Below are 100,777 nucleotides of genomic sequence, written 5' to 3' on the forward strand. Positions count from 1 at the left end.
ACTCAATCGGCATTCAAAAAGGCCAAATCTAACCCCCGCGACACGCCGAGCCAGACACACATTTTGACCCTTAACCCGCGCTTGGGAACGACCGCGGAAATAAAAAATGTCCGGCCCCTCCGAAGAGGAAGCCGGACTTCATGCTGTGGAGCATAGGAGAATCGAACTCCTGACCTTCTGCTTGCAAAGCAGATGCTCTACCAATTGAGCTAATGCCCCATTGTTCCGTGGTGGGCCTAGCTGGAATCGAACCAGCGACCTCATCGTTATCAGCGATGCGCTCTAACCGACTGAGCTATAGGCCCTTGTGCGGAACGAGAATTAACTCTACATACTATCCCCGGATTTATACAAATCGCCTGCTCAATGAGCATTTTACGCCATCAAACAAAGGAGAAAGATTCCTGCTGAAGAAAGGAAAATGCCGGCACCCGAAGGTGCCGGCATCCGCTATGGCGAGAGAGGCGCTAGCGGTTGTCTAGGTCGACCCGCAGGCCGCCAAAGACGTCCACGATGGCGTTGTAAATAACCGCCATCAGTGGTGCCAGCAACGTAAGGAGAACGGCGAAAATAACGCCGATGAGCGCGGAGGCGGAGATGATGACACCGAAGGTGACCTCGAATCCGCCGCCCACGCCGCCGACGAGGCTATTGAGCGATTCCCAAATGCCCACCTGGTTCAGGCCGATGTAGAGCAAGCATACGGCCAGCATCCAGGCGATGAGTCCGACGAGTGACAATGCCAGACCAACGCGGAACGCGGAGGTGGGCGAGATTCGCGTAATCGTTACGTCTCGTCGTGCCATTAATTACTCCTCATCCTTGGAAGCATCGCCAGCCTTGTGCTCCTGCTGGACCTCATCCACGGTCTTTTCGCCCTTGGCTACAGCCTGAGCGTCTTCCTCACCATCTTCTTCGACGTTGCGGTCGATGGCAAGCAATTCGACATCGTCAGCCAGGTTCACCAAGCGCACGCCCATGGTCGCACGGGAGGACGGACGAATCTGGTCCACCTCGGTGCGGATGACGCCGCCGGCGGAGGTGATGGCGAAGATCTCGTCATCCTCATCGACGGAGATGGCGCCGATGAGCTTGCCGCGCTTCGGGGTGTACTTGAAGGTCATAACACCCAAGCCGCCGCGGCCCTGCGGGGTGTATTCCTCAATGGCGGTGCGCTTGCCGTAACCACCAGAGGTGGCGACCAGAAGGAACTCGCCATCGTGGACCACGGACATGGATAGCAGCTGGTCATCGCCGCGGAAGCGCATGCCCTTCACACCGGCGGTAGCGCGGCCCATGGGGCGCAGCTGGTCGTCGTCGGCAGTAAAGCGGATAGCCTGGCCCTGCTCGGAGGTAAGCAGGATGTCATCGCCCTCGGAGACGAGCTGTGCGCCGATGAGCGCATCGCCCTCATTGAGGTTGATGGCGATAAGGCCAGCGGAACGTGCGGACTCGTAATCGGTCAGGCGGGACTTCTTCACGCGGCCCTGCTGGGTGGCGAGGACCAGGTAAGGAGCGTCCTCGTAGGACTGAATCTGAATGACCTGCGCGATCTTTTCTTCCGGCTGGAATTCCAGTAGGTTAGCCACGTGCTGGCCGCGTGCGGCGCGACCGCCCTCTGGCAGCTCATAGGCCTTGAGGCGGTAGACGCGGCCGAAGTTGGTAAAGAACAAGATCCAGTCGTGCGTGGAGCAGACGAAGAAGTTCTTCACAATATCGTCCTGCTTGAGCTCAGCGCCGCGCACGCCCTTGCCGCCGCGCTTTTGCGCCTTATAGGAATCCACCTTGGTGCGCTTAGCGTAGCCGGTAGAGGTAATGGTGACCACGACGTTCTCGCGGGCAATGAGGTCCTCATCGGTGACATCGCCGGTGGCCGGGATGATCTCGGTGCGGCGTTCATCGCCATACTTATCGACGATCTCTGCCAGCTCATCGTGGACAATCTGGCGCTGGCGCTCCTCGCGGGCGAGGATGTCCTTCAGGTCAGCGATCTCGCGCTCGATCTCGGCCAACTCGTCGATGATCTTCTGGCGCTCCAGGGCAGCCAGCTTGCGCAGCTGCATGGCGAGGATGGCATCGGCCTGGATATCGTCGACGTCGAGAAGCTCCTTCAAGCCTTCGCGCGCCTCGTCCACGGTGGGCGAACGGCGGATAAGGGCGATGACCTCATCCAGCATGTCTAGGGCCTTGACCAAGCCGCGCAAGATGTGGGCGCGCTTCTCGGCCTCGTTCAAGCGGTACTGGGTACGGCGAACGATGACCTCGATCTGGTGCTCCACGTAGTAGCGCAGCATCTGATCCAGGCGGAGGGTGCGCGGCACGCCGTCAACAATGGAGAGCATGTTGGCGCCGAAGGAGGTCTGCAGCTGGGAGTGCTTGTAGAGGTTATTGAGCACCACTCGAGCCACGGCATCGCGCTTCAGGGTGACCACGATGCGCATGCCCACGCGGTCAGAGGACTCATCCTCGATCTTGGAAATGCCCGCAATCTTGCCGCTGGCCACGGACTCCGCGATATTGGAGATGAGGTTATCCGGGTTGACCTGGAACGGCAGCTCGGTAATCACGATGGTCTGACGGGAGCCAGACTCCTCGATGGAGGTCACACCGCGCATGCGGATGGAACCGCGGCCGGTGGTGTAGGCATCCTTGATGCCCTGATCGCCCACAATGAGGCCGGCGGTGGGGAAATCTGGGCCCTTGACGCGTTCCATGCAGGCTTCCAGCGCAGCCTCTTCATCGGCGTCTGGGTTATCCAGCATCCAGTAGATGGCCTCGGCCAGCTCATTGAGGTTATGCGGCGGGATATTGGTGGCCATACCCACGGCAATGCCGCCAGAACCGTTCATGAGCAGGTTCGGAACGCGGGACGGCAGGACGTCTGGCTCACTGGTCTTGCCATCGTAGTTGGGCGAGAAGTCCACGGTGTTCTCGCGGATATCGCGCACCATCTCCATGGCCAACGGGGTGAGCTTACACTCCGTATAACGCATTGCCGCCGGGCCATCGTTGCCGCGGGAACCGAAGTTACCCTGGCCATCCACCAGTGGGTAGCGCATGTTCCAGGACTGGGCCAGACGCACCAAGGTGTCATAGATGGCGACGTCACCGTGCGGGTGGAACTGACCCATGGTGTCCGAAACCGGGCGGGCGGACTTCACGTAGCCGCGCTCCGGGCGGTAACCGGAATCGAACATCGCGTAGAGGATACGGCGGTGCACCGGCTTCATGCCGTCGCGCACCTCCGGCAGGGCACGGCCGACGATGACGGACATGGCGTAGTCGATGTAGCTCGACTCCATCTCCTCATTAATGTCAATGGGAAATATGCGATCAAAAAGATCGTCGTTATTGTCACTCATAACGCCAAATTCTACCCTCTAGCGCCTTTCAGGACCCGAATTGCCGCACGAGTGGTATCACCGTGGTATCACTGAGGCATGGCAATGACATTGCGACTTACGGCCGAACAGGATCACGCGCTCACGCTACTGGCTTCCGCGCAGGGCACCTCCAAGCACGAGGCGGTGGTGCGCGCCGTTGTTGCGGCGGCAGCCCGCACGCTTGCCGACGCCCACGTGCAGTCCACCGCCCGCGCCCTCCTCCCCGGCCGCGCTGAGCTGGAGGCGGAAATCCGCCGTGCCCGGCCCGCACAGTCCTAGGCGAGCATGACTACTGAACAGCTCTACCTCTTGGCCCGCGAGTTTTGCGCTCGCTTTAACGTCCGCATCACCAACTTCGCCGCCCTAGCGGCCGCGGCAGCTGCCAGCACCGCCAAGGTGGAGGGAATAGCCATTCATGACAACCACCGCGATGCTGCCCGCGCCATGGCAGAGGTATTAGCCCGCGTGCCGGCGCTGAGCGGGTATAACGCAGAGTTCGCAAAGTTCAGCGCGCGCGTCTACCTTAGTGTTAAAGAAGTTACCTAAGTTACTAGGGATAGTGACCCAAGAAAGGAACTACCACCATGTCCCACGTCAAAAAGATCGCCGCCTCGAGCCTTACCGCCGTGGCGCTAGCTGCCACCGCCATCACTGCTCCGATTGCTACTGCAGCTGAGGCAGATTCCTGGAAAGACCAGGTAAATCCGAACTTTGAGCAGGGACAGACTGGTGGTTCCTCTACCGGCTCTTCCCAGCTGGATCTCACCCTGATTATCACCGCAGCGGCCGCTGGCGTCACCGCGCTGGCCAGCGCCGTGGCGCTGTACTCCCCTAACGTGGATGTGGAGAAGGCTGCACGCGATGCCGGCCTGGGCCAGATCGCCGATCAGATTGCTGCCATTCAGGCCAACCTCCCTGGCCTGCCGGGACAGCCCGCCTAATTCGCGTAAGGTGGTGCAGCATGGCACATCTTTCTGAACTTATGTCAGGTCCGCAGCGCACTGCGGTGATTAACGATTGCGGCGAGCTGGTTGAGGGGGTCGTCGCCAAGCAGTCGGGCATTACCGGCATGGCGCTCAAGGGCGCCGTCGCCGCCGCGAAGAAGGTCGACTCCGCCATCATCACCAAGGCCCTGGGCCGCGTGCTGCCGGATGTCCTCGATGCCCTGGATCCACACTGGCAGGAATTTTCGGAAACCTCCGAGCAGGATTTCGGTTCCTTCCTGGAGCCGCGCAGCGCCCAGGTGAGCGATTCCATCATGTCGGTGGCCGATAAGCACGCCGAGCAGATTAACTCCCCCGCGCTGTCTAAGCCTTATAACTCCTTGCGCGGTAAGGCCTCGGAATTCCTCACTCCTGCGGTCCCGGATTTCGGCCGCGTGCTGCAAAAACACATGTAGTTTCCGCACGCTTGAACCTAGAACAAACCGCAGAGTATAAGTGTGGAAGTGACTACTTCCGCAGCTAACCAGACCGAGTACCCCGCCGGCCAAGATCCCGCCCGCTGGCGGGTACTTATCGTTTTGCTCACGGCACTCTTCATGTCCCTGCTGAGCGTGTCGATCGTGAACGTAGCCCTGCCCTCGATTCAATCGGGCCTGGGAGCCTCTGAGTCTGATGTGCAATGGGTGCTCTCCGGCTATGCGCTCACCTTCGGCGTTATCCTCGTGGCGGCCGGCCGCGCGGGAGATCTCGTCGGCCGCGGCGGCATCTTTCTAGCGGGCATCGCCATCTATTCCCTCAGCGCCGCTGTGGCCGGTTTTGCCCCCAACGCGGAAGCGCTCAACGCCGCCCGCTTTATTCAAGGCATAGGCGCTGGGCTGCTCAATCCGCAGGGCGTGGGCATGATCCAGCAATACTTCCGCGGTCCGGAGCGCGCCCGCGCCTTCGGCTACTTTGGCTCCACGGTGGGCATCGCCGTGGCCATCGGACCGGTACTGGGCGGCCTGCTCATCCGCCTCGGCGGCGCGGACCTAGGCTGGCGGCTGACCATGCTGGTCAATTTCCCCGTCGGCCTTATTGCCATCATCTTAGGATTGCTGTGGTTTCCGCGGCCGCTGTTTTCCCGCGTGCGCGATGAAAACGGCAATAAACTGGGCATCTTCAAGGCCCTCGCCACCCTGGATCCCATCGGTGCGGTGATTCTCGGCGCTGCGGTGTGGGCCATCCTCTTCCCCTTCATGGAATCCTCCGCCTCCCCGGCTGTATGGTGGCTCCTACTGCTGGGCGCCGTCCTCCTTGTGGGATGGGTGCTGTGGGAGCGCCGCCACAAGGCCACCGGCCATCCGCCGATGGTGGATCTCACTATCTTCGCTACCCCGAGTTTTCGCAATGGCACCATCATCGCCACCTTGTGGTTTATGGGCATTACCAGCATTTGGGTACTCGTGGCACTTTACTTCCAAAGCGGACTCGGACACTCTGCCCTGGCGGCCGGCTCCGTAGGCATTCCGGCTGCCTTGTTGAGCTCGATATCTGCCACACTGGCCGGCCGATCCGTTTCCGTTTATGGGCGCAAGGTCGTGGTACTTGGCATGCTGGTGACCATCTTCGGTCTAGTGGCCACAATTGCGCTTATCTGGGCCACCGAGCAATGGGGCGCTAGTGAATGGTGGATGGTCCTTTCGCTGGCCTTTGTTGGCGGCGGGCAAGGCTCGGTCATCTCCCCCAACCAAACGCTCACCTTGGCGCATGTTCCACAGGCTTACGCCGGATCGTCCGGCGCCGTCCTCCAAACCGGCCAGCGCATCGGTACGGCCATTGGACTTGCCGTAATTACGGCCATCGTTTTTGCCACCTTGCACGGAACGAGCGCGGACTGGCCGCTGTCCATCATCACCGGCTTCGGCGTCATCCTCGCCATGTGCCTCGCTTCTCTAGGATTCGCCATAGCGGATCAGCGCAGCTCCCAGACCTAGGCCCAGTGCTTTCCGACGCCACAATTAAAGCCCACCGCGGTAGTTCCACGGTGGGCTTCATGCTGCGCTTTAGATATCCAGGAAGCGGACGTCCTTCGCGCGGCGGGTAATGAAGGAGCGGCGAGCCGAGACATCATCACCCATGAGGATGGAGAAGAGCTCATCGGCACGCTGCGCGTCTTCCAGATCCACGCGGCGCAGGATGCGGGTGCTCGGGTCAAGCGTGGTCTCCCACAGCTCTGCGGCGTTCATCTCGCCCAGACCCTTGTAGCGCTGGATGCCGTCATCCTTATTGATCTTGCGGTTTTGCTCCAGGCCCTCGACCAGCAGCTTATCGCGCTCGGCGTCGGAAAAAGCATAGCCCGGAGTACCCTTAGACCACTTGAGCTTGTACAGCGGCGGGTTAGCCAGGAACACGTGGCCATCCTCAACCAGCTGCGGCATGAAGCGGAAGAGCAAGGTCAGAAGCAGCGTGGCAATGTGCTGGCCGTCCACGTCGGCATCGGCCATAAGCACGATCTTGTCGTAGCGCAGCTTCTTGATATCGAATTCCTCGTGGATGCCGGTACCCAGTGCGGTAATAATCGCCTGGACCTCGGCGTTCTTGAGGACCTTATCCATGCGGGCCTTCTCCACGTTCAGGATCTTGCCGCGCAGCGGCAGGATGGCCTGGAACATGGAATCGCGGCCACCCTTAGCGGAGCCACCTGCGGAGTCACCCTCCACGATGTAGAGCTCAGAAATCTTCGGATCCTTCGAGCGACAATCTGCAAGCTTGCCTGGCAGGCCGCCGAGGTCGGTGGCGGACTTGCGGCGCACCATCTCGCGAGCCTTGCGGGCAGCCATGCGAGCATGCGCGGAGGACACGGCCTTATTGATGATGGCCTTGGCCTCAGCCGGGTTGGCATCGAACCAGTCATTGACGTGCTCGTTGACCGCGCGCTGGACAAAGCCCTTGATCTCGGAATTGCCCAGCTTGGTCTTAGTCTGGCCCTCGAACTGCGGGTCGCCCACCTTGACGGAAATGACGGCCGCCAAGCCTTCGCGGCAGTCATCGCCGGAAAGGTTGCCGTCCTTTTCCTTGAGGAGCTTATGCTCCTTGGCGTAGCGGTTCATCAGGGAGGTCAGAGCCGCACGGAAGCCCTCTTCGTGCGTGCCGCCCTCGTGGGTGTTGATGGTATTGGCAAAGGTGTGCACGGACTGCTTATAGCCCTGATTCCACTGCAGCGCTACCTCTACCTCGTGATCCTCGCCCTTGGCATCGAAGGAAACGATGGTCGGGTGGATCGCGGTCTTGGACTTATTGAGGTACTTGACGTAGTCGGTCAAACCATCCGGGTAGTGGAAGGTTACCTTCTTGCGGCGCTTCTTTTCTGCCGCAGCATCCTTTGCCTCGCCGGATTCCTCGTTAAAGGTATCGCCGGCGTCCGGGGCATCATCGAAGGAGGTCTCATCCGCGCTGGTCTCGCCGGATTCTGCATCGGCGATTTCTTCCAGCTCGATCTGCTCTTCGGTGACGCGCTCATCAATGAGCTCAATGCTCAGGCCCTTATTCAGGAAGGCCATTTCCTGCAGGCGGCGCGAAATAGTGTCGTAATCGTACTCGGTAGTTTCAAAAACTTCCGGGTCCGCCCAGAAACGGATCTTGGTGCCCGTGCCGCGGGCATTGCCACCCTCAACGAGCTCGTCCGGGATGGCGTTCTGGAAGTTTTGGTACCAGTGCTTGCCGTCGCGCTTGATCTCCGCCTCCACGCGGGTAGATAGCGCGTTCACCACGGAAATGCCGACGCCGTGCAGGCCGCCGGAAACGGCGTAGGAATCGGAGTCGAACTTACCGCCGGCGTGCAGCTGGGTCATGACCACCTGGACGGTAGGTGCACCAGAGGCGTGCATTTCTACCGGAATGCCACGGCCATTATCGATGACCTCTACGCCGCCATCCTCCAGCAGCTTGACGGTAACCTTATCGGCGTAGCCGGCCATGGCCTCATCGACGGAGTTATCAACAATCTCCCAAATGAGGTGGTGCAGGCCGCGCGAACCGGTCGAACCAATGTACATGCCGGGGCGCTTACGGACGGCCTCGAGGCCCTCCAGGATCGTAATTGACCCAGCATCATATGCGTGTTCTTCAGCCACGGATTCGTGCTCTCCTTTTGGCTATAGCTAATTCTAAGACCTTGACTATTCTACACGGATACCCCCTACTGAAAGACACCCCACACCCGTGAGAGATAGGAATCTGGCGCGCTCTGAGGTTATTTGCATTGTGCAGGTCTGAGTAAACCTCAACCTATTAGCCGTATGTATCTTGTGATCCTTGCGGTTTGACCCACTGCCGCCCCTCATAATTGCGCCTTTGCTTCGGCCCGTGAATCCGCAGTTCCACAATGACATCGGGGCCTAGGCGATCAGAGATTTTCCGCAGGATTTGGCGCTGCAGGTAGCGCAGCTCCGTTGCCCACGTGGAGTTATCACAGGATACATAGACAATCTTGTCCTTAATCCGCTGCGGCTGCGTATGCGCGGCAATGCGCTCGCCCACCAGATGCTCCCAATTGCCCATCACCCAGCCATTAGCCAGATCATGCTCCCACCCACGATTGACCACCTCGCGGTTAATTTGGGATCCCAGGCTCGGCACGGCCAGGGTGCGCCGCTTCTTCCTGCCATCCGGGCCAGTGGGTAAGCCCCGTTGATAGCCCATATACCCCTGCTTCTGCGCCTTCTCCAGCGAGGGCACCGGCATCTTCGGCACCGGGCGGGTCAGCTTCGGCGGGTTTTTGGAGGTGGACCGAACCAGCTTAAAGTACTGGGTCACGGGATCGATGCGCTGCTTGCCGACGCCCCCTTGTTCCTCACTCATTCCCTTCACCTTCCTCGGCGCTGAGCTTGGAAATGCGACCGGTCTCGGTATCTTCTACGCTCACGCGGTAGCGCACGATGGGTTCCAAGTTTCCGGGCAAATCCTCATCCACGGCCGCGGTGATGAGCACCTGCTCCGCCTCGGCGGCCAAGTGGACCAGCTGCTTGCGGCGCTTGGCATCGAGCTCGGCAAAGACATCGTCCAAGATGAGCACCGGATCGGATCCTCCCTCCTGGCGCAGGAGGTTGAATTCCGCCAGGCGCAGCGCGATGGCATAAGACCACGTCTCGCCGTGGCTGGCAAAGCCCTTGGCCGGCTGATCGCCCAGGTTAAGCACCAGATCGTCGCGGTGCGGACCCACCAGGGAAATGCCGCGTTCGATCTCGCGCTGCCGGGCGGCGGCCAACTCGGTGAGCAGCACGGCCTCTAGCACCTCGCGATCGGAGGTATCGATCGTGGACTTATACTCCACGTGCGCCGGCCGCGATTCTGGCGCTAGGCCGGAATAGGCGGCGGGGATGTGGTCCAAGAGGGCGTCGACAAGCGCAAGGCGGGCGGCAATCACCTGGGCGCCGAGCCGGGCAAGCTGCGCATCCCAGGTATCCAAGGTGGCCAACGCAGCGGCGCCATCGCTATCGGAATAGCCGCGGCGCAGGCTGCCGGAGGCCGATTTCAGCAGGGCGTTGCGCTGCTTGAGCACCTTGTCATAGTCGGCCTTCACGCCCGCTAGACGCGGAGTCCGCGAGGCAATGATGCTATCGAGGTAGGCGCGGCGCCCAGCCGGCTCCCCGCGCACCAGGGCCAAGTCCTCCGGGGAAAAGAGCACAGTTTTTACCACCCCCAGCAACTCACGAGGGCTGCGCAGGCGGGTGCGATTAATCTGCGCTTGGTTGGCTGCGTGGGGCTTAATCAGCAAATGGGTAGTAAGCTCGCGGCCTTGGTTCACCGCGGTAATGGATACCCGCGCGCTGTCCGCGCCCTGGCGCACCAGCGGTGCATCGTGGGAAACGCGGTGGGAGGAAAGGTGGGCGGTATAGCCAATGGCCTCGACGATATTGGTCTTGCCAAAGCCATTGCGCCCGACAAAAAGGGTGATCCCCGGCCCTAGCTGCACATTAAGTTCGGGCCACGAGCGAAAATCCCGAACATCGAGATCCCTGACGTACATTAGCCCGGCAGGCGAACCGGCATGAGCAGGTAGGTGAAGTTGGTCTCCGGCGTGGGGAAGTTGCCATCTTCATCGGCCTCAGGCAGCTCTTCCGGTTCTGGGATCATGATGGCAGGGCGCGAAGGCTCGGTAAAGCCGAAGACCACGCGGTCGGTATTGATGACCCCCAAGCCATCCTTGAGGTAGCCCGGATTGAAGGCGATGAGGAATTCATCGCGGCCATGGAATGCACACGGCAGGGTCTCGGTGGCGTTACCAGCATCCGCACCGGCGGAAAGGGTCACCTGGCCATCGGCGAATTCCATCCGAATTTGCGCGTTGCGATCCGTCAGCAAAGACACGCGGCGAATTGCTTCTTGAAGCGGAGCGACCTCAATGGAGGCAATATTGGTGTGGTTCTTCGGCAGCAGCGGCTGCACATTAGGGAAGTCCGCATCCAGCATGCGCGTGGTGGTCTCGCGATTATCCGCGTGCAGGCCAAAGAGGCCATCTGCACCAATATTGTCATCGGTGCCCACAGCGATTTCCACTGGGATATTCAGGTGCGGATCCAAGGAACGACCGGTTTCCTGCAGGGTCTTCGCCGGCACCAAGAGTTTCGCTTCTACATCCGGCGACTTCGGTTCCCATTCCAAGGTGCGCATGGCCAGGCGGAAGCGGTCCGTTGCCGTCATCTCGATGTCCTTGCCACGGATATCCATGTGCACACCGGTGAGCATGGGCAGGGTGTCATCCTTGCCGGCCGCGGCGGCGACCTGGTGGATGGCCTCGACGAATAGCTGCGGCTGGATGGTGCCGGTAACCTCCGGCAGGACCGGAAGCTGCGGGTAATCATCCAGAGGGATCAGTGGCAGCTCAAAGCGGGAAGAACCACAAGTAACCAGTGCCTTGGAATCTACCTGGGAGATCTCCACTTCCTTGTTCGGTAGGGAAGCGACGATGTCAGATAGGAGCTTGCCGGCTACCGCGATCTGTCCGGGTTCATCCACCATGCCGGCAATGCGGACGCGGGTAGAAACCTCATAATCGAAACCAGTGAACTCAAGACCATTGTCATCCGCGGTGATCAGCATCGCGCGGAGCACGGGCTGGGTGACCTTGGACGGCAGGCTGCGAGCAACCCACGCTACGGCGTTGGCAAGGTCATCTTTGGCAACGCGAAATGACACGGCTTCATCCATGGTGCGAAGAGCTCCTCTGAGGCAAGTAGGAAATTTGTTACTTACAAAAGACTGGCTTCCAACTTACCGCATCGGGCGCGGTGCGCCACAACGTGTAATTCCATCTTTGCCCGCCCGATCGGCGCCTGGCCCAAGGCAGGCCGGGCCGAATTCCACACACCCTCTTTCCTCTATACAGATCAGAGAAATAATTTAGTAGTAGTAATAAGCGCTGTGGGATCTGTGGGTAACTAGGTAAATGACAAGTTCAAGCCGCAGATCCGGGGTGTGCCAATTCTTGTGATCTTGCTGTGATCAATCGGGGCGAAATGTGGACAACTAACGGGATCGCCGTTTTATCCACAGGTTTTGTCATTTGATCACCGATCTACACACAGTGCTGATCACAGGGTGGTTCTCCCAGCATAGAGCCTGTGGAATTTAATACTGTGAGTAAGATCTACGAATTACAAAGGTGGAATTACACAAGTGTGAATAACGCTGTGGATAACTCTTTTCGCGGTTAAGAGAGTACTTTTCGTGGACCTTCTGGGTTCTTTGTGGAATTACACGAAGGTGTAGGCGGCTGTGTGGACGGTTTGAACCAGGTTTCGGTGTCTCAGTCAAGAATCTCTGATCTGGTAGTTCTGGTCTCACCTTTAAGTAGTGCGAGCAGAATCCCCGAAGTGACAAAGGGCAGACAAAAGCGCCCTCCTTTATATAAGGAAGGCGCTGTAGAAAAGGTGGCGAGATCTAGGCGCGACCGCGATTCTTGATGCGCTGGGTAAGCGCCTGGATCTCGTCGTAAGTATTGCGCTTTTCAGTCATCTCTTTGCGGATCTTGCGATCCGCGTAAATGACGGTGGTGTGGTCTTTGCCGCCGAACTGTTCACCGATCTTGGGAAGGGATAGCTCCGTGAGCTCGCGGCACAGATACATAGCTAACTGGCGTGCATGTGCCACCGCACGCTTTTTGCCAGCGCCGCGCAGAGTCTCTACATCAATATCGAAGAATTCTGCAGTGACCTCCATGATCGAGGTAGCGGTGATTTGCCTATCGGCGGAATCTGGGGCCAAATCGCGCAACGCGATTTCTGCCATCTCCACGTTGATTGGCTCATTCACCAAGGAGGAATAGGCCGAAACGCGGATCAGTGCGCCCTCGAGCTCACGAATAGATGACTCAAAACGAGAGGCAATGAGCTCAAGCACGGAGCGATCCACTTCGGTGCCGTCATTGGCCGCCTTCTTCATCAAAATCGCGATGCGCGTTTCTAGATCTGGCGGCTGAATATCGGTGATAAGACCGCCTTCAAAGCGGGTGCGGAGGCGATCTTCCAGCGTGGTTAGCTGCTTCGGTGGGCGGTCCGAAGACAAAATGATCTGCTTATTGGCTTGGTGCAGCGCATTGAAAGTATGGAAGAACTCTTCCTGGGTGGATTCTTTGCCTTCCAAGAACTGGATGTCATCGACCATCAAAATGTCGAGATTGCGGTAGCGCCGCTTGAATGATTCCTGACGGTCATCGCGCAGGGAATTAATATAGTCATTCGTGAATTCTTCCGAAGACACATACTTCACGCGCAGACCCGGATGCAGTACCTGGGCGTAATTGCCGGCGGCATGCAAAAGGTGCGTTTTACCCAGACCAGAGCCACCCCAGATAAATAGTGGGTTGTATGCACGGGCGGGATTCTCGGCCACAGCCACGGCGGCACCATTGGCAAACCGATTCGAAGAACCGATCACGAAGCTATCGAAGGTGTGCTTCGGATTGAGGGAAGTTTCACGGTTGGGATCGTGCGCCGGGGCCTCGCGCGGGATGCGGGCAGAATTGGTGGCAGCACCGGAGAAATTTCCCGCGGTTTCTGCCTGCTGTTGGTTATAGTGCTGGGCCAGCTCATCCAGGCTTGCAGGGGCGTGACTCGACTGCCAATTGTTCTGGGAAGGGGCCTGCTGTGCAGCGGCATCCGTTTGCTGTGCGCGCGGAATGTAGTTCTGGGTAGATTCCGTGTTCTGCGGCGGTTGCGCTTGAGACGGTTGCTGTTGTTGAGGGGGTGTTGGCTGTGGTGCAGGCTCCGCGGCCGGCGGCTGTGGCTCTTGTGGGGTGGCAAGGGTAACCGCAAAGGAACACGGTCGGCCTAGGTGGCGGGTTAATGCCTTGGCAATGTGCTCGCCCAACTCATTTTCGACCACATTTTTGGCATCCAGGTTTTCGGCGGCAACGAGGGTGTAGCCCTCAACCATCATGATGGGGCGAACCAGTTGGAGGTAAAGGCGCTGTGAGTGCGAAAAACTGGGGACCTCGGAATTGGGTTGCTCGGATTGTGCGAGCAGGTCATCAACGACCGCGCGCCAAACGGCATGCAGGTTCGCTTGTGGGTCAGTCACAACAGGCTACCTTTGTGGAATTTAGTCGGGGACGGGTGGACATTGAATAACAATTTTCACTGCGGATTCCACCGTGGTTTTCACATCGGTTTTTATCGAGTCACCTCGATCTCCACAGAGTTATCCACAGGTGTGGATGAAATAGTTATTCACAGCTTAGTTCATGACTGTGGATAACTCTTCATTGGTCAGTTTGTGGCCCTACGCTGCGGAAACTACAAAAGTCTCAAGCGTTGATTTAGAGTTATCCACATGACCGATTGGGCTGTGGAATTTGATTCTTCTGTTCTACCGCCGAAACGGCGGGTGTGTCTAGCGAGAAAAATTCACCACCCGGGTGTGGGTTGGGGTGGGTCTTACTGCGTGATGGATTAGGTGCAGCAAGAGCGCAGAATCTGGCCCTCTAGCTGCAGGAAAAAACATTTATGTAATTTCGGGTGTACCCGGGTGTCGATTTGTTCCCGGCGGCAGAAATCACGTAATCTGGCATGGTCTATTGCAACAAAGAGTTGCGCGTGAAAGTGACAGCGTCACCTCGCACCGGCTGGGCCCGTCGGCTCGCCGTGCACCGGAGAGACTGTGATGCGTCAGGTTCATGGAATCTATTCATCAGTGGGCGTGCCGCTGCATCGCGGTGGTGTGCCTACGCACAACTTCAAGGAGAATTAACGTGGCAAAGGGTAAGCGCACGTTCCAGCCGAACAACCGTCGTCGTGCTCGCAAGCACGGTTTCCGCACCCGCATGAGCACCCGTGCAGGTCGCGCCATTGTTGCAGCTCGTCGCAAGAAGGGCCGCGCAAAGCTGACTGCATAAGTTATGCTTCCAGCCCAGCACAAGCTCACGTCGCCGACGCAATTTCGGCGCACGATGAAGGGTAGTCGCCGGGCGGGCACTCGTACGGTCGTCGTGCATGCGCGCGACAACGCAGGTACGGACAAGGCAGCCGATATCGCCGCCACTGGGCCGCGATTTGGGCTGATTGTTTCTAAAGCCGTCGGGAATGCAGTGGTTCGCCACCGCACCTCCCGGCGGCTTCGCCATGTGTGTATGACATTCATTCCCAAGCTGCCCGCCAGCGTGGACGTTGTTATCCGTGCCTTGCCCGCCAGCGCCACTGCTAGCAGTGAGCAATTAGAAAAAGATCTTGCCAAAGCGCTGCGCAAGCAATGGGATATCTAAATTCCCGCGGGGAGGAAATTCCCCCAGCCAGAGGATTGGCCAAACCAATGGTCAAAGTGGTTCGTTTCTACCAAAAGTATGTCTCTGGCCTTAAAATGGTATCGACCTGTCGGTTCGAGCCGACATGCAGTGCTTATGCCCTAGAGGCGCTTTCTCAACACGGCGCAATCAAGGGTACGGCGATGGCAATAGCCAGGGTCTGCAAATGCGGCCCCTGGCATCCGGGTGGATTCGATCCGGTCCCGGGTACCAACAACAATTGAGGATTATACACTCGTGCTTAATTTCATTTACTGGCCAATTTCGGCCGTTTTGTGGTTCTGGCACTGGCTGCTGTCCCTCGTAATGGACCCTGCCTGGGGCATTACCTGGATTCTGGCCATTGTGCTGCTGACCTGGACGCTTAAGGCACTAATGGTCAAGCCGACCATCAGCCAGATTCGTTCCTCGCGCAAGATGCAGGAAATCCAGCCTAAGGTGCAGGAAATCCGCGCGAAGTACGGCAATGACCAAACCAAGGCCGCGCAGGAAATGCAGAAGGTCTACAAGGAGTCCGGCGTTCGTCCGATGGCCGGCTGCCTGCCAGTCTTCGTGCAGATTCCAATGTTCGTTGGTTTGTTCCACGTGCTGCGGTCCTTCGACCGCACCGTTGCGGTAGCCGGTGGCTTTGGCCACCCCAGTGGCGACCCAATGTCCGTTGAGGATAACGCCAATACCGCGAACTACATCTTCAAGCCGGACCTAGTCCAGCAGTTCTTGGATGCCAAGATCTTTGATGTTCCGCTGGTGACCAACCTGCGCTTGAACTCGCCGATTGTGGAGGGCGTAACCACCACCCAGGCAGCCGTCATCATCGTTCCGATGATCGCCATCATTGCGGTCATGACACACTTCAACGCCCGCATGAGCCTGAACCGTCAGGAAAAGCGCCGCGCCGCGGGCAAGACCCAAGCACCGCAGGGGCAAAATGCGGAAATGATGCAGCAGCAGATGGCCATGATGTCCAAGATGATGCTGTGGGTCATGCCGGCCATGCTGGTCTTCTCCGGCTTCATCTGGCCGATTGGTTTGCTGTTCTACATGATGGCCAATACAGTCTGGACCTTCTTCCAAACCCGCATCGTCTATGCCAAGATGGACCGCGAGGAAGAAGAAGAGGAAGCCGCTAAGGTTGAGGCCAAGCGCACTTCCGCGCCTAAGCCGGGTGCCCGCAAGAAGGACAACCGCACCAAGAAACAGCGCAAAAACAAATAAACACGGAGGAGAACCCCATCGTGTCCGAGATGGACCCGTCAGTAGTATTCGGCTCCCGCTTGCCCCTCGCGCAGGCTTACCATGATTCGCTCGCTACAGACGGGTCCACTCGTGGTTTTATAGGCCCCCGTGAGGTGCCACGCCTGTGGGACAGGCACATTATTAACTGCGCCGTCGTCAAGCAGGCAATCCCAGAGGGTGCCACGGTTATCGACGTCGGCTCGGGTGCCGGGCTGCCCGGCATTCCGCTGGCCATTGCACGCCCAGACCTGCAGATCACTCTGATCGAGCCGCTGCTCAAGCGCTATAACTACCTCAACGAGGTCGTAGAAGAGCTGGGCCTAGACAACGTGACGGTCCTGCGTGGCCGTGCCGAGGAAGGACCGATTAAAAAGGCCGTGGCGGGAGCAGACGTGGTCACCTCCCGCGCCGTCGCGCCCCTAGGCAAGCTGGCGAAATGGTCGCTGCCGCTCGTACGCAAGGGCGGTGAGATGATCGCGCTGAAGGGTTCTTCGGTACACGAGGAACTGGAACGCGATGCCGCCGACATTAAGAAGGCCGGCGGTGGAAAGGCCGAGGTCAGCACCATCGAGGGAACCACAATCATTCGTGTCCCGCGCGTGAACTAAAGTAGACGGCATGACTAATCCGCGCCTTATCACCATTGCTAACCAGAAAGGCGGCGTAGGCAAAACCACCTCCGCCGCCAACTTGGCCGCAGCGCTAGCCACAGAGGGCAAAAAAGTGCTGGTGATCGATCTAGACCCGCAGGGAAACGCCTCCACGGCCATGGGCGCGGAACATAATTCCGGCACCGATTCCAGCTATGAGGTGCTCCTCGGAGACTGCACCGCCGAGAAAGCCATGCAGCCCTCCTCGCACAACGAGAACCTCTTTTGCATCCCCGCCACCATTGATCTGGCCGGTGCGGAGATTGAAATGGTCTCCTTGGTACGCCGTGAATTTCGGCTCTATGACGCCCTGCATAATGGCTTCCTTGAAGAGCATGGCTTTGAATATGTCTTCATCGATTGCCCGCCATCGCTGGGCTTGCTCACCATCAACGCCATGACCTGCGCTGAGGAGGTCATCATCCCGATTCAATGCGAATACTACGCCCTGGAGGGCGTGGGCCAGCTGCTGGGCAATATCTCCATGATTCGCGAGCACCTCAACGAAGATCTGCATATTTCCGCCGTGCTGCTGACCATGTATGACGCCCGCACGCGCTTGGCCGAGGACGTGGCAGATAACGTCCGCGAACAGTTCGGAGCCGTGGTGCTGGCCAATGTTATCCCGCGCTCCGTGCGCGTTTCCGAGGCACCGGGGTACGGTACTACGGTTATTGATTACGCTCCCTCGTCCACCGGTGCCCGCGCCTACCTTGCGGCCGCGCGCGAGCTCGACCGGCGTGGCGATTATCGCCCGCACCCGACCACCGGGGCGATTGGCGTGAGCCCAGAGATTTACGCGGAATTGGAAGGATAGGAACTCATGGCAGAACAGAAGCAAGGCGGCCTTGGCAAAGGCCTAGCCGCACTCATCCCGTCCGGTCCTGATGCCCCTACCCGCAAGCCGCGCCTGGGTGATTCCGCCGCGGATATCATCTTGGGAAATTCCACCCCGCAGCCGGGCCGAAAGGGCGGCGAAGGCAAGCGCGTAAAGGGCGCCCCCACCATTCAGCAGGGTTCTGGCTCTAAGTCCTCCAAGAAGCGCCAGGCCACCCCGGCTCCTATCGGTGCGACCTACCGCGAGATTTCCATTGGGGATATCATCCCCAACCCGAAGCAGCCGCGCACCGTCTTCGACGAGGATGAACTTGGCGAGCTCGTCCACTCGATCCGCGAGTTTGGTCTGTTGCAGCCCGTGGTCGTTCGTCCTTCCGAGGAAGGTGGCTTTGAGCTCATCATGGGTGAGCGCCGTTGGCGCGCTTCCTCCAAGGCGGGCCTGGCCACGATTCCGGCCATCGTGCGCGATACCAAGGACGACAATCTTTTGCGCGATGCCCTGCTGGAGAATATCCACCGCGTACAGCTCAACCCCTTGGAAGAGGCGCACGCCTACCAACAGCTACTGGAAGAATTCGGCGTTACCCAGAACGAGCTGGCGGATCGCATTGGCCGTTCGCGCCCACAGGTGACCAATATGCTGCGCCTGCTCAAGCTGCCCGTAGAGGTACAAAAGCGCGTAGCTGCTGGTACCTTATCTGCCGGCCACGCGCGTGCCCTATTGTCCTTGGATGACGCCGAAGCCATGGAATACATTGCCAACCGCATCATTGCGGAGGGCCTGTCCGTGCGCGCCACCGAGGAAGCAGTCACCCTCTACAAGCGCGATGGTAAGCCGGCCGAATCCAAGAAGAAGCAGCCGGTTCCGCAGCCGCAATACTTTACCGATTCCGCTGAGCGCCTGTCCGATCGCTTCGACACCAAGGTCACCGTGACCATGGGCAAGCGCAAGGGCAAGATGGTCGTGGAATTTGGCGACCAAGAAGATTTCGAGCGCATCATGACGCTCATTGAGGGTCAACACTAACTGGGGCGATGATCCTCGAGCCGGTACGCGAAGGCGCGCGCATTCACCGCCAGGCCGCGCGCAGCACCTTTTGGGAGCTGGAGGCCTCCGTGGTCGATCCCGCCTTTGAAAAAGAAGCGTGGCTGGCCACTACCCTGCTCTCCTTTGGTCAGTGCGGTTTTACCGTGGGAGAGGACGCCACCATTCTCTTTTGCTCCCGCGAGGATGCTGCCGGCGCCGCCAAGCTTCCCACCGCCCCCATTTCAGACGATGCGGAGATCATTACCTCGCTCTTCGTTAAGGCTCATTTAATGGGGCGTGGCATTGAAGCAGTGCTTGTCGACGCCGCCATTATGCACCTCACTAACCGCGGCAGCACCGCCGTGGAGGCCTTTGGCTATTACGGCGATCCTGCGGCTGCGGCGGATTTCTTGGGCCACAAACCGGCCTATATCGGGCTGATGTCTTATGAGACTTTGCGCTCCGCCGGCTTTGAGGTAGCCGCAGATCACCCGGTACTCCCCCGCTTGCGGCTCGAGCTGCCGCCCGAGCACGATATGCTCAGCGCGGCAGCGGCCGAAGACTTCCTGGCCCGCGCTTTGGCCTAGATTTTAGGCCTAGGATTGTTCGGCCTGGAGCAGCTCGGAGAACTTATAGGTGCCGGTTACGGCGGTGTCCTGCTCCATGAGGTACATGCGCTTTACGGCAATCACGATCGCCTCCGCAATGTCATCGCGGCGGGACGGGTTGGTGAGGATCTTTATGTCCTCTGGGTTGGTCAGGTAGCCCAGTACGATCTGGATGACCGGCATCTGGGTCAAGCGCAGCAGGTCCCAGGTGCGGCCGTGGTTGCCGCAGTCCAGCAGCTCAGTGCGCGCGACAATCTCGCGCTGGATGAAACCGGAAAGGGTCTCACCAATGAGTGAGGAGTTGCCGGATTCGGAACCAAAGTAGAAGGTGGCAACACCATTGGCCTTCTCATTGGGGTAAGAATCGCAGGCTAGAGAAATGACCATGTCCGCATCGAAGGCATTGGCCAGCTCGGCGCGGGACTTGACGTCCGCATCGGAGGTCCGAGGACGGGAGATGATGGTTTCCATGCCTGCGGCAATCATGCGCCCCTCGATGCGCTGGGTGAGGTCCCACAGGATTTCCTGCTCGGAAATATCACCGAAGCGACCCTTAACCAGCTGGCCGGCGTCGCCGCCGCTTAGGGCAGGGTCGATGACAACGCGCTTGCCCGCCAGCTTTGGGCCGGCGTTGCGAACGCGCTCACGCTCTTGGATATTGTGCGCGGAACCACCGGTAATACGGCGGCCGAGCAGTCCAAGGGCGCGGATGGTGGCGGGGCCGCACACACCATCTTCTTGCAGGCCGCAGTTGTGCTGATATTCCTTCAGGGCCGCGTGGGTATTGGTACCGAAGTGGCCGTCTACGCGCTGCTGGTAGAAGCCGAGCTCCTGCAGTTGTTGCTGGAGCTGCGAGATATCGTCACCTACCAGCTCATTCGCAGGCTCGTAGCTAAGGACGCGGCTGCCGAGCGTGTACGAGGCTTGGCGCAGTTCGCGCAGGGTGAGATCGTCGATTTCGCCCGTCGGCACGATACCGCGGGATTGCTGGAAGGCCTTGAGGACCTCAGACAAATTGGCATCAAAGCTCTTGTCGCTCTCGGAGTACTTCTGCTTCTTCCAAGCAGAAAGTTCCCCTTTGAAATCTAACAAGAGGCCGAGACGGGCCAAGGTAGCGCGAGCCTCAGCTACACGCACGCTTGTATCGCCGACTCGAAGAACGCGGTTCACGCCTTAATACCCCTTTCACAGCCCGCTTTAGTTAGGGCCGCATTCCAGAATTTCTACACGCTTAATCTAATAGGAATTAGATTAACAGTTAAAGCTGCTTTTTCACTTGCGCCACGATGTCATCTTTAGAACGCAGACCCACAAATTCGTCTACCTTCTCGCCGTGGTTGAAAATCAGCACATTGGGGATGGACATGATCTGGAACATGGCGCCTAGGTTGCGCTCTTCATCGACGTTAACCTTGGCGACGGTGACTTGGCCGTCCAACTCCTCCGCTACCTCTTCCAGGATGGGGGAAAGCTTCTTGCACGGGCCACACCACTCGGCCCAGAAGTCGACGATGACGGGCTTATCGGACTCGATGACGTCCTTACGGAACGTATCGGTGGTTACTTTCTTGACGTTGCTCATACTGAATTAACGGTTTTCTGCGAGGAAATGTTCCGCATCAATTGCCGCACGGCAACCGGAGCCGGCCGCGGTAATTGCCTGCTGGTAGTGGTCATCCACCAAGTCACCGCAGGCGAAAACGCCTGGCAGGGAGGTCTTGGTGGTGGGTTGTTCAACTACAACATAGCCGTTGTCATTGAGCTTGACCTGATCATTGAGGAAGGAAGAGCGCGGATCATGGCCAATTGCTACGAACATGGCAGTGACGTCCAAGGTGGAAGTCTCGCCGTTGGTGACGTCCTTGAGTTTGAGTCCGCCGACCTTGCCATCGGCTTCAATAACTTCTTCGACGATCTTATTGGTCTCCCACTTGATCTTTTCGTTGGCCTGGGCGCGCTCCAGCATGATCTTGGAGGCGCGGAAGTTCTCGGAGCGGTTCACAATGGTGACAGAGTCCGCGAACTTGGTGAGGAAAGTAGCCTCCTCCATGGCGGAGTCGCCGCCGCCGATAACGGCAATATTGTGGCCCTTGAAGAAGAAGCCATCGCACGTAGCGCAGGTGGATACACCGCGGCCGGACAGTTCTTCCTCACCGGGAACGCCGAGGTGGCGCGGGGCGGCACCGGTGGCGAGGATAACGGTGCGGGCCTCAAAGAGCTCGTCACCCACGTGCAGCTTTTTAATATCGCCTTCCAGCTCAACGGAGTCAACGACCTCCATACGGAGATCCGCACCGAAGCGGATGGCCTGGGCACGCATTTCTTCCATGAGCTCTGGGCCCATGATGCCCTTTTGGAAGCCGGGGTAGTTTTCTACCTCGGTGGTATTCATAAGCTCGCCGCCGTACTCGAAGCCCTCGAAGACAATCGGGTTGAGCTCGGCGCGTGCCGCGTACAGCGCGGCGGTGTAACCGGCAGGGCCGGAACCTACGATGGCAACATCGTGGACGGTCATTGCTAACTCCCTTAAATCAGAGTGTGGTTTCGCGTAACGCCCTGAGTCTACCCGCCACGCTGACAAACGTCGGTATTAGCAAACTCACCCCATGGCGGCGCGTAGGACTTCCCTCGCTCGGGCGCGGCGGGATTTAATGGTGCCGGGCTTTACTCCTTGGGCGGTGGCAACTTCGCCGACGCGGAAGCCAGCGACGTCGGTAAGCACCAGCGCCTCGCGCTGATCCTCCCGCAGCAACTGCATGGCCTCTCGCACCACCAGCTGCTCCGCTAGGTTCTCGGAAGGGTTATGCGCGAGCAGCGGGTTGCGATCGTCATCAAAGTCCTCCGCATCTAATGAAGCATTTTCCCTGTTAGAACGGTGGTTCAAGTAGTCATAGCCAGAGTTCTTTACCAGGCGGTGCAGCCAGGTCGAAAGCGCAGACTCGCGGCGATAGGAGTGCAGGTTGCAGCTGGCGCGCAGGAAGGCTTCCTGAACCACATCTTGGGCATCATGATCGTTTCTGGTGTAGCGCCGCGCCACCGTGGTCAGCCGCGTGCGGTGGCGTTCCACGATGGTGGAAAAGGCCTTATTATCCCCCTCAATAAAAGCATCAACTAGTTCTTCGTCACTGCGGTCATGGCTGAGCGTCATATGTAGATTCCCCCCCGGATCAACAACTGTTATACACAGTGTGACCCGAGGGGAATTAGGGCGCGAGCGCTAGGCGGTACAGTCTATTGACCAGCCCGCACGCGCAGGGTGCGCCGCAGGTTATCGCGGCATTCCAGCAGTACGCGGCGCAGCGCTCCTGGCAGCTCTCGGTGCAGCAGGCGCGTGGTGGCGGCATCGACCATCGGCGACTCTGGGTAGAAGCCACGGATGAGGCGGTTAGCAATCTCAATCGGGTGCGCGGCCCAGATATCTTCCACGCGGGAGAAGAACTCCTCCGCAAAGGCCTCCTGCAGGCTAGCTGAGCGCGGGGCATTGAATCCGGCGACCAGTGCGTCTACCTCGGCATTGGAATATGCGCCGGGCGTGAGCGCCTTATCGAACGCGGAGCGCTTGGTCTCCGGCGTGGGGAAGGCGTGGCTGGCGCCGAGGAATTCGGTAGCGCCGGTCAGCGTATTATCGCGCTGCTTTTCCTCTTCGAGCTCGGCCAGAGTTACAGCGTCGCGGGCGGCGAGGGCGCGCAAGATCGACCAGCGGATTTCGGGGTCCAAGCGAAGGCCGGCAATGTCACCGGAGAGCAGGGCCTTAAGGCGTTCGGTGCCGGATTCCTCCGGCGTTGCGGCGAGGGCACGGATGGCGGCGCGAGCGAGCACAAGCTGCGCATCCGAGGCTGGTTCGGCCTCGTCTAGGTGGCCCCAGATTGCCTCGGCATAGTCGGTGCGGACCTGGTCGCGGTCGGCGTCTGCAACATAATGCGCAATGGCAAAGTTGGCATTGGCGCAGGCAGCAGCCAGCAGCGTGGTATTGGTCTCGTAGGCCTCGTGCTTGACGACGACCCCCACATAGTCAATCGCCGACATTTCCCCATCGCGGGTGAGGTTCCACAGGGCGGTCCAGATTACCGCGCGGGTCAATTCATCCTCGATGTCGGTCAGGCGCTCACTCGCTGTGTCTAGGGAGGGCTCGTCGAAGCGGATCTTGGCGTAGGTATGGTCGGCGTCGTTAAGCAGCAGCAATGCCGGGGCCGGAAGGCCGGCCGCTTCATCGATGATGGTGCGGGTGGTGCCATCGCCGGCGGGAAGATCGATGTCGATCTCGCGGTACTTGTGCAGGGATGCATCAAAGAGCGAAGCGGTCAGGCGGTGCGGTCGGGTGACGTCCTCGGCTTCTGCGAGGATGGCCAGCTCCGCAATCTTCTCGCCTTCGGTGTGCAACTCCGGGGTGAGGGTATCCGGGCCCCAGGTGCGCAACCAGGCTTGGGACCAGGCATCAAGATCGCGGTCCGTGTGCTTCTTGAGCGCCTGCAGGAGGTCATCAAAGGTGGCGGCGGCAAAGGCGTGCTCTTGGAAGTAGTCGCGCGCACCGGCGTAGAAATTATCGCGACCGACGTAGTGCACCAGCTGTTTGAGTACCGCCGCGCCCTTGGCATAGGTGATGCCGTCGAAATTTTGGCGCGCGGCATCCACGTCCGGGATCTCCGCCTTGATGGGGTGCGTGGTGGGCAGCTGATCCTGCAGGTAGGCCCAATTTTTACGGGCGCCGGCAAAGTTTGCCCAGGCCTCGGTGTAGTCGGTGCCGTGGACGGAAGAATCCGCGCCCATAAATTCCGCGAAGGACTCCTTGAGCCACAGGTCATCCCACCACTGCGGAGTGACCAGATCACCGAACCACATATGAGACATCTCGTGCAGGATGGTATTTGCACGGCCGGCATGCTGCGCGCGGGTAGCGCGGGAGCGGAAAATGTAGTTCTCCGTAAACGTCACCAGGCCGGGATTTTCCATCGCGCCGAGGTTGTATTCGGGTACAAAGATGGAATCGTACTTGCCCCACGGATAGGGATAGCCAAAGTTCTGGTGGAAAAAGTCCATGCCTTGGGCGGTAAGTTCTAGGATTTCCTCGTCCAGGTGCTCAAACATGGACGCACGCGCAAAGGCGCGCAGCTGTGCCGAGTGGCTGCCATCCGGGGCGGTCCAGGTGCGCTCTTGGTACTGGTAGGGGCCGGCGGCGAAAGAAGTCAGGTACGTCGACAGCGGCGGGGTCGGCGCGAAGGCAACGGTGGCGAGCTCTCCGTCTTCGCTGCGTTCGACTTCCGGTTGGTTGGAAAGGATCTGCCACTTTTTCGGTGCGGTCATGCGCACGTGGAAGACGGCCTTGAGATCCGGCTGTTCTAGGCAGGGGAAGATGCGGCGAGCATCGGAAGGCTCGAGGTGTGAATACAGGTAGGTCGCGTCATCGGCTTGATCGTGCATGCGGTGCAGGCCCTGGCCGGTGCGCGAATAGCGCGAGTGGCCGGTGACCTCGATGGCGAGCTCCTCCCCTACCGGCAGGCCGTGCAGCCGGATGATGCTGCCATCAAAGTCCACCTCCTGCGGGGTGCCATTAACCTTTAACTCTGCGACCGATTCGCCTAGGTAATCTAGGAAAAGCTCGGGCTCACTGCTGCTGAGTTCGAGGCGGGTAGTCACGCGGTAGGTGGGGCTATCGAGTACCTCTGAGAGGTCAAGGTGGAGGTGGTAGGCGCGCAGGTCCACCGCCGCTGCGCGTTCTTGGAGCAACTCGTGCTGCGTCTTATTTTGTGGTGCGGTCATACTTAGGAACTATAGTTACCGCCGTCACGTAGGGTGCGGGGTTGGGGTCCTAAGCTCCGCTGCTTTCTAGCAGCAAAATACCCAGCGGGTTTCGGAGCCCCGCTGTGGACCTGTTGGATTAGTTTTGCCCGTCCCTCGCTCTTCACGTGGCGCAAGATGTCAGTGACCATCAGCAAGCGTCACACCACACTGAGGGATGCAACCTATGGAAACCGTCAGACGATAACACCACACTCACCACTTTCTGTAAACATAAGGCCTAGACCTCACTAGACGCGTGTAAAACAATGCTAGGAACGGCCCTATTTACAGGAAACATTCTGCTCCAAACCGGCGTAACAATAGGGTGTACCCCAGGTGCCCCTACCAGCGCCCGCAGTTGAAGGCTTCACCTACCAAATGGTAAAGTTAGCTATATGCGAACCAGTCAGCGCTCCGAGATCCTGGAAGCTGCCCTCCGCGTCATGAACGCAGCGGAGGGTGGCGACATTACCCTTGACGCAGTGGCCCACGAGGCCGGGCTCACCAAACCGGGATTGCTATATCACTTCCGCAACCGCGACGTACTGCTCGCCGCGATCGTCGACCACGCTGCGGCCAACGTCGAGAACGACATGACTGCCACCCTTGGCAAGCCCCTCGAGAACGCCAACGCCACCGAGCGGCTCCTGAGCTACCTTCACGTCGCCGCCCACGGGGCCGCCAAGCGCGCCGAGTTCATCATCTGGGGCCAAGCGACGTACCGGCCCGAACTCACCGAACCGTGGACTACGCGGATGGGCCGCTGGCTCGAACTCCCGGACGATCTCGACGCCGCCACCCGAGCCAGGCTGACCACCGCCCGACTCGCCGCCGACGGACTCTGGGGCGCCCAGGCCACAGGTGTGTCCACCCTCCACGGCGCGGATCTCGAAGCCGTCGTCTCCAGCATTCGCTCCCTGATCGAAGGAACAACCCCATGAAGCAGTGGTTCCTGCTCGCTGGCGCCATCACTACCGAAGTGGCGGCGACGCTGTCTCTCAAGGCGGCGCTCAATCACCCATCCTGGTACATCGTGGTTGCTGCCGGATACATCGGCGCTTTCGTCTTCCTCACCTTCTGCCTGCGCGAAGGAATGCAGATCGGCGTCGCCTATGGCATCTGGGGAGCCAGCGGGGTCGTGCTCGCCGCCGTGCTATCCGCCGCGATTTTCGGTGAACCTCTGACCGCTGTGATGGGTCTTGGAATGGTTGCGATCATCAGCGGTGTCCTCACCGTCGAACTCGGCTCCCAGAAAGCTCAGCAAACCGCAGCCCAGGAAGCAGGAGTCAACTCATGAGATGGATCTTCCTCGCAGGCGCCATCTTGTCCGAAGTCGTCGCGACCATGTCGCTACGAGCCTCCGACGGTGGCCGGGTGAAGAAATGGTTCATCGGCGTCATCGCGGGGTATCTCGTGGCGTTCGTCGCCTTAAGTCTCGCCTTGGCCGACGGCATGGCCCTTGGCGTCGCCTACGGCATCTGGGCAGCATCCGGCGTAGCTCTCACCGCGATCCTCGCCCGGGTCATCTTCCACGAACCCCTCACCCGAACCATGGCCCTCGGCATCCTCCTCATCGCCGTCGGAGTTCTCACCGTTGAACTCGGCGCCAACTTGGCGAACTGATGCATTTCCGCAGGTAAACCAGGCAGATTGGTGTGCCCCAGGTGCACCACGAGGCGCACAGACAAAGGCTCCCCAATGAGCGCCTGTGGGCCTAGCGTTGTGGATGTGATCACCTGTGTCGTCCACTACACCATCGACCCCGACCAGATCGCGGCCTTTGAACAGTTCGCCCGCGCTTGGATGCGGCATGTCGACGAACACGGCGGCACCCACCACGGGTACTACCTACCCGCGGAAGGTGTGAGTGACCGTGCGGAATCCCTGTTCAGCTTCCCCAGCCTGGCTGCCTACGAGCAGTACCGCACCTTGTTCGGCACCCACCCGGACTTCATCGCCGCTGACCGGATTCGAGACGAGTCCGGGTGCGTCCTGCGGTACGAGCGCACCTTCATGCGGCCGCTCCTACCCCAGGGACACTGAAAGGGACTCCGGCAGCACGCTCGGCACAACCCACAACGCCGCAGGTCAGCGCGTACAGATGGGTGTAATCAACTGTTACATGTGTCACCCGTCTCGGAGAGAATAAGAATCAGAGCACGATCCTCTACGTCCGGTTCCTACCCCAGATCATTCCCACCGAAAGCCGCCGCCAACCGGCCTGACCTCGCTCACTCGCCGGGCCACGGCATCACCATGGGGCTTGACCTTCGAGCCGGGAGCCCGGGTGCTTGCCAAGGTCCAGCGAAGCTCTCCTGCTGCCGTGAACTATGTCGCGGTGGACATCGCGTCCTACGAGACGGCCAATGAAATCAGGGAATTCCTGGCCGGAAATGGGGCGTCATCCCTGGCCTTTGCCTCTGATACCGATACGCGGCTCATCACCGCCTACCGGATAAACCAGGTAAGCACCGCTGTAATCCTGGACGCCGCGGGCACGGAGGTCTTCCGTGCCGTGGAGCCGGGTGCTGCGTAACTGCGGACGGCACTGGCCGCGGCGGGAGCCGGCTCAGTGAAGCCCCTTAGCCTGCGGCGGGCTCAGATGTAACTGCAGATTTGTTCAGCATCGCAGCGCTGAGGGTCGGCCACCTCGGCGGTTGCATATTGTTCGGCCACGGTCACCCGGAGCGCGGTGAGCTCCGCGATTTTCCGGTCCAGGTCCTGCAACTGTTTCCCCAGGACATCCCGTACGTGGGTGCAAGGCGTCAAACCGCTATCGCGGATCCGCAGAATGCCCTGGATCTGCGCCAGGGTCAGCCCGGCGATTTGGCTGCGGCGAATGAATTCGAGGCGGCTGAGGGTGTCGTGGGCGTAGTCACGATAGCCGTTGGCCGAGCGCTCAGCCGGTGGGAGCAGGCCCCGGTCCTCATAGAACCTGATCGTCTTGGTTGTTATACCGGCAGCATCAGCAACTTCACCGATTCGCATTTCGGGTCCTCATCTCGTTCCAAAAAATCGCATATGACCCTTCCATCGTACTGGAACGTTCCGCATCGGCACCCGCAAACCAACAGGTCCCGTCGCCAGCTTGACCTTCCCCCTTAGTGGAAGGTTGATAATGGGGTGTGACGTACTACTGGCCGTCCGGTTTCGTGTTGGGGTCCCCTGTCGGGGTCCCGGACACGAGCCGGACATATGAAGGGATGATCATGTCAATAAAAGTGAAGGGCCGGGAGCGCTCTGGCCTGGTGCTTGCGGCAGGCACTCTGCTGTCCTCCCTTGGTGTTGTGATGGTGGCGCTCGTGTGCTGCGGGGTACCCGTTCTGACGGCTGCAGCCGGTGTTTTCGCCGCGGCCGGCGCAATGGCCGGCAACCTCTGGTTCATTGCCGCCGCAGCCCTTGCCGCGGGGGCCCTGCTCCTGCGGGCGCAGCGTCGGGGCAGCCCGGGGACGGATTGTTGCGCCCGTTCCCGCCCGGGGGCCAGCCTGTCCGCGGGTTCTACTCCAACACCTCATTCATCGTCGGAGCAGGAGCGGTCCGGGCAGTCCCGGGCCGGTGCTTCTGAGGATGCGGGGTCACAGGGATGACGGGTGTTTTAGGTCTGGCCTTTCTGACCGGAATGCTTGCCACGGTGAATCCATGCGGGTTTGCGATGCTGCCAACCTATCTGGCGTACTTCATTGGTTCAGGCCCCGGTGCGGGACGGAAGCGGCCGTTGCTTGCAGGTCTTCAGGCCGGGGTTGCCCTCAGCGCCGGTTTCGCCACTGTCTTTGTTACGGCCGGCCTGCTCGCCGCTGTAGGCCTGCGGTCGGTGGCGTCGGCGCTTCCCTGGGCGGCGGCGCTGATCGGAGCGGTTATTGTGGTTGCCGGCCTTGGCATGGTGTTCGGATGGCAGCTGCCCGGGGCGAGGTTGAACCTGCCCCGGATTCTGAAGACGGACGGGACCAGTTCGGGCCTCAGGGCGGTCTTTGGCTACGGGGTGGCCTATGCGGTGGCTGCGCTCTCTTGCAGCCTGGCCCTGCTGCTGGCTGTTGTCGCCCAGGCTGTGTCCACCGGGAGCCTGGCCGGGCTGCTGGCGGTCTTCGCCGCCTACGCCCTGGGCTCCTCGGTGGTGCTGGTCCTTCTGTCCCTCGGTGCAGCGGTAGCGCGGGACGTCCTGGCACGCCACGTCCGAAGGATCCTGCCGTTTGTTAATCGTCTCGGCGGAGCCGCGCTTATCCTCGCAGGGATCTACCTGTTGCTCTACTGGGTTCCGGCCCTGTCCGGCGGGCAGGCCGGGGAGATCATGGGCGGGACGGTCACCGAAGCCAGCGTGGCGCTGTCCGGTTTCATCTCGGGCAACTGGCCCATCATCACCCTCACCGCGGTGGCCGCCGTCCTCGCCGCCGCGGCCCTGGCCCTGCGGCGCCGCAGTAAAAGCAAGGCACAGGACAACAGCGCAATCACGGATGGGGCTGAGAGCAGCGACAGCACCGAAGCGTGCTGCGGCCCGGAACATCTTCTTCCCGACACGGCGCCAGGGCGCACCAACCAGAAAGGAAACCCATGACAACGACCAGAAACCACCGGCGGATCTTCACCATTACTGCCGTCGTAGCGGCCGCGGCCCTCATCCTGGTCCTGGCCCTCACTGCGTTGAACCGCGGGAGCGAAACCGCTCCCGCCGCCGGGCCAGCGGGCGCAAACAACGTGGACAGGATCGAGATCACATCTGTGGACGGCAAGGCCCTCACCGTCCCTTCCACCCGCCCGACAGTGCTGTATTTCATGGCGAGCTGGTGCTATACCTGCGTTCCGCAGACAGAAGCGATGAAGGAACTGGAACAGGAATATGCCGATAAGGCAGACTTCGTCGCCGTGGACGTGACGCCGGAGACCACAAAAACCCAAGTGGACCAGTTCCGCGAAATGGCCGGCACACCCGGATACCCCTTCGTTGTCGACCGGACCGGGGAACTCACCCAAAAGTACGCGGTCACATCCCTAGACAGTACCGTCGTCATCGCACCTGACGGTGACATCCTGGGCCGGGCCGATTCCCGGCCCATGAAGGCCGATGCCCTGAAGGAATTTCTTGACACAACACTTCCGTAGCAACACCGATCTCTTCACTCCCGTTCTTGACCTTCCCGTGCAGGGGAAGGTGCAGACTGGGGACAGCATGCAAAAAGGAACGCCCCCCGGGGTGTTCATTCGAGACTCCAAGGAGGACTAATGCCTGAGGCAGCACCAGATTTTGATTTAGCCGTGATCGGTTCCGGAGGCGGCGCCTTCGCCGCCGCCATCCGGGCCACCAAGCTGGGCAATCGGGTCGTGATGATCGAACGCTCCACGGTGGGCGGGACCTGTGTGAACACCGGGTGCGTTCCCTCCAAAGCCCTGCTGGCCGCCGCTGAAGCCCGGCATGTCGCTGTGGATGCGACCGGAAGGTTCCCCGGGATCAGCACTTCCGCCGCCCCGGTGGACATGGGTGTACTGATAGACGGGAAACGCTCCCTGGTCGAGCGAATGCGCTCGGATAAATACGTGGATCTGGCCGCCGACTACGGATGGGACCTGCGCCAGGGCACCGCGGTGTTCGCCGGCACCCCGGAGGAACCGGTCCTGGAAATCACCGGACCCGACGGCACCCGCGACTCCCTGACCGCCGCCCATTATCTGGTCGCGACCGGTTCGACCCCGTGGGCACCCCCGGTGCCGGGACTGGATGAAGTCAACTACCTGACCTCGACCACCGCCATGGAACTGAACGAAGTGCCCGAGTCCCTGATCGTCTTCGGCGGCGGGTACGTGGCCCTGGAGCAGGCGCAGCTTTTTGCCCGCCTCGGATCCAAAGTGACCTTGCTGGTCCGCTCCAGGCTTGCCTCGCACGAGGAACCGGAAGCCTCCCGTGCGCTGATGGGCGTCTTCGCCGACGAGGGCATCCGCGTGGTCCGCCGCGCAGCCGTAACTTCGGTCCGCACAGATCCCGCCGGCGCAGAGGTCCTTGTCACCGCCACGGTCGCCGGGGGCCAGGAGGAATTCCGCGCCGCAAAGCTGCTGGTAGCCACCGGCCGACGCGCCGTCACCGACGGACTGAACCTGGACGCCGTCGGCGTCAAGACCGGCGACACCGGCCAGATCCTGGTCGAGAGCACACTCGCCAGCTCCAACCCCAGGATCTGGGCCGCAGGGGATGTGACCGGGCACCGAGAATTCGTCTACGTCGCGTCCGCCCACGGAACCCTGATGGTGGAGAACGCCTTCAACAACGCCGGGCGCGAGGTCGACTACCGGCACCTGCCCCGCGTGACGTTCACCAGCCCGTCACTGGCCGCGGTCGGCATGACCGACAAGGAAGCCAACGAGGCGGGCATCCGGTGTGAATGCCGGGTCCTGCCCCTGGAATACGTTCCCCGGGCACTGGTGAACCGGGACACCCGCGGCTTCATCAAAATCGTCGCCGACGCCGACACCGGACGGATTGTGGGGATCACCGCCGTCGGCAAGGAGGCCGGTGACCTGGCCGCCGCCGGAGTCTACATCCTCGAGGCCGGCATGACCGTTGACCAGGTCGCGAACCTCTGGTGCCCATACCTGACCATGGCCGAAGGGATCAAAATCGCCGCACAGTCCTTCACCACCGACGTCTCCAAACTCTCCTGCTGCGCCTCCTGACCCGCGCCAGATCCCAGCCTAATCCCATTACGTTGTTGGCAGTTCCGCTTGAAGGAGCCCAGGATTCGTACTCCTAGCCCCATGCTGGGGCAGGCTATGTTTATCTGCGTTCCTTCTGCCTTGTGGCAGTGGAACTAGTCGCTGGCTTCGGTATGGCTTATTTTCGTCCCTGTCTGAAAATGATCCGGGGGTGATGCCGCCGAAGGCAGTGACATACTCCAGACTGCTAATAGGAACCTGACCCGCACAGAATGTGCGAGGTCTCAAAGTAATGTGGATGCCAGCGTGAAGTATGTCGGTGCTGTTGCAAAGTTGGGGCAGTAGAAAGACCGGCGTGAAATAATCAGAGCCATGGGCATCTTCTCCGGTCGGCATTTCCCCCGTGACATCATCCTGTGGGCGGTGCGGTGGTACTGCCGCTACGGCGTGAGCTACCGCGACCTCGAAGAAATGATGACCGAGCGGGGTGTGCCAGTCGATCACACCACGATCTACCGCTGGGTGCAGAAATACGCCCCTGAGCTGGATAAGCACACTCGCTGGTACCGGCAGGTACCCGACTGGCAGGCCCGGTCCTGGCGGGTGGATGAGACCTATATCCGGGTCGGCGGCACGTGGTGCTATCTCTACCGGGCTATTACCGCCGGTGGCCAGACCTTAGACTTCTACCTCTCACCAAAACGGAATGTGGCTGCGGCCAAGCGTTTCCTGGCCAAGACGCTGCGATCGAATACGACAGCCGGGTCCCCGCGGGTCATCAACACCGACAAGGCACCAGCTCTGGCCAAGGCAATATCCGAGCTGAAGGCGGAGGGAATCTGCCCTCAGACGGTGGAGTACCGGCAGGTGAAATACCTGAACAACGTTCTCGAGGGAGATCATGGCCGACTTAAAAGAATCCTGGGACCGAAGGGGGCGTTCAAAAACCGAATTTCCGCCTACCGGACGTTGAAAGGGATGGAAGCGATGCATTCATTACGGAAAGGTCAGGGCACGATGTTTGCTTATGGGCACCCCAATCCGGACGCGGTGATCGTCAACCGGGTCTTCGAGACGGCCTGAGAACGCCGGCACGCAGCGGCCATCAGGAAATGAGAAACTGGGTCGTCTCGGCTCTCCGCCCAACTTTGCAACAGCACCCTGCAATTCTCCTGTGGCGACTTTGAATTGTTTCCTTTATAGGTGAAGCCAAACCCGTTGATTGGCTGATATCCAGAGGTGCTGAGGGGCTGAATGGCTTTTCCCAAGGGTAAGGAGTGGCTGTACCGCTAGACCGGAAGACGTAGGAAAAGCCCGCAGCCAGAAGGTGGCTGCGGGCTTGGGGAAGCTTAATGCTTCTAGTGTGTCTGGGGCTACGGGCCTACTGCTTGATAGCAGAGACCTCGAGCTCAATCTTGATCTCCTCGGAGACCAGCACGCCGCCGGTCTTCAGCGGAGCGTTGAAGTCGATGCCGAAGTCCTTGCGGTTGATCTTGGTGGTTGCCTCGAAGCCCAAGCGGGTATTGCCAAATGGGTCCTCAGCGGTAGCAACGTCTTCAACGTCGAGGTCGACGGACTTGGTGTTGCCCTTAATGGTGAGGTCACCGGTGACGGTGCCGTTGCCATTCTCATCAACGTTGAGGTTGGTGGCCTTGAAGGTAATCTCCGGGTACTGCTCTACTGCGAAGAAATCTTCGTTCTTTACGTGTGCATCGCGGTCATCGTTGCCGGTGGAGATGGAAGCGGTGCGGATGGTTGTCTCAGCAGCGGACTCGGCGATGTTCTCGGCCACGGTGATGGTGCCTTCGAAGTCTGCGAAGTTACCGCGAACCTTGGTGACCATCGCGTGCTTGGCGACGAATCCGATAACGGTGTGGGCTGGGTCAAGTGCGTAGGTACCTGCTGCGAGGGACATGATGAATACTCCTAAAGTTGTTGTTTGCGTTACACCCCACAGTGTACGCACCACTTCTAAATAGTCAACACGTGAAGTAAAAACTTTGTGAACGTGCAGGTCAAAGGAGTGCGATTGGAGTGAATTTAAAAAAGAAGGCCGAATCGAGGGTCGTTTTCCTCGATTCGGCCGTGTGGGTTGTGCCTAGGGCTGCCCGACGAGACTAATGTCTGCGATGGTTGCCTTATCGGATTTGGGCAGCTCGGTGATCATGAAGAGGATCGCATCGAATTGCTCGGTGGTTTCCTCCAGCTCGATATCTTCCTTGCCGCTTTCGAACTTGCCCCTGGCCAGTTGGTGCAGGGAGCCAGCTTGTGGGTTCTCCGGATTGAAGCTGTCCTGGTTTACGCCATAGACGGCGTACCTCGCCCCAGTGGAGTTGGACTGTACCACCGGCAGGACCGCTAGGTGCGTTGGCGTATCCAAGGTGACGAGGACGCCGGTGTTCTCCTCGGCGGTGGACCACGTGGTGGCCGATTTGCCGTCGATAAGCGCTGCATTGTCTTTGCCCTCAGGGACGGTAACCGCAGAGGAAGGCTGGAGACGCACCGGCGGGGTATCCGGAATGTCCGTGCTGCCGTGGATGGTCTCGCTGACTGGGTTGGATGCCTCCACATTGCTGAGCAAGGACATGATCCAGGTGGTGAGCGCGGCCATTGCTACGACGAAGATCGTGGCGAAGATGCCGATGACGATGACGCCGGAACCGGAATAACCGCGGCCGCCGAAGCCGGGTTCTTGCGCCGGGTCATCCTCTTGATCCGGTTCTACCTGTGCCTTCACCGGCAGGGCTTCAGGTGCTTCTTCTGGTTCATCCGGTGCGAAGTCGTGCAGGCGCTGGGCGATGCCGGCCAAGGTTAGTGCCTGTGCCTCTTGCAGCTCCTCCATCTTTTCCTCGCGGCTGTCCTCATCAGCACTATCGAGCGCGTAGTGCGCATCTTCGACGCGCTGGGCGGCCTCGTCTGCGGGGAGATTGGCGTCCTCAGAAATATCGCGCAGCTTCTTCGGCGAAGGTTCGGTGGACTCCACCAGCAGCTCGAGGGCGGAGCTCAGTGCCTCGCGGTCGGTGGCCGCGGAGGTGCCGTCCAGTACGGCGGGGAAGGCAACCTTGACCACACCATCGGTAGAGACGCGGAAACGGTCGCGATGCTCCACGCCGAGGGTGAGGCCGGCGTCGTGGGCAGCGGCGGCATCAGCAAAAAGCGGCGCAGTAGCTCGTGCCACGGAATGGGGATCGAGGTTATCGGCCTCCGCTACCTGCTTGAGGGAGGTGCCCTCAAACCAATCCGCTACCACCAGGCAGCCGGTGCGGTAGGACAGGATTTGGATATTATCCGCCACGGTATCGAGCTCCAGCTCGGCCAGGCGGCGGGTATTGCGCGAAATCTCCGCGGAGCGGCGCGCCGCGATTCCCGGCGTCGACGGCGCAATCGGCGCCAGGCTATTGGTATCGACGAACGTCAGGGCGACCAGTCGGCCGGTGGACTGTTCGCGCGCCTGCCAGAACTGCGCACCAGTGACCGCACCGTGATCCTTCAGCAGGCGGAAGCGACCGTCCGATACCGGGGCGCCTGGGACCAGGCGTGGGCCGCGGACGATGCCCGCGGACATCGGTGGCGGCACCAGGGTGGCATTGAAGGCGTCCTGGGTAAATACCGGCCGGATTTCCGGCACATCGGGCTCCTCCAGCTCGATGGCCTTGGAGGAATCGACCTTGATGAAGCGGGACATGCCCGGGATGCGCTGCAGGGCGCGGGCCAAGTTCTGGACCTCCGGCAAGGAGGACTTGGACAGCACCAGGCCGGTGGCGATGAGGAAGATGACGCCGAGCACCGCGACCTTGATCAGCGAGACGATGGACGGCAAATTCTCCGGAAGGAGGAGATTCACGACCCAGTACAGCACCCAGGAGACGACCAAGCCCACTAGGCCGGCACCGGAAGCCCACAACACGGTTTGGGTAACGGCCTTGCCGCCGAGGCTGCCGAGCTTGCGCTTGAGCAGGAAGCCGCCAATGACCGCACCGGAGACGAAGCCAAAGCCATTGGCCGTACCGAGCAGAATCACCACGCGGTCCGGGTTGGATGTCATCAATGGTGCCAAGAGCGTGAGGACGATCTTGGTCAGCGTGATGCCGGCGATGATGAAGGTAGGCGTCCAGGCTTCCTCGCGGGCATAGAACACGCGCAGGTGCAGCAGCACCAACGCATACGGGATGAGCGTGAAGGCGGAGAAGCTGATGGTCAGGCCGAGTTGCTCGGCGCTGTCGGCGCCGTAGGCGCCGTACTGGAAGAGGGCGCGGGCGATAGGTACGCCGAAGCCGGTCATGAAGATGACGATGGGGATAAGCGCGATGAAGGTCAGCTTGGAGCCCAGGGTGAGATCGCGGACCACGGCATCAACATCGCCGTCGGCGGCGTTGCGGGACAGGCGCGGCATAATCGCCGTCAGGAGCGTCACACCGATAACGCCATAAGGCACCTGCAGCATGAGCCAAGCATTCTGATAGACCAGCGGGGCGCCGGCATCCGCATAGGCGGCCACGCGGGAGGTGACCACGTAGCCCAGCTGGGAGATGGCCACATAAGTAATGATGGCCAAAGCCATGCCGCCGAATTGCTTGATGCGCGCATCCAAGCCCCACTTGGGGCGCAGGTTAATGCCGGCCTTTTTCAGATACGGCAATAGGATGAGGCACTGCACCATCACTGCTGTGGTGGTGCCCAAACCCAAGAGCATGACGTGGGGATCGGCCACTGGCGTGGGCTCATGCGGGTCTAGTTGGCCGGGCAGGAAGCGATAAGCCAGCAGCACGCCAATGGAGATGAAGTTATTGATCACCGGAGCCCAAGCGCCCGGACCAAAGATATTCTTGGTATTGAGGACGGCCTGGAATAGGGCGAAGAGGCCGTAGAAAAGAATCTGCGGCAGCAGCAAGAAGGCCAAGGAAGTTGCCTGCACGGCATTGGCCTTGGAATCCTCCGGCAGCATCATCCTGGTCAAGAAGGGGGCGAGCACCACGGAGGCGATGGTGACTATGCCCAGGATGGAAAAGGCCAGGGTAAATAGCCGCCGGACAAAGGTCTCGCCGCGGTCCGTGTCTTCTTTTTCGGCGCGCACGAGGACGGGCACAACCAGAGAGGTCAGCACCGCACCCAAAACGATCTCGGTGACGAGGTTGGGGATCTGGTTGGCGCTACTAAACGCGGTGCCCACCGTGGCGCCGAGCGTGGCGCCGATGAGCATCTGGCGCAAGAAGCCAGTGATGCGGGATAGCAGCGTCGCGATGGCCATCGTTCCTGTTGCGCGGATGACATCCTGATTGGATGATTCGTTGTCCGCGTTGCGTCCAGTGAGCGCGGACTTATCCTCCTCGGGAGGAACGGCGGTGTCCTTCACCGCTGGGGTGGGGCGCTTTTCTGGTACCGGAGCGGGAGGAGAGGCCTGGACGATGCGGCCGCGGGCACCCGCCGGGGCGGGGTGCTCTGCCGGCACGGCGGCATCCTTCGGGTCAACTGCACCCGCAGGTGACTTCTCCACGTGTTCGGCCTCGCGGCCAGTCTTATCAGTCATAGAGGATACAACTTCAACTTACTTTTTAAGCCTTTGTGATTTTTTGCGCCGATGGCGGCCTAGCCGGAAGAGCGTGGCTAAGACCAGCGCAAGGGCGCCGGCTATGCCGACGCCATACACGCTTACGATACCGGCACGCGTCTGCACGGCGATATTGATGGGCTCGGAGATGGTTTGCTTTTCTGGGGTGGCAAGCCACAGGCCAATGTCTGTGCGATCGACGTCCTTAGGCATATCGGCGGTCATGGATACAGTAATAGAGCCCTTCGCCGGAATACGGACGCTCTTGGGCGTGTTGAGGCGCGCGCCATCGGGAGCATCGTATTGCAGCTTGGCCTCCACCGGTAGTGGCAGGCCATTTTCTGCCACGATGAGCAGTGGCGATGACTCGGATACGCGGGTATAGACATTGCCCGGTGGGATAAGCGCTACAGAAGAACGCAGGTCCCGCAGCGTATCGGAATGCACATCCATCGTGTGAGTGAACCGGCGCTGCGCCTCTGCATTGCTTCCCAAGCTATCGCGGTTGGTTAGCGAGAGGGCGGCGAGCAGATCCCGGCGCAAAGGCAGGACGAATTCATAGCGAGTGAGCGCGATATCGGGATCATCGACCATGATATTCATCAGCTCGTCGGTATAGCGAGCCTGCTGCTCCACGCGGACGATATCGGATTCGGCAAAGGCGGCGGGATCGCTAAAGGGGCTGCCGGGCAGTGAACCGGGCTCTGCGGTCTCCTGCTTCAGGCTGCCGACGGTGCGCGGATGGGACTTACCGGAAGCGATGAGTGCCTCGGCAGAGTCGAGTGCGTACTCGGCCGCGCTGGGATCCAAGTAATTGGGCAAGCGCGCCACGGTGTCATCGCTTGCGGCCAAGCTCAGTGCGGCGCCGCCGGTGATGGCACGAGAAAGATCGGAATCGAGCGAGTAATCGTAGCGCAGCTCTGGGTTGGAATAGCCCACCGTCTGTGGTTTGGAGCCGGTTTGGGCGAGGAGGGCGCCCAGGGAGGCGTCGAAAGTCACGGCGCGGCCAGGCCACGAAGTATTATCCGCCACCAACGCGGGCAGGGGCAGCTGCTGATCCACATAGCCGGAGCCGACCGCGAGCACGGTGGTAGCCGGCTTGGCACCGAGAATTCGCTCGATGGTGTGATTGCCGCGTTGTAGCCCCTCATAAGTAAGGAAGGGATTATTTGCCTTGGCCACGGAGGAAGCATTGGCGTTTGCCCACGGCATAGACATAAAGCAATCGAGCTCGCGCAGGCGCTTGAGCCAGCGGGCAGCGTCCTCTTTTCCAGTGCCGGGTTCGAGGTGCACATCGTCATCGTTAGTGAACCACGAATCGCGCAGGCGCTTAGGTCGCTCGGCTTGAGGTAGGCGGGCCGGCCCCACCTTATAGCCCTCCGCCATGCGGTTGACCGTATCCAAGAGGGCGGGATCGATGGCTACGCAGCCTGCCCCACGCAGGTCGTGGTCGGCATACGTGCTGACCAAGCGATCGAGCCGGCCGCCCTCCGCCAGCTCACCGGCCAGCTCATCAGAGGAGAGGATAAGGTCCTCTCCCCCAGTGCCGCCTGGTACCGAGTCGATATCGGCGCTGATGGGATAGATCACGGTGAGATCGTGGGGTGTGGGGTCCGAGGGGGCATCGCCAAGCGCCTGCTCCTTCCCCTTTACCTGGCCTACGAGGCGCTCCTCCGCAAAGCTGACCGCCTCGCCGCCTACGGTGCCGGTGAGGGTAAACAGCAGCGGATAGGAGCCAGGCTCTTCGATGGCCAGGGTCTGCTCCTCGTGCAGGGAGGTGGGAACCTGGAAGGTGACCTCCCGGGATTCGCCTGGCTGCAGGGGTGCGGTGGTAGTGCTCGGACCGTAATACGGGAATTCGCCGGTGGCCAGCTGCGTGCGGGCCTGCGCGGTGTCCTGCACAGCATCGCCGCGGCGGCTCGTGAGCTGGAGATCCTCCATGGCTTCATCGGTGGGATTGTGCAGCCGGAAGGTCAGTTTCAGGTCCTTGCCCACGGAAAAGGGCTCGGCCGTAAGGAGATCAAGAGTGGCCCGCTCCGGCCCGCGCGCGCCCAACCATGCCTGGATATCCTGCTGATTTTCGGCGGCCGAGTCCATCTGCGCGGCGGCTGCTGGTAGCGGCAGGCACAAGCCCCACCCCGCTACCGCCATGCAGCCGCCCACGGCGGCCCAAGACTTCAGGCGTTGGCGCATTACCGTGGCGTCACTTTCCCCGCCGCGGCTTCCTTTCGTGCGAGATCGGGAAGGAGATCATGCGCGATGCGCGCCAGCTTGCGCTCATCGGCGTAGGCCAAGTGCTCGATGAGTTCAGAGACGGGGATCCACGAGACCTCGGTGACCTCTGGATCCTCATCGTTCATAATGCCGTCTACAAAACGCAGCAAGTGGTGGTGCACGGTCTTATGGATGCGCACGCCATCAGAGACGAACCAGTAATCAATCATGCCGAGGTCCGCAAAAACCTCACCAGAAATGCCGGTTTCTTCCCATACCTCGCGTTCAGCGGTGACCTCCTTGGCCTCGCCATTTTCCACGTGGCCCTTGGGCATGGACCACAGCAGGCGCCCGCGGCGGTCGAGGCGGCCAATGAGCGCCACATAGAGCCGAGAAAGGTCGACATTGCCAGTGGCATCGACGCACTCCGCCAAGCCGGAGACAACGAGGCCACCCGCGGAGGTTTCATCGCGGGTTTCCATGGCCGTGGATTGGCCATTGCCACCGCGGTAGGGCTTGCGCTGCTGAGTGGTGCGGCGCGCGCGATTATCCGGCCGGCGGCGCCGCCTGCGCCGGGACCGGTTGCGGTTGCGGCCGCCTCCCTTGGAGGGGCCCTGTTCTTGGTTAGTCATCCCTGCCAATCGTAGTAGACTCTCACCCGTGAATTTTCAGGACACTCAGCTAATCGGCGTTCTTGCCCGCGCGGAATCCACCGTCTCCTCCCTCAGCAGCCTGCTGGGTGGACTGGTGGAGAAATTTGCCGCGCGCGGCTACCCGCTCTACCTCGTGGGCGGCTCTGTGCGCGATGCGCTTTTGGGCCGCTTGGGAAATGACCTGGACTTTACTACCCCGGCCCGCCCCGAGGTGGTCAAGGAGATTCTCGATGAGTGGGCCGAAACCGTGTGGGATACCGGCATAGACTTCGGTACCGTCTCCGCGGCCTACAAGGGCCAGCAGATTGAGATCACCACCTTCCGCTCCGATTCTTATGACGGCCAGTCCCGCAATCCTGAGGTGGTTTACGGCGACACCTTGGAAGGCGATCTAGTCCGGCGCGACTTCAAGGTCAATGCGATGGCCATTGAGCTGCTTGCCGACGCCTCCTTTAAGTTCCACGATCCCCTCCACGGCCTCCAAGACGTGGCTGACCGGGTGCTCGATACCCCGGATAAGCCGGAGATCTCCTTCCACGATGATCCGCTCCGCATGCTGCGTGCGGCTCGTTTCGCCTCCCAGTTGGAATTCCGCGTGGCCGATCGTGTTGTGGAGGCCATGCGGGATATGGCTGGCGAGATCCAGCGCATCACCGTCGAGCGCGTGCAGGTGGAGCTGGATAAGCTCATCTGCGGCACGGCCCCGTGGGATGGCATTGATCTTCTGGTATCTACGGGAATCGCGGATTATATCTTCCCGGAGATCCCCGCGCTACGCATGACCGCGGACGAACACGCGCAGCACAAGGACGTCTATGCGCACTCGCTCAAGGTGCTGAGCCAGGCCATGGATCAAGAGGAAGATGGGCCTGATCTTGTCCTGCGCTGGGCGGCGCTGCTGCACGATATTGGCAAGCCGGATACCTTTGATAACACCGATGGCAAGGTCTCCTTCCACCACCACGAGGTGGTGGGCGCCAAGCTCGCCCGCAAGCGCCTGCGCAAGTTGAAGTACCCGAAGGCCACCACGGAGTCCATCGGCCAGTTGGTGTACCTACACATGCGCTTCCACGGGTTCGGGGAAAATCAGTGGACTGATTCCGCCGTGCGTCGCTATGTCACCGACGCCGGCAAGCTTCTTCCCCGCCTGCACAAGCTGGTGCGCGCCGATTGCACCACCCGCAATGCCAAGAAGGCCCGCCGCCTCCAGCGCACCTACGATCAGCTCGAGGAGCGTATCGAAGAGATCGGCCGCAAGGAGGACTTGGCCCGCGTGCGTCCAGACCTCGACGGCAACGAGATCATGGAGATCTTAGGGCTCCAGCCCGGCCCTGAGGTGGGCCAGGCATGGTCCTATCTCAAGGAGCTGCGCCTCGAGCATGGTCCCCTCGAGCGCGAGGAAGCGATTGCGAAGTTGCGCGAGTGGTGGGATTCTAAACAGTGATGTTTGCCGATAGATTATTCAACGCCCTCGAGCGCAATGACCCCGCCCCCGGCCAGCTGCTCATCGCCGCTCCGGGGATGCTTTCGCCGGAATTCGCCCGTTCCGTCATTCTCGTTATTGAGCACAATGACATGATGACCTTCGGCGTGGATCTGACCAAGCGCTCCGAGGTGGCGATTTTCAATGTGCTGCCGGAATGGCTTCCCGTTGTGGCCAAGCCGCAGGCGCTGTACATCGGCGGCCCGCTCAATCAGCAATCCGTCGTAGGACTCGCGCAGACCAACCAGGGCGTCGATCCGGACAAGCATGACCGACTTACCCGCCTCGCCCCGCGCCTCGCGCATGTGGATCTGCGTGCCGACCCAGAAGAGATAGAGCCCTTGGTCTCCGGCATGCGCATGTTTGCCGGCTACGCCGAGTGGGGCCCGGGCCAGCTAGAAGAGGAAATCGAGGCCGGCGAATGGTTCGTCTCCCCTGCCCTGGCCCAAGACGTTATTACGCCGGGTCCGGCCGACCTCTGGTCCGATGTTATGAAGCGCCAACCTATGCCGTTGCCGCTGTACTCCACCTACCCTGTCAACGTGGAAGACAATTAATTCCTATCAAGCTGCAGGCAGTGGGCTACACTAGCCCGCATGCGTGAGGATATTTCCCAAGGTTTGCGGGATACTTGGGCCGCCGCCATCGGCCTCATTCCCCTCGGCCTTGCCTTCGGCCTGCTCATGGTCCAATCCGGCTTCAGTTGGTGGTGGACGCCGATTTTTTCCATCGTCATCTACGCCGGCTCTATGGAGTTCCTGGCTATTTCCATGGTCACCGGCGGCGCCACAGCCTTGGCTGCCCTGGTTACCGGTTTCATGGTCAACTTCCGCCATATTTTCTATGGCCTCACCTTTCCTCGCCACCGCATTCATTCACGCCTGGGCAGGGCTTATTCCACCTATGCGCTTACCGACGAAACCTATGCCATCGTCTCCTCCCTCCCCACCCATGACCGCCCGACCGGGCCCGGATCCTTACCATCCAAATTTTTTGTCAGGCTCTGTGGGTAGGCGGTGGCATTGTCGGTGCTCTCGCTGGCCAGGTGATTCCCTCTTCCGTGCAGGGCATGGAATTCGCCCTAGTGGCGCTGTTCGTCGTGCTGGCGATGGATTCCTTCCGCAATAACCAGGACTTCTCTTTGCCTTTGAGCGCGGCAATGGTAGGAATCCTCGCAGCCGCCTTCGCTCCTGGACAACTCCTCATGGTGGCTCTCAGCGCCTACTTCATCCTGCTCATCATTCGGTACCTATCCCCACGCGTCGATGCCGCTTTCAGCTTGCGTAGGCGAGGCGACCTTAAGGGATTCCGGGAGGAGTGCTAAATGCCCGCTGGAGTTACCCTTGCTTCCATCGCGGCCGTCCTAGTTCCCGTCGGCCTCATTACCGTTGTACTTCGCCAACTTCCTTTCTCCTTCGTGAAATGGATGAAGGATAGTCAGTTCTTTTCCTTGCTCGGCATGATGATGCCTGTGGGCGTGATAACTATTTTGGTGGTGTATACCGTCCACGGGCAGGCCGGCGCCCCCTGTGGTATCTGGGCGGCTCTCCTTGGCATGGTGGTTACCTTTTTACTCCACCTGTGGAAGCGCGAGTCAGCGCTGTCCATCTTTGGCGGGACCGCCTTCTACATGCTCCTCGTCAACGTAGTCTTTTAGCCCCTGTGATTCTTATAGGCCGAACTTGGCGGTGGCTTCGGACCATAGGGCGTCGAACCGAGACTGATCCACGTATTGCGCGCTAATGTCCGGAAAATCATCATAGGTATCCGGGTGAGGGACAACCTCTTGCGGCTGATCTACGTTGCCCGTGGAACTAGTAGGTGTCGCTACCCCGACGATGGCATCCGAGGGATCCAGTGCAATCATGCGCACCATGCGGCAGCTGCTTGCGTCGCGCTCTTCCATTTCCGCCATGTGGATCGCTGAGCCCACGCCGGGCACATTCAGTTCGGTTCGTACGTATAGGTAATTCGTCATGGCACTTAAGTGTAGCTACGTGCTGGGACGTTGTGCGTAACGGGCCGCTAGCCACGAGCACATCATGAGCTGAACCTGGTGGTAAATCATCAACGGGAGGATTAGTAGACCAAGGGATGCGCCGCCAGAAGCGAAGATTACCGACGCCATTGGCAGTCCCGTGGCTAAAGACTTTTTCGATCCACAGAACTCGATTGCAATGGTATCGGCGCGATTGAATCCCATTTTTTGGCTTGTCTTTCTGGTGAGCCACAGCATGAAGGCGACGAAGATCGCGGCGAAGACGACTAGGAACGCCAGATCCCACAGGGAAATAGAGGACCAAATTCCGTCCACCACACCCTTGGAAAAAGCGGAATACACCACCATTGCGATTGAGCCGCGGTCTACGACCTTGGTGGCTTTGCTTTGTGCAATCTTGCCTACCCAGCGCCGAGTAAGCTGACCTAAAATAAATGGCGCCAACAATAGAAGGGCGATTTCGCCGAATACTGACGTATCGATGTGAACTCCTCCCCCAGTTCCCATCAGGAGCATGACAAGCAATGGAGTGATGATTACTCCCACCAAGTTTGATGCTGAAGCCGATACGATTGCGCCCGCCACGTTTCCCTTCGCGATTGAGGTGAAGGCAACTGAAGATTGCACCGTGGATGGGACCAGCGTGAGGAATAATATTCCCAAGTACATGTCATGCGATATGACAGCAGTGAGTGGGCGCAGAGCTATGCCTATAAGCGGGTAAACCACAAAGGTGAACGCGAGAATTGTGAGGTGAAGCCGCCAGTGTTTTAGTCCATTGAGGGCTTCTTGGGGGGAAAGCCTGGCGCCATACAAAAAGAAGAGTAGCGCGATGGCTACGTTTGTTAATTGGCCGAATGCGTCGGCAAAGTTTCCCCGGGCTGGTGCGATTATCGCAAGGATGACCGCCAGGATAATGAGGACAATAAGCGGGTCGGGCTTCTTCAAACGCTGCAGCATGCTAAGAGTTTAAACCCGATTCGTCTTCACATGCTGCAGATACTCGGGCCAAGAAAACACAAACCGTGTAGTTTCACGTGAAACCACACGGGAGATGAACCTTAGGCCGTAGTGACGTTAGACCCGTCTTGCTTAACTTCGTATTCCTCCAATGGATCGCGCCCCGGACCGGAGATCACGCTTCCATCGCTGAGATTGTAGGAGGTGTTGTGCGCCGTGCAGGTGGCCGTCATGCCATCGATCTCGGTGATTGGATTGTGTTGGTGGGGGCAAGTTTGGGAGTAGGCCTTAAACTCGCCTTCCTTGGGCTGGGTGAAGATTACGCCATCGACAATCTTCGCGGAGCCAATTGGAATCTCGGTTGCCGCAATTTCTGCGGACGGAGAGGAGCCACAGGCTGCGGCGTAGGCGCCTGCAAATGTGGTGGCGGTTCCAAGCAAGAACATTCGACGGGAGCACTTAATCATGCCTCTACTCTAGCTTGTCGGTCTTGCGTATTGTGCCGTTCCCGTTCGCCCGGTTGAAATCAGAGTTTCACGTGAAACTCTGAAGTTAGTCAGCTAGGAGCCCCTCCCATGTCTCCGGAGAGCCATCGGAGGTAGCGACAAGTTCATAGGTGCCGGAATCAATTCCTAAATCATTTACGATGCTCTGGGCAGATTGTTGTTCGTGTGCTTCTGCTACGGACGTCGTTACTTTGTGGTCTTGCTCAGCGTAAGCGCCGATAACAAAAGTTGAAGCGGCAATGGCCGCCAGGGCGGTACTTTTCTTCATGCGCTATATTCTGCCCTTCAGAGGGTTGGTTGCGCTCTTACCTGTCAGGGTTCCATGGCAGCTTTACGTAACCTCTACCCTCTCTTGCAGGAATCGCAATGGTGCAGTGAATCAACTATAGAGTTAGGCAAGTATGGGGTAATGCCAGACGGTTACTCGGATTAAAATATCGACAGTTACTAAAAATGGGTAAGCAACTATCCTGTTTAATAAAGTCACTGTGACTACTGTAAAGTGCTCGGCGATAGTTTGGCATGAATACCATAGCTACAAAAATTCCCCTTCTGAACGGAAGATGAATCTTTCTCCAGAAGGGGTGGTTGCGTGGCAGTGGGTGGCTACTTGTCGGATTCGCGAGCGGCGTGACGGAGCGCGTCGACATCAACCTTGGGGGCGGACGCTACGGCGGCCTCTTCCCCGCCGCAACCGTCGGAACCACAATTACAGGATTCTCCACAACCCTCCTCGTCCGCGTGTGCTTGTTCGTAGAGGAACGCGGCACGTGAGCCGAGGTTGGAACCGATGGAGAGGGCTAGAATTGCAGCCACAAAAGTAAGAACTGGAATGAGCCACATCCAGCCTTGAGCACGAAGCGCGACGACGCCGCCAAAGACTAGACAGACACCGCTAAGGATCCAGAATGGTCCGGCGACGCGATGGGCATTGTCCCATGCTTCACGGGACTTGCGAATTTCCTGCAGCCGCAAGCCGATATAGCTATTTCCAGGTAGACGCTTGGTTGAGGCCAAGGCTCCCACGACGATGAGGAAGACGGCGAGGATTAAAAAGATGATTCCCACAGCGATCATGTACTTAGTTTAACCTTGTAGCGCTAAGATAAAAATCGTGGCTGGGGTGAGTGTTCTGACTATGCCTCCGGTCGGGTACTATGCCTTTAAGGTCGATCGATAGATATTGAATCGACCGTTGCCTCTGTACCGCGCTGTTTCACCTTGGATTTGTTTTCCAAGGGGTGAAACACCCGATTTGATTGTAAGTACATGAATCTCAAGAAACTCTCGGAATCTTTATTGTTCCGCATCATCGTTGCCATCATCCTTGGCGTGGTGGTGAGCCAATTCGCGCCAGAATGGTTTGGCCGCGTATTCGCCACCTTCAATGGACTCTTTAGTAACTTCCTCAACTTCTTTATTCCGGTCCTCATCTTCGCGCTTATCGCCCCGTCGATTGCTGGTCTGGGGCAGGGAGCCGGAAAATGGTTGGGCGTTACTGCAGGCATTGCCTACGGCTCAACGATTGTTGCGGGTCTTCTTGCCTACGTACTTGCACACTGGCTCTACCCCACCATGCTCAGTGGTCAGGATCTGATTACAAATGTCTCCGATATTGATGAGGGGGCACTCACTCCGTACTTCGAGGTGGAAATGGCGCCGCCTTTTGAGGTCATGACGGCTCTCTTGTTGTCATTCTGCATCGGCGTAGCGATGACTACAGTGAAGTCCGATACCTTGTATGCGGTCACAAAGGAATTGGAGAGCGTAGTAGTCAAGGTCATTTGGGGCTTTGTAGTGCCAATTTTGCCCTTCTATATCTTCGGCATGTTCCTAGGCTTGGGTATGAATGGCAATTTGGGCTCAGTGCTCTCGGCCTTCGCCAAGGTCCTGATCCTGGCAGTTGTCATGACTCTGGTTTACCTGGTGCTTCAGTACATTATCGCTGGTGCAATTACCGGCAAGAATCCTTTCAAAGCACTACGCAATATGCTGCCGGCTTATTTCACCGCACTGGGAACCTCCTCTTCGGCCGCGACTATTCCGGTGTCTTTGGAGTCGACGCTGAAGAATGGCATCTCGAAGCCGGTGGCAAATTTTGTTATTCCTCTGTGTGCCACCATTCACCTCTCCGGCTCCATGATTAAGCTGACGCTTTATGCTTTTGCCATTGTGTACATGGCGGACCTGGATATTAGTTTGAGCACCGGACTTGGCTTCATCTTCTTGCTGGGAATCATGATGATTGCAGCACCAGGTGTGCCTGGCGGCGCGGTTATGGTCGCAGCTGGACTACTGGCGGACATGATGGGCTTTGACGATGGCATGGTGGCACTGATGATTGCGGCCTATATTGCTATCGACTCGGTTGGCACTGCCGCCAACGTTACTGGTGACGGCGCCATTGCGATGATCGTGGACAAGTTCGCGGGCGACAAGAAGGACCACACCGAAGAGGGATCTGCGGAAGCAACTGCGTAGAGGCCTTCTTATATCGAACCCCTTCTCAGCTGCCGAGAGCTGAGAAGGGGTTCTTCGCGTTTTCAGGACTACTTTTGAGTTGCTGCCTTCATGCGTGCCACATACTCGGCGAGTTCTTTGTGCAAGGCTTTCGCATCGGATATGTGTCCTGAGGTTCCTTCCACAATTTTTCCTTCCGCGTCTGTTTCACGTGAAACGTGGCGATCAATAATCTTGGTAATTGCGGATCCTGTAATGGCCCCCGCTGCCCCAGCGGCTACGGCATCGCGCACGTGTTCAGGCTCGGAAATGCCGAACCCGAGCAGTACCGGAGGTCCGTCGAATCTTTTGATGTTAGCGACGACTTCTTCTAAGCCAATTGGTTCTGATTGCTTTTCGGCACCGGTAACTCCATCGCGTGAAACCGCGTAGATATATCCCCGCGAGCTTCGAGCGACGCCCTCGAGGGTGTGTGCTGTCGCGCGGGCTGGGGCGATAAAGATTGGATCAATACCGGCCTTTTCTGCTGCGGTGATGAATGGAGCACCTTCGCGAACGGGGACGTCGGGAAGCAAAATGCTATCCGCACCCGCTTGCGCAAACTCGGCGTAGAAGCGGTCGAAACCCCGAGTGAACGCTACATTGCCGTAGATGAGCATGCCGATGGGAAGATCGGGAAATTCCGCGCGAATTGTTCTTACCTGTTTCAAGGCGGAGTCTACGGTGGCACCCCCGTCGAGCGCGCGAAGGTGGGAGGCCTGAATGGTGGGGCCATCGGCCACTGGGTCAGAAAATGGAATACCTAGCTCCAATGCATCGGCTCCGGCCGTGACGACGGTTCGCACGATGGCTAGCGTGTGCTCCGGGGTGGGATCGCCCAACATGAGGAATGGGACGAATGCGCCCTCCCCTCTGTTGTGCAGTGAGCGGAATAGGTCTTCGTATCGGGTGCTCATTAGTTCTTCTCCTGGAGTTCAAATTCTGGGTGGGTCTCAAGGGTGTGGCGAACGTGGTCGATATCTTTATCGCCGCGACCGGAAAGGGAAACCAAGATGGTGATGTCCTCGTCCTTACGCTTTAACGCGTAGGCCAACGCATGGGAGGACTCGAGGGCAGGAATGATTCCTTCTTTTGTGGATAGAAGCTGGAATGCTTCGAGTGCTTCGGCGTCAGTAATGCCGACATATTGTGCGCGGCCGCTAGCGTGAAGGTGCGCGTGCTGTGGTCCTACACCTGGGTAGTCGAGTCCGGCGGAAATCGAATAGGATTCCTCCACTTGGCCGTCCGCGTTGCGCATCAGGTAGCTGCGCGCGCCGTGGAGGATGCCAACCGTACCGTTGTTGATGGTGGCACCGTGCTTGCCGGAGTCTAGACCTTCGCCGCCAGGTTCGGCGCCGACGAGTTCCACTTCCTCTTCCGCAATAAAGTCTGCGAACATACCGATTGCATTAGAGCCGCCTCCGACGCAAGCCACGACTACATCTGGTAGTCCACCGGTGCGCTCAAGCATCTGGGCCTTAGCCTCTTCAGAGATGACCTTGTGAAACTCTCGGACGATGGTTGGGAATGGATGCGGTCCGGCCGCGGTACCGAGGAGATAGTGGGATTCATGGAAGGTGGCGGTCCAATCACGGAGGGCTTCGTTCACCGCGTCCTTGAGAGTTCCGGATCCGGTGTCGACGGCGACGACCTTTGCTCCCATCAGCTCCATACGGAATACGTTTGGCTGCTGCCGGGCCACATCTTTCGCGCCCATATAGACCACGCACTCGAGATCCAGTAATGCGCAAGCAAGTGCGGTAGCGGTGCCGTGCTGGCCAGCTCCGGTCTCGGCAATAATGCGTGTCTTCCCCATCCGCTTAGCTAGCAGTGCTTGGCCAAGTACCTGGTTCGTCTTGTGTGCTCCACCGTGGACGAGGTCTTCCCGCTTGAGGAAGATGCGCGCTTTGCCCCCGAGGTTTCTCGCCTCTGTAACTGGTGTGGGACGGCCGAGATAGTCACGCAATAGCGCGCTTAGCTCTGTGTGAAAAGTGGGGTCCTTTTGTGCGTCGACAAAAGCCTTCTCAAGTTGGTCGAGCGCTGGGATGAGGGATTCGGGGACGAACTGTCCGCCGAATTCGCCAAAGTATGCCGGTAGTAGCGTTTCACGTGAAACTGTCATCGTATTTTTCCTTCTATGGGTGTGTGTAGTTCCGGATGGTGTTAAAAGCTTCGGCGATTAACGAGGAGTCCTTGCCTCCAGGTGTATATTCCAGACCCGAATTGAGGTCGAGTCCCATCGTGCCGATTGACAGTGCCTCTTCTAGGTTGTCTAGCTGGAGTCCTCCGGCGAGGAGGGATTTTTCCTTCCCTTCAGGGGGAATCGTCTGCCATTCAAAAGCGGTTCCGGTCCCGCCACTGCCGGAGTCGAGGACAAGAGCCTCTACCTCTGGTACTAGGTTCGGTGTCAAGGCCGCGAAGTCAGGGTTATGCATGTCGATGGCCCGCCAAAGCTTAAGACCGTCAGCGATGCCGCGAACATTGTGAAGGAATTCCAGCTCTGCTTCCCTACTACCTTGGAATGGGGCGTGAAGCTGGAGAACTTTGAGGCCGGGGATCCTGGCTACGCTTCCTAGTGTCTCCAAATCCGTAGACCGCGTCACGGCTACGTACTCCAGCTCTGGTTCTGCGGAAATGATGCTTTGTGCGGTTTCACGTGAAACACTGCGGGGCGAATCCGGCGCGAAGATGAGTCCCCCGTATCGGGCTCCAGCAGCACGGGCTGCTTGTGCGGAGGAGGCGGTGGTAAGGCCGCATACTTTATTGGCGCCATAGACGAGGTCACGCGCCGCTCGATCGATGTCCTCCTGGGAGGTGAGCTGTGAGCCTACAAGGAAGGCATGTGCGTGGGCTCCTAACCGGCGGACGGTGGCGTTATCGCGGATTCCAGATTCGGAAACTATCACCTTTCCGTCTGGAATATGGCGGGCTAGGCGTTCGGTGCGGCCCAGGTCGATGCTGAGATCGTGGAGGTTGCGGTTGTTAATGCCGATGATATCGACGCCAAAATTCACTGCGCGTTCCACTTCGTCCTCGGTGATGGCTTCAGCCAAGACGTCTAGGCCGAGTTCGTCCGCCAGTGCCTTGAGCTCACCGTAGGCGTCATCGTCCACGATAGACATCATGAGCAAGATGGCATCGGCACCGTAGTAACGCGCGGCATAGACCTGGATGGGATCGACGATGAAGTCTTTGCACAGCACCGGCACATGGGTGGATAGCGCGACGGTCTGTAAATGGTCGTAGTCGCCGCCAAAACGATCGGGCTCGCACAACACCGAGATGGCGGAGGCATAGCGAGAGTAGATCCGGGCAATATCGCCCGGGCGATAGTCCTCGCGAATTTTGCCAAGGGACGGCGAGGCAGACTTGCACTCCATGATGAAGCGGTTGGTGCCACGGAGGGCGTCGGCAAGCGAACGCTCCGAGCGTGGCACGCTAGCCAGGTCCACGTGGGACAGGCGCTCCCGGAGTGCAGGCAGGTGAGTGCGACGCTGGGCGACGATCTCCTCGAGCACCGTAGGCAATGCATTTCCCGACATTAGCTCTCCTCCCCTACGGCATAGTTGGCGCTCTCGTGGAGCATGAGCCATTCTTCAACAGTGCCGCTGCCAATCAGTTCCTTTGCGTGAGTGACTCCCGCCGCGGTAGTTTCCGTGGTCCCGTTGAGGTAAAACATCGCGCCGGCGGTGGCGGCAATGGCGTCACAATGGGCGGGCTCGCCACGGCCGGCAAAAACCGCACGGAGGGCTTGGGCATTCGCGGCGCCGTCGCCGCCGGCTAGGTCCGCTAGTTCGTGGCGCTTGATGCCGAGGTCTTCCGGAGTGAGCTCGTAAGAGGCAATCTCGCCGTCCTTGAGCTCCCAGGCCTGTGTGGTGCCGTGGGTCGCAATCTCATCCGTGCCAGCACCATGGACGACCAAGGCGCGCTCTCGGCCGAGCTCTCGAAAGACTTCCGCGATGAGTTGGCCTTGGGCTGGGTTTGCGATGCCCATAATTTGCAGTGACGGGCGTCCTGGGGACAGGAGGGGTCCTAGTGTATTGAAGATGGTGGGGATACCTAGCGCCTTGCGCACCGGTTGTACGTGGGCGACCGCTGGGTTGTAGGCCGGGGCGAAGAGGAACGTGAAGTTGGAAGCTTTAAATTGGCGCACTGCTCGGGCAGCGTCTAGGTCCAGTGGAATATTCAGGGCTTCGAGGACGTCGGCCGATCCGGACTTAGAAGAGACCGAGCGGTTGCCATGCTTGATCATCCTCACTCCCCCGGCGGCGGCAATGAGGGAGGCGCCCGTAGTGATATTGATAGTATTCGCGCCATCGCCACCGGTTCCGGCCGAATCCATGAGTCCTTCTCCGGTGATGGGGAATGGATAACCCACCTTCAAAAATGCTTTGGCCGCGCCGGCAATGTCTGCGAAGGTCTCGCCGCGGGTGCGAATATGGGTAAGCAGCGCCGCGATATGAATATCGTCGTAGTCGCCCACAGCCAAGGGGGTAAATACCTCCATGGCTTCTTCCATGGTGGGCTGAGAGTTATTCAGGAAGGCTTGCAAGGTACGCAGGGGTGTGTGATTCATTTTTAGCGCTCCATATCCATAGTGGTGTGTATAAATAGTTGATTAACGCAACGCTCAAGAATGAGGGGGCCGCGGGGAGTGAGGATGGACTCAGGGTGGAACTGCACGCCGAAGGCCCTACCGTCGTCCGTTTCGGCCGCCATGGCTACCTCTCCGATGTCCGTGGACGTACGCGCGAGACAACGCATCCCCCGAGGGAGGTCCGTACATCCAAGCGAGTGATAGCGCGCCACCGGAACTTGCGTACCAAGGTGACCCGGTTGGTCCGGCTCAGTATCGGTGGCAAGGCCCTGAAAGACGGGGTGCATAACGCCGGCCTCGGTCAGGGTCATCGGGATGGACTTCCCGTGCACGGGGCCGCACGGTTCGACCGAACCGCCGTGGTGCTCGAGTAGTGCTTGGAAGCCGAGGCATACGCCAAGGATCGGGGTGGTGCCTAGGGTGGCGTCGATAAGTTTCATCATGCAGCCGGCGTCCCGTGGATGACCGGGGCCCGGGGAAAGCACAATAATGTCGGGTTGTGCGCGCAGCACGTCGTGCACCGCTACGGTATTGCGAAACACGGTGGTATCGAACCCAGCAAGGGCATCGACGAGGTTGTAGACAAAAGAATCGTGGTTATCTAGCAGGACAATATGCGGCGAGCTCATCGCTGTACCTCCAACTCGGCTCCGTGTGCAATGGCGATGGCATGGAGTACGGCGTAGGCCTTATGCACCGTTTCATCGGCCTCGGCTTGCGGCACGGAATCCTTGACCACTCCGGCGCCGGCTTGCACCACTGCGGTTCCGTCCTGGACGTAGGCCGAGCGGATGACGATGCAGTTATCCATGGCTCCATCGCCGCGCAGGTATCCCACCGCCCCGCCATAGGATCCGCGGCGCTTCCCCTCCGTGCGGCGCACCAGTTCGGTGGCGTGCAGTTTGGGAGCTCCGGTGAGCGTTCCCATGTTCATGCACGCACGGTAGGCATCGAGCGCATCGAAGTCCGGGTGGAGCGTCGCCGTGACACGGGAGACCAAGTGCATGACCCGCGAGTAGCGGTCAACGTGCAGGAGTTCTGCTACCTGGCGGCTGCGGGGCACGGCCACGCGAGCGAGGTCATTGCGTGCAAGATCGACCAGCATCGTGTGTTCCGCAACCTCTTTTTGGTCTGTACGCATGTCCAGCTCGTTGCGGATATCCAGTTCATGGTTGATGCTGCCATCCGGGTTGAGCCCGCGCGGCCGGGTTCCCGCGATGGGATAGAGCTGGACCTGCCTATCTTCTGGCGTGAATTTGAGGTTTGATTCCGGCGAGGCGCCGAAGAGCTCATAGGAGGCACCACGGACGTAGAACATATAGGGCGAGGGGTTGGTCTCGCGCAGTGCCCGGTAGGCAGCCAGGGCGTTGGGGCATTCCACGGTGAAGGCGCGCGCGGGCACTACTTGGTAGATATCACCGGCGTGAATATTGCCTTTAAGCTTGTCGACGTCCGCCCTAAACCCTGCATCATCCACATCGGCCACCGCCCGGATCCTTTCCTTTTGCGGCGCCGTGAAACGAGCAGCCACCGGCAGTGAGGCAAGATAATCCAACTCTTCCCGCAGGCGCTTGTCGTCGATGTCCCAGCCTTCTAGGTGCGCAGTCCCTTGCAGGTGGTCCACTGCGAGGACCGTTTGGGCTACCAAGAATTCGTAGTCCGGGTAGGTGTTGGCCCCGGGGTTAACCTCGGGCAGTTCCTCAAAAGTAGCGAGGTAGTCATAAGCGAATCCACCCCCAAGGAACGGCAATATTGGAGAGGAATAGTTGGCTTCTAATTGCAGGAACCGCAAAATATCGGCGGTAGATTCGGCAAGAAGCCGCTCCCGCTCGTCGGGCTGTGTGGACAGCGAGAATTCGAAAACCGCGGCGGTAGTTTCACGTGAAACTAGGCGATGGTGGAACCGGTCCTCGAGGGAAGGAAGGAGCGTCTCCCCTGCCTCCGTGAGGGCGCGTACCTCTACCCTCTGGCCGTGGCATGTTACTTTCAGGGCGGCCCTGAGGACCGCGAGGCAATTGAGATTCTTCTTTGTCTCAATGTCCGCGCTTTCGAGAAGTAGGGAGTCGTGCGGTTGTGCGAGGGCGTCAAAGATTGCGGCCGCATCGCTGCCGTAGGAGATGTCGCGAGTGGCGGTGTATGGCATTGCAGTGCCCTTTCGATGGGTGTGGGGAACGGGGAAACGGATAGGAAGCTTCCGCGAGCAGAGGCACTAAAACGCCAAAAGGCCCGCAGAATGCGAGCCTAAAAATGGGATGTGGAATAAGGCCCGCGGGTTACGCGCGCCACCACCAAGCAGTAATCATCTTCTTCATAACGGTCATACTAACCTACATTTCTATAGCTTGGAAGATAATCGATAAAAATATTCGCCCTCTACCCTATGCGTTCATACTTGGCGCAGGACCAAGATGGCCGACTATTGATTCGCGGTACTGTGGGGTGCAATCACGCAATGGAGAAAGGTGATGAATATGAGCATCGACCAGAAGGAACTACTAGCGAAGGTCCCCACCCAGCTATTGATTGGTGGCCAGTGGCGCGACGCGTCTTCCGGGGAGACCTTTGACGTAGAAAACCCGGCGACGGGTGCGACTATCGCCACGCTGTCGTCAGCGGATTCTGATGATGCGGTGGCTGCCCTCGATGCTGCCTGTGTGGCCCAAGATGAGTGGGTGCGCACCACTCCGCGCGAGCGCGCTGATATTCTACGCCGCGCCTTTGAATTGGTACACGAGCGCGCCGATGAGTTCGCCACCCTGATGACTCTTGAGATGGGAAAGCCCTTTGCCGAGTCGCAAGGTGAGGTTACCTATGGTGCGGAATATTTGCGGTGGTTTAGTGAGGAAGCCACGCGCGATTATGGCCGCTACTCCCCCGTCCCGGAAGGCACCTTGCGCATGATTACCCGCCGCAAGCCCGTGGGCCCGTGCCTATTGATTACTCCATGGAACTTCCCCCTCGCCATGGCCACCCGAAAGGTTGCCCCGGCCGTTGCGGCGGGGTGCACCATGGTCCTGAAGCCGGCCAAGCTGACGCCACTCACCACGCAGTACTTCGCACAAACCATGCTCGATGCCGGCCTGCCACAGGGCGTGCTCAATGTGGTCTCCGGCAGCTCCGCTTCGGCCATTTCGGAGCCCTTGGTTGCCGACGCCCGCTTGCGCAAGCTCTCCTTCACCGGTTCTACCCCAGTGGGCAAAACCCTTCTTAAGGGTGCCGCGGATAATGTCTTGCGCACCTCTATGGAGCTCGGCGGTAATGCACCGTTCATTGTTTTCGAGGATGCGGATATTGACCAAGCGGTTGCGGGAGCCATGGGCGCGAAGATGCGCAATATTGGCGAGGCCTGCACTGCGGCCAACCGCTTCTTGGTGCACGAGTCCGTGGCGGAGGAGTTTACGCAAAAGCTGGCAGCAGAGTTTGAGAAACTCGTCGTCGGTAATGGCATGGACGAAGGTGTGACGTGTGGTCCGCTGATTGAGGCTAAGGCACTCGACAATGTTGCATCCCTGGTTGAGGATGCGGTGGACAAGGGAGCGACCGTTGTCACCGGTGGCACCCGCGGCGAGGGCGAGGGTCACTTCTATGCACCCACTATCCTGAGCAATGTTTCACGTGAAACTCGCGTGGCTCAGGAAGAAATTTTTGGACCGGTCGCGCCCATCCTAACCTTCAAGGATGAATCGGAAGCGCTAGAGATTGCGAACGATACGGAGTACGGACTTGCCTCCTATGTATATACGGAGGATTCCGATCGCCTCTGGCGCGTTGCCGACGGCCTCGAGTTTGGGCTGATGGGATTCAATGCCGGTGTCATCTCCAATGCCGCTGCCCCATTCGGTGGCGTCAAGCACTCTGGTTTAGGGCGCGAAGGCGGCGCCGAAGGTATTGAAGAATATACCTCGGTGCAGTACTTGGGTATCCGTGATCCTTATGCCGGCGCCTAAGATTCAAGAACTTTTCTTAAGCGCGAATAAGTCAACGCTACCTACCCAGTGCGTAGCATTTTTCCAGTTCAAGGTGTAGCGATTGTCGGTAGCCGCCCGTGTACGGGCGGCGTCGGTAAGGGCCTGGAAAGCTTTTCAATTAACCTTTGCAGCCTGCGGGGCGTATAGTTCCTCTCCGTAAAATTTAATTTCTATTTCCTTCATCTGCGATGCGTGGCCTTATGGCCAGCACGTGGAGAGGGAATTTTCTTTTTGTTATTTGGAGTGAGTATATGACGTCTACAGAATCTGCAGCGGCTAAGCCGCGGCTGATTACGCCTACGTTTGTCCTCGCGTGGGTGGCTAACTTTTGTCAGTTCTTGGTCTTCTACCTGTCCGTAACCACCATGGCCCTCTACGCGGTAGAGAGTTTCGGGGCATCGGATACCGTGGGTGGTTTCGCCTCCAGTGCCTTTGTTCTGGGCGCGACGTGCATGCGCGTGTTCTCCGGCTGGATCGTGGACCGCGTGGGACACAAGAAGGCGGCCTTAACTTCACTGGCCTTCGTCACAGTTGTAGCTGTGGCGTATTTTTTTGCGCATAATGTTGCGATCTTGATTATCGTGCGAATGGTGCACGGCGCGGGCTATGCCTTGACCTCCACCGCACTCATGGCGGTGGCTCAGTCTGTTATCCCACACGAACGCCGTGCGGAAGGCACCGGATACTTCGCCTTGGGCACTACCCTGGCAACCGCGTTTGGTCCAGCTATCGGCCTGTTCTTGGCCAATAACATCGGCTACAACACGCTTTTTGCCGTCGCCCTTGGCGCAAATATCGTTTCCCTGATCCTGGCCGTGGTGCTGCGCTATCCGGCCGAAGTTTCCTCCGAAAAGCCGGCCTTTAAGTTGCGCAATGCCGTGCACCCCAACGTGGTTCCCATCGGGCTATTCATGCTCCTAGTTGGCATTGCCTACTCCGGCGTGGTGACCTATCTCAACGCCTACGCACGCAAGGAAGACCTGGCCACCGGCGCAGGGCTGTTCTTCATTGGCTATGCGGTCACGATGCTCATCATGCGCTTCGTCTTGGGGCGCATCCAGGACCATAAGGGTGATAATGCCGTGATGTACCTCGGCTTGGCCGCCTTTGTCGTGGCGCTGCTGCTCATGGGCTTCCCCACCAATGACGTCATGCTGGTGGTCGCGGGCGCCTGCACCGGGTTGGGCTTCGGCACCCTCAGCCCCGCCTGCCAAGCCATCTCCGTGCGCTCGGTGCCTGCCGCGCAAATGGGCGCGGGCATCTCCACCATGTTCCTGCTCATGGACCTCGGCATTGGCCTGGCTCCATTCGGCCTGGGCCCCATCGTTGCGGCAACGGGCTTCGACACGATGTATCTCATTCTCGCGGGTCTCGTGGTCATTGCCGCTATCTATTACTTCTTCGTGCACGGCCGCTTCCCTAAGGCGAAGGGGCACCATCTGAGCTTTGAAAAGGGCGAGTAACACAGTTACGCTCCCCTACTTCGCACTCAGCATGAAAAGCACGCCAGCACTCAGTGCTGGCGTGCTTTTGTTATGCGCGCACTCCGGGCGAGAAGACTGTGCTGGACTCTTGGCAAGCTAAACGTCGTGACGTGGCCTGCGGTTCCGGAAGTAGAGTATGCGTCTAGACTCGCTGTGCAGGGATGTGCCGACTAACGGTCCCGGTCCCTACTGTGGGCCTCTGCGGCTTCCCATAGCGCCGAGTACAAGCCACTGGTGCCTGGCCTGCAGGCCTAGGGCCGGGCAATGACGAGCCCGATATGAGGACGCGGGACGGGCGGATATCTTCCGAGCACTGCCGAAATTGATGGGAACGCTTAAGAGGTTGGGGCGGCGGGCAGCGAAGCTTATGCGCATCTTGATGGCGGACTATAAGTGCTTGTGTAACTAGGTGCGAAGCGAGTTCTGTTGGTGAGTGGGCAGGCAGCCAGCATCGATAACGCGCCGGGCCAGGGCGCGGTCGCCCATCTTGGCGGCAAAGGCCATGCGCATGGTGATGTCGTGGCTGGGCGGGGTATCCAGCTCAATGACATCGCCGGGGCAGATGCGGCCGGGGGAAATGATGCGCAGGTAGGTGCCGCAGTCGCCACGCGCGGTCCAGCGCTTGAGCCAGCCGCGCTCCCCTAGCCAGCCGGCGAAGGTGGCACACGGTTGACGAGGTACGGAGACCTCAAGCACGGCGGTGCCGATGCGCAGGCGCTGATTGATGAGTAGAGCAGACAGATCGATGCCCTGCGTGGTGAGATTTTCGCCAAAGCCGCCGGAGGCCAGCGGGCGGGAAAGCTCGGATTGCCAGTAATCCAGTTCCTCGCGGGAGTAGGCGTAGACGGCTTTATCGTTGCCGCCGTGATGTTGGGTGTCACCAATTATATCGCCACGCACGCCGGACCCATCGCCATAATGGGGTCCGGGTGGCACCAGATCGATAAAGTCCTGCGGCTTTTTGTCGATGCCCGAGAACTCATGCCGCCCGCTCGGGTCCGGCCGGCGGACGGCGACATTGGTGGAGATGACCTGCATGCCTGTCACCCTAGCTGAGTGTGAGCGCCTCCGCGGTGAGAATATCGCGGTAGAAAAGCTGCGGGGCGAGGGAGACGGCCTCGGCGAGCTGCGGGAGGGCGTCGTCAAGCGTGGCGGCGAAAGCAGGGTCCGCCAGCTTGCCATTGGCCACGCCGCGCGCCGTGATGGCAAAGACGTAGGAAATAAACGGCATCCAGGCGGAATCGCCGAGCTCCGAATTGCCATCGCCAAAGGCGTCCAGCGCGAGCAGGGTATGCAGCACGGACTTATCGACGCCCAGCTGTTGCAGCGTCACCCGCAGCTGCATTGCGGTGCTACGCAGCTTGGAAATGGTGCCGAGGCGGGTGAGCGCAAGGTCATTGGCAAAGCACTCGCGCAGTGCGGCGATGCGGTGGGCATCATCGCAGAGCTGGTCGCTGTCCGTTGCTGGTGTAGGTGCCTCGCCTGTTGCGCTCATCAGCAGCATGGGGCGGGTGACATCGTCGATGCCGGTGGACGGCACGCGTGCGAGGGAGGCGGAGCCGTGGGCTTCGACGTAGTCATAGGCGGCGTCGGCAAGCGCGGCCAAGAGCGAGGAAGGCTCGCCGGCCGGCTCCTCGCGGCGGAAGGTGCGGGAGACCAAGCCGGTGCGGACAAAGGCGCGCATGCGCTGCCCCGGCTCAAATTCCGCGGCCATAAGTGCATCCATGCTGGCGCGCGGATCGGCCTCAATCTCCTTGATGATTCCCTCGAAGGTTTCCTTGGCCTTGGGTGCGAGGCGGCGCATGGCCGCGTAGGCAGGCCACATACCCTCGGTGTTTTCGGTTTCACCGTCGTGGAAGATGATAAGAGCGCTAGCCGGCGGGTACTGCGGTGCGGCCAAGTCGCTGGCCGGCTCATCCTCGCGGAAGTCCACGATGAGGTGGCCGGCGTCCAGCAGCTCCTCGGGCAGCTCAAAGCCTTCCTCAGTGGGCTCCAGCGGTAGCGGCTCGCCCGCGGGATTGCCCAGCGGCCACGCCCAAGCCAATAGCTCTACCTCCTCCTCGTGCGCCTGCTCGGGGACGAGGATGCCGTCCTCAATGGTTGCGCGGGCGACCAACGGTGCCTTGCGCACGGTGGCGATGGCGGCATAAATGAGGTCGCTGGCCGCGGTGGCCTCATATTCCATGACGCGCCGCTCAAAGCTGCGCTTTTGGTGCGCTGCGCGCTCCTTTTCCGGCAGTCCTTCGAGGTACTCCTCATAGGACAACGTGGACCACAGGAGGTAAAGCTCCAGCGAGGTCTTCTTCGTCAGTGCCGACTTCAGCGCGCGGTTGGGTACGGATAGGCTGGTGGCCGCTTCCGTTGAGCCATTGGCGGTGACCAGGTCCCTAATCTTCTGGTTCTTATCAATAACCACGAACTTTGCCAGCGGCAGTGGCTCCGGAGAATGAATGGTAAAAAGTGCATCCGCATCGAGCTGGTCCGCCAGGATGACCTGCTTATCCAGGTAATCCACGGGCTCGGCCGCGGTGCGTTTGACTCGAGTACGAATCGTCGCCGGCTCCACCTGGAAGGTCAGCTCATAGCCGGCCTCACTGCCGACGGTCTCCTCGCGCACGCTTTCGTCCTCGCCAAAGACGCGCTGGCCCTTTTCCATTTGGATAGCCTTGCCCGGCGCAGAAGCCAAGGCATAGCTAAACGGCGAAAGGTTGCCCAGGGCATCGATAAAGCGAAAGTTGGTGCCGCGCGGGCCCTCGTTCTTGGCACGCATGTGCAGCGACTCCGCAAAATTGAGGTACTGGATATCCACCAGTTCCTCGTCCTTGTACAGGGTGAAGCGGTAGCGGCCCACCCAGGGATCCTCGAAGGCGTCTGCGGGAAGTACCTCGTGAATGCCCTCCGGTAGTTCATCCTCCAGCACGGCCTCCTCTTCCCCACCAATGGGGACATAGGCCAGCTCCATGCTGAGTTCCGTATTGGCGATGACCCGCGGGGACTGGGTATAGACCAGTTCACCATCTAGGCCATGGGCATTAGGTAGCGTCTTCACGGCCATGTCCCAGGCAAAATCAGGGCTGCCGGACACCTTGATGGTCGCGGATTCTTGGCGCGGAACCTCCACGGTGAAAGACTGGCTGACCTCGACCGGGGCGATGGTCCAGCCCTCCCATGCACCGTGGGGACGGGCCTCGCCGACCTTGGCCTTAGCAAGCTCCGTGCCGGTGGGGGCGATGAAGGTATAAGAACCCTTGGCTACCGCTGTGGTGGTATCGATTGGGCGATGGGTGGAATCGAGCAGCAATCCGCCATTGGCCACGCCGGCAAACTCCAAGGTGTGCTCCTCAAAGGAAACGCTGAGGTGGCTAAAGGCACGCGGCATGCTGATCCACAAGCCGGGCTCCTCGCCCTCCACGTAGTAGAACTTGCGGGTGTCCTCGCTGCCGTCGAGCAGCTGTGCGGTCACGGTCCACTGGGGATCTTCTGGCTCATAACCTGCGGTTACGGCCGGTAGGTACAGCTCCAATGTGTTGGTAGCTGGGGAGAGGCGCAGGTGCGGGATCCCCTGAAATACCGCTGCGTCTGCAAAAGATGATAGCTGGCTGCGAAACTTCTCCTGGCTCATTTACCCCAGCCTAGATCATTTTCATGCAGATCTGCATTTTGGCTGCGAGCGGCGGAAATGGCGCGAAAACCGGGGGCGATTACGGCGGGGATTTTGGATGTGCGTGCCAAGCAGAACGCGGAAAGCATAGCGAACTACCCCGCGCCGGGATGCGGCTATTACACTGTGTGATTATGACTACCCAGAGCGATTCCACTTCGTACCGCTATACCCCGGAGCTGGCGAACCAGATCGAGAAGACCTGGCAGCAGTACTGGAAAGACAATGGCACCTTTAATGCCCCGAACCCGGTAGGCGAGCTCGCCACCGATGCGGGCGAGTTGCCTAAGGAAAAGCTCAATGTGCAGGATATGTTCCCCTACCCTTCCGGTGCGGGCCTGCACGTGGGACACCCACTGGGATATATCGCCACCGATACGTACGCCCGCTATAACCGCATGCTGGGCAAGAACGTGTTGCACACCTTGGGCTACGATGCCTTCGGCCTGCCGGCCGAGCAGTACGCCATCCAGACCGGTACCCACCCGCGCACCACCACCGAGGCGAATATTGAAAACATGCGCCGCCAGCTGGGCATGTTGGGCCTGGGCCACGATCCGCGCCGCTCCGTGGAATCAACCGATCCGGAGTTCTTCAAGTGGACGCAGTGGATCTTCCTGCAAATTTATAACTCTTGGTTCGATGAGGAGCAGCAGAAGGCGCGCCCGATTGCAGAGCTCATCAAGGAGCTGGAGGCCAATAAGCGCACCACTAAGGATGGCCGCTACTACGAGGACCTCACCGAAGAGGAAAAGGCCGCGGCCATCGATGAATTCCGCCTGGTCTACCTGTCTAATTCCACGGTGAATTGGTGCCCGGGCTTGGGTACCGTGCTGGCAAATGAGGAGGTCACCGCTGAGGGCAAGTCCGAGCGCGGCAATTTCCCGGTCTTCCGCAAGAACCTTTCGCAGTGGATGATGCGCATTACCGCCTACTCCGATCGCTTGCTGGATGATCTGGAGCTTTTGGATTGGCCGGACAAGGTCAAGTCCATGCAGCGCAATTGGATCGGCCGTTCCCGCGGCGCAGAGGTCTCCTTCCCTGCCGAGGGCTACGAGATTGAGGTCTTTACCACCCGCCCGGATACCCTCTTCGGTGCCGAGTACGTGGTGCTGGCCCCAGAGCACGAGCTTGTCGACGCCCTCCTCTCCCCCATCCCTTATGACGATGACGTGGATGAGCGTTGGACCTATGGCCACGATGATCCGAAGGAGGCCGTGGAGTCCTACCGCACCGATATTGCCGCCAAGTCCGACCTGGAGCGCCAGGAGAACAAGGAAAAGACTGGCGTCTTCCTGGGTACTTATGCCACCAACCCGGTTTCTGGGAAGAAGGTCCCGATCTTCATCGCGGACTATGTCCTGACCGGCTACGGCACCGGCGCCATCATGGCAGTTCCGGCGCATGACACCCGTGACTACGAGTTTGCCCAGGCCTTCGGCCTACCTATTACGGAGGTTGTCTCTGGCGGAAACGTGGAGGAAGAAGCCTGGACCGAGGACGGCGCGCTGGTTAATTCCTCCAACGACAAAGGCCTGGATCTTAACGGCCTGAATAAGGCCGAGGCCATTGCCGCGGCCATTGAATGGCTGGAAAAGGACGACTCTGGCCGCGAAAAGGTGCAGTACAAGCTGCGCGATTGGCTCTTCGCCCGCCAGCGTTACTGGGGCGAGCCCTTCCCCATCGTCTACGACAAGGACGGCTTTGCCCACGCCCTGCCGGAATCCATGCTGCCGGTAGAGCTACCAGAGGTGGAAGACTATAAGCCAGTTTCCTTTGATCCCGAGGACAAGGATTCCGAGCCACAACCACCGCTGGCAAAGGTGCGCGATTGGGTCGAGGTAGAGCTGGATCTGGGCGACGGTCCACAGACCTATTTCCGCGATACCAACGTTATGCCGCAGTGGGCGGGTTCTTCCTGGTACCAGCTGCGCTATATCGATCCCCGCAATGATGAGGCATTCTGCGATATCGAAAACGAGCGCTACTGGACCGGCCCGCGTCCGGAGCAGCATGGCCCGCAGGACTCGGGCGGCGTGGACCTCTACGTCGGCGGCGTCGAGCACGCCGTGCTGCACCTGCTCTACTCCCGCTTCTGGCATAAGGTGCTCTTTGACCTGGGCTTTGTTAGCTCCCAAGAGCCCTACCGCCGCCTGTACAACCAGGGCTATATCCAGGCCTATGCCTACACGGATTCCCGCGGCGTGTACGTTCCGGCCGCTGAAGTAGAGGAAAAGGACGGCAAATTCTACTACGACGGCGAAGAGGTCAATCAGGAGTATGGCAAGATGGGCAAGTCCCTCAAGAATGCCGTGGCTCCGGACGATATTTGCCGCGACTTCGGTGCCGATACCTTGCGCGTTTACGAGATGTCCATGGGTCCGCTGGATACGTCTCGCCCGTGGGCTACCAAGGACGTCGTAGGCTCCCAGCGCTTCTTGCAGCGCCTGTGGCGCCTAGCCGTCAATGAGGACACCGGCGAGCTGGCCACTACCGACGCCGCCTTGAGTGAAGATGACCTCAAGCAGCTCCACCGCACCATCGCAGGCGTGCGCGATGATTACGAGAACCTGCGGCTTAATACCGTGGTGGCCAAGCTCATCGAGTACGTCAACTACCTGACTAAGACCTACCGCACCGAGGCCCCGCGCGCCGCCGTGGAGCCGATCGCACAGTTGGTCTCCCCCATTGCCCCGCATATCGCGGAGGAACTGTGGCAGCGATTCGGCCATGACGAGACCATCACCTACCAGCCCTTCCCCACTTTTGAGGAAAAATACCTGGTAGACGACGAGATTGAGGTGCCGGTTCAGATCAACGGCAAGGTCAAGGCCCGGATCAACGTGGCCGCTGATGCGGACCAGGACGCGGTCTTTGACGTTGCCCTCGCCGACGCAAAGATTGCCGATCTGACCAACGGCAAGAACGTGGTGAAGAAGATCTACGTTCCGGGCCGCATGGTCAACCTCGTGGTCAAGTAGTTACTCGTCCCAAAATTCCGTGGCGCACAGCGCAATGCCGTGCGCCCGGATCCCCTGACCGACCTCCAGCTTCTCGTTCACAATGAGCGGGAGGCCGTCGAGGTCGCATACCCAAAACTCCCCCATGCCCAGCTCATTGCTGTGCTTGGCGACGCCCCCGATAGTCCCCGCCACTTCCACCTGCGGGTTGAGCATGCTGGGCTTGAAGTTTCGGTAGAAGCGCTCGGTAGCAGGCGAAGTCAAGGAAAACTCTTCCGGCTCCCCTACCTCGTACTTCAATGCCACAACCGCTGGCCGCACCTGTCCCTGGAGCTTTTCTCCTCCGACTGGGTTGCCTGCCGGCAGGGCGAAGGGCGCATCCGCCAACGCTGCGAACTGTAAATCCCCCGTTTCCACAATGCCGATATAAGGCGTTGCGCGATATATCGTGCCCGGTGCCTCTTCCCCGCCCCGGTAGGAAGGAACTGCGGCCCACTCCCCTTCGTACTCCATAGCGGTGACCGCCATGTCGGACGGGTCGGCGTGGAATAGTACTCGATCAAATCCGGGCGCATCCCACATGTCGTGGTCGGTGGGCAGCTCCCCAATGAGTTCTTCCATATCCACGAAGTCGAAACCGCACGTGCTAAATAGCTTATCCATGCTTGCCATTCTAAACGCTGCGGTCTCCTCTGCCGGAGCAGTCATTGCCTTCACAGTCGCATTTTTGTCGCGGGTATTTGCTTCATTATTTAATTTTCAGGTCAAGAACATACCTACTCAAACAATAGTGAGTACCAGCAGATAGGTATTCAAAAGGAAAATTAAAGTGTTTTCGCTAGCAAAGGTATGGGTTTGTGAAATTGTGGCTCTCTTAGACCTACATCCCTATTCAGTAGTGGGAGTTGGTGTATCAACTCTCGACAAGCCGATGAGTTGCTAGATCAACTGCGCAGTATAGACTGGTGAAAGAAGGAGAACCAAAGGAGGAATGCGATGCGTGTGGAGCAGAGTGCGGCGTGGGCTGACTTTGTTGCCATGCAAGAGGCGCTCCACGCGCGGCTTTCTGGAGAGCTGCAGAGTGGCTCTAGTTTGAGTGAGGCAGACTACGCGGTTTTGGCCGTTCTGTATCGTCGCCGCCAGATTCCTACACGCCCGCATGAATTGGCGGCGGAACTCCGGTGGGAGAAGTCGCGGCTGCATCGTCAGCTGGTGCGCATGGAACACCGAAAATTGGTTTCCAGGCGCGAGGCGCCGGAGTTAGGAACCCGTGCAGTTGAAGTCACTGTGACGGAAAAGGGAAGTGCCGCTTTCAACGCGGCGATCGCGCGACATACCGCCGCAGTCGAGGAAATCGTGGTGGGTACCCTTAGTGATGAAGACCTACAAACCTTGGGCAGGATTTCCCGCGCGTTGCTACGCGGGGTAGTTAAAGAGGGGACGTCGGAAAGCTAGCGCGTCGCGGGGTAGCCGTGCATACAAAAAGCACCCGCCAAGAAGGCGGGTGCCGTGCAAGAGTGTCTAGGAGTGGCCTAGGAAATCTTGAGGACGGTGCGTCCGTGGTGGGTGCCCTCGAGGAGGGACTTGGATTCCTCGACAACGTCCGACAGAGGAATCGTATTGGTCAGAGACTCAAGGATGGACCGGTCCAGCTTGCGTGCGAGCAGCTGCCATGCGTTCTGGCGGTAGTGCAGCGGGGCGTCGACAGAGTTAACGCCGGCGAGGTGCACGTTGCGCAGAATGAAAGGCAAGACGGTAGTGGGCAGGTCTGGGCCGGCGGCCATACCGGTGGAGGCAACAGTGCCGCCCCATACGGTGCGGGCCAAAACATTGGCTAGGACGTGGGAGCCGGAGGTGTCAACGGCACCGGCGTAGCTAGCCTTCTGCAGGGGCTTTCCGGCCTCGGCGAACTCGGCGCGGTCCACAATGGTGTGGGCGCCTAGCTCGTGGAGGTACTGGGAATAGTCATCTGGGCGGCCGGTCATGGCGTGGACCTCGTAACCGGCATTGGACAGTAGATTCACGGCGATGGAGCCTACGCCACCGGTGGCGCCGGTGACCAAGACGGGGCCATCGGGAAGCCCGCGCAACGAATTAACGCACAGGGCGGCAGTGTAACCTGCGGTTCCCACGGCGGCCGCCTGCTCTGCGGTGAAGTCTGCTGGCAACGCAACGGTTGCCTGGGAATTCACCCGCTGCTTCGGGGTGTAGCCGCCGTGGCGGAATTCACCGAGGCCATCGCCGAAGGACGCTACCAGGGTGCCAACCGGGAGTCGTTCCACGTTGGACTCGGCAACGGTGCCGACCACGTCGATGCCCGGAACCAGTGGGCTGGTGCGCATGACGCCACGATCGCCGGCAATTGCCATGGCGTCTTTGTAGTTCAGCGAAGAATAAGACACATCGACGGTAAGGTCGCCTTCGCCGAAAAACTCTCCCTCTTCAAAGGAGGTCGTAACGGATTTATCTTCGTTGCGAGTAACTAGTAGCGTGCTCATGATCACCATCGTACGTTAAATGTGATGCAGAGATTTAACAGCGAATCTCACGGGGATTTTTCAGGCTCGCTTGTTAGCTTGAACAACATGACGATGACCACGATGTCCACCCGCACCTCGCGCCAGATTGGTGCGCGTGGAATGCCTGCTAAGCGCACGCTGTGGCGCAGTGCAGCCGTAGCCTGCGTGGTTGTCATCGTGGCTATTGCGGTGGCTACGGTGGGGAAGCCCTTTATAGATATCCCCGGTGTGGTTGATGCGTCTGCGCACGCACGCCGCAGCCTAGATTTGCAGATGTTTAATGGGTTTAATAACCCTCATCCGTGGTGGGGTCCGTGGACCAATACCTTTGGTAATATCGCGCTGTTTATGCCACTCGGGGCGTGCCTGGTGGTGCTGGGACAGAATTCGCGGCGCATCCGATTTGGCCGCGGTGGAACCATCCTTCTGGCGATGGCGCTCAGCCTGGGTATCGAAATTACCCAATACGTATTCTCGTTGGGATTTAGCGACGTAGACGACTTGGTCTTCAATACCCTCGGCGCATCCTTGGGTGCGTTCCTGCTAAGCCGGAGCAGTTTTAAGGCGCAGCTGCGAGCTGTGCGCTTCATCGGCTGGACTGCGGCGGCGGGCCTGGGTGCTCTCGCTGCCGTAATCTTGGCCGGAGTGATTGTTTAGCGCCCTAGGGTGACTCGGTGTCCGAAGTTGAACATATCGAGGGAATCACCCTTCTCTAGGCCCTCAAACATCCCTGCGGGATTGGACGGAACCATGCCGGTGACTTGCGATACGCCGTAGTCTTCCAGCAGTACTGGGGCTAGGGGAGTTGATGGGCCTAGGACGACATTGAAGGACTCGCGGGAGAGCTCGAGCAGGCGGGGAGCAGTTTTATTGACAAAGGCAGAGCCGGTAATAAAAACATAATCGCACTCGGGCAGGATGTATTCGGCGGCGGAATCGGGATAGTCGCCCTCATTGAGCGAGCGCTCCAGCATATAAAAATCCGCAGCCTGGTTGAGTGCTTTAGGTGCAAAAGGGAAGTGGCCAATGACTGCGACCTTCTTCCCAGCAACGGCGTTGCGGAAGGGATCGAAGATGTGGGGCCAGGGGGCGTCGGCAAGCGCAAAGCCATGCTCGCCGGCCACGGAAGGTGTGGCGTAGTAGGAATTTAGCGCGGCCATGCCGAAGGACGCCTCCGAAAAATTCCAGCTCTTGGCCAGCTGGGCGATGGCGCGTAGAGGAACGCCGGTGTACTCGGTGCGCATCTGGGCCGGGCGAGAGGTGGCAGACATGGTCATGGCCATGCCGCAGCTAGGACTTTCGGTGTATACCCGGGTCCACCGCGGGCCTTGGGCGGCGCGGGAGACCACTATGTCACGGGGAATGGCATCGATGAGGTCATCGTAGAGATCCCAGGCAGACATGTATAGACCAGCTTTCCCTAATCGTTTCGCACTCTCTGCGTGAAGGCAGTGTAGTCGAATCAGCTGGGACTAACCTATAGCTTTAGTCACATATATTCGCAACGTCGTGCGCGGTCTGCTTGGCAAAGGGGCTTACCCCGGTAATGGTTGCGGAGCCGGGGCCGGTCCATGTGCCGTAACCCACGAGGAAGAGGCCGTCGACGGTGGGGGAGGTGCCATCAAGGAGCCCGCGGATGGGCCGGAGGGCAGGCCGGAAACCGGTGCACCATATGAGGTGGTCTGCAGTGACTTCTTCAAGCGAAGAAAACATGGGAGTGGCCTGCAAAAGGCCTGAATCCCGCGCGCGTAGGACCGGTGGAACCATCACAATATCGCCTAGGTTGGAATCCGCGCCGGGGTCTGGCTCGCCACGCAGCATGGCGTTGAGGCGGGCGCGATTGCGCTGGAAGAGCACCCGGCCGTCAACATCATCGGGCATCCACCGCGGGGAGCTGCGGGTATACCAGGTGGTCTCCACGCCAGAGAGCAGGAGCTCGGCCGCGATTTGGGCGCCGGAATTGGCCGCACCCACGACCGCGACGGTGGATCCGACAAAGTCCTCTGGGCCTGGGTAGAAAGCTGAATGCCATTGCTGTCCGCCAAAATCGCCGGGGTAGTAGGGGATAAAGGGCGCGGACCACGTTCCCGTGGCTGCCACGACCGTGCGCGCGGTCAAATGCTCTGTACCGGCAAAGACGTGGAAGCATGCGCCATCATGGGTCACCTCATCCACTCTGACCGGCCGGCGAATGGGCAGTTCATAGCGCTGCTCGTAGCGCGCAAAATAGTCGATAACGTGGCTGGCCGGCGGAAAGCCCTCGTGGTGGGGCATGGGCCACCCCGGCAGGTTAGAGGAGGCGGAATTGCTAAAGAGCGTAAGCGAAGGCCAGGCGTGGCGCCAGGCCGCGCCGGGGCCGGGCTCGGCGTCCAGAATCACAAAATCCAGCCCTTTCTTGCGCAGATAGTAGCCCACCGCAAGACCAGCCTGGCCGGCGCCAATGACTATGCAGTCCAGCATTAAATGAGCTTTCTCTCCCGCGCCACGGTAACCGCGGCGGTGCGAGTTTCCACGCCCAACTTCTGGAAGATATGGATGAGGTGGGTCTTGACCGTGGCTTCGGAGATGAAGAGCTGCTTGGCCAGCTCCTTATTGGAGGAACCGCTGGAAAGCGCCCGAAGAATTTCTAGCTCGCGGGTGGAGAGCGATTCTTGCGGCCGGCCCACTCGCTGGGCCAGGAGATCTACCACCTCCGGCGCCAAGGTGCGGCGGTGCGCGGCGGTATTGAGCACGGCCTCGTGCAGCGCCTGCTCCGGGGAATCCTTGAGTAGATAGCCCATCGCGCCGGCCTCCACGGCGGCAAGGATATCGGCCTGCGTGTCATAGGTGGTCAGGATGAGCACCGGTGGGCCGCCGGCCTCCACCACGCGCTTGGTGGCCGCGATGCCATCCATGCCGGGCATCTGGATATCGCAGACCACGGCGTCTACCTGCGGGGCGTTGTCAGTAAAGAGCTTATCCACATCCGCGCCGGTAGAGCCTTCCATGACTACCTCGACATCGGAGAAGGTATTGAGGATGGCACGCAGGCCGGCGCGGACCACTGGGTGATCATCAATCAGCATGACATTAACCATTGCTTTTCTCCTTCAGCGGGATACGGACGGCCAGGGCGGTACCTTCGCCGGATTCCAGGTTCATGGTGCCGCCCACAGCTTCCACGCGGCCGCGGAGGCCGGTGAGCCCGAAACCATGATCCTTGCCATCGGGGCCAGGGGAGGCGGATAGTCCGCGTCCATTATCAACGACGTCCAAGGTCACCGCATCCTCGAAAAGGCCGAGCGTAACCACCGCGCGCGAGGCGTGGGCGTGTTTGATGACGTTATTCAGGCCCTCTTGCGCGGCGCGCACGATGACCTCTTTGATGTGTTCGGGCACCTTGCCGCTGCCGGAAACCACCAGCTCAAAGGTGGTCTCTTTCCCCAAGGCTTTCACACGGCTGCGCATCTGGGACAGCAGGGAGGTGAGCTGGGTTTCCAGCCGCTCATCGGGGCCGGCGAGTTCGCGGACGAAGCGGCGGGCCTCGGCCAGGTTTTCGCTCGCGACGTCCTCGATGACCGCCAGCTGCTCTTCTTTGGTGCGGGGATCATCGGTGCCGCGGGCCGCACGGGAGAGCAACAAGATGGAGCTGAGGCCTTGCGCGACGGTGTCATGGATCTCCCGGGAGAGGCGCTCGCGCTCCTCTAGCCGGCCGGCTTGGTGCTCGCTGGCGGCCAGCTCGGCTTGGGTTTCGCGCAGCTGCTTGGCGATGTCCCTGTGGTGCGCCGCTTCTGCCTGCAGGCGTCGCTGGATGAAAAAGACCGTTGCCGCAAAGGCGGTGCCGATAAGCGGGCCCACGGCCGCAGCGATGGACCAGCCCTCGGGGTGTAGCCAGGCGGGAATGAAGGCGGCCGCCGCCCACAGCACGGCGATGGAAACCAACCCAGGCACGGTGGGCAAAGCACGCAGAAAGACAAAAATGAGCGGGAATTCCAGCCACATGAAATCTTGCGCATGGACCATCAGGCCCAGCCACAGCACGCATAGCCCACCTAGCCATAGCCATGTGGGCAGCCAACGTTGTGCGGAGTAGACCACGGCGAGGGCGATGGCTAAGCCGATCACCCGGGCATCGAGCCGGCCGTCCACATAGGCGCGCGTCACGCCGAATACCAGCAGAAACGCGAACATGGCGTGGAGGCCATAGACCCATAGTTTTTGTCCTTTAAACACAACCACCCAGGATATCCGCGCACGGGTGACCGTGAATCAACCACTTGGTTGACTCGAGGTTCAGCGAGCTGGCCGATTACTTCTGACCTGCATAAAGCGAATATAGAACTATGTTCCTAGCAATCAGAGAAATCACCACAGCGCGCGGCCGCTTCGCGCTCATCGGCGGCACGGTTGCGCTCATTACCCTTCTACTCGTGATGCTCTCCGGCCTCACGGAGGGCCTGTCCAAGCAGAATACTTCCGCGTTGGAGTCCCTGGAAGAGGAGTACCCATATATTTCCTTCTCCACCGAGGATCCCTCCTTCAGCGAGTCCGAGATACACGCTGGCGATATCGTCAGCGATGGCATTCCTCTAGGCGCTGCCCAGACCAAGCTGGAGGGCCACGGCGGCGTTGCCGTCCTCAGCCTGCCGGCCGGCACTCAGGTTCCGGGTAGCGATAAGACCATCCCGGAGCAGGGAGTGCTCCTGCCAGAGTCCATCGACGCGGCCGATACCGTCACCCTAGGCGGCGCCGACTTTTCGGTGGAGGGCACCGTCCCAGAGACCATGTACTCCCACTCCGAGGTGGTATGGGCGTCTACCGAAACTTGGCAGCGCATCAGCCACGCTCCGCAAGGCGTGATTGGTACGGCAGCGCTATATAAACAAGAGGTTCCAGGCTCCGTGAAGGTGTCCACGTCCTTCTCCGGCTTGGCGGCCTATCAGTCTGAGCGCGGCTCGCTGCTTACCATGCAGGGCTTCTTGTACGGCATCTCCGCACTGGTCACCGTCGCTTTCTTGACCGTGTGGACCATCCAGCGCACCCGCGACCTGTCCATCCTGAGCGCGCTCGGCGCCACCGTGCGCTACCTCTTGCGCGATGCCCTGGCACAGGCCGCCATCATCTTGGCTGCCGGCACCATTGTGGGCGCCGTCGTTGGTTGGGTGCTCGGCGCGCTTGCCTCCGGCACCGTGCCCTTCGATGTTTCCCTGCGCACCATCGCCGTTCCCGCGGTTGGCATCTGGGCCCTCGGCATGGCCGGCGCCCTTATTGCTACCCGCCGCGTAGCTAAAGCCAACCCACTCGATGCCCTTGGAGGAAATGCTTAATATGTCCACCATTCTTGATATCCGCAACGCCACCGTGACCTACCAGGACGGTGAGACTACGACCACCGCGCTTGCCGACGCCTCCCTCATCGCCGAATCCACTACCCTTACCGCCATCGTGGGTGAGTCAGGGTCCGGCAAGTCCACGCTGCTGTCCGTAGCCGCTGGCCTCATCACCCCAGACTCCGGGTCCGTGCACGTGGACGGTACCCGCTCCATCATTTTTCAGCAGGCCAACCTGCTGTCCTCGCTCAATGTGCGCGACCAATTGGTGATCATGGACCATATTGCTGGCCGCAAGCTGCGCCCACAGCGCGCCGATGAGTTATTGGAGTTTGTAGGCCTGGCCGGGATGGGCAATCGCCGCATGGGCCAGTTGTCCGGTGGCCAGCGCCAGCGGGTCAATATCGCTCGAGCGCTCATGGAGCAGCCGGACCTGCTCTTGGCGGATGAGCCTACCTCTGCGCTTGATTCCCACCTTTCGCAGGAGATCATCCGCCTCTTGCGCGATGTCACCCAGGAGATGAACACCGCCACCGTGCTGGTGACCCACGACCGCTCCCTGCTGAACTTCGCTGACCGCGTGGTTGAGGTCAAGGACGGCCATGTCTCCGAGCAGGAGAAGGTCACTGCGCTCAGCTAGCGCTGCATGAGGAGTAGCCGTGCGATTGCCTGCGGCACGGCCGCGGCAATCTGGGAGGCGGAGCAAAGGCCAAAGCCGTCCGGGGTGTGGGCGGCAATGGCCGCCGCGTGTTGGTGGATGGCCGCGGCGTGCAGGATTTCCATAATGATCGCCTCCGCATCCGCCTCGGCGGCATCCAGTTGCGCGAGCGTGGCTCCGAGGATGCCAGAGAGTACGTCACCAGAACCGGCGGTGGCCGCGTAGGAGTGCCCAGCGTTCATGCCATAAATTTTCTGGCCTGGGGCCGTGACGGTGGTGATCCGGCCCTTGTGCAGGATGAAGCAGTCGAGCGCATCGGAGAGCTCCCGCAGGCGCACCCCGAGGCCTTCCGAAAGATCAAGTTCGCGGCCGAGAGTTGCCGCGTAGAGCCGCTCAAACTCCCCGGCATGCGGGGTCAGGACGGCGCAGGGATGATCGCGTACGAGTTCGCGTAGATCGCCGTCGGTCGAGAGCACGGTCAGCGCATCGGCGTCGATAATGGTGGGCAGCCCGCGTTCTAGCACGGCGCGCAATTCCGCGGCCGCCTCCGGTCCGGTGCCGCGCCCTGGACCTACGACCCAGGCTTGGGCGTGGACCTTTTCTTGGGCACTGGCATGAGGCACTACCTCCGGCAGGCTCGTGACCACGGAGTCATTGCCTACGACGCGAACCATGGACGGCGTGGCGCGCACCGCGCCCGTGGCGGCGAGGATGCCCGCGCCGGGAAAAGCACTGCTGCCAGCACATACTGCGGTCACTCCGCCGGTGTATTTGGTGCTTTTCGCTCCCGGAGTCGGATCCAGGATTGGTCCCGTGCAGCCCACCGGCTTCGGGGCGGTGACCAGGCCTTGTTCTCCCGAAAGCACTGGCTCAGTCGGCCACTGGTAGGGCAGGGGAATAGTGGGTTCATTGGCGATATAGCCCACCGGCTCCGCGGTAGCGGAAAGCTCTTCTGCAAAGGAGCGAGGGGCGCCGGGCAGGAGCAGATCGCAGAGCACCACCGCACCGCATTCCGGGGCAAAGATATGTCCGGCACGGGCCCAGCCAAAGCTAATAGTCACGTCTGCGTCTACGGCATCGGCTGCGGCCATGCCGGTATCGGCGTTAATGCCCGAAGGAATGTCCACCGCTAATACCGGCACCCCACGCTCCTTGGCCTCGGTATAGGCCCTCAGTGGGGCACCGGAAAGGCCGCGTGTGGAGGCGAGGCCGGCGATGGCGTCGATAAGCAGATCGGCGTTTCCTAGACCGTGCGCAATGGTTCCGCCGGCCGCGGCAAATGCCTCTAGCGCGGGTTCGTGGGCGCTATCCGCTGCGAGAATGGCCTCCACTGAGTAGCCCTCTTCTGTCAGGAAAGCACCAGCATAGAGGCCATCGCCGCCGTTGCCGCCTGGCCCGGCAAGGATAGTTACGCGCCGAAAAGAGCCGAGCATGCTCGCGGCAGTGGCCGCCACGCCTCGTGCGGCTAAGCGCATGAGCTCATCGTCAAAGTTCTGCTGGGCTAGAAGGGAACGCTCTGCCGCGCGGACGGCGGCAACGCTATAGGCATGTCGCATGCCCGCCAGGATAGGCCTTTAAGGTGCCGGTTGGCAGGTCGGGCACCAAAATAGGTTGCGTCCCTCCATGACTTTTTCTGCCACCGGGGTGCCGCAGATATAGCAAGGAAGGCCGGCGCGGCGGTAGACGTAGACCTCGCCACCGTGGTCATCTTTGCGCGGTTCGCGGTCCATGGCCTCGGGGGAGTGCTCGGGCCGCACGGTATCGATGCGGCCGTGCTCCACCCCGTATTCCATGAGAACCACCAAGTCCGCCCACGTGGCGTCAAAAGTTTCACGGGAAACGTCCCGGCCCGGCAGGAAAGGGGAGAGGCCGTGGCGAAAGAGGGTTTCTGCCCGGTAGATATTGCCCACGCCGGCATAAAGGTGCTGATCCATCATGAGGGAGCCGATGCTGCGGCGCGATTTATGTACTTTGGCCCAGAGCGCCTCCACGTCGGCGTCCGTGCGCAGCGGGTCTTGGCCTACCTTGGCTAGCTGTGCGCGGTACTCCTCTTCAGTGAGCAGGTGGCAAAACTGCGGTCCGCGCAGGTTAGCGGCCTCGGCGCCATTATCAATGCGCACCCGGATTTGTCCGCTGGATTCTTCGCGGGGCTCGAAGCGCAGCTTGCCAATCAGGCCTAAGTGAATATAGAGGATATGGCGCGGATCTTGGGCGCTAAAGTGCACGAAAAGGTGCTTGCCGTAGGTCTCTGCCAGCTCGATGCGCTCGCCATTGAGAAGCTCCGCCTCCGCCGCGAAGCGGCCCTGCGGACTGGTCACGCGCAGCGGCATGCCGCGAAAATCGGCGTTGAATTTATTAGCTAGGCGGTGGATGACGTGACCTTCAGGCATGGAATCCAGTCTAATCGGGAAGAATTTTCGGCCAAACCGGGCGCTAACCAGCTCACTTATTTGCGGGGTGACAATAGCGTAAACTCGAAATGCGGAATGATTTAACTCAGGGGAAGGCTTTCAAATCATGACGCAAAAAATCGGCTTTGACCGCGAGAAATACATTGAGCTGCAGTCGAAGCACATCCACGCCCGCCGCGAGGAAATCGGCGGCAAACTCTACCTAGAGATGGGCGGCAAGCTTTTTGACGATATGCACGCCTCCCGCGTATTGCCCGGCTTCACCCCGGACAATAAAATCGCGATGCTGGAGCGCATCAAAGAGGACGTTGAGATCCTCATCTGCATCAACGCGAAGGATATCTCCCGCCAGAAGGTGCGCGCGGACCTGGGCATCCTTTATGAAGATGACCTGCTGCGCCTGGTGGACGTATTCCGCAGCCGCGGATTCTTGGTAGAAAACATCGTCATGACCCAGCTGGAGGAAGGCAACTCCCAGGCGGAGGCCTTCATCGACAAGGTCGAGCGCCTCGGACTCAAGGTGGCGCGCCATCGCGTTATCCCCGGCTACCCCACCAATACGGACCTCATCGTGTCCGAAGAGGGTTTTGGCCGCAATGAGTTTGCGGAAACCTCCCGTGACCTTGTCGTGGTCACCGCGCCCGGCCCTGGCTCCGGCAAGCTGGCCACCGCTCTCTCGCAGGTCTACCACGAACACCAGCGCGGCAATAATGCCGGCTACGCCAAGTTTGAAACCTTCCCTATCTGGAATCTCCCCCTGGAACACCCCGTGAACTTGGCCTATGAGGCGGCCACGGTGGACCTTAATGATTCCAATATTATTGACCACTTCCACCTGTCCGCCCACGGCGAATCCACCGTGAACTACAACCGCGATGTGGAAGCATTCCCGCTGCTGCGCACGCTTTTGGAAAAGCTCACCGGCACCACTCCATACCAGTCCCCGACGGACATGGGCGTGAACATGGCCGGCTTCTGCATTACTGATGACGCCGTGTGCCGCGCCGCCGCCCAACAAGAAATCATCCGCCGTTACTTCAAGGCACAGGTGGAAGAGGCGCGTGCGGGCTTGGGCACCGAGCAATCCGAGCGCGCCGCCGTCATCATGGCTAAGGCCGGCATCAAGGTAGAAGATCGGCCCGTGGTAGCACCTGCGCGCCAGCGCGCGGAAGAAACCGGCGAGCCTGCCTCTGCTATGCAGCTGCACGACGGCACCATGATCACCGGCCGCACCTCGCCCCTGTTGGGATGCTCGGCGGCGATGCTGCTCAATGCACTGAAGCACCTGGCAGGTATCGATGACGATATCCACCTGCTGTCGCCCGAGTCCATCGAGCCGATTCAAACGCTCAAGACCAAGCATTTGGGTTCGAAGAATCCACGCCTGCATACCGACGAGGTGCTGATCGCTTTGTCCGTGTCTGCGGCGAAGGATGACAATGCTCGCAAGGCGCTGGAGCAGATCAAGGAACTTGCTGGTTGCGACGTCCACACCACCACCATCCTGGGTTCTGTGGATGAAGGAATCTTCCGCAACCTTGGCGTGCTCGTGACCTCTGATCCCGTCTTCGCCCGCAAGAAGGCGCTGTACCAAAAGCGCTAACTTTCGCGTGCTCAAGATTTGGCCCTTTCAGCGTGTGCTGGAGGGGCCGCAGTCATATAAGGGAGAGCTACAAGATTGGGGATCTGCGCAGCTGCGGGCCTAAGATTGGGGCGTGACTATTGGCAAAGTTCTCCTGTATTACTGCTTTACCCCCATCGAAGATCCCACCGCTATCATGCTGTGGCAGCGCACCCTGTGCGAGTCCCTGGGCCTCAAGGGGCGCATCCTCATTTCCGAGCACGGTATCAACGGCACCGTTGGCGGCGATATGGAAGCCTGCAAGCGCTACGTCCGCCAGACCAAGGAATACCCTGGCTTTAAGCGCATGCAGTTCAAGTGGTCCGAGGGTGGTGCGGATGACTTCCCGCGGCTTTCGGTCAAGGTGCGCGATGAAATCGTGGCCTTTGGCGCGCCGGGCGAGCTGAAGGTGGATGAAAACGGCGTAGTTGGCGGCGGCGTGCACCTCAAGCCGGAAGAGGTAAATAAGCTGGTAGAAGAACGTGGTGAAGAGGTCGTTTTCTTTGATGGCCGCAACGCCATGGAGGCAGAGATTGGCAAGTTTAAAAATGCGGTCGTGCCCGATGTGAAAACCACGCATGACTTCATCGAGGAAATCGAATCCGGCAAGTATGACTGGATGAAGGATAAGCCGGTGGTGTCTTATTGCACCGGTGGCATCCGCTGCGAGATCCTGTCCTCGTTGATGAAGAACCGTGGCTTCAAAGAGGTTTATCAGATCGATGGTGGTATCGTGCGCTACGGCGAAAAGTACGGCAATGATGGCCTGTGGGAAGGCTCCATGTATGTCTTTGACAAGCGCATGCACCACGAGTTTGGCCAAGGACTGCAAGACCCCGGTTTCATCCAGCTCGGCCACTGCGTGCACTGCGGTAAGGGCACGAATACCTTCCACAATTGCATCAACGAAGACACCTGCCGCCAGCAGGTACTCATCTGTGATGACTGCATCCAGCACGTAGAAACCCAGCACTGCGGCCGGCCGGATTGCGCCGAAGTAGCAGCGCAGCTAGCCAAGCAGGAGAGCTAGTCGCGCGCCGTTTCCTTGCGGAAGCAGTCCCACCACCAGTGCTGCCACGCTACGGTATACGGGCTGCTCGGCGGATGGATGACGCCGGTGGGGGCGTGTAGCTTACTGACCGGGCTAATACCGTGGAGCGAGTTGAGGAACCACAGGGGGCACTCGGCGGCGAGCTCGGGGGTGATGGGGCGCGTTTCGGTTCGCATGCCTAGATCCGCAGCGCGCCGGGCAACTTGGCGCAGCGTAATGCTGGGCAGCGACTGACCGGTGGGGAGGATAAGCGTCTCCCCATCCCAGGCGACGAGCGCGCCGGTGGTGGTCTCCACCATGGCACCGGAGGAATCCACGATGGCGGTGTCATCGGTGCCGTCTTCCTGATACTCGGTACGGTAGCGTGCCAGCGCTGGGAAATCGGGGCCCTTGACTAAAGGCTGCATGCGCGGGTCGGGGGCTTGCACATAGGTCAGCCGGGTGGTTCGGCGCGCAGGGGGTGCGGGGCGAACATCGAGGCGCAGGTGCCCGCCGGCTAGGGAGATGCGAGGGAAGAGATCGCCGGGGCCCACAAGCTGCAGCATCGCGGGGACGAAGCCAGCGGGCAGTGGGCCGGCCACCGACTCGAAGCGCTGGAGGTGCAGGGGGAGGGCGTTGGAGTGGGCGTCGGCAAGCGTCCGCCAAGAATCCGCAACGTCAAAGGGGCCGGGGTGGGGCTGGCTTGGGATGAAGCTGCCCTGGTGCCAGAGGTAGGTGCTCATTGCCACGCCCCCAACACGGATTGGGCCTTGAGGTTGCGTTCTTCTAGCTCGGCGGCCGGATCCGAATCCAGGACGATGGCCCCGCCGGCGCCGATGGTGACCTCATCGGCTGCGCGCACGGCCGTGCGGATGACCACGCTGAGATCGGATTGACCGTCAAATCCCAGGTAGCCCACCACGCCGGAGTACACGCCGCGCGGTCCCGTTTCGAGTTGGTCAATGATCTCGCAGGTGCGCAGCTTCGGCGCGCCCGTCATCGATCCGGGAGGAAAGGTGGCGCGGAGGGCATCGACCGCGGTGGCACTGGCGCGCAGCTGCCCGGTAATGGTGGAGACCAATTGATGGACGGTGGCATAGCTTTCTACCTGCATCAACTTCGGCACGTGCACGGTACCGGGCTCGCATACCCGGGAGAGATCATTGCGCAGTAGGTCAACGATCATGAGGTTTTCGGCCCGTGTCTTTGGGTCCGTGGTCAGCAGTGCGGGATCCTGGTCGGCCGAGATGGTGCCCTTAATCGGCTTGGCCTCTACCTCACGGCCGCGCACGGTGAGGAAGCGCTCGGGCGAGGCGCTGCAGACCTCGACGCCGTCGAAGACGAGGTGTGCGGTATAGGGTGCGGGATTGTGCGAGCGCAGTTGGGGATAGAGCTCTCCTTCGGCCGCGACCGTGTAGGTATCGGTCAGACAGACCTCGTAACTCTCGCCGGCGTGCAGGAATTCTTGGGCGCGCTTAATCCGATCCAGGTAGCCGGGGCTGCGCCAGGAGCCCGCGCTTAGCGACGCCCCACCGTCCTCCCCCGTGGGCCGTGGTTCTTTCGCGCCCAAGGCGGCTTCCAGACGTTCAAGCAGTTCCTCGGCGCCGTCACCGGCAAGGCAGCACAGGTGCGCGGTTTCTGTGTGATGGTCGTAGACCATAAAGGACTGCGGCCGCACAAAGTAGGCATCTGGGTAAGGAGAGCGGTGGCGTAGCTCAATGGGCAGGGTGAGCTGGGCGCATTCGTAGCCCAGGTACCCGATGACCCCGCCGGTAAACGGGAGATCCGGTGCGTCGATGATGCGGGTGGCAAGCTCGTGGTCGAGGAGGGTGAGGATATCGGGGGCGTCGCCAAGCCGGTAGCGGAAAGAGCGACTCAATGGGCCGGCGGTATCGCCGAGGATGGAATAGCGCCCGCGGGGATCCGCGGAGTCGAGGAAGAAGGCATCGTTGCCCTCGGCGCGCAGGGCGGCAAAGACCTGTGGACAATCCACCGCGCCGGGGACTTCGCGGTGGAGCAAGCGGAACCCGCCCAGAAAGTTGCGCATAATCTCCCGGCCGTACTGGGTAAGCACCGACTCCGGGTGAAATTGCACGCCCCAGTGCGGCAAACCGTCGACCTTAAGCGCTTGGATGACGCCATCCTCGCTGCGGGCATGCACGGTAATGCCGGGGGCCTCCTCTATATGCAGGGAGTGGTAGCGCACCACCTCGAAGTCTTGCGGGATTCCGGCAAAGATTCCTTCGCCCGAGTGACTGATGGTAGAGACAAAACCGTGGCGCGGCTGCGGCGCGCGCGACACCTGGGCGCCGGCCAGCAGACCTAGCCCCTGGTGGCCAAGGCATACACCCAGTACCGGAATCTCGGCCGCGGCTGCGGCGGCGATAATGCCCCGGGCAGCACCGAAATCCTCCTCGCGCTCCGGCGTGCCCGGCCCAGGAGAAATCACCACATGCGAAAATTCGCCGGCACGGACGCGATCGGCCAGCCCTTCCGCTTCACCGGCGGCGACGACGAGTGGTTCGCGTCCGGCTACCTCCGCGATGAGGTGGGCAAGGTTGAAGGTATAAGAATCGTAATTATCAAGCAGGAGGATCATAGGGAGGCGGAAAGTTTCTATGCGGCGGCCGAGTCCATGAGGAACAGCTGGATATCGGTAATGGTCCACAGCATGAAATTGCAGGCCATTACCCAGAAAATGGCCATCCAACTGCGCCACCGCAGATAGCGGTGCAGCTTGCGCACCATGATGATGGCGCAGCCGATCATGCCGAAGAAGGGAATGATCGGGGTGGTCAGGCTAAAGAAGGTGCGCTGCCCGTCAGTGCAGAGCCACGTGGCGGTGCCATTCTCACATAAGGGGCCGCCGGAGAGCCGAGTGACGAGCGCGACTGCGAAACCATAAAGCGCGGAGAGCACAAGAACGCCGATCATGTACCAGACTGCCTGGCGGGTGGAGCGGCGGTTAGCAGCGGCAATCTCTAAAGGGTCCGGCTCATCGGCCAGCTCATCAAAGCTCCGCGGTTCCGGACGGCGCAGATTGGCATAGTCCGCATCGGAGGTCAGATCGTTTTCGGGATGCTCTGGTCGCAGGCTCATGCCCCAATCCTAACCGCAGGATGGGTGGACCAAGATAGGCACCCGAATATGCGGCAGCAGCTCCGTGGCGGTAGATCCCAAGAACACGCGGGCGATGGGGCCCTGCGGGGTGGAGGCCATGAGCATCAGATCGCCCTTCTTCCACTTGAGCGAATCCACCGCGCCGCCCCAGCCCGCGCCGGAACCAATTTCAGAAGTGACATCCAGCTCGGGGAATTTTTCTTGAATGCAATCGCGGGCGCGGTCCAGCATGGCGAGGGAATCCTCGAGCCACTCCGCCACCAGCTCGAGCGCCATATCGTGCTTATCCTTGGACGGCGTATTGAGCAGTCCCTTTGCCGAAAAGGCCAGCAGGCGCAGCGGCAGGTTCCAGCGGTTCGCGAGCTCCGCTGCGGCGAGCATCTCATGATCTTCGCGCGGGCTGCGCTCAGTAATGGCAAAGTTAAAGCGGGTGACGCCGTGCTTGGACAGTTTTACCTTGCGGGGCACCAAACCCAACGGCTGAGGAGAATAATGCAGCAAGGTATCGGCCGTAGAACCAGCAAAGAAACGGCCCTTCGGTGCGGCCTGGTTGGGCCCCAAAATGATGAGGTCTGCCTCGAACTTCTTGGCCATTTCCGTCAGCAGATGGGGGCGCGAAGGGCCGTCGACCAATAGGGAGGGTTTCTCATCCCAGCAGCTACGCGGCACGCCGGCTTCATCGAGGGCGGCACGGGTAGCTGCGGCGCAGGCCTCCTTTTGTTCTTTAAACCATTTTTTATATTTTCCGCCCAGCTTGGTGAGGGAAGTAGTAGTCCACGGCTGGAACACGGTAGAGATGACGCGTACTTGGATATCTGCGGTGCGGGAGAGCCACGCGGCACAATCTAGAGCCTCGGTACCGGAGGAAGAAGGGCTCCAAGAAATAAGAATGCGAAGGGGTTTATCGGCCGAGCCCTTGCTCAAGGCCGGCAGATGCCCATCGGAAGAATCAGTTGCCATACGGAGTGAACTAGTGAGAGCTTACGGTTTTCGTTTCCCTCAATTATCACGTTAAGCCGAAGAAAAATGAAATCATTGCGGGCAAAACTAGCGCTGTTCGCCGTTCATTGTGGGGCGATAGACATCAGCCAGCTTGGAGATAACGGTGGCTACTTCGTTGGCGGTCTCCAAATCCTTCGGCTCGAGCCACCGCATGATCTCTGCTAGAGCGGAGGCGCGCTGCTGCGAGACTATGGCTAGTTCGGATTCGCCTAGTTGCGTCAGCGCTACCAAGACGCCGCGGCGGTCCTCTTCATCGCGGTGGCGTTCCACGTAGCCGCGGCGCTCTAGCTGATAGAGCGCGTTGGAGGCGGTGGGCATGCGGATAAGTTCTGCCTGCGCGATGGTGGAAACGCGGGACGGTCCGCGCATACGCAGCTGGTTCATGATGGACACCTGGGAGGTGGTCAATGAAGAGCCCTCCGCCGTGCGCTGGAAAATAAGAATGAGCTTATTGAGCGACGGCTGGATGGAACGCGCGACCTCGACGGCATCCTCGTACGTAGACGGGGATTGAGCGGGGCCCTTCTCCTCATGTTGCTGCGTCATAGAAAACGATTGTATAGCCCGTTTTCCCTGCGCGGTAGTTCGGAAGTTAAAAAATTAGTTTCCGGCAATAAAGTCTTCTAGCTCGGCGCGCGCCACGTCATCGGCCTTTTGTACCGGCGGGGATTTCATCAGGTAGGACGAGGCAGCCAGTACCGGGCCCGCCACCCCGCGGTCGAGGGCAATCTTGGCGGCGCGTACGGCATCGATGATGATGCCGGCGGAGTTAGGCGAGTCCCAAACCTCCAGCTTGTACTCCAAGTTCAGCGGTACTTCGCCAAAGGCGGAGCCCTCTAAGCGGACATAGGCCCATTTGCGATCATCGAGCCATTCCACGTAATCGGAAGGCCCGATGTGGACGTTGCGGTCCTCCCGCTTGCCGGCGATGGGCGAGTTGTGCAGGTTAGAGGTTACGGCCTGCGTCTTGGAGATCTTTTTGGATTCGAGGCGCTCGCGCTCGAGCATATTCTTGAAATCCATATTGCCGCCCACATTGAGCTGCATGGTGCGCTCCAAGCGCACGCCGCGGTCTTCAAAGAGCTTCGCCATGACGCGGTGAGTAATGGTGGCGCCCACCTGGGACTTAATATCATCGCCTACGATGGGCAGCCCGGCATCTTCGAACTTCTTTGCCCATACTGGATCAGAGGCAATAAAGACCGGCAGGGCATTGACAAAGGCGCAGCCGGCATCGATGGCCGCCTGGGCGTAGAACTTATCCGCTTCTTCAGAGCCCACCGGCAGGTAGGAGACTACGACGTCGGCGCCGGACTGGCGGAGTATGGCGGGGACGTCGGCAAGCGGGGCTTCCGATTCCGCGATGGATTCTTGGTAGTACCGGCCGAGGCCGTCCAGGGTAGGACCGCGCTGCACGGTAACGCCCAGCTCAGGGACGTCGGTAATGGAAATGGTGCAATTGCGGGAGCTGCGCGTAGCCTCCGCCAGATCCTTGCCCACCTTGTCCGCATCCACGTCGAAAGCGGCAACGAATTCCACATCGCCTACGTGGTATGGGCCAAATTGGGCGTGCATCAAACCGGGAATATCTGCATCGGCCGCGGCGTTGCGATAAAACTCCACGCCTTCAATGAGGGACGTGGCGCAGTTGCCGACGCCCACGATGGCGACCTTTACTTTTTCGGACACGGTCTACTCCTTTAACTCCATGAGTTGTGGCTGTCAGTGACTGCGCAAGAGTAAGCCGAAAATTATGCCCTACGGTGGCATAACACCATGTGGATCGATCAAGAAGAGGTAATTAGGATGATCCGGGTGAATTCCGTTGCCTATAAGCACGTGCTCTCCCATGAATGGGAGCGCGCCCACCACCTGCGCGAATTTCGCGCCGGGCAGCTCAGGCGGGAGGACGTGTGCGATGCTGATTTTTTGCTGCGCGCCGCAGCTGAGCACCACGGGCGCACCATGGATAAGGAATGCCCCGTGTGCGGCGAGCCTTTGCGGCTTACGCGCTGGGTCTATGGCGAGAACCTCGGCCGCCGCGCCGGGAGCGCCCGCAGTGAGAAAGAAATAGCGGAGTTTGTAGCCGAGGGCTTGGAGTTTACGGTGCACGAGGTGGAAGTATGCCGCCGGTGCCGGTGGAACCACTTGTTGCGTTCTGCTACTGCATTTAACGCGTGTTAGTTTCCAGCGCACCGCCTTAGGCAGTAAGCTGCAATTATTTAGTTTGTGATCAGGGATGAATGAGGACACGAATCAGTGACCGAGAAGGAATCTACCGGCAAGTCCACTAAGGTGGCTCGCCCCAGCAAAAAGCAGGCGACAAAGAAGCGCCGCATCTGGCCGTGGGTCGTTTTGGCGTTCCTACTGGTCTTTGTAGCACTGCCCGCAGGACTTTTTGCCTACGCATACTCGCAATACTCCGTTCCGGAGCCCAAGGACCTGGCCAATAACCAGGTCTCTACCATCTACGCGGGTGATAATCAGACCCAGCTCGCCCGCCTGGTGCCGCCGGAAGGCAACCGCACCCACGTGAAGCTGGATGAAATCCCGGAATACGTGCAGGACTCCGTGCTGGCCGCGGAGGACCGTGACTTTTGGGATAACTCCGGCTTCTCCTTCACCGGCCTCGGCCGCGCCGTGGTGGGTAAGGTAACCGGCAACGAAGATGCTGGCGGCGGTTCCACCATTACCCAGCAGTACGTGAAGAACACGCTGGTGGGCAACGAATACTCCTACGTGCGCAAGATTCGCGAGCTCATCTACTCGGTGAAGATGACCAATGAGTGGGATAAGGAGGATATTCTCAACGCCTACCTCAACACCGTGTATTTCGGCCGCAATGCCTACGGCATCCAGGCGGCATCCAACGCCTACTTTGATAAGGACGCCAAGGACCTCACTCCGGAGGAAGGCGCCATGCTCGCCGGCCTCATTCAGTCCCCTTCCGGCCTTGACCCGCGCGTGAACCAGGAGGGCTCCGAGGACCGCTGGAACTACGTTCTTGACGGCCTGGTGGGTATGGGTGACCTTACCCAGGAACAGCGCGATGGCATGGTCTTCCCAGAGACCCGCGACCCAGCTGAGTACTCCGCCTACACCGAAGCCCCAGGCGCTAATGGCCACATCAAGGATCAGGTCATCCGCGAACTGGAAGAGGTAGGCATCACCGAGAACGAGGTGTCTACCGGCGGTCTGCGCATCACCACCACCATCGATATGAATGTGCAGAACAACACCATCCAGGCAGTCGATGATCAGATGGCCCCGCTGCAGGAAGATGCTCGTGCGGCGTCCGTGACCATCGACCCGAAGACCGGTGCGGTCCGCGGATACTTTGGCGGTCACGATTCCAATGGTTGGGACTACGCCAACTCCCCGCTGCAAACCGGTTCTACCTTCAAGATCATGGCCCTTGCAGCCGCGCTCCAGCAGGGCATCGGCCTGGATACCAATTACTCTTCCGCTCCGTACCAGTTGCCGGGCTCCGACGTTGTTAACAACGTAGGCAGCGGTTGCGGCGTGTGCAGCCTGCGCGAGGCTACCAAGCAGTCCCTGAATACTTCTTTCCTCCGCCTGCAGGCGGATCTCAAGCACGGCACGCAGGATACCGCGGACATGGCGCACGCCCTTGGCGTGGCTAAGTCCCTTCCGGGCATTGATAAGACGCTAACGGAAAAGGGCAAGCAACCGTTTGAGGGCATCGTCTTAGGTCAGTACCAGTCCCGCCCACTCGATATGGCTACTGCTATGTCCACCCTGGCAAACCAGGGCGTATGGCATAACCCGCACTTTGTGCAGCGCGTAGAAAACGCTGCCGGCGAAGTGCTGTACGAGCACCCCGAGGACGAGGGCGAGCGCCGCGTTTCGTCCAACGTGGCCAATAACGTCATCGAAGCCATGGAACCGGTAGCCGGATGGTCCAACGGCGCACTTGCTGGAGGCCGTACCTCGGCCGCCAAGACTGGTACCACCCAGATGGGCGATACCGGCAATAACAAGGATGCCTGGATGGTCGGTGCCACCCCGCAGCTGGCTACTGCCGTCTGGGTAGGTACCGCGGATAATACCTCCGCCATCTTTGATCAGTACGGCGGCATCATGTACGGCGCAGGTGCGCCGACCAAGATTTGGAAGGCCGTGCTGGATAACTCCCTGGCTAACTCCGAGTTCCAAAACTTCCCGGCTGCCTATCCGCTGGGATTCGGCAACATGGGCGCCGGAACGGCCGCTCCGGCCTATGACCCGAGCTGGGATAGCGGCGCTGGCGATACCCAGGACTACGAGGCCCCTGCCGAGCAAGCAGCTCCGGAAGAGGAAACCAAGCCGGCTCAGCCGGAGAAGAAGCCGGAGAGCCCGAAGCCGGCCCCGAATCCGCAGCGCGGTAATAACGGCAATGGTGGCAATAGTGGCAACAACAACCAAGCACCGGCCCAGCCAGAGGCGCCGTCTTTGGATGACCTCATCGGCCCCGATAGCGACTTGGCAGACCTTCTAGGGTAGGCGGCAGTGACAGCGAATCCGCACCAGCGCATTCCCGCCTCCTCAGAACCCTTGGCCCGCGGGGTAATTGAATTCCTCGGCGGGCCAAGGGGCCGTTTTGCCGGTGTACGCCGCACCCAGTGGTGGACCCCTCTGCGCGCCATAATCGCCGTCGGCTGGGTTTTCCTGGCGTGCGGATTCCTCTCGAAGGCTAATTGCGCCGGCGGCACCCGCGGTGATGACGGGGTCATTAGCCTGAATTGGGCGGGCAACCGCCAGTACACCTCTTTTTGCTATAACGACATCATCCCGCTTTACGGCGGCCGTGGCCTCGATGAAGGCGGCTTCCCCTATGCCTATTCTTGGCAAGAAGGTGACCTGACCCGCTATATGGAGTACCCAGTTCTCGCGGGCCTTTTTCAGGGGTTGATGGGCTGGATTGCCCGCAATACGTACTCTCTGGTTGAGTGGGTCGGCATCCCGGAGGCCGGATGGTACTTCGGCCTGACCGCCTTTGTCATGGCGTGCATCTGGGTAGGCGTGCTCTACATGGTCTACCTGCTGGTGGGCAACCGTACCTGGGACACCATCCTCGTCGCCGCCAGCCCCCTTGTCATCATCCACGCCTTCAGTAACTGGGATATCCCCTCCATCGCCTTTGCCGTAGGTGCGCTCCTGGCCGCCGCGCGCAAGCGCCCTGCCGTAGCGGGTGTCCTCATCGGCCTTGGCACTTCCTTTAAGCTGTGGCCGCTCTTTCTCTTGGGGGCATTCCTGGTCTTGGCGGTGCGCAACCGCCGCTGGCCGCAATTTTTCTACGCCTTGCTCGCCGCGGCCGTGACCTGGATCGTGGTCAACGCTCCGGTGGCCCTGAAGTACCCGGAGGCATGGCGCGAATTTTTCCGCCTCAACCAAGAGCGCGGTGCGGAGTGGACCACCATTTACTCGGTGCTTAGCCGCAATACTGGGATTAGCTTTAGCCCTGAGTTCCTCAATACCTTCAGCCTGGTGGCGTTTTTGGCTCTCTGTGCGGCGATTGCGGTGCTGGGCCTGCGCAGCGCGCGGACGCCGCGCATGGCCGAGCTGGTTTACCTCATCGTGGCAGCCTTCTTACTGTTCAACAAGGTGTGGTCGCCCCAGTATTCGTTGTGGCTGTTGGTGCCCGCGGCCCTAGCCCTGCCACGCTGGCGCTTGGTCTTTAGCTGGGCGCTTGTCGACGCCCTCGTGTGGCCCCTACTCATGTGGCACATGCTGGGCACAGACAATAAGGGCATTCCGCACGAGCTGCTTGACGTTGCGATTGTCTCCCGCGACGCCCTCATTATCGCCATGGCTGTCCTCGTTATTCGCCAGATGTGCGGAAAGACCCCGGATAAGGTGCGCGATGCGCACGCCGGCCGCGACCCATTGGCAGGAGCATTCGCATGATCGTTACCTATATCGGAATGGCATCCATCTTCTTGGGATTCCTCTGCGTGATGGGAGCCTTCTGGCTCTTCCACAATCGTGAGGATCGCCGCGGGCCCATCGTGCTGGGGCTTTTGGCCATTCTTTTCCTCACCATCATTCCGGCGACGGCAGCTGTGTTTTTCGCCGCAACGACCACTGGTTAGATTTCTTTTCGCCGGTCATTTGCGGTACTGTAGTGGGGTTGCTTGACGCAACGTACCCTCCTGCTGCATCCGCAAAGGTGATGCAGCCGAAAACTACTAGACCATAGGAGGTGATGAGGTCCGTGCGTCACTACGAAGTCATGATCATTCTGGATCCTAATCAGGATGAGCGCACCGTAACCCCGTCCCTGGATAAGTTCCTCGAAATCGTCCGCCAGGAAGGCGGCAAGGTTGAGAACCTTGATGTATGGGGCAAGCGTCGTCTTGCATACCCCATCAACAAGAAGGAAGAGGGCATTTATGCCGTCGTCAACCTGGAGTGCGAGCACACTTCGGTTGCCGAGCTCGACCGCCGTCTGAACCTGAACGACACCATCCTGCGTACCAAGGTTCTGCGCACCGACAGCAAGTAGCGGATACTGGGATCAAGCACAATCCACGTAACCGATAAGGAGTAAAGACATGGCACAGGGAGATACCAATATCACGGTGGTAGGCAACATCGTTGCTGACCCCGAGCTGCGCTTCACCCCGGCGGGTGCGGCAGTAGCTAACTTCCGCGTCGCCTCCACCCCTCGTCGCTATAACTCGCAGACGAATCAGTGGGAAGACGGCGAAGCTATGTTCCTGACCTGCAACGTATGGCGTCAGGCAGCGGAAAACGTTGCCGAGACCATGTCCAAGGGCATGCGCGTCATCGTTACCGGCCGCTTGAAGCAGCGTTCCTTCCAGACCCGTGAGGGCGATAACCGCACCGTATTCGAGATTGACGTCGACGAAGTCGGTCCGTCTCTGCGCTACGCCACCGCTCAGGTAAACCGCAATCCGCGTGAGGGCGGCAATAACTTTGGCGGCGGCCAGCAGCGCTCGAATAACAATAATCAGGGCGGTTTTGGAGGCGGCCAGCAACAGCAGCCGCAGCAGAACCAGGCTCCTTCTGAGGACCCGTGGAACTCCGCACCACCTGCAGGTGGTTTCGGAGGCGCTGATTCTGAACCTCCGTTCTAAGTCTGTCACCCGCAACTATTCAACTAACTCAATTGAAAGGCAGGGATCATGAAGCTGATCCTCACCGCTGCCGTTGAGAACCTCGGCGCCGCTGGCGAAATTGTTGAGGTTAAGGACGGCTACGGACGTAATTACCTGCTTCCTCGCGGCCTGGCCATCGTGGCTACCCGCGGCGCAGAGAAGCAGATTGAGGGCATCAAGCGCGCCCAGGAAGCTCGCGAGATTCGCGACCTGGATCACGCACGTGAGGTCCGCAACCAGCTCGAGCAGCTAACGGATGTCAAGGTAGAGGTTAAGACCTCCGAATCCGGTAAGCTCTTCGGTTCCGTTCAAGCAGAAGACATTGTCAACGCCGTCTCCAAGGCTGGTGGCCCTAAGCTGGATAAGCGCATCGTTGTGCTTCCTAAGGGCCTGGTCAAGAAGACCGGCAACTACCAGGTCGAGCTGAAGCTGCACGCTGATGTTATCGGCAAGGTGAACTTCTCGGTCGTTGCTGCCTAACTAGGCGCACGACGGTCCAAATAAGACCCAAAGACAACAGCAACGCTTTAGGCCTCAAGTTCCTGCTATGTGAGGTGGCAGGAACTTGGGGCCTTTAGCGCGTTTTAACCGGCCTGTGGATAACTGTGGAATTCTGTGGATAATACTTTGGCGATTTAACTCTATGTTTACGCGGAGGCCTCTTTATTAACCCGCAGGTCAGGCCGCTTATCCACGAAGGGTGTGCGTATTTTCACACCGAGAAAAACATGCTCTGAGCTGGGAGTTTGATTTGTGCAGGTCATGGGCTTTTGGAGTTATCCACAGGCTTATGCAGGGCAAATATGGGCGAAGGCTACCGCGACCTGCGATTTTCACAGCACCCTGTGGATAACTGTGGAAGTTATGCCCAGGGGGTGGTGTCCGGGCACTAGACTACACTGAGATTCCGATACGCTCGGATGCTCAAATAGCCACAAGGGGGAGAAGTCATGACCAACGCCAGCTTTGATGATGAACACCTGCCGCCGGAGCCGCCGCCGGAGGAGGAACCGGCTCCGCGCCGTCGCTATCAGCAGGAAGAGCCAAAGCGCTATGGCGAATTCCGCCAACCCCCCGCAGACCGCGAAGCGGAGCAGGGTGTTCTGGGTGCCATGCTGCTCAGTCCCCATACGGTGATGGAAGTCATTGAGGAGCTGGAGCCGGAGGATTTCTACTATCCGGCGCACACGTTGATTTACCGCGCCATGCTGGATCTATACTCCGAGGGCAAGGACGTCGACGCCGTCATTTTGGCCTCCCAGCTCGACCGCTTTAATAACCTCGAGCGCGTTGGCGGCGCCCCCTATCTCCACACGCTGCTCGCCACGGTGCCCACGGCTGCGAACGCTCGCTACTACGCCGAAATCGTCGCGGAAAAGGCAGTGCTGCGCAAGCTTGTTGATGCCGGTACTCGCGTAGTACAGCTCGGATTTTCCGGCACCGAAGATGCAGAGATCGAGTCCGTGCTGGACCGTGCGCAGCAGGAAGTTTTCGCCGTCGCCCAGCGCAAGACAGCAGAAGATTACCGAGTCCTGGGGGACCTTATTGACCCCACCATTGATGAGCTCGCCGCCCTGCAGCAAGCCGGCGGCGTGGAGCTAGGCGTGCCTACTGGCTTCATCGACCTCGATAAGTTGACCAATGGCCTTCACGCGGGCCAGATGGTCATCGTTGCTGCTCGTCCTGGTGTGGGTAAGTCGACCCTGGCCATGGACTTTATGCGCTCCTGCTCCTTGCAGCACGGTAAGTCTTCTGTGATTTTCTCCCTCGAGATGTCAGCTTCTGAAATCGTCATGCGCCTGCTTTCGGCGGAGTCAGAGGTCAAGCTGGCCGATATGCGCGGTGGTCGAGTTTCCACCGAGGACTGGGCAAAGATCGATGAGACCCTCAACCGAGTGCAAGACGCCCCACTCTTCATTGATGACTCACCAAACCTCACGATGATGGAAATTCGGTCCAAGGCCCGCCGCCTCAAGCAGCAGCACGGTTTGGATCTCATTGTCTTGGACTACCTGCAGCTGATGTCTTCGGGTAAAAAGGTCGAGTCCCGCCAGCAGGAGGTCTCTGAGTTCTCCCGTCAGCTAAAGCTCTTGGCCAAGGAGCTGGAGGTACCTCTTATCGCGATCTCGCAGCTGAACCGTGGACCTGAGGCGCGTACGGATAAAAAGCCGCAGCTTGCGGACCTCCGTGAGTCCGGTTCGCTGGAGCAGGACGCCGATATGGTCATGCTGCTGTATCGCCCAGACTCCCAGGATCGCGATAATGAGCGCGCCGGCGAGGCGGATATTATCCTAGCTAAGCACCGTGGCGGCCCGATCGATACCGTGCAGGTGGCTCATCAGCTGCACTACTCCAAGTTCGTCAATATGGCGCACGGATAAATTACAGGTCTACCACTGCGTTGGGGTCTCCCAATCGTGGGCCGAGTATGACCAATACCAAGAAAACCGCCGCTGCGGCAAGGGCTAACCAGCGCCACACAGGGAAAAGGCGTTCGCCGCACAGGCGTGCCAATACAGCACCGATGAATGCGCCAATGGTGTTAAATATGAGGTCGTCAATATCCGTTCGCCCAAGCGCAAACGCATATTGGCACAGCTCCAGCACTAGGCTGAGGCCAAATCCCCACGCCGCAGTAGTCTTAATGGAACGGCACAGACTAAATACCAGCATTCCAAATGGGATAAAGAAGGCTGTGTTTCCCACGTACTCAAATAGCGGACCAAACCAGCTGCCGCCGGAGAATTCATCCAGTGGCACCCAGCGCAGTTCTCGCGCACGCTGATTTTCCGGCTTCCACAAATAGCCGATTTGATAGAAAGGCTTGAGCGTGGTCAATGCGACCATAACGGCCGTCCACGCAACTAGGGAGAGCCTATTGAGCAAGCGCTATTCCTTTCTGCTCGGGCAGACTAAAGGCGGCGGCAGCCGCAATGGCAAACGCTGCCGCGAATACGACGAATAGCCAGGCCGTTCCACCCGCAGCAAGCAGTGGTGGAACGATGAGTGGCGCCGCAATAGATGCTAGCCTACCGAAGCCTGCTGCCGCTCCCGTACCACGCCCTCGCAATGAAGTGGGATACAGCTCCGGACCGATGGCATAGAGGGCTCCCCAGGCGCCGAGGTTGAAGAAGGAGAGCAGACAACCAGCCAGGATTATCAATGTTTCCGTAGCTGCTGCTCCATATAGGCCGGCCGCTGCGGCCGAACCGAGCAGGAATACCGCGAGGGTTACCCGCCTGCCCCAGAGCTCGATGAGCCAAGCTGCCACCGCGTAGCCAGGCAGCTGGGCAAGGGTGATGATGAGGGTAAAACTAAAGGACTTCACTAGGGAGAAACCGTCGGCTACTAGCAGAGAGGGAATCCAGATGAAGGCACCATAGTAGGAGAGGTTTACACAGAACCAAATGGTCCACAACGCTGCGGTCCGCCTTCTTAGCTGCGGACTCCAAATAGACGCTGCGGGGGAAGGCGTGGGGTCTGGGAGGGCCTCGTCCAGCGGCCGATCTTCTGCCGCGGCTTCGAAACTGGCAACGATAGCTTCGGCCTCATCATGACGGCCCTTGGATTCAAGAAAACGCACAGATTCTGGTAGACCGCGGCGCACATAGATTGAATACGCGGCTGGCAGCATGCCAAGGGCCAGGGCCCAGCGCCATCCGGATTCACCCGTGCTCACTACGAAAGTGCCGATGATGGCCGCAAGGATCCATCCCAATGCCCAGAATGCCTCGAGAATGACTACCATCCTTCCGCGGACCCGTCGAGGAGCAAATTCGGATATGAGCGTGGAGGCAACTGGTAGCTCGGCTCCGAGGCCCAGCCCGACTATGAATCGGAAGATGATGAGAACCGTAAGTCCCCCAGCTAGCGCGGAAGCCCCTGTTGCCAAGCCGTAGATAAGCAAGGTGAGAGAAAAGACATTGCGGCGGCCGAATTTATCTGCCAGCAATCCGCCAAAGGTTGCACCGAGCGCCATGCCAAGGAAGCCCGCCGAGGCTAACCAAGAGGTCTGGCTAGGACCAAGATCCCAGTGAACAGCAAGGGCGGCCATGATGAAGGAGATTAGCCCTACATCCATGGCATCAAGCGCCCATCCAAGGCCGGAACCTAGGAGTAGGCGCTTGTGCTTAGAGGTGACGGGAAGGCGATCGAGACGTTCGGTGCGGCTGAGCATGCGATAATACTATCGCTGAACAGAAAAACCTTTCAGTCGTAGTGAGTTGGTAACTACAAAAACCGAGCTCAGTGCCATGGCCAGGCCGGCCAGCAGGGGGTTGAGCCAGCCCAGCGCGGCCACGGGAATGAGTACGACGTTATAGGCGAAGGCCCAGAAGAGGTTGCCCTTAATGATTGCTAGTGTGCGGCGCGAGAGCCGAATAGCATCAGCGGCGCAACGCAGATCGCCATTCATGAGGGTGATATCGGAGGCTTCGATTGCGACGTCGGTACCCGCGCCCATGGCGAGGCCAAGGTCGGCTTGGGCCAGTGCCGCGGCGTCGTTAATGCCATCGCCCACCATCGCCACGGTGTGCCCAGCGGCCTGCAACTCCTTGATGTGGTTCACCTTGTCCTCTGGTAGGACCTCGGCGCTGACGTGGTCGATTCCCACCTCGGCAGCCACGGCGTGAGCGGCCCCGGCATTATCACCGGTCAGCAGGTAAGGGGTGAGCCCCAGTTCCTTCATCTGCGCTACGGCGGCGGCCGAGCTGGGCTTGATGGTATCGCGCACCTCAATGACGCCTGCGGGCTGTCCGTTGACGGTGACGACCACCGGCGTGGCACCAGCGTCCTGTGCGGCGCGGAACGGCGCTTCCAGGTCGCCCAACGGGCCTTGGCGCTTGCCGACGCCCACCCGGACCCCCTCCACAGTTCCTTCCACGCCACCCGGAACCACTGCGAAGTCGGTAGCCGGCTGAACGCTGCGCTCTCTTGCGATGGCGCGAGCGATGGGGTGTTCGGAGTTGTGTTCCACGGCCGCGGCCAAGTCGAGGACATCGCCGTGTACGGCGGAAACGGACATCTCTCCGGCCGTGACCGTGCCGGTCTTGTCCATGACGATGGTATCGATTTGCCGCGTAGATTCCAGGATCTCAGGGCCCTTAATGACAAGCCCGAGCTGCGCTCCGCGGCCGGTGCCGACGAGGATCGCGGTGGGCGTCGCCAAGCCCATAGCGCAAGGGCAGGCCACAATGAGGACGGAGACCGCGGCGATAAAGGCCGGGGCCACCCCGCCGAAGAAGAGATGGGCAAGGAGTGTCAGCACTGCTACGGCAATGACCGCGGGGACGAAGACTTGCGCAATGCGGTCCACGAGGCGCTGTACCGGCGCCTTGGACGTTTGTGCATCCGTGACCAGCTGGGCCATTTGGGCCAGTACCGTATCCTCGCCCACCTTGGTCGCGCGCACCTCAAGCTTGCCAGAGGCATTAATGGTCGCGCCGGTCACCGCATCGCCGGAGCCGACCTCAACGGGCACGGGCTCGCCGGTAATCATGGAGGCGTCGACCGCCGAGTTACCGGCAACAACGATGCCATCGGTGGCGATCTTTTCGCCCGGGCGTACTACGAAGACATCGCCTACCTGCAACTGGGCAATGGGAATGCGCTGCTCGCCTCCCTCCCTCAGCACCGAGGCTTCCTTAGCGCCTAGGGAGAGCAGCTCCCGCAGGGCCTCAGAGGACTGGCCTTTGGCCCGTGCCTCGAACCACCGGCCGAGTAGGAGGAAGGTAATGACCATGCCCACGGACTCGAAATAGATGTGATCCATCTGCGCCGTGTTCGCATCCAACGTCATGTGCATCTTCATGCCCGGTTCGCCCGCGTTGCCAAAAAACAGCGCCCACAGCGACCAAAAATAAGCCGCCGAGGTTCCCATGGTGATAAGCGTGTCCATGGTGAAAGAACCGTGCTTGAGGTTTGTCCACGTTGCAGTGTGGAATGGTGCGCCACCAAAGATATAAACGATGGTGGCCACGATGGCGCAGGCCCACTGCCAATTGGGAAATTGCAGTGCCGGCCACATCGATACCACCATGAGCGGTAGCGATAGGGCACCAGAGATGATGGTGCGGCGCAGTAGCCCTCCGTCACTGCTCTTCTCGGCTTGGGGCTCCTCCGCCTTCGCCCCCGCCATATCGAAGGCGCCGTATCCTGCGCTCTCTACCACCGAAATGAGCTCCTGTGGACTTACCGACTGGGAGTCATACTCGATGGCCGCCGCCTCGGTAGCGAAATTGACGCTGGCGCTTACTCCCTCGAGCTTGTTTAGCTTGCGCTCGACGCGGGAGGAGCAGGAGGTGCACGTCATTCCCGTTACGCCAAGGTCCAAGTGGGACATGGTGGTTCCTACTTCAGCGTGTAGCCGGCCTCTGCCACGGCGGCCGCTACTTGCTCGTCGGTGAAATCGGTTCCGGTAACCGTAACGGCGCCGGTGGTGTGGTCAGCAGTGACTTCACTAACGCCGGAAATTTCGCCGACTTCTTCCTTTACCGACATTTCGCAATGTCCGCAGGTCATGCCCTCTACGGTGTAGTTCTTGGTGCTCATGATGATCCTTTCTTAGGGTTGGTTTCCGGGACCATTTTATACCCCCTAGGGGTATATGACAAGGATATTTCATGTACGTTGGGGAATAAAGCAATCCGCAAAGGAGTTAGAATAACCATGGCTACTATCGATGTCACCGAAGAAAACTTTGAAGAAACCGTTACCGGCGAGGGCATTACGCTCGTAGACGCGTGGGCCGATTGGTGCGGCCCCTGCAAGCGCTTTGCGCCGGTTTTTGAAAAGGCCTCCGAAGAGCACACGGATGCTACCTTTGCCAAGCTTGATACCGAGGCCAACCAGGGCCTCGCATCCGCGCTGGAGATTCAGTCCATTCCTACGCTGATGATCTTCCGCGATGGCATCTTGGTCTTCCGCGAGGCTGGCGCGCTGCCACCTGCAGCATTGGAAGACCTGCTGAAGCAGGTCAAGGAGCTCGATATGGCGGAGGTTCGCCGCCAGGTAGAAGAGCAGAACGCGCAGGGTTAATCCCCGCTAGCTTCCTGGGCGCTTTCTGGTGAGTATCGCTAAACTCGCTAGAAAGCGTCTTTTTATGTCCAAAGGAGAAGATAATGGCTAACCCCTTCAGCAAGGGCTGGAAGTACATGATGAGTTCCTTCGATCAGAAGATTGATGAGAACGCTGATCCGAAGGTGCAGATCCAGCAGGCCGTCCAGGCCGCTAAGGAGCAGCACCAGCAGATTTCTGATCACGCCGCAGAAATCATCGGTCATAAGTCCCAGCTGGAGATGCAGATGAACCGCCTGGTCAAGTCCCAGCAGGATTACCAGTCTCAAACCCAGCGCGCGTTGGAGCTGGCGGATTCTGCGGAGGATCCGCAAAAAGCTTCCGAATATAACCAGGCTGCGGAAGTGGTTGCCTCCCAGCTGGTAGCAGTGGAGCAGGAGCTGGAAGACGTTAAGCAGCAGTACGCCGCCGCAGAGCAGGCTGCCGCGCAGGCCAAGAGCCAGCAGCAGCAGTCTGAGGTGCGCTTGAAGGAACAACTAGCGCAGGTTAGCCAGCTGGAGGCCCAGGCGGACCAGGCGGCTATGCAAGAAAAGAACGCCCAGGCTATTGATTCCATGAATCAGCTCAACCCGGACGATTCTGTACCTACTCTTGATTCTGTGCGTGCCAAGATTGAAAAGCGCTACGCCGATGCCCTTGGCGCGCAAGAATTGCAGCACGCCACCGGCGGCGATCGCATTAATGAGATCCAAGCCGCCGGCAATGACATGAAGGCGACTGCTCGCCTCGATGCCATCCGGGCGGATCTTAAAAAGAAGAAAGAGCTCGAGTCTGGCGATTAATTCTGCCGGCGAACATTAATCAGAACCCCACGAATCCCTGAGTGGAATCCATCGCGCAGGTTCACGCGTTGGGTTTCGGTCAGGGTGTATTCGTGCAGGGTCTCGCAGGCAAACTGCAACAGCGGACGGTCGATCTCCGGGGGGAGCCCGCCGCCTGAAAGTAGATGTGCCTGATCTCGCTGCTCGGTGCTAGCAGCGTTATCGAACCACCACGAGGCGTATTGCTGGCCCACGTCGAATGGGGATTGGAAGCCGGCCGAGCTCCATACTTCTTCCGGCAGCGGCACATACTTAGAGCGCAGCTTGCGGCGCGGTGCCATCATGGATGGCTTGGGCGCCGGCTTCTCCGCCGGAGAGTCTTCCTCGGCGGGGGAATCCTCTGCGGCATCCGCCTTGGGCGGAGCCGGCTTGGGTGTCGGGGCCGGGGTGGGCTTTTCTGTGGCGCCGAAGGCTGCCTCCACCTCTGAGGGCTCGCCGCATTCATCCGGTTCGGGCATTTCCTCGCCCTCTTTATGCGCATTTTCGCGCACCACTGGAGGAAGCGGGCCTTCTAGGACCTGCAATTCCATAGCGTCTGCGAAGTCCTCGCGAGGGTCCAAGATGGTGGTGGAATCGCAGGCATGGCGCAGTGCGGAGGACATGGAGTCCCAGCCAAACCCATAAAGATGTACGCGGATGCCATTATCCACGGCGGCTTGAGCACCGGGAATCATGTCTGCATCGCCACTGACGAGCACAAAGTCAGTGAATTGGCCCTTCATGGCGGCAATGACCATGTCTGCCACGAGGCGGGTATCTACGGCCTTTTGGGTGCGGCGCTCACCCCATTCGATGAGCTGACCGGTGCGCAGCTGGACCCCTTCGCAGGTGCGCAGGGCGCGCTGGTAGCGGTGCGGGCCGGTATCGGGAATGCCGTCATACCAGTATTGGCGCTGGATGGGGGTCCCGAGTTGGTTCTCGATCATCCCGCCCATGGTGCTGACTACCTCGGGCAGATCGATTTCTAGTTGTGCGCGGGCACCCGTTTCCCACGAGTTATAAAAGCTAGCGAGCAAGTATGAGGTATCGACAAAGACGAGTGTGCGTTCAAGCATGGCTCCTAAGTTCCGTTCTAATTGTTCTAAATAAAATTCTTTGTGGTTTCCAGTGTGCCCCATTAGTCACAAAACGTCGATAACTTTGGACAAAATCCCAGCGCAGTGGCAGCAAAAAAGTTTTCTCTTTGGAAGTATTGCAGGGGTGGGGTGTTGCCGATATGGTTGGTTACACAAGTAACTAACCAACGAACCGAGAGCCAATGGATAATTCCACGCAACCACTCTTCCGCCAGATTGCTTCCTTGGTGGAAGACGCCATCGTGGACGGGACCTTGGGCGAGGGGGATAGGGCCCCTTCCACTAACGAGCTTGCTGATTTTCACAACATCAACCCGGCCACTGCCCGGAAGGGGATAAACCTCCTTGTGGATATCGGGGTGCTGGATAAGCGCCGCGGCATTGGCATGTTTGTGGCGGAAGGGGCCCTGAACACGATCCGCGAGCGCCGCCGCGCTGATTTCGCGGCGGAGTATATGGCACCGCTTGTCGACGAAGCCGTTCGTCTAGGTTACGACCGCGCCCAGCTCCATGACCTATTTGATCGCGTTGCAGAAAGCCGAGGAATGTACTCATGATTAAGACACGAGATTTCACCTTTGCCGATGGCATGACGCACGGCTTAGTTGGCCCCAACGGCATCGGCAAAACCACGCTCCTGCGCAAAATTGCTGGCCAAATCCAATCTGGCGGTATCACCGTCTTCGGCGAAGAGCCCTTTGACAAGCAGTCGGTCCTTAACCGAGTCATTTTGATGGGGATTGATAATCCGCTGCCGGATTCCTGGGGCATCGGAAAGCTGGGTGTTATTGGTAAGGCGCGCTGGCCGCGCTGGGATGAGGAGCGGTTCAATGAGCTGTTGGTTCGCTTCGACGTACCGGCCAAGGCCTATTCTTCCCTGTCCCGCGGGCAAAAGTCAGCGGTGGGATTCATCTTTGCCGTTGCTTCTGGCTGCGAAGTCATGCTCCTCGACGAACCCTACCTCGGCCTCGATGCACAGCGCCGCGAACTCTTTTATCAGGTGCTGCGCGAGGAGCACGGCCGCACCATCGTCATCTCCACCCATCACCTCAATGAGGTGGCGGGCCTCCTAGATACCGTTTCGCTGATGGGGGATAACCCAATTTCAGGCCCCATTGATGACTTCATCGAGGGAATTCTTGAGCTCACCGGCCCACCTGAGGCTCTCAACGCCGCGGTTACAGAGCTCGACCTCCGCGTACTCAGTAGGGAAACCACAGGATTGGGGGACCGCGTGCTTATCGACGCCCGCTCTACCACCACCGACCCCATCTTCCGCACTGCTCAGGCCCATGGCCTGCGGGTCAATGAGGTCTCCTTGGAGCGTGCGGTTCTGGCATTGGAGGAGAAAGCATGAAACTCCTGTGGTACCTAGGCGATTGGTGGCGCTGGACCTTTTTCCTTTTCGCTTTGCTTGTCATGCCCGTCATGGCGCAGCGGACGTGGAACGTGCTCCCGGTGATCTTTTCCTTGTCACTAATACTTTCCCTGGCACCAGACTTTAAGAAGTACCAGCTAGTGGGTCTAGACTCGAAAACCTGGAATGAGCATCGCCGCATTCTCGTTGCCCTGTGCGCACTAGCGGCAGCTATTGGCGCCCTCACCGTGCAGTTGTGGTGGGCATTGCCCATTTATGCCCTCGCAGCGGCGTGGGCCATGTACCGCAGGGCTACTCCTAAACGGGCCGGGTACACCACGACCAGTTCCCAACCCTCAAACGGATTTGGATGGTTCCCTCGCACCTTGGCCGGGCAAGCAATTTATCGCCCCCAGGTCAAGGCGTGGGGCGCAGCGTGTTTGGCTCCTGCGATCGGTCTTGCTCTCTACAGGTATGAGGATCAAATCCCAGTCCTAGGCTTCCTAGGAAGTTTCTGCTGGGCACTGACGGCGGTAGCGCTCGCTGCGGCTTTGCACAGCTTGCGGGTATCCCTTCGTGGATACACGGTGCTTGGTGGTAGCCGTACCGTCTGGGCCCGCCACACTGCAGTGCTCGGACTGATCCCTGTCGTCGTCGCCTTAACCTTCAGCGCAGTACTAGCGAAAGACGGTGAACTCGTTGCGGCCGTCGCGCTGCCTAGTGCCACCTGCGCCCCAGTAGTGGCCAGTCTGGAATTTCTGGGAAAGAAGAATTGGCACCTATTCGCCTTCTATGCGGTCCTCATCGCCGGGATAGCCCTTCTGTGTACTCAGGTGGCGGTTCCCGCGGTTGTCCAGCTTTTCTTGGCGGTGGCCTTCTATGTGGCCTGGGCATTGACGTTCCCCGCCTACATTCGCCGAGCGAACGCGCACCGAGGCGGAATGAGCGCTTGGATGGGCATAAATTAAACCGCTCAAAAGAAGGGTTGGCCTGGGGATTTGTGTTTGTTTAAGTCGCTGTGTAACTTAATACGAGTCAGCGCGACCGACAGCGCCCCACAGGAACAAAAAAGTTCCTGGCTGAAGCGGCGATAGGAAAACAGGCCCTGACAAAACAAAATTCTTTTTGCTCACAATGAGCTGCATGCCGAAGCGTGTGCGGTTGTTGTGTGGTGATGATGTTTGAGAACTCAATAGTGTGCCAATGTACTTTTTATTTTTTGTGTGCATGGTTGTGTGTTGATTGGTTTG

At 59.7% G+C, this 100,777-nt stretch carries 98 protein-coding genes, 2 tRNA genes and 2 pseudogenes; 50 read left to right on the top strand and 52 right to left on the bottom strand.

Translation table 11 applies throughout. The features are described from left to right. Nucleotides 1-146: 146 nt before the first annotated feature. The 4 genes from QP941_RS07400 to gyrA form a co-directional block, all read right to left on the bottom strand. Nucleotides 147-219 (bottom strand) — tRNA-Ala (locus tag QP941_RS07400). Nucleotides 220-228: 9 nt separating this feature from the next. Then, nucleotides 229-305: transfer RNA gene (locus QP941_RS07405), tRNA-Ile, on the bottom strand. A 162-nt stretch (nucleotides 306-467) separates the two neighbouring features. Next, a complete protein-coding gene (locus QP941_RS07410; protein WP_049378050.1) occupies nucleotides 468-806 on the bottom strand; it encodes a DUF3566 domain-containing protein in 339 nt (112 codons plus the stop codon). A 3-nt stretch (nucleotides 807-809) separates the two neighbouring features. Continuing rightward, the gene (gene gyrA, locus QP941_RS07415; RefSeq protein WP_284868558.1) at nucleotides 810-3,362 is read right to left on the bottom strand and encodes a DNA gyrase subunit A; all 2,553 of its coding nucleotides are present in this window, start codon (nucleotides 3,360-3,362) and stop codon (nucleotides 810-812) included. Nucleotides 3,363-3,440: 78 nt separating this feature from the next. Here gyrA and QP941_RS07420 point away from each other — a divergent pair, with 78 nt between their 5' ends. The 5 genes from QP941_RS07420 to QP941_RS07440 are packed head-to-tail and all read left to right on the top strand — an operon-like array spanning nucleotide 3,441 to nucleotide 6,300. Then, nucleotides 3,441-3,662 carry a CopG family transcriptional regulator gene (locus QP941_RS07420; protein ID WP_150850211.1) on the top strand — a complete coding sequence of 74 codons (222 nt, stop codon included), beginning with the start codon at nucleotides 3,441-3,443 and terminating at the stop codon, nucleotides 3,660-3,662. Between the two features lie 6 nt (nucleotides 3,663-3,668). Beyond that, on the top strand, nucleotides 3,669-3,929 hold the full coding sequence (locus tag QP941_RS07425; protein ID WP_239283036.1) for a cell filamentation protein Fic: 261 nt from the start codon (nucleotides 3,669-3,671) through the stop codon (nucleotides 3,927-3,929). 38 nt (nucleotides 3,930-3,967) lie between these two features. Then, nucleotides 3,968-4,324 (top strand): hypothetical protein, encoded by a 357-nt coding sequence (locus QP941_RS07430; protein ID WP_284868562.1) that lies wholly within the window; start codon nucleotides 3,968-3,970, stop codon nucleotides 4,322-4,324. Between the two features lie 20 nt (nucleotides 4,325-4,344). Beyond that, on the top strand, nucleotides 4,345-4,782 hold the full coding sequence (locus QP941_RS07435) for a DUF6918 family protein (RefSeq protein WP_284868563.1): 438 nt from the start codon (nucleotides 4,345-4,347) through the stop codon (nucleotides 4,780-4,782). 42 nt (nucleotides 4,783-4,824) lie between these two features. Then, nucleotides 4,825-6,300 (top strand): MFS transporter, encoded by a 1,476-nt coding sequence (locus tag QP941_RS07440; RefSeq protein WP_284868565.1) that lies wholly within the window; start codon nucleotides 4,825-4,827, stop codon nucleotides 6,298-6,300. A gap of 69 nt (nucleotides 6,301-6,369) precedes the next feature. On the opposite strand, the gene gyrB is transcribed toward QP941_RS07440, so the two are convergent. The 5 genes from gyrB to dnaA all read right to left on the bottom strand — a co-directional run bounded on the left by gyrB (nucleotide 6,370) and on the right by dnaA (nucleotide 13,885). Next, complete coding sequence (gene gyrB / locus QP941_RS07445) at nucleotides 6,370-8,439, bottom strand: DNA topoisomerase (ATP-hydrolyzing) subunit B (RefSeq protein WP_284868566.1); 2,070 nt, start codon at nucleotides 8,437-8,439, stop codon at nucleotides 6,370-6,372. Between the two features lie 157 nt (nucleotides 8,440-8,596). Next, on the bottom strand, nucleotides 8,597-9,166 hold the full coding sequence (locus QP941_RS07450) for a DciA family protein (RefSeq protein ID WP_284868567.1): 570 nt from the start codon (nucleotides 9,164-9,166) through the stop codon (nucleotides 8,597-8,599). Next, the gene (gene recF / locus QP941_RS07455) at nucleotides 9,159-10,334 is read right to left on the bottom strand and encodes a DNA replication/repair protein RecF (RefSeq protein ID WP_005325992.1); all 1,176 of its coding nucleotides are present in this window, start codon (nucleotides 10,332-10,334) and stop codon (nucleotides 9,159-9,161) included. Before recF ends, QP941_RS07450 begins: the two co-directional genes overlap by 8 nt. After that, entirely contained in the window at nucleotides 10,334-11,515 is a 1,182-nt protein-coding gene (gene dnaN / locus QP941_RS07460) for a DNA polymerase III subunit beta (RefSeq protein WP_005325994.1), read from the bottom strand. The genes recF and dnaN overlap by 1 nt, the downstream gene beginning before the upstream one ends. Before the next feature lie 732 nt (nucleotides 11,516-12,247). Then, complete coding sequence (dnaA, locus tag QP941_RS07465; RefSeq protein ID WP_284868568.1) at nucleotides 12,248-13,885, bottom strand: chromosomal replication initiator protein DnaA; 1,638 nt, start codon at nucleotides 13,883-13,885, stop codon at nucleotides 12,248-12,250. Between the two features lie 670 nt (nucleotides 13,886-14,555). Here dnaA and rpmH point away from each other — a divergent pair. From rpmH to QP941_RS07505, 8 genes are read left to right on the top strand one after another with little or no spacing between them, the layout of a single operon-like run. Beyond that, nucleotides 14,556-14,699: a 50S ribosomal protein L34 gene (gene rpmH / locus QP941_RS07470; RefSeq protein ID WP_003847033.1), complete on the top strand. Its 144-nt coding sequence runs from the start codon at nucleotides 14,556-14,558 to the stop codon at nucleotides 14,697-14,699. A gap of 3 nt (nucleotides 14,700-14,702) precedes the next feature. Then, nucleotides 14,703-15,065, top strand: coding sequence for a ribonuclease P protein component (gene rnpA, locus QP941_RS07475; protein ID WP_005326013.1), 363 nt, complete (start codon nucleotides 14,703-14,705; stop codon nucleotides 15,063-15,065). 47 nt (nucleotides 15,066-15,112) lie between these two features. Continuing rightward, on the top strand, nucleotides 15,113-15,328 hold the full coding sequence (gene yidD, locus QP941_RS07480) for a membrane protein insertion efficiency factor YidD (RefSeq protein ID WP_198492273.1): 216 nt from the start codon (nucleotides 15,113-15,115) through the stop codon (nucleotides 15,326-15,328). 13 nt (nucleotides 15,329-15,341) lie between these two features. Next, nucleotides 15,342-16,319, top strand: coding sequence for a membrane protein insertase YidC (gene yidC, locus QP941_RS07485; RefSeq protein WP_284868569.1), 978 nt, complete (start codon nucleotides 15,342-15,344; stop codon nucleotides 16,317-16,319). Between the two features lie 29 nt (nucleotides 16,320-16,348). Then, on the top strand, nucleotides 16,349-16,948 hold the full coding sequence (gene rsmG / locus QP941_RS07490; RefSeq protein ID WP_040425466.1) for a 16S rRNA (guanine(527)-N(7))-methyltransferase RsmG: 600 nt from the start codon (nucleotides 16,349-16,351) through the stop codon (nucleotides 16,946-16,948). A gap of 10 nt (nucleotides 16,949-16,958) precedes the next feature. Continuing rightward, nucleotides 16,959-17,807 (top strand): ParA family protein, encoded by an 849-nt coding sequence (locus QP941_RS07495; RefSeq protein ID WP_005326017.1) that lies wholly within the window; start codon nucleotides 16,959-16,961, stop codon nucleotides 17,805-17,807. Nucleotides 17,808-17,813: 6 nt separating this feature from the next. Beyond that, nucleotides 17,814-18,854 carry a ParB/RepB/Spo0J family partition protein gene (locus tag QP941_RS07500; protein WP_284868570.1) on the top strand — a complete coding sequence of 347 codons (1,041 nt, stop codon included), beginning with the start codon at nucleotides 17,814-17,816 and terminating at the stop codon, nucleotides 18,852-18,854. Between the two features lie 8 nt (nucleotides 18,855-18,862). Next, a complete protein-coding gene (locus QP941_RS07505; protein WP_284868571.1) occupies nucleotides 18,863-19,441 on the top strand; it encodes a 2-methylaconitate cis-trans isomerase PrpF family protein in 579 nt (192 codons plus the stop codon). Nucleotides 19,442-19,450: 9 nt separating this feature from the next. Here QP941_RS07505 and QP941_RS07510 read toward each other — a convergent pair whose 3' ends face one another. The 5 genes from QP941_RS07510 to pepN all read right to left on the bottom strand — a co-directional run bounded on the left by QP941_RS07510 (nucleotide 19,451) and on the right by pepN (nucleotide 25,219). Continuing rightward, on the bottom strand, nucleotides 19,451-20,632 hold the full coding sequence (locus QP941_RS07510) for an N-acetylmuramoyl-L-alanine amidase (RefSeq protein ID WP_284868572.1): 1,182 nt from the start codon (nucleotides 20,630-20,632) through the stop codon (nucleotides 19,451-19,453). A gap of 88 nt (nucleotides 20,633-20,720) precedes the next feature. Beyond that, on the bottom strand, nucleotides 20,721-21,044 hold the full coding sequence (trxA, locus tag QP941_RS07515; protein WP_005326021.1) for a thioredoxin: 324 nt from the start codon (nucleotides 21,042-21,044) through the stop codon (nucleotides 20,721-20,723). A gap of 6 nt (nucleotides 21,045-21,050) precedes the next feature. Continuing rightward, complete coding sequence (gene trxB / locus QP941_RS07520) at nucleotides 21,051-21,977, bottom strand: thioredoxin-disulfide reductase (protein ID WP_284868573.1); 927 nt, start codon at nucleotides 21,975-21,977, stop codon at nucleotides 21,051-21,053. 84 nt (nucleotides 21,978-22,061) lie between these two features. Continuing rightward, entirely contained in the window at nucleotides 22,062-22,610 is a 549-nt protein-coding gene (locus tag QP941_RS07525) for an RNA polymerase sigma factor (protein ID WP_005326023.1), read from the bottom strand. Nucleotides 22,611-22,693: 83 nt separating this feature from the next. Further along, on the bottom strand, nucleotides 22,694-25,219 hold the full coding sequence (gene pepN / locus QP941_RS07530; RefSeq protein ID WP_284868574.1) for an aminopeptidase N: 2,526 nt from the start codon (nucleotides 25,217-25,219) through the stop codon (nucleotides 22,694-22,696). Nucleotides 25,220-25,635: 416 nt separating this feature from the next. On the opposite strand from pepN, the gene QP941_RS07535 reads away from it, so the two are divergent. The 5 genes from QP941_RS07535 to QP941_RS07555 all read left to right on the top strand — a co-directional run bounded on the left by QP941_RS07535 (nucleotide 25,636) and on the right by QP941_RS07555 (nucleotide 27,776). Beyond that, a complete protein-coding gene (locus QP941_RS07535) occupies nucleotides 25,636-26,181 on the top strand; it encodes a TetR/AcrR family transcriptional regulator (protein ID WP_284767240.1) in 546 nt (181 codons plus the stop codon). Further along, complete coding sequence (locus tag QP941_RS07540) at nucleotides 26,178-26,537, top strand: DMT family transporter (RefSeq protein WP_003849971.1); 360 nt, start codon at nucleotides 26,178-26,180, stop codon at nucleotides 26,535-26,537. Before QP941_RS07535 ends, QP941_RS07540 begins: the two co-directional genes overlap by 4 nt. Beyond that, the gene (locus QP941_RS07545) at nucleotides 26,534-26,863 is read left to right on the top strand and encodes a DMT family transporter (RefSeq protein ID WP_003849969.1); all 330 of its coding nucleotides are present in this window, start codon (nucleotides 26,534-26,536) and stop codon (nucleotides 26,861-26,863) included. The genes QP941_RS07540 and QP941_RS07545 overlap by 4 nt, the downstream gene beginning before the upstream one ends. A 105-nt stretch (nucleotides 26,864-26,968) precedes the next feature. Next, nucleotides 26,969-27,283 carry an NIPSNAP family protein gene (locus QP941_RS07550; protein WP_230208643.1) on the top strand — a complete coding sequence of 105 codons (315 nt, stop codon included), beginning with the start codon at nucleotides 26,969-26,971 and terminating at the stop codon, nucleotides 27,281-27,283. 280 nt (nucleotides 27,284-27,563) lie between these two features. Beyond that, nucleotides 27,564-27,776, top strand: coding sequence for an alkyl hydroperoxide reductase (locus QP941_RS07555; RefSeq protein WP_284767241.1), 213 nt, complete (start codon nucleotides 27,564-27,566; stop codon nucleotides 27,774-27,776). A gap of 62 nt (nucleotides 27,777-27,838) precedes the next feature. On the opposite strand, the gene QP941_RS07560 is transcribed toward QP941_RS07555, so the two are convergent. Continuing rightward, the gene (locus QP941_RS07560; protein ID WP_370505896.1) at nucleotides 27,839-28,222 is read right to left on the bottom strand and encodes a heavy metal-responsive transcriptional regulator; all 384 of its coding nucleotides are present in this window, start codon (nucleotides 28,220-28,222) and stop codon (nucleotides 27,839-27,841) included. Nucleotides 28,223-28,449: 227 nt separating this feature from the next. Here QP941_RS07560 and merT point away from each other — a divergent pair, with 227 nt between their 5' ends. The 5 genes from merT (at nucleotide 28,450) to QP941_RS07585 (ending at nucleotide 32,959) form a co-directional block, all read left to right on the top strand. After that, nucleotides 28,450-28,827 (top strand): mercuric ion transporter MerT, encoded by a 378-nt coding sequence (gene merT / locus QP941_RS07565; RefSeq protein ID WP_034973490.1) that lies wholly within the window; start codon nucleotides 28,450-28,452, stop codon nucleotides 28,825-28,827. Then, nucleotides 28,824-29,789, top strand: coding sequence for a cytochrome c biogenesis CcdA family protein (locus tag QP941_RS07570; RefSeq protein WP_005532162.1), 966 nt, complete (start codon nucleotides 28,824-28,826; stop codon nucleotides 29,787-29,789). Before merT ends, QP941_RS07570 begins: the two co-directional genes overlap by 4 nt. Then, entirely contained in the window at nucleotides 29,786-30,334 is a 549-nt protein-coding gene (locus tag QP941_RS07575; RefSeq protein ID WP_049361035.1) for a TlpA family protein disulfide reductase, read from the top strand. The genes QP941_RS07570 and QP941_RS07575 overlap by 4 nt, the downstream gene beginning before the upstream one ends. Nucleotides 30,335-30,454: 120 nt before the next feature. Continuing rightward, nucleotides 30,455-31,897, top strand: a complete 1,443-nt coding sequence (gene merA / locus QP941_RS07580) for a mercury(II) reductase (protein ID WP_070419723.1) — start codon at nucleotides 30,455-30,457, stop codon at nucleotides 31,895-31,897. Between the two features lie 351 nt (nucleotides 31,898-32,248). Next, nucleotides 32,249-32,959, top strand: coding sequence for an IS6 family transposase (locus QP941_RS07585; RefSeq protein ID WP_284769086.1), 711 nt, complete (start codon nucleotides 32,249-32,251; stop codon nucleotides 32,957-32,959). A gap of 298 nt (nucleotides 32,960-33,257) precedes the next feature. Here QP941_RS07585 and QP941_RS07590 read toward each other — a convergent pair whose 3' ends face one another. The 4 genes and pseudogenes from QP941_RS07590 to QP941_RS07605 form a co-directional block, all read right to left on the bottom strand. After that, the gene (locus tag QP941_RS07590; RefSeq protein WP_284868575.1) at nucleotides 33,258-33,791 is read right to left on the bottom strand and encodes a YceI family protein; all 534 of its coding nucleotides are present in this window, start codon (nucleotides 33,789-33,791) and stop codon (nucleotides 33,258-33,260) included. A 183-nt stretch (nucleotides 33,792-33,974) separates the two neighbouring features. Further along, the gene (gene murJ, locus QP941_RS07595; RefSeq protein WP_284868576.1) at nucleotides 33,975-37,403 is read right to left on the bottom strand and encodes a murein biosynthesis integral membrane protein MurJ; all 3,429 of its coding nucleotides are present in this window, start codon (nucleotides 37,401-37,403) and stop codon (nucleotides 33,975-33,977) included. An 18-nt stretch (nucleotides 37,404-37,421) separates the two neighbouring features. Next, a complete protein-coding gene (locus QP941_RS07600; protein ID WP_284868577.1) occupies nucleotides 37,422-39,617 on the bottom strand; it encodes a DUF6049 family protein in 2,196 nt (731 codons plus the stop codon). Continuing rightward, nucleotides 39,617-40,120, bottom strand: a pseudogene (locus QP941_RS07605) (NUDIX hydrolase); the annotation flags it as partial. The pseudogene QP941_RS07605 and the gene QP941_RS07600, both read right to left, overlap by 1 nt. 178 nt (nucleotides 40,121-40,298) lie before the next feature. On the opposite strand from QP941_RS07605, the gene QP941_RS07610 reads away from it, so the two are divergent. From QP941_RS07610 to QP941_RS07625, 4 genes and pseudogenes are all read left to right on the top strand, one after another. After that, the gene (locus QP941_RS07610; protein ID WP_284844510.1) at nucleotides 40,299-41,735 is read left to right on the top strand and encodes a CCA tRNA nucleotidyltransferase; all 1,437 of its coding nucleotides are present in this window, start codon (nucleotides 40,299-40,301) and stop codon (nucleotides 41,733-41,735) included. Next, the gene (locus tag QP941_RS07615; RefSeq protein WP_150850467.1) at nucleotides 41,735-42,331 is read left to right on the top strand and encodes a YqgE/AlgH family protein; all 597 of its coding nucleotides are present in this window, start codon (nucleotides 41,735-41,737) and stop codon (nucleotides 42,329-42,331) included. Before QP941_RS07610 ends, QP941_RS07615 begins: the two co-directional genes overlap by 1 nt. A gap of 39 nt (nucleotides 42,332-42,370) precedes the next feature. Beyond that, nucleotides 42,371-43,098 (top strand): annotated as a pseudogene (locus tag QP941_RS07620) (AzlC family ABC transporter permease). Continuing rightward, nucleotides 43,099-43,431: a branched-chain amino acid transporter permease gene (locus QP941_RS07625; protein WP_284868578.1), complete on the top strand. Its 333-nt coding sequence runs from the start codon at nucleotides 43,099-43,101 to the stop codon at nucleotides 43,429-43,431. A 12-nt stretch (nucleotides 43,432-43,443) separates the two neighbouring features. Here the strand turns inward: QP941_RS07625 and QP941_RS07630 are convergent, their stop codons facing one another. From QP941_RS07630 to QP941_RS07650, 5 genes are all read right to left on the bottom strand, one after another. Beyond that, nucleotides 43,444-43,752 (bottom strand): hypothetical protein, encoded by a 309-nt coding sequence (locus tag QP941_RS07630; RefSeq protein WP_034667948.1) that lies wholly within the window; start codon nucleotides 43,750-43,752, stop codon nucleotides 43,444-43,446. A gap of 15 nt (nucleotides 43,753-43,767) precedes the next feature. Then, nucleotides 43,768-44,733, bottom strand: a complete 966-nt coding sequence (locus tag QP941_RS07635) for a bile acid:sodium symporter family protein (protein ID WP_284868579.1) — start codon at nucleotides 44,731-44,733, stop codon at nucleotides 43,768-43,770. Nucleotides 44,734-44,834: 101 nt separating this feature from the next. Then, on the bottom strand, nucleotides 44,835-45,200 hold the full coding sequence (locus QP941_RS07640; RefSeq protein WP_005326925.1) for a Rieske (2Fe-2S) protein: 366 nt from the start codon (nucleotides 45,198-45,200) through the stop codon (nucleotides 44,835-44,837). Between the two features lie 85 nt (nucleotides 45,201-45,285). Beyond that, entirely contained in the window at nucleotides 45,286-45,507 is a 222-nt protein-coding gene (locus QP941_RS07645) for a hypothetical protein (protein ID WP_284868580.1), read from the bottom strand. Between the two features lie 338 nt (nucleotides 45,508-45,845). Then, complete coding sequence (locus tag QP941_RS07650; RefSeq protein ID WP_284868581.1) at nucleotides 45,846-46,316, bottom strand: SdpI family protein; 471 nt, start codon at nucleotides 46,314-46,316, stop codon at nucleotides 45,846-45,848. A 192-nt stretch (nucleotides 46,317-46,508) separates the two neighbouring features. Between QP941_RS07650 and QP941_RS07655 the strand changes: the two genes are divergently transcribed. Then, on the top strand, nucleotides 46,509-47,720 hold the full coding sequence (locus QP941_RS07655; protein ID WP_284868582.1) for a dicarboxylate/amino acid:cation symporter: 1,212 nt from the start codon (nucleotides 46,509-46,511) through the stop codon (nucleotides 47,718-47,720). 68 nt (nucleotides 47,721-47,788) lie between these two features. Here QP941_RS07655 and trpA read toward each other — a convergent pair whose 3' ends face one another. From trpA to QP941_RS07685, 6 genes are read right to left on the bottom strand one after another with little or no spacing between them, the layout of a single operon-like run. Beyond that, nucleotides 47,789-48,655 carry a tryptophan synthase subunit alpha gene (gene trpA / locus QP941_RS07660; RefSeq protein WP_284868583.1) on the bottom strand — a complete coding sequence of 289 codons (867 nt, stop codon included), beginning with the start codon at nucleotides 48,653-48,655 and terminating at the stop codon, nucleotides 47,789-47,791. Beyond that, the gene (trpB, locus tag QP941_RS07665) at nucleotides 48,655-49,860 is read right to left on the bottom strand and encodes a tryptophan synthase subunit beta (RefSeq protein WP_284868584.1); all 1,206 of its coding nucleotides are present in this window, start codon (nucleotides 49,858-49,860) and stop codon (nucleotides 48,655-48,657) included. The genes trpA and trpB overlap by 1 nt, the downstream gene beginning before the upstream one ends. 13 nt (nucleotides 49,861-49,873) lie before the next feature. Next, nucleotides 49,874-51,280: a bifunctional indole-3-glycerol-phosphate synthase TrpC/phosphoribosylanthranilate isomerase TrpF gene (trpCF, locus tag QP941_RS07670; protein WP_284868585.1), complete on the bottom strand. Its 1,407-nt coding sequence runs from the start codon at nucleotides 51,278-51,280 to the stop codon at nucleotides 49,874-49,876. Beyond that, on the bottom strand, nucleotides 51,280-52,314 hold the full coding sequence (gene trpD / locus QP941_RS07675; protein ID WP_284868586.1) for an anthranilate phosphoribosyltransferase: 1,035 nt from the start codon (nucleotides 52,312-52,314) through the stop codon (nucleotides 51,280-51,282). The genes trpCF and trpD overlap by 1 nt, the downstream gene beginning before the upstream one ends. Before the next feature lie 2 nt (nucleotides 52,315-52,316). Further along, entirely contained in the window at nucleotides 52,317-52,964 is a 648-nt protein-coding gene (locus tag QP941_RS07680) for an anthranilate synthase component II (protein WP_284868587.1), read from the bottom strand. Further along, the gene (locus QP941_RS07685) at nucleotides 52,961-54,478 is read right to left on the bottom strand and encodes an anthranilate synthase component 1 (protein WP_225746240.1); all 1,518 of its coding nucleotides are present in this window, start codon (nucleotides 54,476-54,478) and stop codon (nucleotides 52,961-52,963) included. Before QP941_RS07685 ends, QP941_RS07680 begins: the two co-directional genes overlap by 4 nt. A gap of 322 nt (nucleotides 54,479-54,800) precedes the next feature. Between QP941_RS07685 and QP941_RS07690 the strand changes: the two genes are divergently transcribed. Together QP941_RS07690 and QP941_RS07695 are read left to right on the top strand one after the other, a co-directional pair. After that, nucleotides 54,801-56,282 carry an NAD-dependent succinate-semialdehyde dehydrogenase gene (locus QP941_RS07690; protein ID WP_502869201.1) on the top strand — a complete coding sequence of 494 codons (1,482 nt, stop codon included), beginning with the start codon at nucleotides 54,801-54,803 and terminating at the stop codon, nucleotides 56,280-56,282. Between the two features lie 272 nt (nucleotides 56,283-56,554). Then, nucleotides 56,555-57,766: an MFS transporter gene (locus QP941_RS07695; protein WP_284868589.1), complete on the top strand. Its 1,212-nt coding sequence runs from the start codon at nucleotides 56,555-56,557 to the stop codon at nucleotides 57,764-57,766. 426 nt (nucleotides 57,767-58,192) lie between these two features. On the opposite strand, the gene QP941_RS07700 is transcribed toward QP941_RS07695, so the two are convergent. Beyond that, entirely contained in the window at nucleotides 58,193-58,825 is a 633-nt protein-coding gene (locus tag QP941_RS07700; protein WP_284868590.1) for an MOSC domain-containing protein, read from the bottom strand. Nucleotides 58,826-58,835: 10 nt separating this feature from the next. After that, entirely contained in the window at nucleotides 58,836-61,409 is a 2,574-nt protein-coding gene (locus QP941_RS07705) for a hypothetical protein (RefSeq protein WP_225746244.1), read from the bottom strand. A gap of 173 nt (nucleotides 61,410-61,582) precedes the next feature. Between QP941_RS07705 and leuS the strand changes: the two genes are divergently transcribed. Beyond that, nucleotides 61,583-64,429 (top strand): leucine--tRNA ligase, encoded by a 2,847-nt coding sequence (leuS, locus tag QP941_RS07710; protein ID WP_284868591.1) that lies wholly within the window; start codon nucleotides 61,583-61,585, stop codon nucleotides 64,427-64,429. Here leuS and QP941_RS07715 read toward each other — a convergent pair whose 3' ends face one another. Then, a complete protein-coding gene (locus QP941_RS07715) occupies nucleotides 64,430-65,071 on the bottom strand; it encodes a hypothetical protein (RefSeq protein ID WP_284815075.1) in 642 nt (213 codons plus the stop codon). It abuts the gene before it with no gap. A gap of 333 nt (nucleotides 65,072-65,404) precedes the next feature. On the opposite strand from QP941_RS07715, the gene QP941_RS07720 reads away from it, so the two are divergent. Further along, nucleotides 65,405-65,863 carry a MarR family winged helix-turn-helix transcriptional regulator gene (locus tag QP941_RS07720; RefSeq protein WP_284868592.1) on the top strand — a complete coding sequence of 153 codons (459 nt, stop codon included), beginning with the start codon at nucleotides 65,405-65,407 and terminating at the stop codon, nucleotides 65,861-65,863. 77 nt (nucleotides 65,864-65,940) lie between these two features. Here the strand turns inward: QP941_RS07720 and QP941_RS07725 are convergent, their stop codons facing one another. After that, nucleotides 65,941-66,915: an MDR family oxidoreductase gene (locus QP941_RS07725; RefSeq protein ID WP_284868593.1), complete on the bottom strand. Its 975-nt coding sequence runs from the start codon at nucleotides 66,913-66,915 to the stop codon at nucleotides 65,941-65,943. A gap of 78 nt (nucleotides 66,916-66,993) precedes the next feature. On the opposite strand from QP941_RS07725, the gene QP941_RS07730 reads away from it, so the two are divergent. Beyond that, a complete protein-coding gene (locus QP941_RS07730; RefSeq protein WP_284844531.1) occupies nucleotides 66,994-67,584 on the top strand; it encodes a VanZ family protein in 591 nt (196 codons plus the stop codon). On the opposite strand, the gene QP941_RS07735 is transcribed toward QP941_RS07730, so the two are convergent. From QP941_RS07735 to QP941_RS07750, 4 genes are all read right to left on the bottom strand, one after another. Beyond that, nucleotides 67,581-68,330 (bottom strand): DUF364 domain-containing protein, encoded by a 750-nt coding sequence (locus QP941_RS07735; RefSeq protein ID WP_239279007.1) that lies wholly within the window; start codon nucleotides 68,328-68,330, stop codon nucleotides 67,581-67,583. The genes QP941_RS07730 and QP941_RS07735 overlap by 4 nt on opposite strands. A gap of 82 nt (nucleotides 68,331-68,412) precedes the next feature. Next, nucleotides 68,413-69,387, bottom strand: coding sequence for an NAD(P)-binding domain-containing protein (locus QP941_RS07740; protein WP_284868594.1), 975 nt, complete (start codon nucleotides 69,385-69,387; stop codon nucleotides 68,413-68,415). After that, on the bottom strand, nucleotides 69,387-70,004 hold the full coding sequence (locus QP941_RS07745) for a response regulator (RefSeq protein WP_239279010.1): 618 nt from the start codon (nucleotides 70,002-70,004) through the stop codon (nucleotides 69,387-69,389). The genes QP941_RS07740 and QP941_RS07745 overlap by 1 nt, the downstream gene beginning before the upstream one ends. Continuing rightward, nucleotides 69,997-71,145 carry a sensor histidine kinase gene (locus tag QP941_RS07750; protein ID WP_502869202.1) on the bottom strand — a complete coding sequence of 383 codons (1,149 nt, stop codon included), beginning with the start codon at nucleotides 71,143-71,145 and terminating at the stop codon, nucleotides 69,997-69,999. The genes QP941_RS07745 and QP941_RS07750 overlap by 8 nt, the downstream gene beginning before the upstream one ends. A 104-nt stretch (nucleotides 71,146-71,249) precedes the next feature. Between QP941_RS07750 and QP941_RS07755 the strand changes: the two genes are divergently transcribed. After that, the gene (locus QP941_RS07755; protein WP_284868595.1) at nucleotides 71,250-72,233 is read left to right on the top strand and encodes an ABC transporter permease; all 984 of its coding nucleotides are present in this window, start codon (nucleotides 71,250-71,252) and stop codon (nucleotides 72,231-72,233) included. A 1-nt stretch (nucleotide 72,234) separates the two neighbouring features. Next, nucleotides 72,235-72,876, top strand: coding sequence for an ABC transporter ATP-binding protein (locus QP941_RS07760; RefSeq protein ID WP_284769054.1), 642 nt, complete (start codon nucleotides 72,235-72,237; stop codon nucleotides 72,874-72,876). Here QP941_RS07760 and QP941_RS07765 read toward each other — a convergent pair. Beyond that, nucleotides 72,873-74,450 (bottom strand): bifunctional ADP-dependent NAD(P)H-hydrate dehydratase/NAD(P)H-hydrate epimerase, encoded by a 1,578-nt coding sequence (locus QP941_RS07765; protein ID WP_284868596.1) that lies wholly within the window; start codon nucleotides 74,448-74,450, stop codon nucleotides 72,873-72,875. The two genes, QP941_RS07760 and QP941_RS07765, sit on opposite strands and share 4 nt — an antisense overlap. Nucleotides 74,451-74,468: 18 nt before the next feature. Continuing rightward, the gene (locus QP941_RS07770; protein WP_284868597.1) at nucleotides 74,469-75,284 is read right to left on the bottom strand and encodes an Fpg/Nei family DNA glycosylase; all 816 of its coding nucleotides are present in this window, start codon (nucleotides 75,282-75,284) and stop codon (nucleotides 74,469-74,471) included. Between the two features lie 127 nt (nucleotides 75,285-75,411). Between QP941_RS07770 and QP941_RS07775 the strand changes: the two genes are divergently transcribed. Together QP941_RS07775 and trhO are read left to right on the top strand one after the other, a co-directional pair. Next, a complete protein-coding gene (locus tag QP941_RS07775; RefSeq protein ID WP_284767127.1) occupies nucleotides 75,412-76,908 on the top strand; it encodes a DUF1846 domain-containing protein in 1,497 nt (498 codons plus the stop codon). Nucleotides 76,909-77,020: 112 nt separating this feature from the next. Then, complete coding sequence (gene trhO / locus QP941_RS07780) at nucleotides 77,021-77,956, top strand: oxygen-dependent tRNA uridine(34) hydroxylase TrhO (protein WP_005326978.1); 936 nt, start codon at nucleotides 77,021-77,023, stop codon at nucleotides 77,954-77,956. Here trhO and QP941_RS07785 read toward each other — a convergent pair. The 6 genes from QP941_RS07785 to QP941_RS07810 form a co-directional block, all read right to left on the bottom strand. Then, nucleotides 77,953-78,699: an aminotransferase class IV gene (locus QP941_RS07785; protein WP_284868598.1), complete on the bottom strand. Its 747-nt coding sequence runs from the start codon at nucleotides 78,697-78,699 to the stop codon at nucleotides 77,953-77,955. The two genes, trhO and QP941_RS07785, sit on opposite strands and share 4 nt — an antisense overlap. Further along, on the bottom strand, nucleotides 78,696-80,555 hold the full coding sequence (locus QP941_RS07790; RefSeq protein ID WP_284868599.1) for a chorismate-binding protein: 1,860 nt from the start codon (nucleotides 80,553-80,555) through the stop codon (nucleotides 78,696-78,698). The genes QP941_RS07785 and QP941_RS07790 overlap by 4 nt, the downstream gene beginning before the upstream one ends. 17 nt (nucleotides 80,556-80,572) lie before the next feature. Further along, nucleotides 80,573-81,055 carry a hypothetical protein gene (locus QP941_RS07795; RefSeq protein WP_284767123.1) on the bottom strand — a complete coding sequence of 161 codons (483 nt, stop codon included), beginning with the start codon at nucleotides 81,053-81,055 and terminating at the stop codon, nucleotides 80,573-80,575. Between the two features lie 9 nt (nucleotides 81,056-81,064). Continuing rightward, nucleotides 81,065-82,036: a universal stress protein gene (locus QP941_RS07800; protein WP_284868600.1), complete on the bottom strand. Its 972-nt coding sequence runs from the start codon at nucleotides 82,034-82,036 to the stop codon at nucleotides 81,065-81,067. Between the two features lie 87 nt (nucleotides 82,037-82,123). Next, nucleotides 82,124-82,624 (bottom strand): MarR family winged helix-turn-helix transcriptional regulator, encoded by a 501-nt coding sequence (locus QP941_RS07805; protein ID WP_239279020.1) that lies wholly within the window; start codon nucleotides 82,622-82,624, stop codon nucleotides 82,124-82,126. Between the two features lie 54 nt (nucleotides 82,625-82,678). After that, nucleotides 82,679-83,767 carry an inositol-3-phosphate synthase gene (locus QP941_RS07810; RefSeq protein ID WP_005326986.1) on the bottom strand — a complete coding sequence of 363 codons (1,089 nt, stop codon included), beginning with the start codon at nucleotides 83,765-83,767 and terminating at the stop codon, nucleotides 82,679-82,681. Between the two features lie 117 nt (nucleotides 83,768-83,884). Here QP941_RS07810 and QP941_RS07815 point away from each other — a divergent pair, with 117 nt between their 5' ends. From QP941_RS07815 to dnaB, 8 genes are all read left to right on the top strand, one after another. Then, nucleotides 83,885-84,262, top strand: coding sequence for a DUF5318 family protein (locus QP941_RS07815; protein WP_284767120.1), 378 nt, complete (start codon nucleotides 83,885-83,887; stop codon nucleotides 84,260-84,262). 75 nt (nucleotides 84,263-84,337) lie between these two features. Further along, nucleotides 84,338-86,581 (top strand): transglycosylase domain-containing protein, encoded by a 2,244-nt coding sequence (locus tag QP941_RS07820; RefSeq protein ID WP_284868601.1) that lies wholly within the window; start codon nucleotides 84,338-84,340, stop codon nucleotides 86,579-86,581. 6 nt (nucleotides 86,582-86,587) lie between these two features. Beyond that, on the top strand, nucleotides 86,588-87,985 hold the full coding sequence (locus tag QP941_RS07825) for a glycosyltransferase family 87 protein (RefSeq protein WP_284868602.1): 1,398 nt from the start codon (nucleotides 86,588-86,590) through the stop codon (nucleotides 87,983-87,985). Then, entirely contained in the window at nucleotides 87,982-88,170 is a 189-nt protein-coding gene (locus QP941_RS07830) for a hypothetical protein (RefSeq protein ID WP_005325940.1), read from the top strand. Before QP941_RS07825 ends, QP941_RS07830 begins: the two co-directional genes overlap by 4 nt. A 122-nt stretch (nucleotides 88,171-88,292) precedes the next feature. Next, the gene (gene rpsF / locus QP941_RS07835) at nucleotides 88,293-88,583 is read left to right on the top strand and encodes a 30S ribosomal protein S6 (protein ID WP_005326996.1); all 291 of its coding nucleotides are present in this window, start codon (nucleotides 88,293-88,295) and stop codon (nucleotides 88,581-88,583) included. A gap of 49 nt (nucleotides 88,584-88,632) precedes the next feature. Then, entirely contained in the window at nucleotides 88,633-89,178 is a 546-nt protein-coding gene (locus QP941_RS07840) for a single-stranded DNA-binding protein (RefSeq protein ID WP_005325943.1), read from the top strand. Nucleotides 89,179-89,226: 48 nt separating this feature from the next. Continuing rightward, nucleotides 89,227-89,679: a 50S ribosomal protein L9 gene (gene rplI / locus QP941_RS07845; protein ID WP_005325949.1), complete on the top strand. Its 453-nt coding sequence runs from the start codon at nucleotides 89,227-89,229 to the stop codon at nucleotides 89,677-89,679. A 470-nt stretch (nucleotides 89,680-90,149) separates the two neighbouring features. Then, on the top strand, nucleotides 90,150-91,580 hold the full coding sequence (gene dnaB / locus QP941_RS07850; protein ID WP_005325950.1) for a replicative DNA helicase: 1,431 nt from the start codon (nucleotides 90,150-90,152) through the stop codon (nucleotides 91,578-91,580). A gap of 1 nt (nucleotide 91,581) precedes the next feature. Here the strand turns inward: dnaB and QP941_RS07855 are convergent, their stop codons facing one another. The 4 genes from QP941_RS07855 to QP941_RS07870 are packed head-to-tail and all read right to left on the bottom strand — an operon-like array spanning nucleotide 91,582 to nucleotide 95,748. After that, entirely contained in the window at nucleotides 91,582-92,085 is a 504-nt protein-coding gene (locus QP941_RS07855; protein WP_284868603.1) for a VanZ family protein, read from the bottom strand. After that, complete coding sequence (locus QP941_RS07860) at nucleotides 92,075-93,376, bottom strand: MFS transporter (protein WP_284868604.1); 1,302 nt, start codon at nucleotides 93,374-93,376, stop codon at nucleotides 92,075-92,077. Before QP941_RS07860 ends, QP941_RS07855 begins: the two co-directional genes overlap by 11 nt. Nucleotides 93,377-93,385: 9 nt before the next feature. Further along, on the bottom strand, nucleotides 93,386-95,539 hold the full coding sequence (locus QP941_RS07865; protein WP_284868605.1) for a heavy metal translocating P-type ATPase: 2,154 nt from the start codon (nucleotides 95,537-95,539) through the stop codon (nucleotides 93,386-93,388). 8 nt (nucleotides 95,540-95,547) lie between these two features. Further along, nucleotides 95,548-95,748 carry a heavy-metal-associated domain-containing protein gene (locus QP941_RS07870; protein WP_005325954.1) on the bottom strand — a complete coding sequence of 67 codons (201 nt, stop codon included), beginning with the start codon at nucleotides 95,746-95,748 and terminating at the stop codon, nucleotides 95,548-95,550. A gap of 117 nt (nucleotides 95,749-95,865) precedes the next feature. Here QP941_RS07870 and trxA (QP941_RS07875) point away from each other — a divergent pair, with 117 nt between their 5' ends. Together trxA (QP941_RS07875) and QP941_RS07880 are read left to right on the top strand one after the other, a co-directional pair. Next, nucleotides 95,866-96,234 (top strand): thioredoxin, encoded by a 369-nt coding sequence (gene trxA, locus QP941_RS07875; RefSeq protein ID WP_005325956.1) that lies wholly within the window; start codon nucleotides 95,866-95,868, stop codon nucleotides 96,232-96,234. Nucleotides 96,235-96,317: 83 nt separating this feature from the next. Next, on the top strand, nucleotides 96,318-97,055 hold the full coding sequence (locus QP941_RS07880; protein ID WP_284788000.1) for a PspA/IM30 family protein: 738 nt from the start codon (nucleotides 96,318-96,320) through the stop codon (nucleotides 97,053-97,055). Here QP941_RS07880 and QP941_RS07885 read toward each other — a convergent pair. Then, complete coding sequence (locus QP941_RS07885) at nucleotides 97,052-98,149, bottom strand: NYN domain-containing protein (protein ID WP_005325960.1); 1,098 nt, start codon at nucleotides 98,147-98,149, stop codon at nucleotides 97,052-97,054. The genes QP941_RS07880 and QP941_RS07885 overlap by 4 nt on opposite strands. Before the next feature lie 203 nt (nucleotides 98,150-98,352). On the opposite strand from QP941_RS07885, the gene QP941_RS07890 reads away from it, so the two are divergent. From QP941_RS07890 to QP941_RS07900, 3 genes are read left to right on the top strand one after another with little or no spacing between them, the layout of a single operon-like run. Next, a complete protein-coding gene (locus QP941_RS07890; protein ID WP_284844543.1) occupies nucleotides 98,353-98,727 on the top strand; it encodes a GntR family transcriptional regulator in 375 nt (124 codons plus the stop codon). After that, nucleotides 98,724-99,527, top strand: coding sequence for an AAA family ATPase (locus QP941_RS07895; protein WP_284868606.1), 804 nt, complete (start codon nucleotides 98,724-98,726; stop codon nucleotides 99,525-99,527). The genes QP941_RS07890 and QP941_RS07895 overlap by 4 nt, the downstream gene beginning before the upstream one ends. Then, complete coding sequence (locus QP941_RS07900) at nucleotides 99,524-100,495, top strand: beta-carotene 15,15'-monooxygenase (RefSeq protein ID WP_284868607.1); 972 nt, start codon at nucleotides 99,524-99,526, stop codon at nucleotides 100,493-100,495. Before QP941_RS07895 ends, QP941_RS07900 begins: the two co-directional genes overlap by 4 nt. Nucleotides 100,496-100,552: 57 nt before the next feature. Here the strand turns inward: QP941_RS07900 and QP941_RS07905 are convergent. Beyond that, a partial coding sequence (locus tag QP941_RS07905; RefSeq protein WP_284868608.1) for a hypothetical protein occupies nucleotides 100,553-100,777 on the bottom strand: 225 nt, incomplete at its 5' end.

Origin of the sequence: Corynebacterium sp. MSK150 (assembly GCF_030229215.1) — a bacterium.
Classification (GTDB): Bacteria; Actinomycetota; Actinomycetes; order Mycobacteriales; family Mycobacteriaceae; genus Corynebacterium.

Coding starts and splice junctions, on each gene's coding strand:
- QP941_RS07410 (WP_049378050.1), bottom strand. CDS start 806: ATGGCACGACGAGACGTAACGATTACGCGAATCTCGCCCACCTCCGCG.
- gyrA (WP_284868558.1), bottom strand. CDS start 3,362: ATGAGTGACAATAACGACGATCTTTTTGATCGCATATTTCCCATTGAC.
- QP941_RS07420 (WP_150850211.1), top strand. CDS start 3,441: ATGGCAATGACATTGCGACTTACGGCCGAACAGGATCACGCGCTCACG.
- QP941_RS07425 (WP_239283036.1), top strand. CDS start 3,669: ATGACTACTGAACAGCTCTACCTCTTGGCCCGCGAGTTTTGCGCTCGC.
- QP941_RS07430 (WP_284868562.1), top strand. CDS start 3,968: ATGTCCCACGTCAAAAAGATCGCCGCCTCGAGCCTTACCGCCGTGGCG.
- QP941_RS07435 (WP_284868563.1), top strand. CDS start 4,345: ATGGCACATCTTTCTGAACTTATGTCAGGTCCGCAGCGCACTGCGGTG.
- QP941_RS07450 (WP_284868567.1), bottom strand. CDS start 9,166: ATGAGTGAGGAACAAGGGGGCGTCGGCAAGCAGCGCATCGATCCCGTG.
- recF (WP_005325992.1), bottom strand. CDS start 10,334: ATGTACGTCAGGGATCTCGATGTTCGGGATTTTCGCTCGTGGCCCGAA.
- dnaN (WP_005325994.1), bottom strand. CDS start 11,515: ATGGATGAAGCCGTGTCATTTCGCGTTGCCAAAGATGACCTTGCCAAC.
- rnpA (WP_005326013.1), top strand. CDS start 14,703: ATGCTTCCAGCCCAGCACAAGCTCACGTCGCCGACGCAATTTCGGCGC.
- yidD (WP_198492273.1), top strand. CDS start 15,113: ATGGTCAAAGTGGTTCGTTTCTACCAAAAGTATGTCTCTGGCCTTAAA.
- rsmG (WP_040425466.1), top strand. CDS start 16,349: ATGGACCCGTCAGTAGTATTCGGCTCCCGCTTGCCCCTCGCGCAGGCT.
- QP941_RS07495 (WP_005326017.1), top strand. CDS start 16,959: ATGACTAATCCGCGCCTTATCACCATTGCTAACCAGAAAGGCGGCGTA.
- QP941_RS07500 (WP_284868570.1), top strand. CDS start 17,814: ATGGCAGAACAGAAGCAAGGCGGCCTTGGCAAAGGCCTAGCCGCACTC.
- QP941_RS07505 (WP_284868571.1), top strand. CDS start 18,863: ATGATCCTCGAGCCGGTACGCGAAGGCGCGCGCATTCACCGCCAGGCC.
- trxA (WP_005326021.1), bottom strand. CDS start 21,044: ATGAGCAACGTCAAGAAAGTAACCACCGATACGTTCCGTAAGGACGTC.
- trxB (WP_284868573.1), bottom strand. CDS start 21,977: ATGACCGTCCACGATGTTGCCATCGTAGGTTCCGGCCCTGCCGGTTAC.
- QP941_RS07525 (WP_005326023.1), bottom strand. CDS start 22,610: ATGACGCTCAGCCATGACCGCAGTGACGAAGAACTAGTTGATGCTTTT.
- pepN (WP_284868574.1), bottom strand. CDS start 25,219: ATGACCGCACCACAAAATAAGACGCAGCACGAGTTGCTCCAAGAACGC.
- QP941_RS07535 (WP_284767240.1), top strand. CDS start 25,636: ATGCGAACCAGTCAGCGCTCCGAGATCCTGGAAGCTGCCCTCCGCGTC.
- QP941_RS07540 (WP_003849971.1), top strand. CDS start 26,178: ATGAAGCAGTGGTTCCTGCTCGCTGGCGCCATCACTACCGAAGTGGCG.
- QP941_RS07545 (WP_003849969.1), top strand. CDS start 26,534: ATGAGATGGATCTTCCTCGCAGGCGCCATCTTGTCCGAAGTCGTCGCG.
- merT (WP_034973490.1), top strand. CDS start 28,450: ATGTCAATAAAAGTGAAGGGCCGGGAGCGCTCTGGCCTGGTGCTTGCG.
- QP941_RS07570 (WP_005532162.1), top strand. CDS start 28,824: ATGACGGGTGTTTTAGGTCTGGCCTTTCTGACCGGAATGCTTGCCACG.
- QP941_RS07575 (WP_049361035.1), top strand. CDS start 29,786: ATGACAACGACCAGAAACCACCGGCGGATCTTCACCATTACTGCCGTC.
- merA (WP_070419723.1), top strand. CDS start 30,455: ATGCCTGAGGCAGCACCAGATTTTGATTTAGCCGTGATCGGTTCCGGA.
- QP941_RS07585 (WP_284769086.1), top strand. CDS start 32,249: ATGGGCATCTTCTCCGGTCGGCATTTCCCCCGTGACATCATCCTGTGG.
- QP941_RS07590 (WP_284868575.1), bottom strand. CDS start 33,791: ATGTCCCTCGCAGCAGGTACCTACGCACTTGACCCAGCCCACACCGTT.
- murJ (WP_284868576.1), bottom strand. CDS start 37,403: ATGACTGATAAGACTGGCCGCGAGGCCGAACACGTGGAGAAGTCACCT.
- QP941_RS07600 (WP_284868577.1), bottom strand. CDS start 39,617: ATGCGCCAACGCCTGAAGTCTTGGGCCGCCGTGGGCGGCTGCATGGCG.
- QP941_RS07615 (WP_150850467.1), top strand. CDS start 41,735: ATGTTTGCCGATAGATTATTCAACGCCCTCGAGCGCAATGACCCCGCC.
- QP941_RS07625 (WP_284868578.1), top strand. CDS start 43,099: ATGCCCGCTGGAGTTACCCTTGCTTCCATCGCGGCCGTCCTAGTTCCC.
- QP941_RS07630 (WP_034667948.1), bottom strand. CDS start 43,752: ATGACGAATTACCTATACGTACGAACCGAACTGAATGTGCCCGGCGTG.
- QP941_RS07635 (WP_284868579.1), bottom strand. CDS start 44,733: ATGCTGCAGCGTTTGAAGAAGCCCGACCCGCTTATTGTCCTCATTATC.
- QP941_RS07640 (WP_005326925.1), bottom strand. CDS start 45,200: ATGATTAAGTGCTCCCGTCGAATGTTCTTGCTTGGAACCGCCACCACA.
- QP941_RS07645 (WP_284868580.1), bottom strand. CDS start 45,507: ATGAAGAAAAGTACCGCCCTGGCGGCCATTGCCGCTTCAACTTTTGTT.
- QP941_RS07650 (WP_284868581.1), bottom strand. CDS start 46,316: ATGATCGCTGTGGGAATCATCTTTTTAATCCTCGCCGTCTTCCTCATC.
- QP941_RS07655 (WP_284868582.1), top strand. CDS start 46,509: ATGAATCTCAAGAAACTCTCGGAATCTTTATTGTTCCGCATCATCGTT.
- trpA (WP_284868583.1), bottom strand. CDS start 48,655: ATGAGCACCCGATACGAAGACCTATTCCGCTCACTGCACAACAGAGGG.
- trpB (WP_284868584.1), bottom strand. CDS start 49,860: ATGACAGTTTCACGTGAAACGCTACTACCGGCATACTTTGGCGAATTC.
- trpCF (WP_284868585.1), bottom strand. CDS start 51,280: ATGTCGGGAAATGCATTGCCTACGGTGCTCGAGGAGATCGTCGCCCAG.
- trpD (WP_284868586.1), bottom strand. CDS start 52,314: ATGAATCACACACCCCTGCGTACCTTGCAAGCCTTCCTGAATAACTCT.
- QP941_RS07680 (WP_284868587.1), bottom strand. CDS start 52,964: ATGAGCTCGCCGCATATTGTCCTGCTAGATAACCACGATTCTTTTGTC.
- QP941_RS07685 (WP_225746240.1), bottom strand. CDS start 54,478: ATGCCATACACCGCCACTCGCGACATCTCCTACGGCAGCGATGCGGCC.
- QP941_RS07690 (WP_502869201.1), top strand. CDS start 54,801: ATGAATATGAGCATCGACCAGAAGGAACTACTAGCGAAGGTCCCCACC.
- QP941_RS07695 (WP_284868589.1), top strand. CDS start 56,555: ATGACGTCTACAGAATCTGCAGCGGCTAAGCCGCGGCTGATTACGCCT.
- QP941_RS07700 (WP_284868590.1), bottom strand. CDS start 58,825: ATGCAGGTCATCTCCACCAATGTCGCCGTCCGCCGGCCGGACCCGAGC.
- QP941_RS07705 (WP_225746244.1), bottom strand. CDS start 61,409: ATGAGCCAGGAGAAGTTTCGCAGCCAGCTATCATCTTTTGCAGACGCA.
- leuS (WP_284868591.1), top strand. CDS start 61,583: ATGACTACCCAGAGCGATTCCACTTCGTACCGCTATACCCCGGAGCTG.
- QP941_RS07715 (WP_284815075.1), bottom strand. CDS start 65,071: ATGGATAAGCTATTTAGCACGTGCGGTTTCGACTTCGTGGATATGGAA.
- QP941_RS07720 (WP_284868592.1), top strand. CDS start 65,405: ATGCGTGTGGAGCAGAGTGCGGCGTGGGCTGACTTTGTTGCCATGCAA.
- QP941_RS07725 (WP_284868593.1), bottom strand. CDS start 66,915: ATGGTGATCATGAGCACGCTACTAGTTACTCGCAACGAAGATAAATCC.
- QP941_RS07730 (WP_284844531.1), top strand. CDS start 66,994: ATGACGATGACCACGATGTCCACCCGCACCTCGCGCCAGATTGGTGCG.
- QP941_RS07735 (WP_239279007.1), bottom strand. CDS start 68,330: ATGTCTGCCTGGGATCTCTACGATGACCTCATCGATGCCATTCCCCGT.
- QP941_RS07740 (WP_284868594.1), bottom strand. CDS start 69,387: ATGCTGGACTGCATAGTCATTGGCGCCGGCCAGGCTGGTCTTGCGGTG.
- QP941_RS07745 (WP_239279010.1), bottom strand. CDS start 70,004: ATGGTTAATGTCATGCTGATTGATGATCACCCAGTGGTCCGCGCCGGC.
- QP941_RS07755 (WP_284868595.1), top strand. CDS start 71,250: ATGTTCCTAGCAATCAGAGAAATCACCACAGCGCGCGGCCGCTTCGCG.
- QP941_RS07760 (WP_284769054.1), top strand. CDS start 72,235: ATGTCCACCATTCTTGATATCCGCAACGCCACCGTGACCTACCAGGAC.
- QP941_RS07765 (WP_284868596.1), bottom strand. CDS start 74,450: ATGCGACATGCCTATAGCGTTGCCGCCGTCCGCGCGGCAGAGCGTTCC.
- QP941_RS07770 (WP_284868597.1), bottom strand. CDS start 75,284: ATGCCTGAAGGTCACGTCATCCACCGCCTAGCTAATAAATTCAACGCC.
- QP941_RS07775 (WP_284767127.1), top strand. CDS start 75,412: ATGACGCAAAAAATCGGCTTTGACCGCGAGAAATACATTGAGCTGCAG.
- QP941_RS07785 (WP_284868598.1), bottom strand. CDS start 78,699: ATGAGCACCTACCTCTGGCACCAGGGCAGCTTCATCCCAAGCCAGCCC.
- QP941_RS07790 (WP_284868599.1), bottom strand. CDS start 80,555: ATGATCCTCCTGCTTGATAATTACGATTCTTATACCTTCAACCTTGCC.
- QP941_RS07795 (WP_284767123.1), bottom strand. CDS start 81,055: ATGAGCCTGCGACCAGAGCATCCCGAAAACGATCTGACCTCCGATGCG.
- QP941_RS07800 (WP_284868600.1), bottom strand. CDS start 82,036: ATGGCAACTGATTCTTCCGATGGGCATCTGCCGGCCTTGAGCAAGGGC.
- QP941_RS07805 (WP_239279020.1), bottom strand. CDS start 82,624: ATGACGCAGCAACATGAGGAGAAGGGCCCCGCTCAATCCCCGTCTACG.
- QP941_RS07815 (WP_284767120.1), top strand. CDS start 83,885: ATGATCCGGGTGAATTCCGTTGCCTATAAGCACGTGCTCTCCCATGAA.
- QP941_RS07830 (WP_005325940.1), top strand. CDS start 87,982: ATGATCGTTACCTATATCGGAATGGCATCCATCTTCTTGGGATTCCTC.
- QP941_RS07840 (WP_005325943.1), top strand. CDS start 88,633: ATGGCACAGGGAGATACCAATATCACGGTGGTAGGCAACATCGTTGCT.
- rplI (WP_005325949.1), top strand. CDS start 89,227: ATGAAGCTGATCCTCACCGCTGCCGTTGAGAACCTCGGCGCCGCTGGC.
- dnaB (WP_005325950.1), top strand. CDS start 90,150: ATGACCAACGCCAGCTTTGATGATGAACACCTGCCGCCGGAGCCGCCG.
- QP941_RS07860 (WP_284868604.1), bottom strand. CDS start 93,376: ATGCTCAGCCGCACCGAACGTCTCGATCGCCTTCCCGTCACCTCTAAG.
- QP941_RS07865 (WP_284868605.1), bottom strand. CDS start 95,539: ATGTCCCACTTGGACCTTGGCGTAACGGGAATGACGTGCACCTCCTGC.
- QP941_RS07870 (WP_005325954.1), bottom strand. CDS start 95,748: ATGAGCACCAAGAACTACACCGTAGAGGGCATGACCTGCGGACATTGC.
- trxA (WP_005325956.1), top strand. CDS start 95,866: ATGGCTACTATCGATGTCACCGAAGAAAACTTTGAAGAAACCGTTACC.
- QP941_RS07880 (WP_284788000.1), top strand. CDS start 96,318: ATGGCTAACCCCTTCAGCAAGGGCTGGAAGTACATGATGAGTTCCTTC.
- QP941_RS07885 (WP_005325960.1), bottom strand. CDS start 98,149: ATGCTTGAACGCACACTCGTCTTTGTCGATACCTCATACTTGCTCGCT.
- QP941_RS07890 (WP_284844543.1), top strand. CDS start 98,353: ATGGATAATTCCACGCAACCACTCTTCCGCCAGATTGCTTCCTTGGTG.
- QP941_RS07895 (WP_284868606.1), top strand. CDS start 98,724: ATGATTAAGACACGAGATTTCACCTTTGCCGATGGCATGACGCACGGC.
- QP941_RS07900 (WP_284868607.1), top strand. CDS start 99,524: ATGAAACTCCTGTGGTACCTAGGCGATTGGTGGCGCTGGACCTTTTTC.